Here is a 109,220-nt window from a genome sequence, read left to right on the forward strand (position 1 = left end):
TTTCTCTGAAGACCGAAGCCGCGTCGCGATGACGCGGCTTCTTCATTTTTCTCTTATTCCATTCACGAGGAAGAGTCATGCACGTCTCGCTCGCGCACGCGCCGCGACGCCTCGCCGACGGCTGGCAATGCGTGAGCACGCCCGCGGGTGCCTGCGCGACGCCGGCATCGCTCGACACGCAGACACACTGGATCGACGCGCCCGTGCCGGGCACGGTGGCGTCGGCATTGCGCGCAACTGGTGTGAAAGACGACGCGGTGGCACAGCCGTTCGCGCATGCGGACCATTGGTATCGGCTGAAGCTGAGCGGGCACGGCAAGCGCCGGCTGCGCTTCAATGGCCTGGCGACCATCACCGAAGTCTGGCTTGATGACGTCAAGCTGCTCGACTCGGATTCGATGTTCATCGCGCATGATCTCGACATTGAACTGAGCGGTGAGCACGTGCTGCACCTGTGCTTCCGTTCCATCGCGCCCGCGCTCGCCGCGAAGCGGGGCCGTGCGCGCTGGCGTCCGAAGCTCGCGCAACCGGCCACCTTGCGCAACGTGCGCACGACGCTGCTCGGCCATATGGCGGGCTGGTGTCCGACGATCCAGCCTGCCGGACCATGGCGCGCGGTGGAACTGATCGGCGAAGCGCAGGGTTGCATCGAGTCGATCGACATGCGCTCCCGCGTGGATGGCAGTGACGGTGTGCTCGATGTCACCGTGCGCTTCTTTCATGCGCAGGAGGCCGCGCCGGTGCGGCTCGAATGCGGCGAAGAACATGCGGACATGCAATGGCAGGACGCGCATACGCTGACCGGCCGCGTGCAAATCCCGGACGTACGCCTGTGGTATCCGCATACGCACGGCGAACCCTTTCGCTACGCGGTCAAGCTCGGCGATATCGCGCTGGGCGAGATCGGCTTTCGCACCGTGCATGTGGATCGTGGCGCGGATGGCCAGGGCTTTCAGCCGGTCGTGAACGGCGTGCCCGTGTTCGCGCGTGGTGCGTGTTGGACCTCGGCGGATATCGTCGCGCTCGACGCGCCGTATGAGAAGCTCGAAGCGCTGTTCGCGCTGGTTCGCGACGCAGGCCTCAACATGATTCGCGTCAGCGGCATCACGCTTTATGAGTCGGACGCGTTCTATGAACTTGCGGACCGCTACGGCGTGCTCGTCTGGCAGGACTTCGCGTTCGCCAACTTCGACTATCCCGATGACGAAGCCTTCCATCTGAGCGTGCAGCGTGAAGCCCGCCAGTTCCTCGCGCGCACGCGGCGCTTTGCTTCGCTGGCCGTGCTGTGCGGCGGAAGCGAAGTGCATCAGCAGGCCGCGATGCTCGGCCTGCCCTTCGACGCCTATCAGCAACGCCTGTTCACCGAGTGGCTACCCGAGGCGATCGCTGCGGAGCGGCCGGATGTCGCCTATGTCGTGAACTCGCCGAGCGCCGCGCCCGGCGATACCGACTCGATGCCCTTCGGCACGCGCGGCGGCATTACGCATTACTACGGCGTGCCCGCGTATCAACGCTCGTTCGACGACATTCGCCGCGCACAGGTCCGCTTTGCCTCGGAGTGTCTGGCGTTCGCCAATGTGCCCGACGATGTCGCCTTGCGCGCGCTGCCGAATCCGCGCGCGCACGAGCCGCGCTGGAAAGCCGGCGTGCCGCGTGATCCGGGTTCCGCCTGGGATTTCGACGACGTGCGCGAGTACTACATGCAGTCGCTTTACCGGCAGGACGTGCCGCGCTTGCGCTATGAAAATCCCGAGCGCTATCTGGAACTGTCGCGCGCAGTGGTCGCCGATGTGATCGGCGCCGTGTTCTCCGAATGGCGCCGGCAAGGCTCGACGTGTGCGGGCGGGATCGTGTGGAATCTGCTCGACGTGAGACCGGGCGCGGGCTGGGGCGTCATCGATGTGCTGGGCGCCCCCAAGAGCGCCCTGCATGGCCTCGCCCGCGTGCTGCAACCTGTGCAGGCGCTGCTGCTCGACGAAGGGCTCGAAGGCCTCGACGTGCATCTCGTCAACGAGACGGCGCACGAGATTCGCGGACGGGTGGAACTGGCGTGTCTGCGTGAAGGGTCGGTCAAGGTCGCGGGCGGTGCGTGCGATGTCGTGCTGCCCGCGCGCAGCGTGCAGCGCATTTCATCGAACCGGCTGATCGGCGCCTTCTTCGACAGCGCGTATGCATATCGCTTCGGCCCGCGCGCGCATGATGTCACGCACGTGGTCCTGCGCGATGCCGGCACCGGCGAGACCTTGTCAGAAGCTTTCCATTTCCCGGATCCGTCGATCGGCGAGCGGCGCGACATCGGCCTCAAGGCGAGCGTGGAGAAAGACGGGGATGGCTGGAGTCTCGTGATCGAGACCGTGCAGCTCGCGCGCTGGGTGCACATCGATGACCCGGACTATCGCGCGCACACCGACTGGTTTCATCTCGCGCCGGGCCAGCCGCGACGCATTCCGCTCGTGGCGCGGCACGCGAATGTGCGCGCCGCGCCGGAGGGCGATGTGTGCGCCGTCAATGCTTCGCGGAGCGCGCCCTATCGGGCGTCATGAACGCCCGAAAGCTTCGGTGCCGACGATGCGTCCGTTCAGGAACGCATCGGCGACGAGACGCAACGGGCGCACGTCCACGTCGCTCGCATGGGTCGCGATGAGTTCGTGAAAGCGCTCGTACAGCGCGGGATATTCGCGCTCCGGGCCTGCATCGATGTCCTTGCCCGCGATGGCAAGACGCTTGCCCCCCTCACGCAGCGACAGGCGGCCGCCCTCCGTTTCGATATCGATGTCCCATTCCTCGACCGGCCCATGACGCCAGTCGAACACCGCGCGCACCGGCGCGCCGTTGCTCGCGACGCAATCGAGTTCGGCGGCGATGGGCGTCGCGGTGTCGGCGGGCGTGGTCAGCGTCGCGCCACGCAATGCGACTTCATGCGGCAGGATGCGGGTCACGATGGAGAGCGCGTTGATGCCGGGATCGAATACGCCGAGACCGCCGGGCTCCCAGATCCACTCCTGTCCCGGATGCCAGCGCCGCACGTCCTCTTTCCAGCGCACTTCCACTGAACGCAGCGCGCCCGCTTCCCGCGACGCCAGCCAGGCACGCGCCGGCTCCACTGCCGGTGCCGCACGCGAATGCCACGTCGCAAACAAGGTGCGGCCACGCGCCCGGGCGATCTCATGCAAGGCCTCGACCTCGCTCACGCTCGCGCCCGGGGGCTTCTCCAGCATCACATGCTTGCCGGCTTCGAGCGCGGCGCGCGCCTGTTCATAGCGCACTTGCGGCGGCGCGCACAGCGACACCGCTTCGATCCCTGGCTCGGCAGCCAGCAGCTCGCCGATATCCCGATAGTTGCGCACGCCATCCACGCTCGCATGACGGCTCGCGCACGCGACGAGCTCGAACCCGGGCTGGGCGGCGATGGCCGGCAGATGCTGATCGCGCGCGATCTTGCCGATGCCCACTACGCCAAGCCGAACGACTCCTTCCATGTCCTGTCTCCTTTGCATGAAGGCGTCACGATACCCTAGCGGGCCCAGCGCAGCACCAGCGGATCGAGACGGCGCGCGATGGCGATGAGTTCGTCGCGCGTTTCGCGTCCCATCGCAGGCAGCGGATGACGCGGCGCATCGCACGCGATCACGCCGCCTTCCTTCATCAGCGCCTTGGTCGCCAGCAAGCCGGCCTGACGGTTCTCGTGATTGATGAGCGGCAGCCAGCGCTGATAGAGATCGAAGGCATCGTCGGTACGTCCCTCGCGATGCGCCTCGATGATCGGCCGGATGCCGTCCGCAAAGCCGCCGCCCGTCATCGATCCGGTCGCGCCCGCGTTCAGATCGGCGAGCAGTGTGATGGCTTCTTCACCGTCCCACGGACCTTCGATGGCTTCGCCGCCGAGGCTGATCAGCTCGCGCAGCTTGTTCGCCGCGCCCGGCGTTTCGATCTTGAAGTACGACACCTGCTCGATCTCGCGCGCCATGCGTGCCAGGAAAGCCGCTGAAAGCGGCGTGCCTGCGGCGGGCGCGTCCTGGATCATGACTGGGATCGTCAGCGCGTCCGAGAGGCGCGCGTAGAACGTGTAGAGGGCGCTCTCGGGCACGCGGAAGGTCGCGCCATGATACGGCGGCATGGCCATGATCATCGCGGCGCCCAGCTCTTGCGCGCGACGGCTGCGCTCCACGCACACACGCGTGCCGTAGTGCGAGGTGGTGACGATCACCGGCACGCGCCCCGCCACATGCTCGAGGATCGTGCGCGTGAGGACGTCGCGCTCGTCGTCGGCCAATGAGAACTGCTCGGAGAAGTTGGCGAGGATCGCCAGGCCGTCCGAGCCCGCGTCGATCATGAAATCCACCGCGCGCTTGTGGCTCTCCAGATCGAGTTCGCCGCTTTCGGTGAAGGTCGTCGGCACGACCGGAAAGATGCCGCGATAGCGTGGACTGACGTGACGGCTCATGCTGGCGTCCTCATGGTCTCGGGTTCTTCAAGCGCGCTCAGTGCGAATGTCTCGGCACCGCCGCACCGCGCATGCCGACGAGGAAGTCGAGGTCGCAGCCCTCGTCCGCCTGCAGCACGTGGTCCACATACAGCCGCTGATAACCGCCGTCGCCATGCGAACGCGGCGGCTTGCGGTCGCTCATGCGGCGCGCCAGTTCCTCTTCGCCGATGTCCAGATGCAGCGTGCCGGCGTCGCAGTCGAGCTCGATCCAGTCGCCGTCGCGCACGGCCGCCAGCGGTCCGCCCGCCGCCGCTTCGGGCGCCACGTGCAGCACCACCGTGCCGTACGCCGTGCCGCTCATGCGGGCGTCGGAGATGCGCACCATGTCCTTGATGCCCTGGCGCAGCAGCTTCGGCGGCAAGCCCATGTTGCCCACTTCGGCCATGCCCGGATAACCCTTCGGTCCGCAGTTCTTCAGCACGAGCACGGAGTCCTTGTCGACATCGAGCGACTCATCGACGATGCGTTCCTTGTAGTGCTCCAGATCCTCGAACACCACGGCGCGGCCGCGATGCTTCAGCAGTTCCGGCGTGGCGGCCGAAGGCTTCAGCACCGCGCCGCGCGGCGCCAGATTGCCGCGCAGCACGCGGATGCCGCCGTCCGCGATCAGCGGATGATCCAGCGTGCGGATGACTTCGTCATTGGAGATCGGCGCGGTCTTGACGTTGTCCCACAGGGACTTGCCGTTGACCGTCAGCGCGTCCGGATGCGGAATGAGCCCGGCTTCGCCCAGCCGCCGCAGCACCGCAGGCAGCCCGCCCGCGTAATAGAACTCTTCCATCAGGAAGCGGCCCGACGGCATCAGATCGACGATGGTCGGCGTATCGCGGCCAATGCGCGTCCAGTCTTCGAGTTCCAGCGGCACGCCGATGCGCCCCGCAATCGCCTTCAGGTGAATCACCGCATTGGTCGAACCGCCGATTGCCGCGTTGGTGCGGATCGCGTTCTCGAAGGCCTCGCGCGTCAGGATCTTCGAGAGCGTGAGACCTTCCAGCGCCATCTCCACGATGCGGATGCCCGACATGTGGGCGAGCACGTAGCGGCGTGCATCGACGGCGGGAATTGCCGCATTGTGCGGCAGCGAGGTGCCGAGCGCTTCGGCCATGCACGCCATGGTCGAGGCGGTGCCCATGGTGTTGCAGGTGCCCGCCGAGCGCGACATGCCCGCTTCCGCCGAGAGAAACTGATGCAGGTCGATCTCGCCCGCCTTCAGCGACTCGTGCAGTTGCCACACCGCCGTACCGGAGCCGATGTTCTTGCCATCGAGCTTGCCGTTGAGCATCGGGCCACCGGTCACGACGATGGCCGGAACGTCGCAGCTGGCCGCGCCCATCAGCAGCGCCGGCGTGGTCTTGTCGCAGCCCGTGAGCAACACGACGGCGTCGATGGGATTGCCCCGGATCGCTTCTTCCACGTCCATCGCGGCGAGGTTGCGCGTGAGCATCGCGGTCGGGCGCAGGTTCGATTCGCCGTTCGAGAACACCGGGAACTCCACCGGAAAGCCGCCCGCCTCGTAGACGCCGCGCTTCACGTGTTCGGCGACCTTGCGGAAGTGCGCATTGCAGGGTGTGAGTTCGGACCAGGTATTGCAGATGCCGATGATCGGCCTGCCGTCGAATTCATGGTCCGGAATGCCTTGGTTCTTCATCCAGCTTCGGTACATGAAGCCGTTCTTGTCATTGGTGCCGAACCATTGCGCGGAGCGCAGCTTGGGCTTGGGGGCGGACATGTGTCTCTTCCGTGTCAGTTCGTTATGCGCCCGAGTGTATGCCTGCGGGTGATAATCTACTAATGAAAAGATGGACTTGATCGATAACCATCCCGGCATTAGTAATAACCCGGATTCATTCATGAATACGAGTGTCTCGAACGTCCGCAACCATCTGAAGACGCGCCAGCTGCTGTTGATCGCGGCGCTGGCGGAGGAAGGCAATGTTCATCGCGCGGCGGCAGCGCTCAACATGACGCAGCCGGCCGCATCCAAGACCCTGCGCGAACTGGAAGAAGCGCTCGGCGTCACGCTGTTCGACCGCGAACCGCGCGGCGTACGGCCCACGCTGTACGGCGAAGCGGTCATCCGCCACGCGCGCGCCGTGCTCGGCAGCCTCGATCAGGCGCAGGAAGAACTGCTCGCGTTGAAGTCAGGTCGGCTCGGGCATGTGAGCATCGGCGCGATCACGTCGCCCGGCGTGCGGCTGCTGCCCGCCGCCGTCGCGGCCGTCAAGCGCCTGCATGCGGACATTCGCGTGTCGGTCGAGATCGACGGCAGCAATGCGCTGCTCGAACGTCTCGCGCAGGACAAGCTCGACATCGTGATCGGGCGCCTTTCAGCGGAACAGGACAACGTGCAGTTGCGCTATGCGCCGCTCGCGGGCGAACCGGCGCGCGCCGTGGTGCGCGCGGAGCATCCGTTGCTGAAGAGAAAGAGCCTGGCGCTCGCCGACGTGCAGCAGGCCGCGTGGCTCGTGCCGCCGGCGGGCAGCGTGCTGCGCCATCGCTTCGACCTGATGTTCCAGCGCGCCAGCCTCGCGCCGCCGTCGAACGTGGTCGAAACGGCGGCGATCCTGTTCGTCACGCAACTGCTCGAACAGAGCGACATGATCGCCGTGCTGGCGGAAGACGTGGCGCGCTATTACGCGCGGCATCGGATCGTCGAGATCCTGCCCTTGCAGATGGATTGCCGCATGGACGACTACGGCATCGTCACGCGCGCCGACCGCCTGCTCACGCCCGCCACCGAAACCATGGTGCGTGCGCTGAAGGCCGCCGCGCTCGACGTCTATGGCGCTCAGGCTGTCGCCCTGGACTCCGCCGGCGCGCGATAGCCTGCGAGCAGCCGCTCGCGCTTGATCTGTACCGCCGCCATGTTGCGTTCCTTCACATGGCCGAAGCCGCGAATCTCATCGGGCAGCTTCGCGAGTTGCAGGGCCGACTCGAAACGCGCGTCGTCGAGGCTTGCGCAGAATTCATCGGCCAGCGCGATGTAGTCCGCGATCATGCGGCGTTCGGCGCGACGTTCCGCGGTCTTGCCGAACACATCGAACGGCGTGCCGCGCAGGCCCTTGAGCCGCGCAAGCGCCCGGAACGCATGCAGCGTCCAGCCGCCAAAGCGCCGCTTGACGAGATGCCCGTGCTCGTCGCGCTTCGCGAACAACGGCGGCGCGAGATGGAACGACAGCGCGTAGTCGCGGCCCGGCTCGCCTTCGAACTGGTCGCGCAGCTTGTCGAGCCACGCCGGGTCGGCATACAGGCGCGCCACTTCGTATTCGTCCTTGTAGGCCATCAGCTTCGCGAGGTTCACGGCGACCGCGCGCGTCAGCGGCAGCTTCGCATGGCCGCCCAGGCCTTGCTCCTTGTCGAGGATACGCTCGACAACATCGCGATAAGCGCGCGCATACGCCGCGTTCTGATACGCCGTCAGCAGGGCTTCGCGCGTGGCGATCACCTGTTCGAGCGACTCCGGCATCTTTAGCACGATGGTCTGCCGGCCTGCATCGAGCAAGCTGCCCACGCCGTGCTGCGCCACATGACGTCCCCATCCGAACGCCAGCCAGTTCTTCTCCACCGCCACGCCGTTCAGTTCGATGGCGCGCTTCAAACTCGCCAGTTGCAGCGGCAGCCAGCCCTTCTGCCACGCAAAGCCCAGCAACAGCGGATTCGCGTAGAGCGTGTCGCCGAGCAGCTTCAAGGCGAGCGCATTGGCGTCGATGAACGCGCAGCCCTCGCCCATGCTCTCCGACAACGCCTGTTCCGTCTGCGCGCCCGGAAAGCGCCAGTTGGCGTCGGTGATGAAGTCGGCCGTCGGCGTGGCGCCGCTGTTGATCGCTGCCTGCGTGATGCCGTGTCGCGTGCGCGACAGCACGTCCTTCGACGCCGACACCACCGCATCGCAACCGATCACGAGCCGCGCTTCGCCGGTCGCGATGCGCGTCGCGTGCAGCGCCTGCGGCGTGGGCGCGATCTGCACATGGCTCAGCACCGCGCCGCCTTTCTGCGCGAGCCCGGCCATGTCGAGCACGGTCACGCCCTTGCGTTCGAGATGCGCGGCCATGCCGATCAGTCCGCCGATCGTCACCACGCCCGTCCCGCCGACGCCCGTCACGAGCACGCCATACGGCTTGGCCAGCTCGGGCAGCGTGGGCAGCGGCAGCGCGTCGAAGTCGGGCGTGGCGCCTTTTGCTGCGCGCGGCTTCCTGACCTGTGCGCCCTCGGCGGTGACGAAGCTCGGGCAGAAGCCCTTCACGCACGAGAAGTCCTTGTTGCACGCCGACTGGTTGATCTTGCGCTTGGTGCCGAGCGGCGTGTCCAGCGGCTCGACGGAAAGACAGTTCGACTGCACCGAGCAGTCGCCGCAGCCTTCGCACACGGCGTCGTTGATGAACGCGCGGCGCGCCGGATCGGGATAAGTGCCGCGCTTGCGGCGCCGGCGCTTTTCGGTGGCGCAGGTCTGGTCGTAGATGAGGATCGTGGTGCCCGGCGTGTCGCGCAGTTCGCGCTGGATGCGGTCCAGTTCGTCGCGATGATGCACGCTCACGCCTTGCGGCAGCACGACTGTCGCATCGTACTTGTCCGGCTCGTCCGTCACGATGACGATGCGCTTCGCCCCTTCCGCGAAGACCTGATGCGCGATCTGCGGCACCGTCAGCACGCCGTCGACGGGCTGGCCGCCGGTCATCGCCACCGCATCGTTATAAAGAATCTTGTAGGTGATGCTCGCGTTCGCGGCAATCGCCGCGCGCACCGCCAGCAGGCCCGAATGAAAATAGGTGCCGTCGCCGAGATTGACGAAGACGTGCTTGTCGCCTGAGAAATGCATCTGGCCGATCCACGCCACGCCCTCGCCGCCCATCTGGCTGAAGGTTTCCGTGTTGCGGTCCATCCACATCGACATGTAATGGCAGCCAATGCCCGCCAACGCGCGCGAACCCTCGGGCACGCGCGTCGAGGTGTTGTGCGGACAACCCGAACAGAACCACGGCTTGCGTTCGGCCTCCACGCGCGGCTTGCTTGCTTCGCGTTCCTTCGCCTCGATGGTCGCGACCCGCGCCAGCATGCGCGCGCGCACATCGGCGGGAAGGTCGAGATGCGCAAGACGCCGCGCGACCGCCTTCGCGATCAGCGCCGGCGAGAGTTCATGATGCGCCGGCAAAAGCCAGTCGCCGCGCGGCACGGACCATTCACCGCCTTCGTTGTTGCGTTCGTCGAACTTGCCGTAGATGCGCGGTCGAACATCCTCGCGCCAGTTGTAGAGCTCTTCCTTCAGCGCATATTCGAGGATCTGCCGCTTTTCCTCGACCACGAGAATCTCTTCCAGACCCGTGGCGAAGGCGCGAGCGTCTTGCGCGTCGAGCGGCCAGACGCAGCCCACCTTCAGCACGCGCAGGCCGATCTGCGCGCAGGTCGCGTCGTCGAGACCGAGGTCGATCAGCGCCTGGCGCACATCGAGATAAGCCTTGCCCGCCGTGATGATGCCGAAGCGCGGCGTCGGCGAATCGATCACGACGCGGTTCAGCTTGTTCGCGCGCACGTAGGCGAGCGCCGCGTACCACTTCTCGTCGAGCAAACGGGCTTCCTGCGCGAGCGGCGCATCGGGCCAGCGGATGTTGAGGCCACCTTCCGGCATCGCGTAATCGGTGGGCGTGACGATGTGCACGCGGTCCGGATCGAGATCGATCGACGCCGTCGACTCCACTACGTCGGTCACGCATTTCATCGCCACCCAGAGGCCTGAGTAACGGCTCATGGCCCAGCCATGCAGGCCGTAGTCGAGATACTCCTGCACGTTCGACGGATACAGCACCGGCATGCCCGCCGCTATGAACGCGTGATCCGACTGATGCGCGACCGAAGACGACTTCGCCGCATGATCGTCGCCGGCCAGCACCAGCACGCCGCCATGCGGGTCCGTGCCGGCCGAATTCGCGTGCTTGAAGACATCGCCGGTGCGGTCCACGCCCGGTCCCTTGCCGTACCACATGCCGAACACGCCCTCGCGCGTGGCGCCGGGCCACAGGTTGATCTGCTGCGTGCCCCAGATTGCGGTGGCCGCGAGATCCTCGTTCACGCCCGGCTGGAACACGATGTCGTGTTCCTTTAAATGCGCCTTCGCCTTCCATAGCGACTGATCGAGCGCGCCCAGCGGCGAACCCCGATAACCCGAGATGAAACCCGCCGTATTCAGCCCCGCCCGCCGGTCGCGCGCTTTCTGGAGCATCGGCAGACGGACCAGCGCCTGCGTGCCGCTCAGGTAGACGCGGCCTTGCTCCAGGGTGTATTTGTCGTCGAGTGAAACGTCGGCGGATGCCAGCGCGGCGCGATCGGGTGCATTCATGGGGCTCGTCTCCAGATTCGGGATTTTTTGATTTTTCCCGAGTATAGGAAGGCGGTCCGCCATCGTAAAATCATGAATAAACAACTCTGGTATCTGAAAATCAGATGACGTTCGACCTCACCCTGCGGCAATTGCGCTATTTCGTGGCCGCTGCGCAAACCGGGCAATTCTCGATGGCGGCCGCCAACCAGCACGTGTCGCAATCGGCGATCACCCACGCGGTGCAGGCGCTCGAAGACGCGCTCGGCACGAGGCTGTTCGAACGCCTGCCGCAGGGCGTCGCGCTGACGCCCGACGGTCAGGACTTCCACAATCACGCGCGCCGCGTGCTCGACGCCGCCCGCGACGCCATGCACAAGCCGCCGTTTCGTTCGCACGACATGCGCGGCGTCGCGCGCATCGCGGCCTCCTATACGCTGCTCGGCTATTTCCTGCCTGAGTTGCTGGCGCGTTTTCGCGCGACCTATCCGTTCATCGAATTCGATCTCCGCGACATGGAACGGGCGGACATCGAAACCGCGGTGGCGAACGGGGAGATCGATATCGGCGTGGTGCTGCTCTCCAACCTGGAACGCGCCAGCCGCTTTCACACGCAAGTGCTGATGCGCTCGCGCCGGCAGTTGTGGGTCGCGCCTTCGCATCCGCTCGCGCAGCAGGAGGCGGTGTCGCTGAAGGACATCGCCGCGCATCCGTACATCATGATTACCGTCGACGAAGGCGAGCACTCCACGATGCGCTACTGGCGCAAGAAGCGCATCGAGCCGGCGGTGGCCTTTCGCACGAGTTCGATGGAAGCGCTGCGCGGGCTCGTGGCGCACGGCTTCGGCGTCACGGTGCTGTCCGACATGGTGTTCCGGCCATGGTCGCTGGAAGGCAAGCGCATCGAGGCGCGGCCCGTGCACGACGTGATTCCCCACATGGAAGCCGGCATGATCTGGCGCAAGGGCGCCGCGCTGAACGGCCCCGCTACCGCATTGCAGCAGTTCCTGATCCATGCCTGCGGCGGCTGAAGTCGCCCGGACTTACCTGCATTCCGCTATTTTTTCGCAAGCGACGCCATTAAAAAGCCGCAGTAGAATTTGAGCAGTGCCGGAAATCTCGCATCGCCCGTTCCATCCGAAATTTGACATGCAATCTGATTGACATGCAAACCATGGAGGTTTGGAGATGAAGAAGAGTTCGTCCGCCGTCTGGATCCTGGTCGCGATGGTTATCGGCATCGGGCTTGGCTATATGGTCTTCACCAGCTTCCCAGACAAGAAAGCCGCGACCGAGATTGCCGGTTACATCTCCCTCGTTTCCGATGTCTTCTTGCGGCTGATCAAGATGCTGATCGGTCCACTCGTCTTCTCCACGCTGGTCGTCGGCATCGCGCACATGGGCGATGCCGCCTCGGTCGGACGCGTGTTCGCCAAGGCGCTCGCGTGGTTCGTCACCGCGTCGCTGGTCTCGCTGCTGCTCGGCCTGCTGATGTCCAACCTGCTGCGGCCCGGCGATAACCTCGGTCTGCCGCTGCCCGACATCGGCGCCTCCGCCAATCTCGCCACTTCCAAGTTCACGCTGAAGGACTTCGTCGGCCACATGGTGCCGCGTTCGTTCGCCGAATCGATGGCGAACAACGAGATCCTGCAGATCGTCGTGTTCTCGATGTTCTTCGGCGTCGCGCTTGCCGCGCTCGGAGAGAAAGGCAAGGTGCTGCTGGATGCCATCGACCAGCTCTCGCACGTGATGCTCAAGATCACCGGCTACGTGATGAAGCTCGCGCCGCTCGCGGTGCTCGCCGCGATGGCCGCGACCGTCGCGGTGAACGGGCTGTCGATCCTGATGAAGTTCGCCGTCTTCATGGCCGACTTCTATCTGAGCCTGTTCATCCTGTGGGGGCTGCTCGCGCTCGCGGGCTTCTTCTTCCTCGGGCGACGCGTGCTGAAGCTGCTGTCGCTCATCAAGGAAGCGTTCATGCTGTCATTCGCGACGGCGAGTTCGGAAGCCGCCTATCCGAAGATCCTCGACGCGCTCGACCGCTTCGGCGTGCGCCGCAAGATCTCGAGCTTCGTCATGCCGATGGGCTACTCGTTCAATCTCGACGGCTCGATGATGTACTGCACCTTCGCGTCGCTGTTCATCGCGCAGGCCTACAACATCCATCTGTCGCTGACCACGCAGCTCACCATGCTGCTGATCCTGATGCTGACGTCGAAGGGCATGGCAGGCGTGCCGCGCGCGTCGCTGGTCGTGATCGCGGCAACGCTCAATCAGTTCAACATTCCGGAAGCGGGCTTGCTGCTGATCCTGGGCGTCGATACCTTCCTCGACATGGGCCGCTCCGCGACCAATGCCGTGGGCAATTCCATCGCCAGCGCGGTGGTGGCGAAGTGGGAAGGCGAGTTGCTGTCGGAGCGGGACGCGGACGCCAATGCCGCGCGTATCGAAGCCGAACAGGACGCCTCGCTGGCGCATCCCGCCCAGGTCTGAAGAGGAGCGTCTCATGAAGATGCCGCGCTTCTGGACGTGCGCGGCGTGGGCTGCGCTCACGCTGTCCTGCGCCACGCACGCCGCCTACGCCGCCGATGACGACGTGCAGCCCGCGCGCCCCGTCAACGATCCCTACGCGCCCGCCACGCTGACCGGCACGCTCGCGAAGGTGCGCGACTCAGGCACCATCGCAATCGGTTATCGCGATGCGTCGGTGCCGTTCTCGTATCTCGATGCACGCCGCGCGCCCATCGGCTATTCCATCGAGCTGTGCAAGTCGCTGGTCGCGGCCATCGAAACGTCCATACACCGGACGCTCACGATTCGCTGGGTGCCGGTCACGCCGGATACGCGCATCGATGCCGTTGCCAGCGGCAAAGTGGACCTCGAATGCGGCTCGACCACCAGCAATCTCGCGCGTCAGCAGCGCGTGGCGTTCTCGCCGATCATCTTCGTCGCCGGCACCAAGGTGATGGTCCGCAAGGACGCGCCGATGAACTCGTTCCGCGATCTCGCGGGCAAGCGCGTCGCCGTGACGTCCGGCACCACCAATGAAGCCGCGCTGCGCGAACTCGACAAGAAGTTCCAGCTCGGCATCCATCTCCAGGTCGTACCGGATCATGCACAGGGCTTCGCGCAGGTCGCGGACGGCCAGGCCGATGCCTTCGCCACCGACGACGTCCTGCTCTACGGCCTGATCGCCGCGAACGCCGGCAAGGGCGGCGCCTACCGCGTGGCGGGCGATTATCTGTCGTATGAACCCTACGGCATCATGTTCCGCAAGGACGATCCGCAGCTCGCCCAAGTGGTGAAGGACACCTTCCAGGAACTCGCGGCCGACGGCGAGATCGAGCGCCAGTACAAGCGCTGGTTCCTGACGCGCCTGCCTTCAGGCACGAGCCTCGACATGCCGATGAGCGCGCAACTCGTGGGCATCATCGAAACGCTCGCGGGCGGCGAACGGCAGTAACCGCCGAACGCTTTCGCCCGGCAGTTCGAACCCGCCGAACCCCGCTTTCGTGCGCCGCCCTCTAGGCGGCGCATCCGTCTGTGACTACTTTTGACACAAATTTTCGTCACGGACCTTACTCATGAGCGCAAGCGAGCGCAACGTTTCGACCCTGGCCGGCTTGCTCGAAGCCGTATCGAACGCGGAAGTTCAACATATCGCCGTCACCGCCGACATCGCGGACATGCCCGGCTTCAGGCTGCTACCCGGCCAGACGCTGAGCGGCGCCGGCAGCGATGTGAAGCTGCACTTCGCGAAGGGCGAGGACGGCGTGCAACTGACCACGGACAATTGCGTCGCGCGCATCGAACTGAATGCCGATGCAGACCGGCGCGCCATTCATAACGACACGAGCGTGACGCGCCTCGGGCGCATCGACCTGCACGATCTCCGCACGCGCGGCGTGGTGCAGCTGCTCGCGCGCGACAACGTCCGCAGCGGCCATATCGCGGCGGAAAACATCGACATCATTGCGGCCGATGCGCGCGCCCACGCCACCCGGCACCGCGGCTATGGCGTCGAGGTAATCCCGGGCGTCTTCACCGTCTGGAACCAGCACGACGATCACTACGTGACCATCACGGCCGACCTCACGGCCGTCAGCGCCGGGCGCGGCGGCGCGCCGGTGAACGGCAGCGGTGTCTTCGTCGGCGGCGCGGGCGATGCCGGCGGCCAGCTGATCGTCGGCCGCATGGAGACGGGCGCCATTCACAGCGACGGCGGCATCGAACACGGCACGGCGGACCGCATTGCGGGCGGCGTGTTCGTTTCATCCGGCGCGTGCGTGGAGATCGTGCATAACCGCGGACCCGTGACGACCTACGGCGCGAACGACATGGTGCTGGACAACTGGGGCACCGTCGGCTCGTGGATCGCCGAGGAGAAGCTCACGTCCTACGGCCCCAGCGCCACCGGCTTCGTCAACTTCGGCACGCTGGGCATGTTGCGGACCCACGCGACCATCGAAACCTTCGGCTTCGGCGCGCGCGGCTTCAGCGACTACGACGGCACCGTGCAGCTCGCCGATATCGACCGCGTCGTCACGCATGCGGATGGCGCCGTCGGCATCCAGGTGAGCCGTCCGCTTGGCCTGCTGACGGTCCGGCGCGGCGTCGAGACGCATGGCGCGACGGGCGAGTCGATGGTGAAGGGCGTCGTCGTCACACTCGATGCCACGGCGCTCTGCATCCGCAACGGCGCCGCCGTGCGCAAGATCGCCGTCGATGGCGGGCTGCTCACGCACGGCCAGGGCGCCACGCCGCTCCGGCTGCACGGCAAGGTGGAGGACCTGCGCATCAGCGACGGCGCCGGAGCCATGGGCGGCGGCTTCGCAGCGGCGTGAGCAAGAACAACAGCGCCCGTGCGACGCGCGCAATCAGCATGGCGAGGGGAACCCAGGCATGAAAACGGCAATCATCGGTCTCGATCAGATCGGCGCCAACCTGTCGCGCAGTCTCGCGCTCGCAGGCGAGTCCATCCTGATCGCGGATCGCGATCACAGGAAGTCGCTGGCATTCGCGATGCAATGCAATGGCCGCGCGCGCGCCGTCAGTGTCAGCGAGGCGATCCGTCGTGCCGACATCGTGATTCCGTGCATTCGCTTCGGCGCCATCCAGGATCTGTTCGAGCGTTACCGCGAAGAGTTGAAGGGCAAGATCGTGGTCGATCCGTCGAATCCGATTGCGCCTGATGGCCAGGGCGGCGTCATGAAGATCGTTCCCGACGATGAATCGGCCGGCCAGATCCTCGCGGCGCTGATGCCGCCCGGCACGAAGTTCGTCAAGGCATTCGCATCGATCCGTCCAGAGTCGATGCACGCCGCTGCCAACCGCTGGCCCGATCCCGCCGTGTTGTTCTATGCCGCCGACGACCTCGCGGCCGGCGACGCCGTCGCCTATCTGATTGCGCTGAGCGGCTTCGTGCCGCTATGCGTGGGCGGCATCGACCAGTCGATCCGCATCGAGGCGTTCGGCGATCTGAGCGAGGCAGGCGGGCTCGGCAAGCTGGTTTCGTACTGGGAGGGCCGCGCGCTGCTGAAGGCGTCGCCGCGGCATGCATGCACCTCTGCGATGAAGGAGGCCAAGCCGGTCTAGACAATCCGAAAAAAGCGGAAGGGACTTCACAGAGCCGAACCGCACGCCTGCACGAAGAGCGCGTCTCTTCGTGGTTTGTGCCACGTCGTCTTCCTCCTCCGGAGGACTTGCCCGCTCCCCGAAGCGGGCTTTTTTTCGTGCGGCTTCGGGCAACCGGGCGCGCTGTTCGGCGCACGGCGACAGGTGATCGGCAGGCTGTCTCGCCGGACCCGACACCCGGCGCCAGCGCGCGCATGCTCAGGCGATGCATCAACGCATGATGAATTCAAAATGCATTAATACAATCAACGACTTAGGAAAAATCTCAAGCGCTGGCCTCGCGCCTGGCACGGCTCTCGCAAATGATGCTGCGAGCGCAACGAAACATGCTCAACCAACCCAACCAGCCATCCAGGAGATTCATCATGTTGAAGATCGACAACCTCGCCGTCAGCAAAGAACTCGACCGTGCCGAAATGGGCGCCATCGTCGGCGGCAGCGTGTTCCAGAACAACGCCATCAACGCCAACCTGCAAGCCGCCGGCGTGTCCTTCGCCAGCCCGCAGACCAACGTCGCGCCCGTCACGCAAGTCGACGCCTCGCAGCACCTCGACCTCGACGTGAAGTCGATCACGAAGTCGGTCGGCGCACTCGGCAGCGCGCTGGGCGGCATCGCGCTCTGATCCGCACGCTTCCCATCCCAACCACGCCATCAGGAGACCCGTCATGTTGAAGATCGACAACCTCGCCGTCCACAAGGACCTCGACCGTGCCGAAATGCGCGCCATCGCAGGTGGTTTCAGCATCATGCAGAACAACGGCATCAATGCGAACACCCAAAGCGGCGTCTCGTTCGCAAGCCCGCAAATCAACGTGGCGCCCGTGACCCAGGTCGATGCCTCGCAATACACGAAGCTCGATCTGACCAACGTGACGAAGTCCCTCGATTCCCTCGGCAGCCTGCTGCAGGGCGTCAAATTCTGATTCACCTGTTGAAGACCACTCTCATCTCAAGGAGCATCATCATGTTGAAGATCGACAATCTCGCAGTCAGCAAGGAACTGGACCGTGCCGAAATGAGCGCCATCGCCGGCGGCAGCGTGTTCCAGAACAACGGCATCAACGCCAACGCGCAAATCGGCGGCGTGTCCTTCGGCAGCGCACAGACCAACGTCGCGCCGGTCACGCAAGTCGATGCGTCCAACCACACAAACCTCGACGTGAAGAACATCACGAAATCGGTCAGCGCGGTGGGCAGCCTGATCGGCGGCATGGCGCTGTAAGGCGGGACGTCACGCGGGGAGAAGGAACCAGGACGACTGTCTCCTTCTCCCCCTCTGCTTTACCGCTTCAACGCTTCAACGCTTCACCGGGTCATTGCCCGCCTTCCTGGATCGTCAGCGAGTTCTTCACCGAGCGCACGCCGCTCACCCCCTTGGCGATCGACGTGGCCTGATCGATCTGGGTCGCATCCTGCGCATAACCCGCCAGCGTGATCGCGCCGTTCTTCGCAATCACGTTCATGCCGACCACATCCACCCCGCCTTTCTGCAGCGCCTGCGTCACCTTCCTGCTGAGCGCGCGATTGGCCTGGCGCATCGCCTTCTTCGAGGTGCCGGCGCTTGCCGAGGGTGCGCCGGACTGACCCGCTGCCGCGCCGGAATCGCTGGTCTGCGACCACGCGCTGACCGATGCAACGAGCACCACTGCCACGCCTGCCAGCCTGAGCATCTGAATCAGTTTCATTGTCGAGCTCCTGTCCTTGAGGCCACGCTTGAGGTCATGATTGAGGTCATGTTCGAGACCACGATGGGCCGCGCCGTTTCATCAGGGCGCGCCTCGAATCATTCTAGTCGGAGCCTTGCAGGATGAAAGTCGAACTTGCACGCCTTCTTGCCGGAAAGCGCGCTGCAAGACACGCCTTCAGGTCTGATCAAAGCACGGCGTGCCTCAGTGCGCGATGACCGTCGTATCGCCGGCCTTGTCGGGCTTCGTGATCCAGATCAGCGGAATGATCGCGATCATGACGATGGCCGCGCCGTAGAACACGTCGTCGAGGCCGAGCATCGCCGATTGCGTCTGCACCGTACTTTCGAACAGTGCGTACGACGCTCCCTGGCCGATGCCGAGCAGCGAGTGATAGGCCTGCATCTGCGCGCTGAAGAGCGGGTTGTTCGGGCTGGAGTGCTGGGTCAGGATGGCGTGATGCAGGATCGTGCGGTCGTTCCACACGACGCTCGCCAGCGACGTGCCGATGCCGCCGCCCAGCGTGCGCGCGAAGGTGGAGAGGCCGGCTGCGGCCGGTACTTTTTCCGGCGGCTGTCCGGACAGGATGATGACCGTCAGCGGCGCGAAGAACAGCGCCATCGGGATGCCTTGCAGCAGCGTGGGCAGCACGATGTAGTCCTCGCTCAACTGGACATAGAAGAACGAGCGCATGTAGTACACGATCGCGAAGCCGATGAACGCGAACGTGCCGATCACGCGCGCGTCCGAGCCTGGCAGCATGCGTCCCACGAGCGGCGTGCCGATCACCGCGAAGATGCCGAGCGGCGCGGTGGCGAGGCCCGCATCCACCGCGCGATAGCCGAGATAGTCCTGCATCCACTGCGGCAGCAGGACGAGCGTGCCGAAAAAGATCGCGTAGGCAATCGAAATCGAAATGGTGCCGCCGAGGAAGTTGCGCTGCCTGAAGAGCGTCAGGTCGACGATCGGATTGGGGTCGGTCAGCTCCCAGACCACGAACAACGAGAACCCCACCACCGCGCAGATGCACAGCACGACGATCGTGCCCGACGAGAACCAGTCGAGGTCCTGCCCCTTGTCGAGCATCACCTGCAGGGATGCGACCCACAGGATCAGCAGCACGAGTCCGACCACATCGACCGGCAGCTTGTGCACCGGCGTATCGCGGCGGCGATAGATCATCCATACCGTCGCGGCCGCGAACAGGCCGACCGGCACGTTGATGAAGAAGATCCACGACCAGCTGAAGCTGTCCGTCACCCAGCCGCCCAGCGCGGGGCCGACGATCGGGCCGGTCACGACCACCATCGAGAACAGCGAGAGCGCGAACGACGACTTCGCCTTCGGCCATGAACTGAGCAGCAACGCCTGCGACATCGGGATCAACGGCCCGGCGACCGCGCCTTGCAGCACGCGCGCAAGCAGCAGCACCGGAAAGGTCGGCGCCATGCCGCACAGCCACGACGCGAGCGTGAACAGCAGGATCGCGGTGACGAACAGGCGCACCTGTCCGACCCGCGCCGTGAGCCAGCCCGTCAGCGGAATCGAGATGGCGTTGGCCGCGGAAAACACCGTGATGACCCAGGTGCCCTGATCGCCGGACACGCCGAGGTTGCCTGAGATGGTCGGAATGGCGACGTTGGCGATCGACGAATCGAGCACCGTCATGAAGCCTGCGAGGCCCACGCTGAATGAGCCGAGCGCGAGCGTCGCGCCCGTCAGCGGAGGAAGTTCCGTGGAGTCCTTGGACATGGGATCGTCGAAGCTCGGGCGGGGATTATTTGTTGTGGGCGACGATGCGTGCGATCGCGGCTTCGGCCTCGTCGCCGTAGCGGGCGAAGACGTCGGTGCGGTCCGCGGCGCCGGACGCCGCGAGCACCGGCATCGTCGAGACTTGCGCGCCCGCCGTGTTCTTCACGTCGACGTCCGCGTTCATCGAAAGTCCCACGCGCAACGGGTGCTTGCGCAGCTCCTCCGCCGGAATGCCGATGCGCACCGCCAGCCGCTGCACGATCTTGATCCAGTTGCCGGTCGCGTTCTGCGCCGGCAGCAGCGCGAGCGCCGAGCCGGTGCCGGGCGTGACGCCCACCACCTTGCCGTGATAGACGACCGAGGAGCCGTAGACATCGGCGGTCAGGTCCACTGCCTGACCCATGCGGATGTGACGCAGCTGCCCTTCCTTGAAGTTGGCGTCGACCCACACCTGATCGAGCGGCACGATCGACATCAGCGGCATGCCGGGCGAAACGCGCTGCCCGACCTGCACCGACCGTTGCGCGACATAGCCGGTCACCGGGGCGGGCAAGGTAGTGCGCGCATAGCCGAGCCAGGCGTCGCGCACGCGCGTGGCGCTCGACAGCACGTCGGGATGATCTTCGATCGTCGTGTTGGCCGTCAGCGCGAGATTGGCGTTCAACTGCTGCCGGGCGGCGTCGAGCGCGGCTTGCGCGGACACGACCGCCTCGCGCGCATGCGCGACGTCTTCCTGCGAAACGGCGCCGCTCGTGCCGGTATCCAGGCGCCGCCGCAGATCGGCCTGTGCCTTGGCGAGATCCGACTGGCGTTGCTCGATCTGGGCGCGATACCGGTCGTTGTCCACATACAGGCCGCGCGTGCGGCGCACCGTCTGCCCGAGGTCGGCTTCCGCCTGCTTCAGCGCGATGCGCGCATCGGCCGGATCGATCTGCACGACCGTGTCGCCCACGCTCACGAGCTGGGTGTCGTCGGCATTGACCGCGATCACCGTGCCCGAGGTCTGCGGCGTGATCTGCACGATGTTGCCGTCCACATAGGCATCGTCGGTCTCGATGTGATAGCGCGCGACCAGCAGGTAGTAGACGCCCCAGCCGATGCCCGCCAGCACGGCCACGGCAAGGATCAGCGTCAGCAGCCACTTGCGGCGCGCGGCTTTGACGGGCGGCCCGGCGGGCGCCGGTGACGCGGGAAAGTTCATCGATAGCTCCGGCAAGACTCGAAAATGCGGTTATTCCTGGCTCGGCCGCGGGGCAGGAATCAGTGTCGTGGGTGTCGTGGGCGTGGCGGGCGTCGTCGCCGCGAGGGCTGCATCGGAGCCGTCGAAACCGCCGCCCATCGCCCGGATCAGCGCGATCTGCATGCTGCGGCGGCTCATCTCCAGCGTGACGACCGTGATGGCGGCGGCGAGCCGGTTGTCGTCGGCATCGAGCAGCTGCAACTGCGCAATCAGTCCCGCCCGGTAGCGCACCAGCGCAAGCTCCCAAGCCTTGGTCTGCGCACTCAGTGCGCGGCGCGCCTCCACCAGTTGCGCGTCCGCCGAACGGATCTGCGCGACCTGGGTTGCCACGTCCGACAGCGCATTGACGAGCGTCTGGTTGTAGGACGCGACGTCATAGTCGAAGTCGGCGTAGCGGCCCTTCAACTGGGCGCGCAAGGCGCCGGCGTCGAAGATCGGCAGATGGATGGCCGGCGCGAACTGGATCGCGCCGCTCTGCGCGGTCAGGAATTGCCCCCAGCCGAAGGCGTCGAGCCCGGCCACCGCGGACAGGTTGATGTCGGGGAAGAACTCGGCCTTCGCTTCCTTCACGTTCTGCATGTCGGCATCGACCTGCCAGTACGCGGCAACGATGTCCGGACGGCGCGACAACAGATCGGCCGGCAGGTTGTCGGGCAGCATGATCGGCTCGCCCGTTCCTAGCGACGGCCGCGCGATGCTCAAGCCGCGATCCGGACCCGCGCCGAGCAAGGCGGCGAGCTGATAGCGGGTCGCGACGATCTGGCCGTCGAGACTCTTGACGTTGGTGCGCGTGGTCGCCGTTTCGCCTTCGGCGGTCTGCCGCTCGACGTCGGTATCAAGTCCCGCCGTGACGCGCCGATCCGTGATCCGGCCGATGTCCTGACGGTTCTGCACCTCGCTGGCCTGGAGGTCGTGCAGCGCATAGAGACGCGCGAGGTCGTTGTAGGTGCTCGCCACCGACGCCGCGAGCGTGATGCGCGCCAGTTGCGCCTCGGCGTCCGCCATTTTTTGCTGCGACACGGCCTGGCGCACGCGGTCGCGATTCTTGCCCCACAGATCGAGATCCCACGACGCGCTCAGGAGCGCCGTGTTCTCGCTTTGCCAGGTGCCGCCATAGGGCGGCGGATAGAAGGTGTTCAGCGTGTAGCGTTGCCGGCTCCATTGATAGCTGCTGGTCACGTTCGGAGCCAGCCCGGCACGCGCGCCGCCGACCACCGACACCGCCTTGTCGATGCGGCTGCGCGCCTGCTCGATCGTCGGCGCGCCCTTCAGCGCTTCGTCGATCAGTTGCGGCAATTGTGGATCGCCGAACTGCGCGGCCCAGTCCATCGCGGGCCATGCGCCGCGCTCGGCGGGCAGGCTGGCGGCGGTCTCGTAGTGCGCTGCCGGCGCGATCTGCTTGTCGCTGCCGATGCCCATGTAGTTGACGCAGCCGGCCAGGCTCAGCGCCGCGACCGAGGCGGGCCATGCGGACCATGTGGGCAGGCGCCGCCGCCACTGCTTCCTGAGAGGGTCGTTCATGTGTCCAGCCCGACTGCGCGTGATCGCTTCCTGAAGAACAAGGGCATGGGCGCGACGATTCCTTCGATGGGAGGTGACGAGCGGGTCGCGCTAAACGGTTCGCTAGGCGGATTCCGCGATGCCATGACGGCGTCTCTGCAACGGAAACAGATGGATTCCCGCGCGATTGCCGCGGGCCGTATCGACCACGCAATCCGCGTAGTCATCGAAGTTGGTCGTGATCAGCCCACGGCCTTTCTGCGATGTTCCGGCAAACGCCAACATCGATAACATCGACCCCCCGATGAGGATCGAAACCGTTATCGTCACTGCTCGATTCATGACAGCCACTGTTGAAGAAGTTGATGGTCGATGACGCCTCTGCCTCGACCTCTTCGGATATCGAAGCGTTGAATGAGGCGTCCGGACGGTTCGAAGCATAGTCCGGGCATGTCGGCCGGAACAGAGCGCGGCGGATGAATCGACGGTTCGACGCCATCGAACGGCGGCGCGGGAGCCAATTCCGCAATCGTTGGTCTACCGCCGACACATTGAGGCTTACCGTTTCATCGGCGCCGACAGCACGCGGCCAGCCGAGATGCTTTCGCAGCCCGGATCAAACCCCGCTCAGGCTTGCGGCACAAGGCTCCGGCGTGTTTTTAAGATTGCGTGCGCGCTCCTGGCACACCTCTCGCATAAGTAGGTGCGAGCGCAACGATTGGTGCTCAACCAACCCACCGAACCATCCAGGAGACTTACCATGCTGAAGATCGACAACCTCGCCGTGACCAAGGACCTCGACCGTGCCGAAATGGGCGCCATCGTCGGCGGCACCATTTTCGGAAGCGGCACCATCTTCCAGAACAACGGCATCAACGCCAACGGCCAGGTGGGCGGCGTGTCGTTCGCGAGCCCGCAAACCAACGTGGCTCCCGTCACGCAAGTCGATGCCTCGACCCACACCGACGTCGATCTGACCAACGTCACGAAGCAGCTCACCGCCGTGGGCAGCGCGCTGGGCGGCATGAAGCTGTAGGCATCGCCGGGCAGCACACGAGGAGAAGGCACGCACGCGTGTCCTTCTCCTTTTTTGTTTTCAGAGTTCGAACGCTTTGACGACCTGCCCCAGCGTCGAAATGCCTCGATGGATCTCGTCGACGGTCAGGCTTGCATAACCGAGCATCAAACCCGCGACGCGGGCAGACGCCGCGCGACGCGCACTCGCGAACAGCGGCGACACCAGATAAACGCCGACCCCGGCTTCGTGTGCCGCGGCGACCAGCGCGGGCTCGTCGGCGGGTCGCAGCGACGGCAGCCACAGCAGCACATGCAGTCCCGCGGCCGTGCCCGCCACGCGCGCGTCGGCAGGCAAGGACGCGGCGATGGCGTCCAGCAGCGCCGCGCGCCGCCGCTCGTACTCGCGACGCATGCGGCGCACATGCCGTTCGTACGCGCCGCTTTCGATCAACGACGCCAGCACGCGCTGTTCGAGCACCGGCGCGTGACGGTCGCTCAGACGCTTGGCCTGCCTGAACACGTTCACCAGCGCATCCGGCAGCACCAGATAGCCGAGCCGCAGATGCGGCGACAACGCCTTAGAGAACGTGCCGATATAGATCACGCGGCCGCTTGAATCGATGGACTGGAGCGCATCGATCGGACGCTGGCCATAGCGAAATTCGCCGTCGTAGTCGTCTTCGATCACCCACGCTTCGTGTGCCTGCGCCCATTGCAGCAGGCCGAGCCGGCGCCCCACCGGCAGCACCCCGCCGAGCGGAAACTGATGCGAAGGCGTCACGTAGACCAGCCGCGCGCCGTCTGCGGGCAGGCGGCGCGTGTCGAGGCCGAAGTCATCGACGGGCACCGGCACGGGGCGCCCGCCGGCCGCCTCGAAACTATGCCGCGCAATCAGATAACCGGGATCCTCGAAGGCGAAGGCATCGCCGGGATCGAGCAGCAGCCGCGCGCACAAGTCGATGCCCTGCTGCGCGCCGCTCACGATCAGGATGCGTCCGGCGTCGCAAACCAGCCCCCGCGCGCGCCGCAAATACGTCTGCAATGCGCGGCGCAGCGCGGCGTCGCCTTCGGGCGGCACGTAGTAGAGACTGTCCTGCTGACGCAGCAACTCGGCTTGCCAGGCGCGCCGCCAGAGCTGCGCCGGAAATTCGCGCGCGGCCACCGCGCCATACAGGAAGTGGATGCCGCCCGGCGCGGGAGGCGGGAGCGGCGGCGTCGCGATGCCGGCCACGCGCCGTCCGAAGCCCGACAGCACCGGCGCGCGCACCGACGAACGCGGCACGCGCGCCACGGCGGGCGCCACGGGCGGACTCGCGACCCGCGCCGCGCGTCCCGCCGACGTGAGCACGAAGCCCTCCGCCGCGAGCTGCTCATAGACGGCGGTCACGGTGGTGCGCGAGACCGCGAGGTCCGCCGCCAGCGCGCGGGTCGAAGGCAGGCGGGCGCCTGCGGGCAACGTGCCGTCGGCCATCTGGGCGCGCAGCATGTCGTAGATGCGCCGGCTGATTCCGGCACCCGGTTCGCCAAACTGGCCCATGCGAATTCATCAAAACTGGATCTTCTCATTGTGCCTGTTTCACGCGAGAGTGTCGTCTTCCGCACCTGCCCCGTTCGAGGACTCACGATGTACATTCCGCCGCACTTCGCCGTCACGCGTCCCGACGAACTGCATCGCATCATCCAGGCGCATCCGCTCGGCATGCTCGTCACGCATGACGCAACCGGGCTGGATGCGAACCACATTCCCTTCGAGTTCGATCCGGACATCGGCACGCATGGACTGCTGACGGCGCACGTCGCGCGCGCCAACGACATCTGGCAGCGCTGCCCTACCGGCACGCCGGTGATGGTGGTCTTCCGGGGCGCGCAGGCCTACATCTCGCCGAACTGGTATCCGAGCAAGCACGAGGCGCACAAGCAGGTGCCGACCTGGAACTACGAAGTGGTCCACGCGCACGGCACGCTGACGATCCGCGACGACGAACGCTTCCTGCGCGGCATCGTGGCGCGGCTGACGCGCCGTCATGAAACGAACGAACCCGCGCCGTGGAAGATGGGCGACGCGCCGGCCGATTTCATCGAAGGCATGCTGCGCAATATCGTCGGAATCGAGATTGCGCTGACCTCGCTGGTGGGCAAGTCCAAGCTCAGTCAGAACAAGGAAGCGCGCGACCGCGAAGGCGCCGCCGACGCACTCGCCGCGCGCGAACACGACGAACTCGCCGAACAGATGCGCCGCGCCGGTCAGGCTTGAGTCGCAACGGGGCGTTTTTTTTTGATGGCCTGTGTCAGAAGCGCTCGATCATGCCCAGCTGCACACCGCGTATCGGCGCGCCGGGATAAGCCGCCGGCAAGCCGACCACGTTCACGCCGCGCAGCGTGAACGTCGCGTCGCTCCGATTGCGCAGCAACGCGCCGCTCGCGTACAGCAGCAACGCCGGCGACACATCGTATTCACACGCGAGGCTGAACTGGTCCGCATCGTTGTCGCCGCCCGAGCGGTCGCGCGCGAACGCGTAGCCCAGCGATGCACGCAAGCGCGGCGAAAACGCATAGCGCATCGATACCGACACGCCGTCGTCGTGATAGCGCGGCGTGCCGCCGTCGCCGTTGAAGTACGCAAGGAAAGCCGTGGCATGGCCGAAGCGATACGACACGCCGCCGAGATTCGAACGCAACGCGCCGCTGCCGTTGGTCTGCTGATGCGCATACGAGACCCGGAACGGGCCGTTGCGATACGCAAAGGTTTCATACGAGCCGCCGAGGCCGTTGCCGTCGCCGGTGTCGCGCAATGCGAGCATCAGCGTGGTCGTAAAGCCGTGGAAGTCCGGCGACAGATACGCGATGCCATTGTCCGTATAGGGCGTGATCTTCGACAGGTTGTTGAGCCCTGATGCAATCGTGCCCGCGCCGAACGCGTCGAGCCCGCCCTTGAACGGAATATAGATCGGCGAATACTGGCGGCCCATGCGCAGTTCGCCCCACGGCGCGCCAACGCCGATCCACGCCTGCCGGTTGAAGATCGTGTTGGCGGTGGCGAAGGTGCCGTCGGCCGAGCTGAAGCCGCTTTCCAGATCGAACAGCAGGCGCGTGTCGCCGCCCAGCGCCTCCGACCCGCGCATGCCGAAGCGCGAGCCGCGATACGCGCCCGAATCCATGCGCGGCGTCCATGAGGAACCGGGATCGGTGACTTCGATGCTGGTGTCGATCACGCCATAGAGCGTGACGCTGCTCTGCGCGTGCACTGCGCCACAGGAGAGCAAGACGGCGAGTGAGAGAAAGGAATATCGGATTGCGCGGGCGGTTCGGTTCGGCACCATCGATGAAGTATTGTTATTCGATTGAAAGCGCGAATGAAAGCGCCCGCATGCACGACGGCCGGGCGCGCCGCCCGACATCATAACCGTGGCAGAAACAATCCGTGCCTTGATGCAAAAACCAGCAACAGATATTAGCCGCCTTTCTGGCTCACATTAGAACTATTCGATTCTCCGTCGCCGCGCCGCCCACTAGACTGCAGGTTCCCTCCTCTCATTCCGTCCGGAGACGCATCGTGTCCCTGAACCAAGACGCACACTTCTGGCGCAACGCTCAAAACCACCTGATCCGCTACGGCGCCACCTTCCAGCCGATGATCATCGAACGCGCGCAAGGCAGCTTCGTCTATGACGCCGATGGCCGCGCCATCCTGGACTTCACCTCGGGACAGATGAGTTCAGTGCTGGGCCACAGCCACCCGGAAATCGTCTCGGTCATCAACGAGTACGCGGGCAAGCTGGACCATCTCTTCAGCGGCATGCTGTCTCGTCCGGTCGTCGATCTCGCGACGCGCCTCGCCGAAGTCGCGCCCGGCGCTCTCGAACGCGCGCTGTTGCTGAGCACCGGCGCCGAATCCAACGAAGCCGCCATCCGCATGGCGAAGCTCGTGACCGGCGGCTATGAAGTGGTCGGCTTCGCGCAGTCGTGGCACGGCATGACCGGACACGCGGCGTCCGCCACGTACAGCGCGGGCCGCAAGGGTGTAGGACCGGCAGCCGTGGGCTCGTTCGCGATTCCCGCGCCCTTCACCTACCGGCCGCAATTCGAGCGCAACGGCCATTACGATTACCTCGCCGAACTCGACTACGCGTTCGATCTCGTCGACCGTCAGTCGAGCGGCAATCTCGCCGCCTTCATCGCGGAACCCATCCTGAGTTCGGGCGGCATCATCGAGCTTCCCGAAGGTTATATGGCGGCGCTCAAGCGCAAGTGCGAGGAGCGCGGCATGCTGCTGATCCTCGACGAGGCGCAGACCGGCGTTGGCCGCACCGGCACGATGTTCGCCTGCGAGCGCGACGGCGTCACGCCCGACATCCTGACGCTCTCGAAGACGCTCGGCGCGGGCCTGCCGCTCGCGGCCGTGCTGACCACCGCCGAGATCGAGGAACGCGCGCACGAACGCGGTTATCTGTTCTATACGACGCACGTCTCCGATCCGCTGCCCGCCGCAGTCGGCTTGCGGGTGCTCGACGTGGTCGAGAACGAAGGACTGGTCGCGCGCGCGGGCAAGATGAGCGAACGGCTCAGAAGCGGCCTGCTGGATCTGATGGAGCGCTTCGACTGCATCGGCGATGTACGCGGCCGCGGCTTGCTGCTCGGCGTGGAAATCGTCAAGGACCGGCGCACCAAGGAACCCGCCGATGGCCTCGGCGCGAAAATCACGCGTGCATGCATGGAACTGGGCCTCAGCATGAACATCGTGCAGTTGCCGGGCATGGGCGGCGTGTTCCGCATTGCGCCGCCGCTGACCGTCAGCGAGGAAGAGATCGACCTCGGTCTCGACCTGCTCGGCCAGGCGATCCAGCGCTCGCTGTGAACGTGGCGTTCAGGCGGCGTCGGCGTCGAAGCGGCTGCGCAATTCCGCGAACGACATCACGCTGCCTGCCAGCGCGCTGGCCGCGACCGTCGGCGGGCTCGCAAGCCACACCTTGCCCGGGCCCGAGCGGCCCGGGAAGTTACGGTTGATCGCGCTGATCGTCACCTGTGCGGATTCCGTCGACGAGCCCGGACCGCAGTTCGCGCACGCTCCGCAAGCGGGCTGCAGCAGGATCGCGCCGACTTGCTCGAACGCCTCCACATAGCCTCGCGCGATGCAGTAGTCGCGCACGTCCTGCGTGCCGAATTGCAGATACAGCCTGACATGGTCCGGCACGCGCAGTCCGCGCGCCGCCGCCCAGGCGAGCACTGCGTGATAGTGATCGAAGTCCTCGCGCTTGCCCGCCGTGCACGAACCGCCATAGGCGATATCGATACGCGGCCGTTCACCGAGCGCCGCCAGGGCGACGCCATTGCCCGGATCGCCGGGTGCGGCGAGCATCGGCGTGAGCTGCGCGCAGTCGATCTCGATGCGGCCCGCGTAATGCGCGTGCGCGTCGCTGTGCATCCACGGTTCGATGACGAACTCGATGCCGCGCCGCTCCTTGAGAAAGCGCACCGTCTCCTCGTCCGGCGCGACGATGCCCGTGAAACCGCCCAGCTCGGCGGTCATGTTGGTGAGTGTGGTGCGCTCGTCGGTGGACAGGGCCGCGATGGCCGTGCCGGTAAATTCGAACACCTTGCCCACGCCCGCGCCTGAGCGGATCGCCGGGTCCGCGAGCAGATGCAGCACGATGTCCTTCGCGGTCACACCAGCGGGCACCGGTCCGCGCAACTCGATGCACAGCGACTCCGGCACCGTCATGCGCACCGCGCCCGTGACGAAGGCGTTCGCCATGTCCGTCGTGCCGACGCCGAACGCGACGCAGCCCAACGCGCCACTATGCGGCGTATGCGAATCCGTGCCGGCCACGACCTGTCCCGGCAGCGCGTAACGTTCGGCCATCATCGCGTGCGAGATGCCTTCGGAGCCTTCTTCGCGTTCGCTGGCGTGTTCGTTCAGATAGCCGTGATTGCGCACGCCGTAGTCGCTCGCGAACGCACGATGCGCCGCCGACAGTTCGCGCACGTCCGGCAGCAAGCCGTTCTGCACGTGCAGTTCGCTGCGATGCGAATACGACAGATGATCCTCGAACGCGAGCATGCTGTTCGCGTCGTGCAGCGCGAGCGGCCGGCCGAAGGTTGCGTGCAGCATGTGCGCGGCCATGCCGGTGTAGTACTCGTGGATGAAGCGCCAGTCCGCGCGCACGAAGATGCCGCTGCCCGCTTCGATCGATGCGTCCGTGGCGCCGGTGCTCAACGCGTGGCGCGCGAGAATTTTCTCGACGAGCGTGCGCGGTGCGGCATCGTTGGAAGGCGTGTTGATGCTCACGCGGCGCATATGCGCCTGGCCGTATCGCAACAGGCCGCCGCTGCGCAGAATCGCGGCTGCGAGCGGATCGCGCCCTTCGACCAGTTCGTCTATTTCGATCGCCTCGCCGCGACGGATGCGCTCGATCAGGCCGAAGTCCGTCGAGGTGAACAGGCCGAGATTGTCGGCGTTCTGCCGATAGATGCGCTCGAAGCTGCGCGCAATCACGAGCCGGATGCCCGCGTGGAATTCGGCAAGCGGACTATGTTCGCGCGATGAACCCTTGCCGTAGCGGTTGCCCGCCACCGTCACCTGGAAGCCGCCCGCGCGTACCGCATCGCGGCCCAGCGGGCGCCGGCCGTCCACATGGAAGCCGACATACGGACACTGGCCGAGCCGTTCGTCGAAACGCGTGAGTACGCTGATGGGCGTGATTTCGTCGGTGGAGACATCGTCGCGCAACGGGGCCGCCGCTTCCGCCGACAAGTCTTCGCCCGCCAGTTGCCGCTCGACTTTGTCCGCGTCGGCGCTCAGAAACAGAATCCGCCCGTTCAATTGCAGTGTGGCCATCGCATTCTCCCTGCCTGCCAATCTAGACCGGGAGGCATGCGCGGCGGAAGTGCCGGATCAGCAGCAGGGACATCGCGAATGGCGATGTCCGCGTTAACCCTCGCCCTCGATCAGCACGTCGATCAGCGCCTGCACGGCCTTCAGCCGCGAAGACTTGCGCGGCGCATGCACCCACAGCGAACGCGCACTGGCCCAGGTCTCTTGCAGCGGCACGCGCACGAAGCTGTGCGATCCCGCAAAGGCGGACGCCGCGCTCGTCGGCACGATGCCGATGCCCAGCCCCGCCTCCACCATGCGGCACTGCGCGTCGAAGCTGTTGACGGTCACGGAGACGTTGAGCGGCGCGCGGGCGGCGTCGGCGTGTTCCTTGAGCGTCTGATCGAGCGAGCCGCCCGCCTGCAATGCCACGAGCGGGAAGCGCACCACGTCCGCGAAACTCAGTGCGTCGGCTTGCGCGAGTGCGTGATCGGGCGGCAGCACGACCATCAGCGGATCGGCGGCGAAATGCCAGGTGTCGAGACCCGCCGGTGCATTCGAGCGCGCCGAGATGCCGACGTCCGCGCGATCGTCGAGGCACGCGCGGATCACTTCGTCGCTGATCTGCTCGGTCAGGGCGATTTCGACGAGCGGATAGCGCGCCTTGAAGCGCGTCAGACGCTCGGGAAGAAAGCCCACGATGGCCGACGCATTCGCATGCAGCCGGACCACGCCGGCCACCTGCCCGCTGAGCGACTGGATCTCGCGCGCCATGCCTTCCAGCTGACTGTGGATGGAGCGCGCGCCGGCATAGGCATGCTGGCCTGCCTCGGTCATCTGCACGCCCGCCGGCGAGCGGATCAGCAGCGCCGCGCCGATGGCGCTCTCCAGGTCCGCGATCCGCCGGCTCAACGCCGAAGGCGCGATGTGCGCGCGGCTCGCGGCCCGCGCGATCGATCCCTCCTCGACCACGGAGATGAAGAGTTCAAGACTGTAGGGATCGATCCGCATGCGTCATTGTTTGTCGTTTTGCTTGTCGTGCTGAGGTGCGCCGGTCAGCGCCGTGATGATCGCATAGGCGGCCTTCACCCGGTCGTCGTTCGGGATGTTGCGGTTCGCCAGCATCACGATGCCCACGCCCTCGCTCGGCACGAACGCGATATACGTGCCGAAGCCGTTCGTCGAACCGGTCTTGTTGATCCAGACATCATCGCGCGGCGGCTGCGGCGGATCAATTGCGGTGACGGGCGTCGGGTTCAGGATCATCGCCTGGCCGTTTCCTTCCAGCAGCGCGGGCAACGCCGCCGGATACGGATACTGTTCCCAGATGAGGTCCTGCGTCATCGGTCCCGCCTTGAAGTAACCGGTGTGCGTCGCGGTGACCGCGCGCTGCCATGCCGGATCCACACGTACCTGATTCATGTTGATCTGCATGAAGCGCGTCAGGTCGGCTGCCGTCGTGCGCACGCCATACGCCTCGGAGGACAGCACGCCGCCTTGCATGCGGATCGGCCGGTCGTCCTGTGCATAGCCTTGCGCATAGTCGCGCTGTTTCGCGGCGGGCACGTGCATGTAACTGTGCGTCAGGCCGAGCGCGGGAAAGAGGCGTGTCTGCATCAGCGCGTCGAAGTCCTGGTTCATGGCCTTCGCGGTAATGAGCCCGAGCGTGCCGATGCCCGGATTCGAATACGTGCGCACCGTGCCGGGCGGCCGCGCCGGACGCCACGTGCTGAAGTACTGCAACAGCTGGGCGTTGTCGTGAATGTCGTCGGGGACCTGGAGCGGCAAGCCGCCCGGCGTGTGCGTGCCGAGATTGAGCAGCGTGACCTTGCCGAACTCGCTGCCGTCCAGCGACGGCAGATACTTGCCGACGGGATCGCTCAATGACAAGTCGCCTTTTGTCTGGGCATACGAGGCGAGCGTCGCGGTGAAGGTCTTGCTGACGGAGCCGAGTTCGAACAGCGTATTGCGCGTGACGGGCTGCTTCGTCTCCTTCGACGCCACGCCGTAGTCGAACACATACGCCCGGCCTCCCACTACAACACCCACCGCCATGCCCGCAATGCCGTGCAGCGCCATCAAGGGCTTGATGGTTTCATCGACCGTACGCCGCACGTTCGCGTTATCGGCACTCGCGGCAAACGCCGCACTGCTCGCGCTGCCAAAAGAAAAACTGGCCAGTGCCAGACACATCATCTTGCGGATTTTAATGTTCATCGAAGCTTCTCATAATTGCCGTGATTGATCCGAGGCGAAATATCCGCCGTTTCAGGCTAGGCCGCAATCGACGATAATTTGCCCAAGCCAAAAGAAAAACTTATGCGAACCTTGCGTCCTTATCTTCCGCTGAATGCATTGCGTGCGTTCGAGGCCTCGGCGCGGCACCTGAGTTTCACGCGCGCCGCGCAGGAACTGAGCGTCACCCAGGCCGCCGTCAGTCAGCAGGTGCGCGCACTCGAGGAACGGCTCGGCACGCCGCTCTTCAAACGCCTGCCGCGCGGTCTCGGCCTCACCGACGAAGGCCGCGCGCTGCTGCCCGTCCTGAGCGATTCGTTCGGCCGCATGGAAGCGGTGCTCAAGCAGTTCGAAGGCGGCCATTTCCACGAGGTGCTGACGGTGGGCGTGGTCGGAACGTTCGCGGTCGGCTGGCTGATGCCGCGCATGAAGGCCTTCGCGCAAACGCATCCGTTCGTCGAATTGCGGCTGCTCACGCATAACAATCTCGTCGATCCGGCATCGGAAGGTCTCGACTTCGCCATTCGCTTCGGCACCGGCGCCTGGCCCGCGACGCACAGCGCCATGCTCCTCGACGCGCCGCTTGCCGTGCTGTGCACGCCCGAGATCGCGCGCAACCTGCGCACGCCTGCCGACCTCGCCAACGAAGTGCTGTTGCGCTCCTATCGCGCGGACGACTGGACCAGCTGGTTCGAAGCCGCCGGGCTCGACGCCTGGACCCTGAACGGCCCCGTGTTCGATTCCTCGCGCCTGATGGTCGAAGCCGCGTTGCAGGGCGCGGGTGTCGCGCTCGTGCCGTCGCGCATGTTCGAGCGCGAGTTGCGTACCGGGCTGCTGGCACGGCCGTTCGACATCGAGGTGAAGACCGGCAGTTACTGGCTCACGTGGCCGCGGTCGCGGCGTCTTTCGCCGGGCATGCGGCTGTTTCGCGATTGGATCGTCGCCGAAACAGGCGCGACACCCTAGCCTTCTCCAACGCAACTCTCCAGCAAGCAAGCTGAAAGAAAATTCCTCCGTTGTTTATCGTTCGATAGGAGGCTAACGAATAGAGTTCTGGCTATAATCGCGGCCCATGACCTCTCTCGACCTCCTGCGCCGCTCCGTCAGCAGCACGCTCGTGCTCGCGGCGCGACGCTGGCGCCGCACCAGTCACGGCGTGCTCGCCTCGTACGGGGTATCGGAAGCCTGCGCGGTGCCGCTCCTGACCGCCAACCGCCTCGGCGAGGCCGTCCGCCAGGTGACCCTTGCGGAACACGTCGGCATTGAAGGGCCGTCGCTGGTGCGGCTGCTCGACCAGTTGTGCGCGGCAGGCCTCGTGCGCCGCGACGAAGACCCGGAAGACCGCCGCGCCAAGACCATCACGCTGACCGACGAAGGCCGCGCCGTCACCACGCGCATGGAAGAGCGGCTGATCACGCTACGGGCGCGGCTGCTCAAGGGCGTGAGCCGCGCCGACCTGGAAACCACGTTGCGCGTGCTCAACGCCTTCAGCGACCTGTCCGACGGCAATCTCCTCGCCGCGATGGCCGCCGTCGAACCGCCGCCCAAGCCGGCCCGGCCCGCCGAGAAACGCGGAGCCTAGCCACATGTCCTTTCCTTCCGCGCGCGAATGGCTCTTCTCCGCCAAGACCTTCGCGGCCGCGATGATCGCGCTGTACATCGGCCTCGCACTGCAATTGCCGCGTCCCTACTGGGCGATGGCGACCGTCTATATCGTGTCGAATCCCTTCGTCGGCGCGACGCGCTCGAAGGCGCTCTACCGCGCGCTCGGCACGATGATCGGCGCGGCGGGCGCGGTGCTGATCGTGCCGCCCTTCGTCGAATCGCCGTATCTGTTCAGCGTGGTCGTCGCGCTGTGGACCGGCACCCTGCTCTATCTCTCGATGTTCGACCGCAGCGCGCGCAGCTATGTGTTCCTGCTGGCGGGCTATACCTTGCCGCTGATCGCGCTGCCCGCCGTCACGGACCCGACCATCGTCTTCGACCTGGCGATGACCCGCACCGAGGAAATCCTGCTCGGCATCGTGGTGGCGAGCGTGGTCGGCAGCGCGGTATTGCCGAGCCGGCTCGCGCCGACGCTGGTCGAACGCACGGACGCCTGGTTCCGCGACGCCGCGTACTACGCGAGCGAAACGCTGTCCGGCCATATCGCGGGCGCGAAGATCTCGGCGACGCGCCAGCGGCTCGCGGCCACGGTCAATGGCCTGGAACTGCTGCTGAGCCAGCTGACCTACGATCACGCGCGGCCCGACATCATCCGCCGCGCGCGTGCGCTGCAGGGCCGCATGCAGATTTTCCTGCCGCTGATTTCATCGATGGCCGATCCGCTGATCGAACTGTTCGACAAGCACCGGCAATATCCGGAAGGGCTCGAAGCGCTGCTGAAGGACGTCGCTGACTGGGTCGGCACGCCTGCGCCGCGCTCGGCGGAAGAGATCGAGCACGAAGCCGCGCCGGATGCTTTCCGCGCGCGCATCCTCGCCATGCGCCCGTCCGTCGAGGCGCTGGCCACGCTGGACGGCGCGCTGCTCTCCAATGCGCTGTGGCGGCTCGGGCAAGTGATCGACGTGTGGCAGGACATCCGTGCGCTGCGCGCGGCCATCCTCAATGAAACGAGCGAATGGCGTCCGCACTTCCGCCACTGGCGGCTGGGCGGCACGGCGCGCTTCTTCGACCGCGGCATGATGCTGTTCTCGACCGGCGTCGCGGTGAGCGCGATCATCGTCGCGTGCAGCCTGTGGATCGAATCCGGCTGGAACGACGGCGCCGGCGCGGTAACGCTCGCAGCCGTGGCGTGCTGCTTCTTCGCCGCGCTCGACGAACCCGCGCCGCAAGTCTTCACGTTCTTCGTCGCGACCTGCATGAGCGTGGTGCTGGCGGGCCTGTACGTGTTCGCGGTGCTGCCGCACGTGCACGACTTCCCGATGCTCGTCATCATCTTCGCGGTGCCGTTCCTCATCATCGGCACGCTCATTCCACGGCCGCGCTTCAATCTCGTCACCATGCTCGTGGCAGTGAACACGGCCACCTTCATCAGCATCCAGAGCGCCTACGAGGCCAACTTTTTCGTCTTCATCAACAGCAATCTCGCCGGCGTGGCGGGCCTGCTGTTCGCGTTCATCTGGACGCGCATGACGCGGCCGTTCGGCGCCGAACTCGCCGCCGCGCGGCTCACGCGTTCGGCGTGGGCGGATATCGTGGTGAGCGCGTCGTCGGCGGAAGTCATCGACGATCAGCGCAATCTCTACGCACGCATGCTCGACCGCCTGATGCAACTGCTGCCGCGCCATGCGTCGAGTGATTCGCAGCGTCATCCTTCCATTGAAAGCTTCCGCGATTTCCGGGTCGCGCTGAATGCGCTCGACCTGCGCCGCTCGCGCCGCAAGCTGCCGGCGGAACTCCAGCATGCCGTCGATACCGTGCTCGACGCACTGCGCGGCTATTTCCAGTCCTGCATCGCGCGCCGCGCGCGCCAGCCGGTGCCGCCTGAGCTGATTCGCGGCATCGATTCGGCCAGCGCGCAAGTGGCCGCCCGCGCCATTGCCCAGTCGCCCGCCGCCGATGCCGTCGCCGAAAAGTGGCTGCGCGACACGCTGCATGCGCTGGTCGGCATGCGCCTGTCGCTGCATCCGCCTGAAGAGCAGACGACCCCGCAGAACGGCGCCGCGCCCCGTGAGGAGCCGGCATGAGCATGATCCCTTCTCTCTCGACGGAACGCCCAACATGATCGGCGAAATCGACATCCTCGGCGTGTTCGTGCCGGCCGTGCTGGTGCTGATGTTCGTCGCCTACCTCGTGAACCTGGCGATCCGCACCGTGCTCGCGCGCGTCGGCTTCTATCGGTTCGTCTGGCATCGCTCCATTTTCGATCTCGGCATCTACGTGCTGGTGCTGGGTCTTGTCGTCATCGTTTCGCAGCGGCTCATCTCGTGAAAAAAACCTGGTTCTCCCTCGGGCAGATTCTGCTTACGCTCATCGTCGTGACCATTGCGGCCGTCGTGCTGTGGAAGCTGGTCGATTACTACATGTTCGCGCCCTGGACCCGCGACGGGCACGTGCGCGCCGACGTCATCCAGGTCGCGCCGGACGTGTCGGGTCTCATCACCGAAGTGCACGTGACCGACAACCAGCAGGTGAAGAAAGGCGACGTATTGTTCGTAATCGACCGGGCGCGCTATGCGCTGGCGCTGCGCAACGCGCAGGCCGCCGCGCAGCAGCGCCGCGCGACGCTCGATCAGGCGCGCCGCGAAGACGTGCGCAATCGCTCGCTCGGCAACCTGGTGGCGCGTGAAGTGACCGAGGAAACCCATTCGCGCGTCGAGACGGCTACGGCCGCGCTGGCCGACGCCGAAGTCGCCATCGATACGGCCCGGCTCAATCTCGACCGCACCGAAATCGTCAGCCCCGTGGATGGCTATCTGAACGACCGCGCGCCGCGCGTCGGCGAATACATCGCGGCCGGACGCGCGGTGCTCTCCGTGGTCGACATGCATTCGTTCCGCGTGGATGGCTATTTCGAGGAAACCAAGCTGCACGGCATCGACATCGGCCAGCCGGTGGACATCAAGGTGATGGGCGAGCCGAACGTGCTGCGCGGACATGTGCAGAGCATTGTCGCGGCGATCGAGGACCGTGACCGGCAACAAAGCCCGAGCCTGCTGCCGAACGTGAACCCGGCGTTCAGCTGGGTGCGGCTCGCGCAGCGCATTCCGGTGCGCGTGACGCTCGATGAAATTCCGGCCGACTTTCGTCTGATCGCGGGCCGCACGGCGACCGTGTCGGTGCGCGGCATCGGACCGGCGATCGGCAGGCGCGCGGCGTCGGAGACATCGCCGGCTTCCGCGCCTGCGCCGACATCGAGCGTGACGGCACCGGCACCGGCTTCAGGTGCCTCGCAATGAACGGCGTGCGCACGATGAAGGGCCTGGCCTTCGCGGCGGCGACGGCCTTCGCGCTGGCCGGCTGCATGACGGTCGGACCGAACTACACGCTGCCGGACAAGGCCGCCGTCAACGCGCCCTACGCGAACGCGCCGCTCGACGGCGCCGATCAGGCGCCCGTCACGCAGGGCGCGGTGCCGTCGAAATGGTGGCGGCTCTATGACGATCCGGTCGTCGATCAACTCGTCGAGCAAGCGCTCGCGTCGAATGCGGATCTGCGCGTCGCGGCGGCGAACCTAGCGCGTTCGCGTGCCGAAGTGGAATTCGCGAACCAGCAAGGCGGCTTCTCCGGCAAGTCGTCGGCGGCGTTCCAGCGCGCGCAGGAATCGGCGGAACAGTATCTGTTGACGGAGAAACTTCCGGTCGTCAACGAAGGCGCGCTCGATCTGTCCGTGTCCTACGAGCTCGACCTGTTCGGCAAGATCAGGCGCGGCATCGAAGCCGCGAACGCCGATGATGAAGCCGTCGAAGCCGCGCAGGATCTCGCGCGCATCACGGTGGTCGCCGATGTCGTGCGGGCCTATGTCGAATCCTGCTCGGCGGCGGAGGAACTGGACATCGCGCGCAAGTCGCTGGATCTGCAAAAGCAGCGCGTGAAGCTCACGCAGCGTCTGCGCGACGCAGGCCGCGGCAACCAGTCCGAAGTCACGCGCGGACAAACCCAGGCCGATACGCTCGCCGCCGACATTCCGCGTTTCGTCGCGCGTCGCCGGGTCGCGCAATATCGCCTGGCGATGCTGCTGGCACGCGCGCCCGCCGATCTGCCCAAGGCCGCGCTCGCCTGCCGCAAGCTGCCGCAGTTGCGCGCGCCGATTCCGGTCGGCGATGGCGCCGCGCTGCTCAAGCGCCGTCCCGATGTACGGCAGGCCGAACGGCAACTGGCGTCGTCGACGGCGCGCATCGGCGTGGCGACGGCGGCGCTGTATCCGTCGGTGAGCCTGGGGGCGTCGGTGGGATCGGTGGGCGTCGCGGAAGACCTGTTCGGCGCGAATACGAATCGCTGGGCGTTCGGTCCGCTGATCAGCTGGAGCTTTCCGATCAATGGCCAGCGCGCCCGCGTGCTGCAGGCGGAAGCAGCGAGCAGCGGCGCGCTCGCGCACTTCGACGGCGTCGTGCTGAAGGCCTTGCAGGAAACGCAGAGCAATCTCGCGACGTATGCCTCGGACACCACGCGCGCCGATGCCTTGCGCATCGCGTACCGTTCGGCCACCCAGTCCGCCGATGAAACCAACCAGCTGTATCGTGCGGGCCGCGAGTCGTTCCTCAACGATCTCGACGCCACGCGCACGCTGACCGGCGTGGCCGCGCAGGTCGCCGCGGCCGAAGGTCAGGTGGCGGTGGATCAGGTGAACCTGTTCCTCGCGCTCGGCGGCGGCTGGGAAACGGACGAAGCCGTCGCGCAGAACGGCAAGGGGAAGTAAGGGCGTTGGCGTGGTGCGGTGCGAGCAGCACAGCCCACGCTCATCTGAAGCGCATCAACCGGCAGCGGGCCAATTGAATTGCACGTCGGCGCGCAGCCGGGTCGAGTCGATCAGCCGCGCGTTCACGTCGTCGGTCTGGCTGACCCACTGTTCCGCCGCCTCCTCGCTGCGGCCGAAGCTCACGTGCCGCGCCAGCAGCCGCGAACGCCGCAGGTTCTGATCGACGTTCACGAACCAGACTTCGTCGAGCAACGGCTTCACGCCGCGCCAGTGACCGTGTTCGAGCAGCAGGTAATTCCCTTCGGTCACGATCAGCGGCACGTCCGGCAGCACCGGAATCGCTCCGGCGATCGGTTCCTCAATCTCGCGCCGGAACGCCGGCGCATACACGATCTCATCCGGCCGCTGTTCACGCAACCGCCGCAGCAGCGCGACATAGCCGGCGCTGTCGAAGGTATCTTCCGCGCCCTTGCGCCCGGCGCGTCCGAGCCGCTGAAGCTCCACGTTGGCGAGATGGTAGCCGTCCATCGGCACGACGACGGCCTGGTCCGGCAAGGCATCGAGAATGGCCTCCGCCAGCGTGGACTTGCCCGCGCCCGGCGCGCCGACCAGACCGAGGATGCGGCGCCCGCCTGCATCGGCGAGACGTCGCAGACGTTCGAGATAGAGTCCGTCGATCATCAGTGATGCGCCCTCGCCTTCGCTGCCGCATCGATGCCGCCGGCCATGAACGCGCGCGCGTGTTTCGCGAGGTCCATGCCGTCGTCCCACAGGTTGCGCCAGATGGCGAGCGCGTTCGACAACTGCTCGTTCACGACCGTCGACGAGAAACTCTCGAAGGTCACGACGCCCTGATAGTCGATCATCGCCAGCGCGTGGAAAAACTGCGAAAAGTCGATGGTGCCCGAACCGAGATAGCCGCGATTGCTCTCGCCGATATGCACATAACCGAGCCGCTTGCCGCATTGCAGGACCGGCTGCATGAAGTCCGATTCCTCGATGTTCATGTGGTACGTGTCGAGATGCACGACCACGTTGGGCGCATCCACTTCGTCGATGAACGCCAGCGCCTGCGAAGCCGTGTTCAGCAGGTTGCTCTCGTAGCGGTTCACCACTTCGAGGCCGAGCGTCACGTTCTTTTTGAGCGCGAAATCGGCGATGCGCTTCAGTGAATCAATCGCATTGCGGCGGCCCTTCGGTGTGATCGGAGCCGAGTATTTCGCCATCGCGCCGTACAGGATGCCGCCGAAATAGCCGCCGCCGAGTTCCGCCGTGATCGTGATGCCTTCCTCCAGCAACGCAACGCCACGCGCCACGATGGCCGGGTCTTCGTTCGACACGTCCGCGTCGAAGGTCAGGCCGCGCGAGCAGCCGATTCCGAGCCCATGCTCCTGCAACAGATCGCGCGTCAGCACGAGATCCATGACCTTCGGGCCATGCAGCGACAGCTCGACCAGATCGAAACCGGCCTCCCTGGTCTGGCTGATGACCTTGCGCGTCGATTCCGGCGTCAGGTCGCCCGCCCAGACCAGTGCATGTACGCCAAGCTTGTTCATCGTGCCACTCCCTCCGATGCGGTCGCGCGTCTGCGGACCCGGGTTCTTGAAATGCCGCGGGCCCAGGCCCAGCGGACGAGCATCACTACCAGCAGGAACACGCCCCACAGCGCGGTGGCGAGGTGCTGGTTCGCGCCGAGCAGATTGAGCCCCGACGCGATCACCTGCAGGATCACCAGCGCGATGACGACCGGCGCCACGCGCCCGAAGCCGCCGAACGGATCGACGCGGCCGAGAAAGCACGCCAGCACCGAGATCAGCAGGAAGGCCTCGCCGTGACCGACGCGCACCGAGTTGAACTGCGCGGCCATCACGATGCCGGCGACGCCGCACATCAGCCCCGACAGCATATAGATGCGCGTGACGGCGCGCGTCGTGGCGATGCCGGAATAGCGGGTCGCTTCGAGATTCGAGCCGATCATGCGGGTGGCGAAGCCGAGCCGCGACTGCGTCATCACGACATGCCAGACCAGCGCGCAGCCGATGAAGATCCACAGCGGAATCGGCACGCCCAGCAGCGCGCCGTTGCCCATTTCGCGGACGAACGGCGGGAAGCCCGAGATGTCGCCGCCGCGCGTGAGGAATTCGCCGAGGCCGCGCAGGAAGATCATCATCGAGAGCGAGACGAGGATCGGGCTCGCGCCGGTGCGCGCGATCACCGCGCCCATCACCCAGCCGGACGCGGCGCCCGTCGCGAGCGCGGCGGCCATGCCGAGCGCCACGGCGGCGGCGCCCGCGTCCGCGCCGCCATGCGTGTGCAGCACGTAGGCCATCGCCAGGCCCGAAATGTTCGCCGTGAAGGTCACCGCCAGATTGAAGCCGCCGGAGATGAGCGGCATCAGCATGGCCAGCGTGAAGAAGCCGAGTTCGGGCAGCTGGAACGCCACCGAGACGAAGGTGCTCGTCGTGAAGAAGCGCTCGGAGGCGAAGCTCATCACGACGATCACGATGACCAGAAAGCCCAGCAGCCCGGCGACATCGGCGGACACGAACGCGCCGGTGGAAGCACGCGTCTTCATGGCGCCGCCTTCGCGCCCGACGACGCCAGACGCGCGCCGACCAGCTTCGTGAAGCCGCCGCTCGACAGGGTGATTGCTATCAGGATGATCGCGCCGATGATCATCTTGAACGCGTAAGGCGAGATGCCGAGCAGGTTCAGTCCGTTGGCGGTGATGGCGGTCAGCAGGATGCCGAGAATCGCGCCGAGGATCGTGCCGCGTCCGCCGCCCAGCCGCGCGCCGCCGAGCACCACGGCGGCCAGCACGTCGAGTTCGCGGCCATACAGCGCGTTCGGCACGACTTCCTGCACGTAGTGCGCCTGCATCAGGCCCGCGATGCCCGCCATCATGCCGAGCCAGCCGAACGCCACATAGTGCATCGCGCCGATATTCACGCCCACGCGCCGCGCGGCCTCGGGGTTGTCGCCCATCGCGTAGAGCTGGCGGCCGGTGGTCGTGCGGCGCAGCAGCAGCCAGGTGGCCAGCACCGCCGCCGCCATCACCGCGACCGGCAGCGCGAGCGTGGCGACGCCGCTGGGCGTATCCACATGGACGATGGACACGCGCTCGACCCACCAGTCCGGCAGGTCGTAGATGGACACGCCGCCCGTCAGGAACATCAGGCCGCCGAAGAAGACGTTGAAGGTGGCGATGGTCACGACAATCGAGACGATGCGAAACCGGTAGATGATGGTCGCGTTGATCGCGCCCAGCAGGAAGCCGAAGCACGCGGCAACGAGGAAGCCCAGCGCCCAGTTGCCGCCGCCGAGCCGCATGACGGTGAGCGCGGTCAGGTACTGCGCCACCGATGCGCCCACGGCGAACGAAATGTCGATGCCGCCCGCGATCAGCACCACCAGCAGGCCCACGGCGAAGATGATGTTGACCGAGCTCTGGTTCAGCAGGTCGAACAGGTTGGAGAGCGTGAGGAAGGTGCTGGTCGTGAGGCTCAGGCCGATCATCATCGCGATGATGACGAGCAGCAGCAATGCCTCGATCGAACCGATTCCGAGTCTGCGCAGGTCAGGCATGGACGTCTCGCTCGATGTGTTCCATCGTGGTCTTGCCCGGCACGTATTCCCCCGCGATGCTGCCATCGCGCATGTGCAGGATGCGGTCGGCGTTGAAATACACCTCGGGGATCTCGTCCGAGATCAGCAGGATCGCCATGCCCTGCGCGGCCAGGTTGTGGATGATCGCGAAGATGCCGGCACGCGCGCCCACGTCCACGCCGACCGTCGGCGAATCGAGGATCAGCAGCTTCGGGTTCGTGGCGAGCCACTTGGCCAGCACGATGCGCTGCTGGTTGCCGCCGGAAAGCGTGGACACCGCGTCGTCCGGCTGGCCGATCTTCACCGCGAGTTGCCCGATCCAGTCGTCGATCAGCGCGCCGCGACGGCGCGCCGAGATCAGGCGCGCGGCATCGAGCAGGCGGTCGAGCACGGCCGCCACGGTGTTGTCGCCGATCGATTGCGGCTGCACCAGGCCGAGTTGCAGTCGGTCCTCGGAGACATAGGCAATGCCGGCGCGGATTGCGTCGCGGTTCGAGCGCAGCGCGATTTCCCGGCCTTCCATATGGATCGATCCCGCGCGCGGCCGCGTCATGCCGAACAGCGACAACGCCAGCTCGGTGCGGCCCGCGCCCAGCCGTCCGGTGATGCCGAGAATCTCGCCGCGGCGAATGCTGAGCGCGATGTCGCGATACTCACGCCCGCGCGACAGACCCCGCACTTCCAGCACCACGGGCGCCGCCGGACGATCCGCCGCGCGCACGGCGTAATCGAACGTGCGGCCCGTCATCAGTTCGGTGAGACGCGTCTGCGTCATGCCTTGCGTGGGAAAGGTGCCGACATACTGGCCGTCGCGCAGCACGGTCACGCGCGTGCAGACTTCGAGCACTTCCGCGAGCCGGTGGCTGACGAACACCACGGCAATGCCATCCGCCGACAGTCGCCGCACGATCTCGAGCAGCGCGCCGGTTTCGGCGTGACTCAGCGAAGCGGTCGGTTCGTCCATGAACACGAGGCGCGCGTCGCGCACCAGCGCGCGGGCGATCGCCACGATCTGCCGCTGCGCGATCGACAGCGCGCGCACCGACCGGCCCAGATCGAGCGTCACGCCAAGCCGCTCCAGAATGCGCCGCGCGGCCTGCTTCATCCGGCCGTAATCGACGAGACGCGGCCACCCGCCGAGGTTCTGCTCGAACGCGATGTTCTCGGCCACCGTCATCTCCGGGAACAGCGCGAGATCCTGCCAGATCACCTGGATGCCGAGGTCGCGCGCCTTCGCCGGATCGAGGCCCAGGATGGACTCGCCGTCCATCAGCATCTGCGCGCCGGCCTCGGGCTGATACACGCCGTTGATGATCTTGATGAGCGTGCTCTTGCCGCAGCCGTTCTCGCCCGCGAGGCACAGGACTTCGCCCGGCATCACGTCGAACTGCACGGAGCGCAACGCCCGCACGCCGCCGAAGTCCTTCGAGATGGCGTCGAGCTTCAGCAGGGGCGGGTGCGCGTCGGCGGCGGTCGGGTTCATGGGCGCGGCGGCTGGGCGCGTTCAGAGGCCGGTTTTGGCGAGATCGTCGACGGTCTTCTCGTTCAGGTCCACGAGTTGATCGACGATCAGGTTGTGGCCGTCCGGATGCACGACGCCCAGTCCCGGAATATTCGTGCCGTCCTTCACCGGCTGGCCCTTCGCGACCATCGTGCCGAGCGTCACGAACACTTCGCCCGCCTGCTCCGGATTCCACATGTAGCCGCCGGTCAGCACGCCGTCGTGAACCAGACGCCGGCCCTGTCCCGGCGAAAACGGCCCGAGCACCAGCACCTTGCCCTTCATCTGCTTTTCCTGCACCGCGCGCGCCGCGCCGATCGGGCCCTGGCTGCCGAACGCAAGAATCGCCTTCAGGTTGGGATGCGCGCGCATCAGGTCGAGCGCCGTCTTGCGCGACGCATCGACGTCTTCCGCCACGCCGTAACGATCGCCCACCAGCGTCATGCCCGGATAGTTCGCCTTGATGTAGGCGTTCGCCGCATCGGCCCAGGCGTTGTGCAGCGGCACCGTGAGCGAGCCGACGAACACCGCGTATTCACCCTTGCCGCCGAGCGCCTCGCCGAGACGCTTCGCGTAGGCCTCGCCGAAGCCCTTCACGGACGCCAGCTCGAAGTCCCAGTCGGCGTTCTGCTGTTTCGGCGATTCATGCGTGATGACCTTGATGCCCGCCGCGCGCGCCCGTTGCAGCACCGGTTCGAGCACTTCGGCATCGTTCGGCACGACGCCGATCACATCCACCTTCTGCGCGATCAGGTCTTCGATGGCCCGCACCTGGAGCGCGGGATCGGCGCTGGTCGGCCCGATCATGAAGGCCTTGACGCCGAGTTGCGCGGCGCGCTTCTTGATGCCCGCGTCCATTGCGTTGAACCACGGAATCCCGCCGATCTTCACCACCACGCCGATCACCGGCTGATCCGGCGACGCCGAGGCCGGAACGGCCGCCAGCATCAGCGCAACCGAGGCCACGCCTGCACACCATGCGCGAAACAGTTTCATGGACTTGTCTCCTGCGGAGGACTTCCGCCGCATGTCAGGCGGACGCCCGGTCGGGTTGGTCGGAACTCCGCTTGCTGTCTTGCCGCGCCGCCTGCTGAAGTTTTTTGCTAAATCCATTCAGCAATTCGGGCTGAGGTATGCTGAATCTATTCAGCAAGGCGGTCGACTCGGAGAAACCCTAAAGAATCCGAATTCCGCTTTGGCAGTACCGTCCGGACAAGCACGCGCCTGGAGTCAGCCCGATGGCCAGTCACAAGCCCGCAAGAAAATCGACGATCTACGACATCGCCCGCGCCACGGGTTCATCCACGTCGACGGTCAGCATGGTGCTGAATGGCACGTGGACGCGTTATCGCATCAAGGAGGAAACCGCGCAGCGCGTGCTCGAAAGCGCGCGCAAGCTCGGCTACAACGTCAACCTGAAGGCGCGCGGTCTGAGGCTGTCGCGCTCGGGGCTGGCGGGCATGGTGCTGCCGCACTATCGCAACCGCTTTTTCGCGGGGCTCGCGCAGACGTTTGAAGATCAGGCGCGCAATCGCGGCCTGTGTCCGATCGTGGTCGGCACGCAGCGCGATCCGGCCGTGGAGATCAGCGTCACCGAAACCCTGCTCGCCCAACGGGTGGAACTGCTGTTCATCGCGGGGGTGCGCAATCCTGCGCCGCTGAACGAGCGCTGCGCGGCGGCGGGCGTGCCGTCGATCAACCTCGACCTGCCGGGCGACGGCGCGCCGTCCGTCGTGTCGGACAATCGCGGCGGGGCGCGCGCGATCACCGACGTGCTGCTCGACAAGCTGCTCGCGCAAGGCAAGTCGCCGCATGAACTGGTGCTGCTCGGCGGCATTCCCGGCGAATATGCCACCGACTCACGCATCGCCGGCTTCCGCGATGCCTTCGCCGCGCGCGGCATCGAGCCCGCGGCGGATGCCGTCGATTCCTGCGGCTACAACGCCGCCGCCGCGCGCCGCGCGCTGGCTGCGCGCCAGGCGGCGCTGGGCCGGCTGCCGGCGGGATTGCTGATGAATTCGATCACCGCGTTCGAAGGGCTGGTCCAGTTCACCTCGACACTACCGGCCGAGGCGTGGCGTTCGCTGGTGGTCGGCTGCTTCGACTGGGATCCGTTCGCGGCACACCTTTCCTTCGACGTGACGATGCTGCGTCAGGACGTGGAAGCGATCATCGCGGAGGCGTTCGCGCTGACGGATGCCTACGACCCCGCCGGCCGCTCCGTCGTGGTCGTGCCCACGCGTTTCGGGGCGATCTTCGAAGAAGCCGAACAGACCCGCGAGTTCGATCGCTAGCAGCGGCGCTCACGCACCGAGCGCGGCTTCCTGCCCCGGCATCGTGTCGTCCGGCACGGCCAGCGCCAGGCGGCCGATCGCGCCGCGGTCCACCTTGCCCTGCTCGGTGAGCGGCACGCGCGGCGCCGTCATCAGGTGCACCGCCTCCGCAACCTGCCGGCCGCAGTTCAGTTCGATCACCCGCCGGCACAGCGCGAGATTCAGCGACAGGCCGGGCCACGGCATCACGAGGACATTCCATACCTTGCTGGAAGCGGGATAGTCATTCGACACCGCCACGGCGTAGCGCACCTGATGCAACGCGCACAGCGAGGCCTCGATCTGCGCGGGTCCGAACGGCACGCTGCCCATCTCGATGACCTCCGTCGCGCGGCCGAGCACATGCAGGAAACCCTGCGCGTCGATCATGCCGACGTCGCCGGTCATGCACCAGCCGCCGCAGAACTTGAGCGCCGAATCGACCGGCTGGTTGCGATAGCCCTGCGCCACCGAAGCCGACCTCACTTCGATGCGGCCGCTTTCGCCCGGCGCGGCCAGCAAGCCGTCGGCACGGCGCAGGCGCAGGTCGACGCCGTTGCGCACGCGCCCCGAGCTTTCCAGCGCGGCGGGATTCGCGAGATAGTCGGACGGCGTCAGCACGCTCACGAGACCGGCCTCGCTCGCGCCGTACATGTGCGTGAGCACCGGCCCGAAGCGGGCGAGCGCGCGCCGCAGCAGGACGGCCGGCGCCGAACCGCCGATATGCACGATCGAGCGCAGCGAGGACAGGTCGCGGGTGCGCGCGTCCGGATGATCCATCGTCTCGAACAGTTGCGGTTCGACCAGCAGCAGGTCGGTGATGCGTTCGGCTTCGATGGTCGCGAGCGTGTCGGCGGCATCGAAGCCGGGGCGCAGCACCACTGTGCCGCCGCGCGTCAGCGTCTGATCGACGAGCACTTGCGACAGGTAGGCCAGCGCGCCGTTGACCAGCTGGCGGCGCTGCGGAGCAGGCGTGGCGCCGACCATCGCCGAATACGCGGCGAAGCTGCGCAGGCTGGCTTTCGGCACGCCGGTCGAGCCGCCCGATGAGGCCACCATCGCGAGATCGCAGGGACGCGCGCGGCTCGGCAGCGGCGCGGCGGACTGCAAGGCCGCGCGAAAGTCGAGGCGCATGGACGCCAGTCCCGTGCCGACATGCACGACCCGCACGCCGACCTCTTCCGGCACGAGATGCGCGGTCTCCGCGAACGCGACCAGCAATGCGGGGCGGATGCGTTTCAGCAACGCGGCCCGATCATTGACCGAGGCGGCCGCGGGCAGGAACATCGAGGCCGCGCCGAGCAGGTTGGCCGCGTAGTGGATCGCGAGCGCGTCGGGGCAGTTCGGCGCGAACAGCGCGACCAGCGAACCGCGGCCGATGCCGAAGGTTTCGAGCGCGCGCGCGTGACGGAAGATCGACGCACGCAGCGCGCGGCCGTCGATGTCGGTATCGCGATAGCGCAGCACCGGCTGGCCGGCATGCTGCAGCAACTGGTCGAGCAGGATCTCGACGTAGGAGCGGAAGGCCGCTTGATTTTGATGGTCCATGACGGTGTCTCCCTCGACGATCAATGGACGCAGTCTGCGCGGGCAAAATGAGTTGGGAATGAGCAGGCTTGGGGTGTGTAAAACCTGGCGCCGTTCCCGGCGTAGTTACCCGCCCGCCACCTCGTCCCCATTCGCCCGCAGCCAGTCGACGAAATCGCGCATGTGAACCGGCTTGTCCGCATCCAGCGGCACCAGCGCGTGATACGTCGCGCCGTTCGACGTCAGTTCCGGAAACGGCATGCACACGCGGCCGGACGCGCAATCGGCGTCGAGCGTCGGCAGCGGGCCGATGCCAAAACCCAGCCCGTCCACCACCGCCTGCAGCGTCACGAAAAAGTGATCGAAACGCAGCATGCGATGCGCGCGCAACGCGGCATGGCCCGCAGCTTCGAGCCACGCCTCCCAGTCGCCCGGACGCGTCTCGCTGGTCAGCCAGGTCGCGGCGGCCAGCTCTTCGACCCGGCTCAGACCCGTGCGCTCCAGCAGCGCCGGGCTCGCGATCACCGTCATGCGCTCCCGGAACAGCGGCCAGCTCTGGAACTGGCCGCCCGGCGGCACATAGCGGCGTATCGCCAGATCGAAACTGCCGCGCAACGCGGGTTCGGTGGACATCGCGGTGGACACGCGCACGTCCACGTCCGGATGACGCTCGGCGAAACGCGGCAGCCGCGGAATCAGCCAGCGCATCGCCACGGTCGCCGACGCACTCACCCGGATCACCTTCACGCGATGATCGCGGCCATAGCGCTCGGCGGCATCGGCGATATGGTCGAACGCCGCGCTGATTTCCCGCGCGAACGCCCGCGCATGCGGCGACGCCGCCATGCTCTGCCCTTCACGCGCGAACAACGGCTGGCCGAGCCACTCCTCGAGAATCGCAATGTGCCGGCTGACCGCGCCGTGCGTCAGGTTGAGCTCGCGCGCCGCCGCCGAATAACTGCCCGCGCGCGCGGCGACTTCGAACACGCGCAACGCGTTGAGAGGAGGAAGCTTGGATCGCATGTGTGATTTTTTCTGACAGGTATCGCGTCTTTATTTCGATTGTGTGAGCGAAACGCTCATCTTACGCTGGGAACCGACTCAACCAGACAAGGTGCGCTCATGTCCTCCCCGATCATCGTCAACTCCCGTTCCTATCAGATGCCTGCGGCGCCGACCATCGTGGTGTGCGTCGACGGCTGCGAGCAGGAATACATCAACCAGGCCATCCTCGCGGGCGCGGCGCCGTTCCTCGCGCGGCTCGCCGACACCGGCACCGTGCTGACCGGCGACTGCGTGCTGCCGTCGTTCACCAACCCGAACAACCTGTCGATCGTCACCGGCGCGCCGCCCTCGGTGCACGGCATCTGCGGCAATTTCTTCTTCGACGAGGAAACCCGCACCGAAGTGCTGATGAACGATCCGAAGTACCTGCGCGCGCCGACCCTGCTCGCGGAGATGGCGCGCGCGGGACAGCGCGTGGCCGTCGTCACGGCGAAGGACAAGCTGCGCGCGCTGCTGGGGCATGGCCTGCACGGCATCTGTTTCTCGGCGGAAAAGGCCGATCAGCTCGATATCGAGGTGCACGGCGTGACCGGCATGATCGAGCGGACCGGCATGGCCTTGCCATCGGTGTACAGCGCGGAGCTGTCGGAATTCGTGTTCGCGGCCGGGCTGTCGCTGCTCCAGCATGAGCGCCCGGATCTCATGTATCTCTCCACCACCGATTACGTGCAGCACAAGCACGCGCCCGGCACGCCGGAGGCCAACGCCTTCTACGCGATGATGGACCGCTATTTCGCGCAGTATCACGACGCCGGCGCGGTGCTCGCGATCACTGCCGATCACGGCATGAACGCGAAGACCGATGCGCTCGGCCGCCCGCGCATCATCTTCCTGCAGGACCGGCTCGATGCCCGCTTCGGCGCCGACGCCGCCCGCGTGATCCTGCCGATCACCGATCCGTACGTGGTGCATCACGGCGCGCTGGGTTCGTACGCGACCGTGTATCTCGGCGAGCGCGCGCCGCAGCGCGACGTGACGGAGTTTCTTGCCGGTCTCGCGGGCGTCAGTGCGGTGCTCACGCGCGCGCAAGCCTGCGAGCGGTTCGAATTGCCGCCGGACCGTATCGGCGATCTGGTCGTGCTTGGCGAACGGCTGACCGTGCTCGGCAACGCCGCCCACAAGCACGATCTCTCGGGTCTTACCGTGCCGCTGCGCTCGCACGGCGGGGCATCGGAGCAGCAGGTGCCGCTGCTCTTCAACCGCAGGCTGAGCGGTATCGACGCAAGCCGCCGGCTGCGCAACTTCGACGCCTTCGACCTCGCCCTCAACCACCTCGCCTGATTGCAGCCCTAAAAACAGCCCCGACGAGCGCGACACAGAATCGCGCCAACCAGGAGACACCATGCCCTCTGATACGCCCGACGTTCTGGATTACCAACTATCGCGCCACGAAACGACCCGTGCGCAATATCGCTGGCGCGCGCTGATCGGCGTGACCTTCTGCTATCTGTTCTATTACACCGGGCGGCAGACGCTCGGCTTCGCGGTCGCCGGCATCCAGCACGATTTCGGGCTGTCGAAATACGAGCTCGGCTGGATCAGCGCGACCATGCTGTGGTGCTATGCGGGCGGCCAGTTCATCAACGGCAATCTCGGCGACAAGCTCGGCGGCAAGACCATGATGATCGCGGGCGCGGTGCTGTCGCTCGCGGCGAACTGGCTGTTCAGCTTCGGCCACGGCTTCGTGTTCTTCCTGCTTGCGTGGGGCCTGAACGGCTTCTTCCAGTCGATGGGTTTCGCCCCCGGCAGCCGCCTGCTCTCGAACTGGTGGGATGACCGCCATCGCGGCTTCGTGTACGGCGTGTACGTGGGCTTCTCGGGGTTCTCGTCGGTGCTCGCGTACATCCTGCCGGTGCTGATCCTCGGCACGCTGCATCTCGGCTGGGTGTGGATCTTTCGGCTCGCGCCGCTCTCGATGCTGCTCGGCGCGCTCGTGCTGCTTGTCTTCGTCGCGGAGCGTCCTGAGGACAAGCACTTGCCTGCTGCCGCATCCTCCACTTCACCCGCCTCTCCCGGCGACGACCTGAGCAGCGCGCAACGCTATCGGCTCGTGCTCGGCAACTGGAAGCTGTACATCACGGGACTGGCGATCGGTCTGCAGAACGCGGCGCGCTATGCGCTCGTCGTGTGGGTGCCGGTGCACTTCCTCGGCATGGACTGGAAAACCTCGTCCTCGCTGATCGATCCCAAGTGGATCACCATCGCGTTGCCGGTCGGCATGGCGCTCGGCTCGCTGTCGAACAGCTGGATCTCCGACGTGCTGTTCCAGGGCAAGCGCTACGTGGCGATCGTCTGGTACATGGTGCTCGCCTGCGCCACCGCCATCGGCATGATGTTCGTGCCGCACGGCAGTCTGCTCGGCGTGGCGCTGCTGTTCCTGTGCGGCTTCTTCGTGTTCGGACCGGCCTCGTCGTTCTGGGCGTTGTGCCCGGACATCTTCGGACGGCGCGCGGCGGGCACCGCGACCGGCGTGCTCAATACGATGTCGTATGCGTTCGCGGGCATCGGCGAGCCGGCCATCGGTCACGTCATCGATGCGACCGGTCACACGACCATCATCTTTCCGATTGTTGCAGGCCTGTGCGCGGGCAGCGCGCTCATGTCGATGCTGATCCGGCGCTGAGCCCGACGGCTCATCGGGACAGCTCAACGGGACGGCTCAAGAACGCCCTCCCGTTGCCGATATAGGGGCTCATGTCCATCGTCCCGACCCGACTGTATTCCTCCCCCAGCGCTCCGGCCTCCGCTCACTGGCTGAACCTGAAGCGCCTGCGGGTCTATTGCCTCGCGACGCTGGTCCTGCTGGCGATCGTCGCGGCCCGCACGGCGCGCTATTCGTGGGGCCTGTACGGCCATCCGAACGGCTTCGACTTCACGACCTTCTGGGCCGCCTCGCGCCTGTGGCTCGAAGGCCGGCCGCTCGATGCGTATTCGATCGACGCGCTGACCGAAGCCGCACGACACATCTCGCCGCGCTTTCCGCGGGTCGGACCGTTCTTCTACCCGCCGAATTTCCTGTTGCTGCTCAAGCCGCTCGCGCGGCTGCCGAGCCCGGTGTCGTATGCGATCTTCGCGCTGCTCACAGCCGGCCTGCTCGTGACGCTGTTGCGCCGCGTCCTGCCGATGCGCGAAGCCCTGCTGCCCATCCTCGCCTTTCCCGGCCTCTGGCTGACCATGGCGCAAGGCCAGAACGCCTGCCTCACGGCGGCGCTCGCGCTGGCTGCGTTCATGAACCTGCAGAAGCGGCCCGTGGTGGCGGGCATCTGTATCGGCCTGTTGTCGATCAAGCCGCATCTCGCCATTCTGTTTCCGCTCGCGCTGGCCTGCGCCGGCATGTGGACCGCCTTCGGCGCGGCGGCCGTCACGGTGGTGCTGTTCACCGGCATCGCACTCGCGGTGTTCGGGCTCGGCGCGATCCCGCCGTTCCTGCACGGCATGACGCTCGCCAGTCAGGCCATTGCGCACGGCACGCTGCCGTGGTCCCAGACGGCCAGCCTGTTCGCGACGCTGCGGCTCGCGCACGTGCCGGTCACGGCGGCCTATGTGGCCCAGAGCTGCCAGGCGCTCGCCGCGACGCTCGCGGTGATCTGGGTGTGGCGCCGTTCGGGCGATCTCGCCGTGCGCGCCACGGCGCTGGTCGCCGCCACCTGCATGATCAGCCCGTACATCTTCAACTACGACACCACCTGGCTTGCCGTGCCGGTCGTCCTGTACGCGAGGAAAGGCCTGCGCGACGGCTGGCTGCCGTGGGAGCGCGAGGCATTGTGTATCGCGTGGACGTATCCCGTGCTGGGCGACCTGTGCGGCGTCACGCTGCACGCCGGGATCGGGCCGCTCGTGTTCGCGGCGCTGCTCGCGCTGGCGGTGCGCCGCGCGCGGCATGAAGCAGGCGTGATGCCGGGCGCCCTGCACGCAAGCGTGGAACCACAGCCGCAGGGTTAACGAGAACATCGCCGATTGCGATGCCCCCGCTGCCGAAGCAGCACTTTTCGCGCGCCGCCGCCCCGTCTAGATTGGCCAGCAATGAGATGGAGGCGCGCGCGAAGTGATACGAGCCTGCGTCATCCAGAAAAACGACTGGAGACAATCATGGCCATTTCGGAAAGCGCACCGCTACACGAAACCCTTCATGCCACGCCTTCTCAGGCCGTGGCTGCGGACACCGAGCCGCCCGGCCCCGGCGGCCTGATTTCAGCGCGGCTCGACCGCCTGCCCGCGACCCGCGCCGTCTGGAAGCTGATCCTGCTGCTGAGTCTCGGCTTCTTCTTCGAACTCTACGACCTGCTGTTCACCGGCTATATCGCGCCGGGGCTGGTGAAGAGCGGCCTGCTCACGCCGACCACGCCCGGCCTGTTCGGCACCTCGGGCGTCGCGAGCTTCATTGCGGCGCTGTTCTGCGGGCTGTTCATCGGCACGGCGGCGTGCGGCTTTCTCGCCGACCGCTTCGGCCGCCGCGCGATCTTCACGTATTCCATGCTCTGGTACGTCGCCGCCAATACGGTCATGGCCTTCCAGGACAGCGCCGGCGGTCTCAACTTCTGGCGCTTTGTCTCGGGACTCGGCATCGGCGTCGAGCTGGTCACGATCGGCACTTATCTCTCCGAGCTCGCGCCCAAGCATCTGCGCGGCCGCGCCTTCGCGGTGTGTCAGGCGGTGGGCTTTTCGGCGGTGCCGGTCGTCGCGTTCTGCTCCTGGCTGCTCGTGCCGCGCGCACCGTTCGGGCTCGACGGCTGGCGCTGGGTCGCGCTGCTGGGCGGCGTGAGCGCGCTGTTCGTCTGGTATTTCCGGCGCAACCTGTCGGAGAGCCCGCGCTGGCTCGCGAGCAAGGGCCGCATCGACGAGGCCGATGCCGTGCTGAAGACCCTCGAAGCCACCGTGGCGCGGCAGCACGGCGCTGCGTTGCCGCCGCCGGGCGCGCCCGAGCCGGTCGCGCGCAAGGCGGGTTTCGCGGACATGTGGAAAGCGCCGTATCGCCGGCGCACGGCCATGCTGATCCTGTTCCACATCTTCCAGACAGTGGGCTTCTATGGCTTCGCCAACTGGGTGCCGACGCTGCTCGTCAAGCAGGGCATCACGGTCACGTCGAGCCTGCTGTACACCACCCTCATCGGACTCGCGGCGCCGCTCGGGCCGCTGCTCGGCTATCTGATCGCTGACCGCTTCGAGCGCAAGCATGTCATCGTCGCGATGGCGGCGCTCAACATCGTGAGCGGGCTGTTGTTCAGCCAGACGTCGTCGGCGCCGTTCATCGTCGTGCTCGGCGTCTTGCTGACGCTGGCGGGCAACATCATCTCGTTCACGTATCACGCCTATCAGCAGGAGCTCTATCCGACCGCCATCCGCGCGCGCGCCGTGGGCTTCGTGTATTCATGGAGCCGGCTGTCGGCGGTGTTCAGTTCGTTCGTGATCGCGTTCACGCTGAAGGAGTTCGGCGTCACGGGCGTATTCGTGTTCATCGCAGGCGCGATGACGCTCGTGATGCTCGCCATCGGGCTGATGGGACCGCGCACGCTCGGGAAGTCGCTGGAGAGCATTTCGCATTGAAGCGACGCGCTGACGCGAGGTATTCGTCTCGTGCGATCTGATGCGCTACTATCTGCGCTGGTATCCACCGTTGCGAGATCGACTGCCCATGAGCGACTCGAATCAACAGCGCATCCAGTTCGCCTGCAATATTTGCGGGACTGCCAATGAGGTCGAAAAATCGCGCCTCACGCGAGAAGAGCCCAGTTGCTCGTCGTGCGGGTCGACCGTGCGGATGCGCTCGATCGTTCAGGTGCTCACGACCGAACTCTTCGGCAAGAGCCTGACCATCGACGAGATATGGCCGCCGCGCCCGGACATCGTCGGCATCGGGATGAGCTGCTGGGACGTGTATGTGAACCGGCTCATGCACAAGCTGCGGTACACGAATACCTTCTACCATCAGGAGCCGTTCCTCGACATCACGAAGATCGATACGTCGATGGAAGGAACGCTCGATTTCATCGTATCGACAGACGTCTTCGAACACGTCGCCCCGCCTGTGTCGAGGGCTTTTGAAAATGCCCGCCGCCTGCTGAAGCAAAACGGCGTGTTCGTCATGTCGGTGCCGTTCGGCTTGGGCGACGCCTCGCAACCTGAAACCATCGAATGGTTTCCCAATCTGCACGAGTGGCATCTGGAAAATCCGGATGGCGACAAGTGGGTGCTCCACAACACCACCATCGACGGCAAGCACGAGGTCTTCGACGATCTGTGTTTTCACGGCGGGCCCGGCAGCACGCTCGAGATGCGGCGCTTCGTACGGCACGATCTCATCAGGCAATTGACCAACGCCGGCTTCAACCACATCACGTTCTACAGCAAGTCACACTTCGCGCATGGCATCCATTGGCCGCACGAGTGGTCGGTGCCGCTCGCAGCGCGCGTGAAGAAGCGGCGGCGGTCCTTGCTGGACTGGCGCGCAGCCCCGCCTGTGGTTCGTGAAGCCTGAGGTGCGCTGATGTGCGGCACCGTCCCGCGGGACCGCGCCGCATCCGTCTTCACTTCAGCCCGTTACGCGCCTTGTAGTCGAGCGTATAGGCCAGCTTGCCCGGCTTCGATGCGCTGAGCGGCTTCAGCAGATCGCCGAATTCGCCCTTGGTGTACTTCTTCCCGGCATTGATCGCGTCGAGCCGGCCCAGATCCTTGCCGGTCTTGCCGTCGATGACGGGATCCGTCGTCGCGACCATCTTCAGCGAAGCATTCCACACCGCGTTGAGATAGCCGATATCGGCGGTCGCGGGATCCGGATCGGTCGCGCCGAGCGTGGTCAGCGTGTAGCCGGTCAGCGGGAAGTTCGCGCGCAGCCAGTCAGCCCAGTAGAACTCGAGGAAATCGGTGGACGGCGTCGGCTTGCTATAGCCGATGTCGCGCGTGAAATACACCAGCGAGCGGTACACGTCGTTCTGCATGCCCTGCTTCAGGCCGAGGCCGGTGGGCAGTTGCGCCGCCGTGATGGGCGCGCCGTTGGCGTCCTTGAGGCGCGTGTAGCCGCGGTTCTGCATCTCCGACCAGAACGTCGTGCCCGAGTACGCGCTCAGGTTGTCCTTCACGATGACATGCACATGCAGCGTCGGACCGCCGTCGGGGACTTCGTAGTAGGTCGAGAGACCATGATGGCCGTCGGTCAGATACAGCGAGTCGCCGTTCGGGCCGATCACGACCGGATTGAGGACGGTCGTGTCGCGCTGGGCCGTGTCGGTGGTCGTGCAGGTGAAGCTGGTGGAATCGGTCAGCTTCGAGCTGGCCGACGAACCATTCGTCGCGAGGCTGTCGAGACCTTCGTCGGCGCAGAAGTCATCGAACTTCTTGGTCGGATCGGCTTCGTAGCGGCCGAGCTTGTAGTAGATCTGGTCGTAGCCGAGCGCGGCCTGTGTCGGATGCAGTTCGCCGAGCGTGACGTCGAGCATCTGGCCCGCGCTCGCGGCGGCCCATTGGCCGGCTTGCGGTGGCGTCGAGACTTCAGGGGACGATGCCGATCCAGGCGCGGAAGCCTCGGCGGTTACGGACGCTTCCGTCGGCGCGGAAGCCTCGACGGGCGACGACGCGCTCGCGGGCGTCGAAGCGCTGGCCGGCGCGGAGGCCGTATCGGTAGCGGCGGCCCCGTTGGCGGTCGGCGTCGTCGAGTTGCCGCCGCAAGCGGCAAGCGCAATCAGCAGTGGCAGTGTGGTGCTCAGGGCGATCTTGTTATACACAGGTTGATCCCGTACGGAGATAGTGAGCAGGCTTGTCAAAAACCCGCGAGCTTGCCGTAGGGATATGAAAGACGTGTGAAAGCAGCCGGATTGTTGCCCGATTTGTGTGGCCGATCCGGCAAAACGAAGCCCGATAAGCCCAAGGGGCATCCGGCGCAGGCACGCGGATCATGATAAGGTACGCCTCGTTCCCGAATCTCGATTCTTTCGGGAAACACGTTCTCGGGGCGGGGTGCGATTCCCCACCGGCGGTAATCGTTTCCTGTTGCAGGAGACGTAGCCCGCGAGCGCTCACCGGTTGTCTTGCCTGTCCAATCCCGTTGGACCCGGCGCACCGGCGAGGTCAGCAGACCCGGTTGGATTCCGGGGCCGACGGTATAGTCCGGATGAAAGAGAACAGGACGGCTCGCGCCGCCCTTCGTCACGCTGCGCGCGTGCGGGGGCTAACGGCTGTCCTTCGCCCTGTTCACACCAAACAGGCTGAAGTCCATGAACATGAATCACACCATCGAAGCACAGGCTGTCTCTTCCGCAGGTTCCAACCGTCCCCGCGTGGCCTTCGTCCAGGCATGCTGGCATCGCGACATCGTCGATCAATGCAAGACCGCGTTCGTCGAGGCCATGCTCACGAAGGGCTATGCGCGTGAAGACATCGATCTTTATGAAGTGGCGGGCGCCTTCGAAATCCCGCTGCACGCCAAGCATCTCGCGCAAAGCGGACGCTATGCGGGCATCGTCGCGGCGGGACTCGTGGTCGACGGCGGCATCTACCGTCACGAGTTCGTCGCGCATGCGGTCATCGACGGCCTGATGCGCGTCCAGCTCGATACCGGCACGCCGGTGTTCTCCGCGGTCCTGACGCCGCATCACTTCCATCACGGCGAAGAGCACGTCCGCTTCTTCAGCGAGCATTTCCTCGTGAAGGGCGCCGAGGCCGCGCATGCCTGCGCCGACACCATCGCCAAACTGAGCGCGCTGCCGGTCTGAGCATTGCGCTCCTGCCGCCGGTTGGCATGCTCAGGACATGAACATGCCGCCGTCGACGTTGACGGTCTGGCCGGTGATGTACGCGGCGTCTTCCGAAGCAAGGAAGGTCACGAGTCCGGCCACGTCCGCGCCGTTGCCCGCGCGCTTCATCGGAATGTTGGCGACCCATTCCGCCATCAGCTCGCCGGGCTTGTAGTCGCCGAGCAGCTTGCCCCAGGCTTCGTCGTTGTACGACCACATGTCGGTGGTGATGATGCCCGGGCAGAACGCGTTCACGGTGATGCCGGTGGGCGCCAGTTCCTTCGCGAGACTTTGCGTGATGCCGAGCACGCCGAACTTGCTGGCTGCATAGTGCGGCGTGTACACGAAGCCCTGGCGCGCCTGCCCCGACGCCGTATTGATGAGCCTGCCGGTCTTGCCCGCCCGCAGCATGCGCGTCGCCGCTTCCTGGCAGCACAGGAACACGCCCTTGGTGTTCACGGCCATGACCTTGTCCCACTCGCCTTCGGTCAGTTCCGGCAGCTTCGCGATGGTGATGACGCCCGCATTCTGCACCGACACGTCCACCTCGCCGAACGTCGCCGCCACCTCTTCGTAGAGCGCCACGACCTGCTGCTTGTCCGTCACGTCCATCTCGACGGCCAGCGCCTCGAAGTTTGCTTCGCGCAAGTGCGCGGCCGCATCGTGCACGCTTTTCTCGTTCGCGGTCACGCAGACCCTGGCGCCTTCCCGCGCGAACCGCTCCGCGATGGCGAGTCCGATGCCGCGACTGCCGCCCGTCACGACCACGACCTTGCCTTCGAACCGCTTGGCTTGATAAGTCACGTTCCTTACTCCCAGGTTTTCAAAGTCGATTGATCCAGCGCAGCCATTGCGCATGATTGTCCGCGGCCGCCGCGACGCCGCTTCCCGGCTCGACGCGCCGCGCCACCACGCGCTTGGCCTGATACGCATCCAGCGATTCCGCCAGTCCCGCCTGACATCCCGCCAGCGCCGCCGCGCCCGCCGCCGAGATCTCGCTGACGGCGAGCGTGCTGACGGGCCGGTCCAGCGTGTCGGACAGGTATTGCAACAGGAAGGGCCGCTGCGTCAGCCCGCCGTCGAGATACAGTTCGGCGAGCGGCACATCGGCGGCCTGTTCCATGACCGTGATGACATCCTTGATCTGATACACGATGGATTCATACGCCGCGCGCGCCACGTGCTGCCACGACGTCGAGAAATTCAGCCCGACGATCTGCGCGCCGCCCGGATACTTCCAGTGCGGGCAGCCGATGCCCGAGAACGCCGGAATCAGGAACACGCCGCCGTTGTCGTAGTCGGTGAAGGCCTGCTCGGCGTGGGCAAAGTCGTCGAAGAGATGCAGCTTTTCCTTGAGGAACGCGGGCGTGGAACCCGCGCTGATGACGATGCCTTCCAGCGCGTAATCCACGCGCTCCCCGATGGCGAAGCACAGCGTGGACACGAGTCCGTGCTCCGGTTCGTGCGCCTTCGCGCCGACATTCATCATGATCGACGAGCCCGTGCCCATCGTCGCCTTGGCCACGCCCGGACGCAGGCATCCTTCGCCGACAGCGGCCGCGTGCGAGTCGCCGATCATCGCGAGAATCGGCAGCGGGCGGTCCAGCAGGCCGTCGAAGTCGGTCGAGCCGAAGTCCGAGGCCGAAGGCCGCAGTTCCGGCAGCCGCAGTCCTTCCAGCCCGAACAGCGCGACGAGTTCGCGATCCCATTCGAGCGCGCCGAGATTGAGCAGCATCGTGCGCGACGCGTTGGTGTAATCGGTGCGATAGGCCGCACCCTTCGTCAGCCGGTACAGCAGCCAGCTGTCCACCGTGCCGAAGAACGCCTCGCCCGCTGCAATACGCGCGCGGACGCGTTCATCGTTCTCGTTGAGCCAGACGAGCTTGGTGCCGGAGAAATACGGATCGATCAGCAGGCCGGTCTTCTGTGCGATCAAAGGCGCGAGCCCGTCGCCCTTCATCCGCTCGCAGATGCCGAGCGAGCGCTGGCACTGCCACGACACCGCCGGCACGATCGGCTCGCCCTGCCGGTCCCACAGCACGACCGTCTCGCGCTGGTTCGAGATGCCGATCCCGGCAATCTCGCCCTCGTAGCCGCTCAGGCACTGGCGCACGGCCTTCCGCACCGAGTCGTACAACGCGTTCGCATCCTGTTCGACGAAACCCGTGCGCGGCGTGTCGCAGGCCACCGGCGCGAAGCCGCGCGCGTGCACGTGGCCTTCGTTGTCGAAGATAAGCGCCTTGGTGCCGCTCGTGCCTTGATCGATTGCGAGAATGGTCTTCATCGTCCGGGCCTCATGCGGTGAGCGACACCATGCGCGACTGGAGACGCTGCTGCAACTGATCCACAACAACCGCGAAGATGATGACGAGGCCCTTGATGACCATCTGCCAGAAATCGCTGATGCCGCACATCACCATGCCGTCGCCGAGAATGCTGATCACGCACGCGCCCACCACCGAGCCGAACACCGTGCCGCGCCCGCCCATCAGCGCGGTGCCGCCCAGCACCACTGCCGCGATCGCGTTCAGTTCATAGGTCTGGCCGGTCAGCGGATGCGCGGTCTGCAATTGCGCCGTGATGACCAGCCCGACGATGGCCGCGCAAAAGCCCGAGAACATGTACACGAACAGCTTCACGCGATTCGTGCGGATCCCCGAGAAACGCGCGGCCTGCTCGTTGCCGCCGATCGCGTAGATGCGCCGTCCGAGCGGCGTCTTGCGGGCGATGAAGATGGTGATGGCGGCGAGCACGATCATGATCCAGACGGGCATCGAGAGGCCGAGGATCGTGCCGTTGCCGATGAACTCGAAACCCGTGTTGCCGAGCGCCGGATTGCCTTCGAGGTCGGCGAAGGTGCTGCCGTTGTTGACGAGCAGCGCCGCGCCTCGCACCACATAGAGCATGCCCAGCGTCGCGATGAAGGGCGCGACGTTGAGCATGGTGATGAGATAGCCGTTCACGGCGCCGATCAGCGCGCCGAGCAGACAGGCGATGAGCGCGACGCCCCATGGATTGAAGAACACCACGTGATGCCCGATCTTCACGCCTTCGAGCAGCAGATAGCCCGCCGCCATGCCGCTGATGCCGACGATCGACCCGACCGACAGATCGATCCCGCCGGTGAGGATCACGAGCGTCATGCCGATGGAAAGAATCGCGACCACGGTGACGTGCTTCGCCATGATGAGCAGGTTGCCGGTGGAGAGGAAACTTTCCGTGGCCAGCGAGAACACGATGATGATCGCGAACAGTGCGATGAAGATGCGCAGCTTGAGCAGGTTCACCGCGATGCGCGCCGCGGCGTAGGCGCCCTGGCGATTGTGCTTCGCGTGGACCGGCGTCACCGGCGGATTGCTGCTGTTGGGTGTATTCATGGTTCGGATCTCGTTCCTTTCACACTACGGCGGTCGCGGGCGTCGAGGCGCGCACGATGCGCTCGCTGTCGAACTGCCCGCGCTCCAGCACGGCGGTCAGCCGGCCGCTCGCCATGACGAACACGCGGTTCGACACCGCCATGGCCTCGTCCAGCTCGGAGGTCGCATAGATCACGGCAATGCCGGATTGCGCGAGCAGACTGATGGTCTTGTAGACGTCTTCCTTCGCACCCACGTCGATGCCGCGCGTCGGTTCGTCCATCAGTAGCACCTTCGGCTTTGTCAGCAACGCCTTCCCGATCACGACCTTCTGCATGTTGCCGCCCGAGAGCGACGTGATCGGCGCATCGACCGAAGCGGCCTTGATGGCGAGCTTCTTCACGATGTCGCCCGCCGCCTCTACCTGCCGGTCGCGCGTCAGCGCACCGACGAAGCGCCGCGTGAATTTGCCGAGGCTCGACAGCGTCATGTTTTCGAGGATCGTCATCAGCTGCACCATGCCCTGCTTCTGACGGTCTTCCGGCACCAGCGCAATGCCCGCTTCGATGCGCTTCGGAATCGGCATGTCCTCGATGGCCTTGCCCGCCAGTTCGATCTCGCCGAGTGCAAGCGGATTGGCGCCCAGCAGCGACTCCAGCAGTTCGGTGCGGCCCGCGCCCATCAGCCCGTAGATGCCGACCACCTCGCCCGCCTTCACCGAGAACGACACGTGATCCACCGCGTAGATGCCGTTCGAACGCTTGAGCGCGAGGTCCTTCACCTTGAGCACTTCCGCACCGATGCTGTGCTGCTCGAAGGCGAAGCGCTTCTTCGAGGAGCCGACCATCGCTTCGATGATCCACGGAATGTCGATGTTGGCGATCTCGTCCTCGGCCACGAGCCGGCCATTGCGCAGCACCGTGATGCAGTCGCCGATGGCCATGATCTCTTCCAGCCGGTGCGAGATGTAGATGACCGTGACGCCTTCTTCCTTCAGCTGGCCGATGATCTTGAAGAGAATCTCCACTTCCGTCTTCGACAGCGCGGAAGTCGGCTCGTCCATGATGAGCACCTTGATGTGCTTGGACAGCGCCTTGGCGATCTCGATCAGCTGCTGCTGGCCCACGTAGAGATCGCCCAGCCGCGTGCGCGGATCGATGGCGATATGCAGGCGGTCGAGCAGCACCTTCGCCTGATGATTCTCCCGCTTCGACACGATCACGCCCGAACTCGTGATCTCGTTACCCGCGAAGACGTTCTCGGCCACCGTCATGTCGGGAAAGAGATTCAGCTCCTGGAAAATGATGCCGATGCCGTGCTTCTCGGCGCTGCGCACGTCGCTGATCTGCGCGAGCTGTTCGTCGATCCAGATCTCGCCCGAAGTGGGCGTCTCCGCGCCGGCCAGCAGCTTCATCAGCGTGGACTTGCCCGCGCCGTTCTCGCCAATCAGCACGTTGACCTTGCCGCGCCGCACCTTGTAATCGACGTCGATCAGCGCGGCCGTGCCCGGATACTGCTTCGAGAGACCGCGCGTCTCGATCACGTTCACCGGGTTCAGGGTTCGGGGTTCGCTCATTTCCAGACCACCGGAATCGCGCGGATCTCGCCCGCAGGCTCGCTCCAGCTGCTGTAGACGGCGGCGGCGTCGACGCTGTCGCCGGCCTTGAGCTTCAACGACTGCTGCACGCGCGCCACGACCAGCTTGTTCAGCTCCTGGCCGAACGCGGCGAAGCGGGTCTGGTCGTCGAAGTCGCTGTACTTGACGCCGGGAAAACCGTCGCGCACGCCGGTGCCGACCACCACCGGTCCCATCTCCAGCACCACGTTCACCGGCTCGCCGCCGCCCGCCGGCGCCACTTCGACATACGCCTTGCCGACGCGCGAAGTCGAATCGATGCGCGTCACCTTGCCCTGCACGCGCAGCCAGAAATTGCACGGAAACGCATTGCTCTGACGGAAGCCGAACTGCTTGCAGGCATCGTCGAAATTCTGGTTCAGCGCGCCGATCACCTGCGCCGCCGGCTTGGCGTTCTTGTCGGCGTAGGGAATGAGCTGGTCGCTCAGCATCTTCGCGGCGTCCGGACCCTTGTGCTGGCCCTGACTGCGGATTTGCGCCAGCTCGGTATCGGTCACGACGTGACACGCGGCGAGGCTCAGCACGCACAGCGTCAGCAGCGCGCGCCAGCCGGTGGAAACGGGATGAACCATGACGACCTCACTTGACAAGCCCTGGCAGTGGGCCGCGCCCGCTGCCGTTCGCGCACCTTACTTCGTGTAGTAGAAGTCCTTGACCTTCGATGCGTTGTCTTTCGTGATCAGGATGCCGCGCGTCAGCTGGCGCTCCGGCTCGCCGGTCTTGCCGGTGGTGATGTACTTGTCGAGCAGGTCCACGCCATGGATCGCGATGCCCTGCGCCTGCAGCATCACGGTCGCCTTCAGCTTGCCCGCGAGGACCGAATCGCGCTCGTCATTGCTGCCGTCGATACCCATCACGACGACATCCTTGTGCCCCGCCGATTCCAGCGACGCGATGGCGCCCAGCGCCACCGGCCCGTTGCCGCAGATCACGCCCTTGATGTTCGGATGCTCCTGGAGGATCGAATCCATCGCCTGCTTGCCGGGCAGCAGCGCGCCCTTGGCATCCTGGCGCGCGACCATCTTGAGATCGGGATATTGATCCAGCACCTGATGGAAGGCTTGCGAACGCGTGACGCAGTTCTTGTCGGCGAGATTGCAGGTCAGCTCGACATACTCGCCCTTCTCGCCGATTGCCTCGACGAAACGCTGCGCCACTTCGGTACCCGCTTGCAGGTTGTTGTGACTGAGCTGCGCGATGGCGATGCCGTCCTTCGGAATCTCGCGGTTGATCAGCACGACCGGCACTTTCTTGTCCGCCGCCGCGCGCACCGTGGCGACGCTTGCATTCGAATCCGCGTTGTCGAGCACGATGCCCTTCACGCCCTTGCCGATCACCAGGTTCACGAGCTCGTTCTGCTTGTTCACGTCCTCGCCGTGCGAGAGCACGATGGTGTCATAGCCGAGCTTCTTCGCCTCGGCCTCCGCGCCCTTGGCTTCGGCCGCGTAGTACGGATTGTCGAGCGCGTTGACGAGAATCGCGATGGTGCCCTTGCCCGCTGCATACGCACTGCCGGGCATCACGGCGGCGCACGATACGGCCACCGCGGCTGCGACTGCAAGCTTCTTCCACATGTTGTTGTCTCCGGTTTGGTTTGTCTTTCTGGAACAGCGTGGTCTTGCTCGGGTAACGACTCAGGCGATCGTGTAGCCTCCGTCGATCATGATGTCGGCGCCCGTGATCATGTCCGCGCCGTTGGACAGCAGGAAGAGAATCGCGGCCGCGATTTCGTCGGTGTAGGCGAAGCGTCCGACCGGAATCAGTTTCTTCATGTTCTCGCCCTTCTCGCCTTCCCAGGCGGCGGCGCCCATCGGCGTCAGCACGACCGTAGGCGACACCGTGTTCACCGTGATGCCGCGCGGCGCCCATTCCTTCGCCAGCACCTTGGTCATGCCGATCAGTCCGGCCTTCGCCGAGGTATAGGCGCAATGCTGGTCGATGGCGACCGTCGCCGCCTGCGACGCGATGTTGACGATCTTGCCGCCATGTCCGCTCGCGAGCACGATGCGCGCAAAGTGCTTCGAACACAGGAACGGTCCGGTGAGATTCACGCCGATCTGCCGCTGCCATTCGTCGAAGCTGATGTCTTCGGCGCGCGTCAGCGTGATGCAGCCCGCCGCGTTCACCAGCAGATGCAGATCGCCGAAATGGTCGCGCGCGGCGGCCATCGCCTGCTCGACTTCGGCTTCGTTGACGACGTCGCAGGCAAAGGCGCGTGCGTTCTCAGCGCCCAGTTCCGCGAGCGCGGCCTGCACGCGCGGTTCCTCGAAGCTCGGATAAAGAATCGCCACGCGCGCGCCCTTGGCGATCAGCGCGGCGTTGGTCGCCATTGCAATGCCGCCCAGGCCGCCCGTGACCACGGCCACCTTGCCGTCGAGGCGAAAGTCGAAATCGACGCCGTGGCGCAGCGACATGTCGTATTGAATGCTCATGTGCGTGTCCCCTGTTCTTATTGCGCGCACAACGCGCGCACGGCGTCGGCGATGCCCGCCGCGTCGATGCCATAGTGCTTGCGAATGCCTTGCCGCGTACCGTATTGCGCGAACTCGCCTTCGGTGATGCCGAGCGTGGTCAGCGGGCGGTTGAGGCGACGGCGCGCCATCAGCATCGCCACGGTGGCGCCAATGCCGCCGTGCAGCGAATGTTCTTCCACCGTGACGATGGCTTCGTGACGCTGCACGATCGCCGCGAGCGCGTCCTGATCGAGCGGCCGCAGCGAAGACAGGTTGACGAGCGTCGGATCGAGCACGCCATCGCGGCGCAGCGCCTCGCACGCATCGAGCGCTTCTCCGACCACCGAGCCGAGCGCAATGACCGCGACCTTCGAACCTTCGATCAGCACGTCGGGACGGCCCGGCTCGAAGCGGTACGACGCGTCGTGCACCACCGGAAATTTGGCGTTGTCGAGGCGGATATAGACCGGCCCGTCCACCGACACCGCATGATCGATCACCTGCGCCGTTTCCATCTCGTCGCACGGTGCGAAGATCTGCACGGTGCCGAAGCCGCTCATGATGGAGATATCGTCGATCGCGTGATGGGTCGAGGCCAGTGGACCGTAGGACACGCCCGCGTTGAGGCCGAGCATCTTGACGTTGGTCGCGCTGTAGCAGACGTCGTTCTTGACCTGCTCGTTGGCCCGGCCGACGAGAAACGGCGCTGCGTTTGCCGTGAAGACGATATGCCCGCCGAGCGCGAGGCCCGCGGCCATGCCGACCATGTTCTGCTCCGCGATGCCCACGTTGATCACGCGCTCCGGAAAGCGTTCGAGATAAGGACCGATCTTCGAGGTCGAGGTAGAGTCCGCCACCACGACGATGATGTCGCGTCCCGCCGAAGTCAGCCGGTCGATTGCGCTCACCGCGCCGTCACGCAAGTCCGCGTAGTCACGCATGGTCGAGCTCCTGCAACGCCTGCTTGAGTTGATCTTCGGTGGGGAACTTGTGATGCCACGCCGGCACGTTCTCCATGAAGGAGACGCCGCGTCCCTTGATAGTGTGCGCAATCACCACCTTCGGCTTGCGATTGTCGTAGTCGAGACTTTCCAATAGTTTCCAAATGGAGTCCACCTGGTTTCCATTGACGTCGTGAACCTCGAAGCCGAACGCGCGGAATTTCTCGTCGAGCGGATCGAGATCCATGATGTTGTGGGTGAAGTCCGCCAGTTGCAGGCGATTGCGGTCCACGATCACCACCAGGTTCGAGAGCTCGAAATGCGCCGCCGCCATCGCGGCTTCCCAGTTGGAGCCCTCCTCGAGTTCGCCGTCGCCGGTCAGCACGAACACCCGTCCCGTGCCGCCGCTGCGCGTGGCGTGGCGCTGCTTCGCCATCGCCAGGCCGGCGGCGATCGGGAAGCCATGGCCGAGGCCGCCGGTATTCACCGTGACCCACGAAGGCAGCTTCTGCCGCACCGGATGCCCCGGCAGGCGGCCATCGTCCTTCAGATAGGTCAGCAGTTCGCGCTCGGGCAGCCAGCCCAGTTCCGCGAAACACGCATACAGGCCGCCCACGCCATGCCCCTTGCTGAGAATGAACTCGTCGTGCCAGCGCACGCGTTGTCCTGCCTCGACCTCATAGCGCAGCACATGAAAATACAGCGCCGCCAGGATGTCCGCCTCCGACATGTCGCCGCCCGTGTGACCGCTCTTCGCGGTGGCGTTCATCACGCAGATCTTCTTGCGGATGTCCTGCGCCCGGCGGTGTAGCGCGTCGCCGGACTGCTTGAAAGGGTTTTCCATTCCTGCTCCCAGACTTCCCGTTTGCCTGAAAGCAAGTTTCTTTTACTTTCTTTCGAAAGTCAAAGGGAAGCAAACGAAAGAAGGGAAAACACCTAAGCGGGGCGCGGCGGCGCGTCCGATGAGGCAGAATAGGGCTTGCAGACGGGGTTTATCGACGCGCGCGCTGGGCGACGTGTCGGCGGGAATACAAAAATGGATCAACGGACCCGAACAGAAAAAATTTTCGAACGCGTGCAGGCCGCGAAACTGGTGAAGCTGTCGGAGCTTTCCAGCGAATTCGGCGTTTCCATGCCGACGATCCGAAAGGACATCGACGAGTTGCAGCGTCTCGGCCGCGTGGAACGCGTGCATGGCAGCGTGCGGCTGACGTCGACGCAACCCGAACCCGCGCATCGCGCCGACCACGCGCCCGTGCTGCCCACCAGTCCGGAAAAGGCGTTGATCGGCAGGAAGGCGGCGAGCCTGATCTCGAACGGCGACTCGCTGATCCTCGACTGCGGCGCCACCACCACCGAACTCGCGAAGAATCTCCTCGACCGGAAGAACCTGCGGATCGTGACGAATGCGCTGAACATCGCGATCCTGCTCGGCGCGGAGCCGACCAATCGCGTGATGCTCACCGGCGGCATCTTCAAGGCGGAAACGGTGGCGGTGTCGGGCGAGAAAGCGTCGGCCTTCTTCGAAGGCATGTTCGTCGACAAGCTCTTTCTCGCGGCAGGCGGCGTGTCGATGGAGTCGGGCATCTCGTATCCGGACTTCATCGACCTGCATGTGAAGCGCGCGATGATCGACGCCGCGAAGACCGTCTATCTGCTCGCGGATTCGAAGAAGTTCGGCAAGCGGGAGTTCGCCGCGTTCGGCGCGATGGAAAGCATCGACTGCCTGGTGACGGACGAAGGCCTCGGCGACGAGTTCGTCACCTGGCTGAACAGCAGCGGCACGCGCATTCTCTACGCGTGAGCGGTCACGATTGCGCGGCGAATTCCACGCGATTGCGCCCGCCGCGTTTGGCGCGATACAGCGCCTCGTCGGCGAGACCATAGGCGGTATCGAAGCCGGTTCCGGCGCGGTTATGACTGACGCCGAAGCTGACCGTGATGCGCCGGTCCAGTGACGGCACCACGCGCGCCTCGCTGATCGCGGCCCGCATGCGTTCGGCGAGCAAGGCAGCGGCGGCGTGATCGTCGCCGGGCACCAGCACCGTGAACTCCTCCCCGCCCACGCGGCCGATGAAACCGCGCTCGCCCACGATGCGGCGCAGACAATCGACGACACCCAGAATCACGGCATCGCCGGTCGGATGACCGAAGTCGTCGTTGACGCGCTTGAACTCGTCGATGTCGAGCACGATCATCGTCGCGCTGCGCTCCTTCAGCGTGCGCGTGGCCTGCTCGATCACGGCGCTGCGGTTGAGCACGCCGGTCAGCGCATCGTGCGAAGCGCGGTGCGCGAGTTGCTGGGCCAGCACCTGCATCTCGCGTTCGGCGCGGTCGCTGCGGCCGATCAGACGGCGCGTTTCACGCATCAGGCGCTCGAAGTGATCGATGAGCGCGCCCAGCGACTGATGCAAGGCTTCGGCATCCGCACCGTCTGCTGCATGCACGCCGCGCGCCTTCTCCAGCGCGGCGGTCTCGTTCTCGAACAGGTCGGGGGCGTGGGCGGGCGTCGCGTCGCCGGAGGAGTTCGAAGTCATCCTCAGCGTCCCGGGTAAGCCACCGGACGATCAGTGAACTCGATGGCGTCGAAATCCGCCTTCAGTTCCTCGCCGAACTCGGCGATCGTCTCGTCTTCTTCGTCGTGATACCAGTTCATCAGCACGCGGCAGCCCGACTGCGCGGCCTCGTTCAGCGCATCGAACATGCTGAACAGCATCTTGGTGCTCGAACTGTTGAAGTACGTGAGCGCGACGTCGATGGTGACGGCCGCGTCCGTATTCACCGCGAGATACTTGCGCATCTGCTCGATGACGGGCGCATAGAAGGCCGCCGCGTTTTCCGGATACGACTCACCCTTCAGCAGCAACGCATGCTGATCGAAACGAAAATCGACCTCGGGCGACGTGGTCGTGGCGGCAATATAGAAGTTATCCATGATTTCTTGCGCCTTGTGCTCAGATAATGGCCATGAGGCAAAACAGCGTGGTTCCGGGTTCGTCGGCACGCGGATGAAAAGCGAATTCGAGCGGCGCGCTGGCATCGCGCGCCATCGTGAGGAAGCCCATGCCGGCGCCCTTGCTGTCCTCCGGCGTCTCGGCGCGCAGCGATTCCTTGTAGGCCTGCTTGATCTGCTCGAGCGACATGTGACGCAAGGGCTCGAGCTTGTTGCGCAGGCTTTCCACTTCGGCGCTCGATATCGGGTTGACGCACAGCATGACGTGCCGATCGCCGTCGCGCGAGATGCAGACCGCGCCCTCGCGAATGGAGCCGTCCTGCTCGCCGTCGCGCGCGAGCGCATTCGACGAGTAATGCACGATGTTCTGCGACAGCTCGACGAACGACGAGAACAGCTTGCGCCGCGTCGGGCCGTTCACGCCGGCCACTTCCAGCTGCAGTTTGACGACCTCGCCCATCGCCGCGACGATGTTATGCGAGAAGTAGCCCTTGTGATAGAAGAGCACGTTGCGTCGCTGCGCCAGGTCGAAAAAGGCGCTGTCTTGATCGAGTAGTTGGGACATGCTTGGGAAGAGCTAGATACGCACACAAAAGAACGTTACGTCGTCGCGCCGGGGCTGCACGCTCTGCCAGTCCGCGAGCGTCAGACGCAGCCGTTCGCAGAGGGCCGCCGCCGGTTCGGCACGATGTTCGCGAATCACATCGAGCGCGCGGCGCCGGCCGAAGGAAATGCTGCGCGGTCCGCCGATCTGATCGGTCAGCCCGTCCGTGCAGATGAACAGCAGGCTGCCGGGCGGCACCGCCACCGAATGAAGGTTCCACGCATAGTCCGCGTGGCTGTCCACATAGCCGACGCCCATGCGGTCGGCGGCGAGCGTCTCGAATTCCGGCGCGTCCGGCGCGAGGATATGCAGCGCGATCCGCGCGCCGGCAAAATGCAGCACATTTTCGCGCGTGTCGAACCAGAGGAACGCGGTATCGAGGCCGTCGTTCGAACGGGCTTCGCCGGGCGCGCTGTTCACCTGACCGAGCAGACCCTTGACGTTGCGGTTCACCGCCGAGAGCAACGCAGCCGGATCGCGCGGTCCCATCTGTTCGAGCGCCTGCGACAGCGAAGCCGAAGCCAGCAGCGTCATGAATGCGCCGGGCACGCCGTGGCCGGTGCAATCGGCGATGGCGCCGAACCAGCCATGCGGAAACGCGGCGAAGTGATAGAAGTCGCCGCCGACGACGTCGCGCGGCTCCCACTGCAGCGCGGCGCCCGGCAATTGCGTGGCCAGCGCTTCGTCCGAGGCGCGCAGCATCGCGCGCTGGATCACGCTGGCGTACTCGATGCTCTGCATGATCTGGCGGTTTTTCTCCGCCTGCATTTCCGCCACGGCGCTGACCAGTTCCAGACCGCTGCCCACGCCCGCAAAACGCCCGGCGCGCGTCACGATGAAACCGTCCACCAAGGCTTTTTCGCCGGCTTCGACCGTCCTGAACGCAAGCGTTTCGATGCTTTCATCGGCATCGACGACCAACGGCTCCTTGTCCATGAAAGCGATGCAGCTTTTCTTGTCGTAAAGCTCGCGATGAAAAGGCTTGCTCATCTGCGACATGAAAATATCGCGGTTGATCAGTCCGATCGGGCGCAGATTTTCAATCACGGCCAGACTTCCCATATCGCGGCGCGCCGAGAAGATTTCCATCACGAGGGAATTCGAATCCTCGGCGTCCACGAATGGAACTTCCTGGGATAAATCTCCCGCGACGCGTAAATTGCGCTGGCCGGAGAAGCGGTGAAACCTTGAAAACGCAGGGTGCATCGGACGTCGAAGGTAGAGAAAACAGAGCACGCTAAGGCTTCTGTGTGAACTTTCGGTGACAAAAACGCAGGTGATGTTTTCACCACACCGTGCAAACGTTTGCAGGATATGGCCCTTTCTGAGCGCCTTGCTTCCTTCCCGCAGCCTGAGAAATTTGCCGCCAATTTTCCGAACAGGCAGAAATAAATCCCGAAGCGCTTCTTTGCATCATGCGGGTTCTATTGATTAATACTATTCGTCTGAGTATTGAAACGGTTTCAGCGAGTGTCTAAACTGAAATTAATGATTCTTCGCGGAGAAGCGTGAATGAATCGACTGGCAACAGCCCTCTTATAAATCTCAAAGGCTGAATACCATGGACAATCAGGACACACAGGAAATCATTCGCGAAATCAATCTTTCCTATCTCATTCTTGCGCAAAGGCTGTTGCGTGAAGACCGGGCCATCGGCATGTTCCGGCTCGGCCTGTCCGGAGACGTCGCGGATCTGCTGAGCGGCCTCTCGCTGCCGCAGGTCGTGAAGCTAGCATCGGCGGACCAGTTGCTGTGCGCGTTCCGCTTTAACGACCGCATGCTGCTCTCGGCGCTCACGCAGGCGCCACGCCATGCTGACGTCGCCTCCACGCATGCCGCCATTCTCATGGCCGGGCAACCCGCCCGCCAGTTCGCCTGACGCGGGGACTGCATGAATACGCCAGCGAAGAAGACCGTCACCGAGGACGCCCAGGAAGTGTTTCGCGCCATCGCGCTGATTCAACTGGGCGCGCGCATGCAGGTGCTCGAAAGCGAACTCAAGCTGTCGCGCGACCGCCTGATCCGGCTGTATCGCGAAGTGCGGGGTGCATCGCCGCCCAAGGGCATGCTGCCTTTCTCGGCGGACTGGTATATGCCCTGGCTGCCCAATATTCACGCGTCGCTGTTCTTCAATACCTACCAGTTCCTCAAGAACGATGCGCACTGCTCGCACCTCGACGCGCTCACCAAGGGTTATCGGCTATATCTCGAACATTGCGCGCGCACCGATACCGAGCCCGTACTCGATCTCACGCGCGCCTGGACCCTGGTGCGCTTCTTCGAAGCCGAGATGCTGCAACTGACGCCCTGTTGCCGCTGCACGGGAAAGTACATCGCGCACAAGCACGACTTGCAGCATGGCGTCGTGTGCGGCGTATGCCAGCCGCCGTCGCGGGCGGGCAAGACGCGCAAGGCGGCGGCGCGCGCCGCGGAGCAGACCTTCGCCGCGGTGGCCGAAGACGAGCTCGCGGCATCGCCGGATCTCATTCCGCCGCAGGCCGCGTGAGGCTTTCCGGCGCCTTTCACGGGGCGGCGTAGATTTTCTTCTCCGCCCGCACAGATCATCTCGTTTGTCGGGGACGGACCGTTCGTCGATAGTGAAGTCACGGGCAACGCAACGCAGCGAAGCCCTTCACCTCACCCACTATCGAAGGAGTCGGTCATGAAGCTCAACGACAAGGTTGCACTGATCACGGGCGGAACCTCGGGCATCGGTCTGGAAGCCGCCAGGCTGTTCCAACAGGAAGGCGCGAAGGTCATCGTGACGGGCACGCATCCGGGCCGTCTCGAAGGAGCCGCCCGGCTCCTCGGCGACTCCGCGATGACACTCAACGTCGATCTGCGCGACCCGGCTCAGCTCGACCGGGCGATCGTCGAGATCGTGGAAACGCATGGACGCATCGACGTCGTGTACGCCAACGCGGGCGCCGCCACCGCCGCGCCGCTCGACGCCGTGACGCCCGAACAGATCAGCGAGCAGTTCGCGCTGAACTTCAGCGGCGCGTTCTTCACCATTCAGAAAGCCGTGCCGCACATGCCGAAGGGCGGCGCGATCGTCGTCACCACGTCGTTCCTGAATGAAACCGGCACGCCGGGTCTGTCGGTGCTCGCGGCGACGAAAGCCGCCTTGCGCTCGCTGGTCCGCTCGGCCGGCGCCGAACTCGCGCCGCGCGGCATTCGCGTCAATGCCGTGAGCCCCGGCCCGATCGCCACGCCCTTTCATGGCAAGCTCGGTTTGTCGGAGAAAGAACTGGCCGCCGCCGGCGAAGGCATTCAAGCCGCCGTGCCGCTGAAGCGTTTCGGCGAAGCGCGGGAAGTGGCGCAAGCGGCGCTGTTCCTCGCCAGCGACGACGCAGCCTTCATCACCGGCACGGAGATGGTGGTTGACGGGGGCCTGACGCAGTTTTGACAGCGCGCTTCGCGCTCTGGCCGGGCGCGGCGCATTTCGGTAGATTGAGCGCACTTCCCTACGCAGGAGTCATGATGCGAGCGCCCGGCAACCTGAACGCGCTGCGAGCCTTCGAAGCGGTCGCGCGGCATCTGAGCTACACCGCCGCAGCCAATGAACTCAACGTGACGCCCGCGGCGGTCGGTCAGCTGATTCGCGGGCTCGAAGGGTATCTCGATGTCGAACTGTTTCATCGCTCGACATCGGGTGCGTTGCGACTCACGCTGACCGACGCCGCCCGTGCCGCCCTGCCGGACCTGCAAGGCGGCTTCGATCTGCTTTCCAACGCGATGGAAGCGCTCAAGGCCAGCAAGTCGCGCATCGTCTTCACGGTGACCGTGCCGCCCGCCTTCGCGGACAAGTGGCTGCTGTGGCGGGTCGAACGCTTCCAGCGCCGGCATCCTTATTACGATCTGCGCATCGACACGAGCGGACGTCTGACGGACTTCACCGCCGAGCGCATCGATGCCGGCATCCGCTACGGCGCGGGCGTGTGGCCCGGTCTCGATGCCACGTTCCTGCTGCGCGACGAGTTCTTCCCGGTGTGCAGTCCGGCCCTGCTGCACGGCCCCCACGCGCTGAAGTCGCCGCTCGATCTGCAACATCACGCGCTGATACACGATACGTCGATGAGCGGCTTCGGCGTCTTCCCGACCTGGCGTTCGTGGCTGCTGCATGCGGGTTGCCGCGATGGCGTGGACACGCGGCGCGGCCTGCAACTCAATGATTCCGCGATGGCGCTGCAAACGGCGATGTCCGGCAATGGCGTCGCGCTCGGCAGGACCACGCTGGTCGAGCGCGATCTCGCCGAAGGCCGCCTCGTCAAGCCCTTCGATACGGTGCAGAGCTGCGAGCTGGCTTACTTCCTGGTGCATCGCAAGGGCGGCGGCGAACAGGCGCCGGTGCTTGCGTTCAAGGCATGGCTGCTCGAAGAGGCCGGCTTGCGCTGAACCGCTTTGTCCGCGACACACTGTCATCGCGCAAGGACACTGTGCTCCCTCGTGCCGCGCCCGAGCGGCTTTGCACGATGGGCATGTCTTATGCATTCCCTGACGCCGGCTCGATCAAGACCCCCTTCACTCGAAGCAAGGCGCGGCGCGACTTCATGGCATCCGAAACCGAACTCGAAGACTGGCGCGGCGAAGCCCGCAACATGGAGGCAGCGGTCGCGAATGCCGTCGTCGGGCAGGAGGCGATCTCGCATCTGATCAACATCGCGCTCTATGCGCGGGGCCACGTGCTGCTGGAGGGCGGCGTGGGCGTCGGCAAGACCACGCTGCTGCGCGCCTTCGCCCGCGCCACCGGAGGCGACTTCGAGCGCGTGGAAGGCACCATCGACCTGATGCCGGGCGATCTCATCTATCACACCTTCGTCGATGCCGACGGCAAGCCGCGCATCGAACCCGGTCCCCTGCTGCGTCACGGCGAAGGACTCAGCACGTTCTTCTTCAACGAGATCAACCGCTCGCGTCCGCAAGTGCAGTCGCTGCTGCTGCGCGCGATGGCCGAGCGCACGGTGTCCGCATTCGGCCGCGACTACCGCTTCCCGCACCTGACGGTGTTCGCCGATCGCAACAAGGTGGAGAAGGACGAGACCTTCGAGTTAGCGTCGGCGGCGCGGGACCGCTTTCTCTTCGAGCTCAACATGCCGACGCCGCAGGACGACGACGTGCGCCGCGCGCTGGTCTTCGAACCGAAGTTCCATGACGTCGATGCCCTCATGGAAAGCGTGCCGCGCGCGGTGATCGACGCCACGCGGCTCAACGCCATCGGCGCGGCGATCCAGCGCAGCGTCACGCTGAGCCCGCGCATCGAACGCTATGTGCTCGATATCTGGCAGGCGACCGAAACACCGCAGCGCTTCGGCATCGAGTTGCCGGACGTCGACATGGACCGGCTGATTCTCGCGGGCGCCAGTCCGCGCGGCATGAGCGCACTGGTGCGCGCGGTGCGCGTGCGTGCGTGGCTCGAAGGACGACTGCATGTGCTGCCCGAGGACGTTCACGCGGTATTGCTGCCCGCGCTCGGTCACCGGGTCTTCTTCACGCCCGTCTATGAAATGCGCCGGCAGGAACTCGCCGATGCGCTGACCGCGATGATCGTGCGCACGATCGCGGTTCCCTGATCTGCACGCCGGGTCATGAAGGGTCCTGTCGAATTCCACTACCGGCTGCCCGGGCGGGCGCGCGGCTTCCGGCCCGGCTCGCATCCGGGCACGAGCTTCGGCGCGGGACAGGAGTTCGCGATGCACGCGCGGCTGTTCGATCATCCCGATCCGCGCCGCCTCGACCTGCGCGCCAGCCAGCGCGCCGTGCCGCAGCAATGGCTGGTGCGCCTGCATTTGCAGCGCGTCGCGGTGCCGGTGCAGGTGCTGGTCGATGTCTCCGCGTCGATGCGCTTCGGCGCGCAGCGGCCGAAGCTCGATCTCGCCGCCGAGTTCGTCGAAGCGCTGTGCTACAGCGCGTTCCGGGCCGGCGATCAGGTCGGCCTGCTCGGCTTCGACCAGCACGTGCGCGAAGACCTGTTCATGCCGGCGCGCCATGGCCGGGGTGTCGGAGATGAAATGGCGCAGCGGCTGCGCACGTGTTCCGTATCCGAGGTCTCCGCGAATCCGGTAGCGGGACTGGTGCGCGCGCTCGAACGTCTGGCGGGGCGGCGCGGTCTCGTGTTCCTGGTGTCCGACTTCCACTGGCCGCTGACGGTGCTCGACGCCGCGCTCGATCGGCTGGTCCATGCGCGCCTTGTGCCGATGGTCATCTGGGACAAGGCCGAAACCGAGCCGCCCGCCAGCGGCCGGTTTCTCCAGGTGCGCGACATCGAAGATGGCAGACGCCGTGCGCTGTGGCTGCGGCGTTCGATCGCGCAGCAGTGGCGCGACAACGTCGCGAAGCGCCGCGCCGAGCTGAGCGGCGTGTTGCGCAAGCGCGGCGCGACGCCGTTCTTCATCGAGGGTGCGTTCGATGCCGAAGCGCTCTCGCGTTACTTCCTGGAAACGACGGCATGAGCCGCGGCATAGGCTCGATCGGCGCGGCGATGTTGCTGCTGTGCGCGATGCTCGCCCGCGCCGAGCCGGCCGAGGCGGCCGTGACGGCCACCGTCGCGCAGCCGCGCGCGTTCGGCTATGCGCTCGGCGACGTGCTGACGCAGCGCGTGCTGCTCGCCTCCGACGGACACGCGCTCCACGACGTGCCGCTGCCTTCGGCGGGCCGCGTGGGCGTGTGGCTCGAACGTCGTCCGGCGCGCATCGAGGAAGACGCGCAGGGGCAGCCGTGGATGGTGATCGAGTATCAGGTCATCAACGCCGCGCAGACGCTCACGCAAACAGGTCTGCCGGCGCTCGAACTGAAGCCCGCGGAGGGCGCGTCGTTGAATGTGGCCGCATGGCCGATCAGCGTCGGGCCCTTGACGCCGCGCAATGCATTCCGCAGCGGCGCGCTCGAAGCGCTGCAACCCGACCGTATCGTCACGCCGAGGGATGGACCGGCCGCGCGGCGCCGCATGATCGCGATGCTCACGCTGTTCGTGGTGACCGTGCTGGCGTGGGCTGCGTGGTGGACGTGGCGCACGCGCACGGACGCGAGGACACTGCCGTTCGCGCGTGCGTGGCGGGCGATCCGCCGCATCGAAAACGACGGTGACGCCCCCTGGGTCCACCTTCACCGCGCCTTCGATGCCGCCGCCGCGCAAGTCGTCCACGCGGCGTCGCTGCCCGTGCTGTTCGCCCGCGCGCCTTATCTCGACGCGCTGCGGCCACGCATCGAGCAGTTCTACGCGCGCTCGCAAGAACGCTTCTTCATGCGCGACGCTGCGCCGCCCGACGACCTGCGCGAGCTGCGCGACCTCGCGCGGGCGCTGCAACGCGCGGAACAGAGGCGCTGACGCGATGCCCGTCGATTTCCTCCGGCCCTGGCTGCTCCTCCTGCTGCCGCTCGCGCTGCTGCCGTTGTTGCCGCGGCCCGCCGAATCGTTCGCCTATTCGTTCGTCGACTGGCTGCCGCGCGATCCGCTCGGCTCGGCCATCGATCACGCCCGGCGCCTCTGCGCGCTGCTGGCGATGGCGGCCATCGTCATCGGGCTGGCGGGTCCGGGGCGGTCGCACGTGCAGGCGATGCGCACCAGCAGCGCCGCCGAAATCCTCATCCTGATGGACCGGAGCGCGAGCATGGACGCGGTCATGTCGAAGACGCCGGTGAGCGAGCCGAGCGGGCAGTCGAAGAATGCGGTGGCGCGCCATGCGCTCGAACACTTCGTCGCCGTGCGGCCCGACGACCGCCTCGCCTTCATGATGTTCGGCATCAGTCCGATTCTCGCCGTGCCGTTCACCGCCGATCACCGCATCATCGATGCGGCGCTCGACGGCACCGGCATCGGGCGCGGCATGCCGGATACGCGGCTGGATCGCGGCCTGATCGCGGCGATCCGGCAGTTCGACGGACGCGCGTACGCGGCCCGCCGCGCCATCGTGCTGGTCTCGGACGGCGGCGCCAATCTCGACGCCGCCGCGCGCGAGGCGATCCGCAGCGGGCTGGCGCGCAATCGCATCGCGCTGTACTTCGTGTACTTGCGCAGCGGCGTGTACAGCCCCGATCTGACGAAGCCCGCATCCGCCGACGATCACTCCGAGGAAGCGGAGCTGCATCGCTTTTTTCAGGGACTCGCGACGCCCTACCGGCTTTATCAGGCCGAAGACGCCGCCGCGATGGCTGCCGCGATGGCCGAGATCGACAAGCAGCACAGCACGCCGCTGTCGTTCTCCGAACGGCTGCCACGGCAGGACGACAGCGCGTTCTGCTTCGCCGCCGCGTTGCTGGCGAGCGCGATGCTGCTGGCCCTGCGTGGCGTTCAGGTGCGGAGCTGGACATGAGACGCGGCGCAATCCATCTCGCCTTCGGGAGCGTCGCCATCGTCTTCGCGGCGCTGGCCTTGTACGACTGGAGCGTGTTCCGGCACGCGCAGACCGTGACGCGCGAAGTGCATGACATGACGATCAACAAACCGGACACGCCGGACGCAGCGGGCGAAGTGCGGCTGGCGCGCGCGGCGGCGCTTGCAAAAGCCGGACGCGTCGACGACGCCCAGCACCTGCTCGATCCGCTCGCGGCGCAATCCGCCGATCGCAGGCTGCAGACGGCCGCCCTCTTCAATCTCGGCAACCTGTATCTGCGCGAAGCGGCGGGCACTGAGGCCGCGGGTCCCATCCGCTCGCTGCCGCTGCTGGAGCAGGCCAAGGACCGCTATCGCACGGCGTTGCGCATCACGCCCGGCGACTGGGACGCGCGCTACAACCTCGAACGCGCGCTGTGGCTCGCGCCCGAGGTACCCGGCGATCAGGATGAACTCGACATCAAGCATCAATCCACCGTGAGGCTGCGTGGCGCGCAAAGCGAGGATCTGCCATGAGCGCCGCCCTTGCCCTGACCCGAGCGCCGGGCGGACGACGCAACTGGGCGCTCGCCGCCGCCGCGCTGCTGCTCGCCGCGGCGGTCTGGATGCCGCCGCTGATGCTGCCGAGGAATGTCGTCAGCACCATCGTCACCTTTGACATCACGCAGAGCATGGATGTCGAAGACGTCGGCATCGGCAGCGCGCCCGTCAGCCGCCTTGAGTTCGCGCGCGCGGCCATGCGCGATACGCTGGAACGCCTGCCGTGCGGCTCGCGCATCGGCTGGAGCATCTTCACCGGACAGGGCACGCTGCTGCTCATGCCGCCCGTCGAGGTGTGCGGCAACTTCGACGCCTTGCAGGCTTCGCTCGACGGCATCGGCGGCGACATGCGCTGGACCAACTGGAGCCGCATCGCGGAAGGCGGCGTGTTCGCCGCCGTGCGGACGGCGAAGACCGTCGGCCACGAGACGGGCGTGCTGCTCATCACCGACGGTCAGGAAGCGCCGCCGGTGCTCGCCGACGAACCTGTCCGCGACGTGCCGCGCGGACAGGTGAAGGGCTGGCTGATCGGCGTGGGCGGAGATCAGCCTGCGCCCATTCCGCGCACGAACGCCGATGGCCGGCGCGTCGGCTACTGGCAGGCGGATCAGGTGATCCAGGTGCCCGCCCATTCGGAACCGGGCGTCAGCGCGCAGAGTCACGAGGAGCTTTCGGCCTTGCGTGGGGAGTATCTGGCTTCGGTGGCGCAGCAGATCGGCTTCGATTACCGGCGCCTGCGCACGCCGCAGGATCTGTTCGCGGCCATGACCGACCATCGCTACACCCATCGCGACAGCGTGCCGACCGACATCAACTGGCTTCCCGCCGCACTCGCCTTGATGTTGCTGACCTGGCGCTTCCTGCCGCAACGCAATGCATGAGCGGCCGACGTCACGCCGGTCACGCCGGTCACGCCGCCTTGCCGCCCACGGCCTGTTCCTGTTCGATCCAGATCTGGCTGTCGGGGAACCAGAATGCGTCGGGACGCGGCGGCACGGCCAAGGTGACGGGCAGATCGGGATTGAAGATCTTCGACCACGCCGACAACAAACGCGGTCATGGTCATGTAAAGCAGCCTTTACATCGTGAAGGCGCTTCGCTATGCTGTAAAGCATCCTTTACACGCAGAGAGAGATGCCGTCATGAACCGATATCGCAAGGAAATGACCGCAGCCATGCTGGCCTATGTGGTCTTGCTGATGGCTTCGGTGTGGTGGCTGCGCTCCGGCACGCTCGACAACCAGACGGCCCGCATCGCGGTCGCGCTGTGTCCGATGATCGCCGGCCCGTTCATCTGCTGGGTCGTCGTGCGGCAGTTGCGGCGCGTGGACGAACTGTTCCGGCGCGTCCAGCTCGAAGCGCTGGCCATCGCGTTCGCGGGCACGGCGCTCATCACCTTCAGCTATGGTTTTCTCGAAGGCGTCGGTTTTCCGAAGCTGTCCCTGTTCGTCGTGTGGCCGGTGATGGCGGTGCTGTGGATCCTGGGCAGCGTGTTCAGTGCGCGCCGCTATCGCTGAGCGGATGCGGCGCTCATGAAGAACTGCATCCGTGCGCTACGCGCCGAACGCGAGTGGTCGCAGACGGATCTCGCCGGCGCGCTCGGGGTGTCGCGCCAGACGGTCAATGCGATCGAGAACGGCAGGTACGATCCGAGCCTGCCGCTCGCGTTCGCTATCGCCCGGGTCTTCGGGCTCCGGATCGAGGAGATCTTCGAGGACGCGTGAAAACCCCTCAATCGCGTTCAGAACTTACGCAGTGGCGGCAGCACCGGCTGCCTGATCTCGGACGTCACCATGTCCGGCATGACCGGGATCGAGATGCACGCGTTGCTCATCACCCAAGGCCGCGCGCCGCCGACTATCTTCATCACGGGCGTCCCGAATCCGCACGACGAAGCCGTGATGCTCGCCAACGGCCCGCTCGCCTACCTGGAAAAACCGGTCGATTCGAATACGATCCTGCACTACGTTCAGCAGGCGCTGGGCACGCCCTGAAACGCCGCTCTCGATGCAGCGAATCGCCATGGTCCGGGTGCTTCGAAGCGCGTCGTTCAGGGAAGGTTTTTCCCCGAACGGCTAGTTCGCCAATTCGACTGCCGGCGCCGCGTTTTCCGTCCGGTTCGAAAAGCGATAATCCGGTTCGCGCGACACGGGTTGTAATTCCGTCCCGTTGACGTTTCATTTATCAGGAAAACGAAGACCTTCCGGCCGCGTAATGCAAAATCCATGCAACTCATTTTGCGCGAATTATTGAATCAACCGGGCATTTGTAATTCGATCTGAAATTAAGCCTGGCAAGACGGCGGCGCGGATTATTCAGCCGGCCACGGCCCGGCGCGCGCGCAGGGTTGGCTTCCCATACGACGGTATAGGGGATTTGCATCGCACGATTGCCGGAACATACCGCCGTACGATTTCGCCGCGCCGGCGTTCGCGCTACTGTGCTGTTGCCAACGCGCACTCACCCGGGCTGCCCCGCGCCGGGCCGCGCATCACAGCAGGGACTCCACGATGGATGCCAACGCGCTCGATCTGTCTCGAATCCAGTTTGCCTTCACGGTGTCGGTGCACATCATCTTTCCGGCGCTGAGCATCGGGCTGGCGAGCTTCATCGCGGTGCTGGAAGCGCGCTATCTGATCACCGGCAAGCCGCACTTCAAGGAACTGTGCGTCTACTGGTCGAAGGTGTTCGCGGTCGGCTTCGGCATGGGCGTCGTGTCGGGCGTCGTCATGGCTTACCAGTTCGGCACCAACTGGTCGGGCTTTTCGAGCTTCGCCGGACCGATCACCGGACCGCTCCTCACCTACGAAGTAATGACCGCCTTCTTCCTTGAAGCCGGCTTTCTCGGCGTGATGCTGTTCGGCTGGGAGAAGGTCGGCCCGAAGGCGCACTTCGCGGCCACCGTGCTGGTCGCCGTCGGCACGCTCATCTCCACCTTCTGGATTCTCGCGTCGAACAGCTGGATGCAGACGCCGCAGGGCTTCACGATCGAGCATGGCCATGTGGTGCCGGTGGACTGGTTCGCCGTCATCTTCAATCCGTCGTTTCCGTACCGGCTCGCGCACATGACGATGGCCGCGTTCATCGTCGCGGCGCTGGTGGTCGCGGCGACCGGCGGATGGCATCTGCTGCGCGGCCGCCGCGATCCGGAAATCAAGACCATGTACTCGATGGCGCTCGGCCTGCTGCTGTTCCTCGCGCCGATCCAGGCCTTCGTCGGCGACCAGCACGGCCTGAACACGCGCAAGTATCAGCCGGCGAAGATCGCCGCCATAGAAGGACTGTGGGAAACGGAGAAAGGCGGCACCTCGCTCAATCTGATCGGTTTTCCCGACATGGACAAGGAAGAGACCCGCTATGCGATCAAGGTGCCGCATCTTGGCAGCCTGATCCTCACGCATAGCTGGGACGGCGAGATTCGCGGGCTCAAGGAATTCCCGAAAGAGGACCGGCCGAATTCGTCGCTGATCTTCTGGACCTTCCGCATCATGGCCGGTCTCGGCGTGCTGATGATCCTCACGGCCTTCGCCGGCCTGCTGCTGCGACGGCGCGGCGCGCTTTTCGAGACCCGCTGGTTCCAGTGGCTGACCGTGCTGATGGGACCGGCCGGCGTGGTGTCGCTGATCGCGGGATGGATCACCACCGAAGCGGGACGCCAGCCCTGGGTGGTCTATGGCGTGCTGCGTACGCGCGACGCCGTGTCGCCGCTGACGGCGCAGAGCGCGGGCGTCTCGCTGCTGATCTTCGTCGTCGTATATGTGCTGGTGTTCGGCACCGGCGTGTACTACATCGTGAAGCTGATCCGCAGCGGGCCAGGATGCGCGGCGGACCGCATTGCGCCGCCCGCGTCCGTCGAGGTGAGCGGGCGCCGGCCGCTCGCTGCGGCCACCGACTGATCGCCGCTACTGGAGCATGCGCATGGACGTCACCGTGATTTGGGCCGCCATCATCGCCCTGGGTCTTTTCATGTATGTCGCGCTCGACGGTTTCGATCTCGGTGTCGGCATGATGTTTCCGTTCTTCCCCGACGAAGGCGAGCGCGACATCATGATGCACAGCATCGCGCCCGTGTGGGACGGCAACGAAACCTGGCTCGTGCTCGGCGGCGCCGCGTTGTTCGCGGCCTTCCCGATGGTCTATGCTGTCGCGCTCTCGGGCCTCTATCTGCCGATTGTCTTCATGCTGGTCTGCCTGATCTTCCGCGGCGTCTCGTTCGAGCTGCGCGGCAAGGCCAGCCGCACGAAGAATCTCTGGAACCTCGCGTTCATCTGCGGCTCGGCGGGCGCGGCGTTTTTCCAGGGCGTGATATTGGGCTCCTATCTGCACGGCATCCCGGTGAAGAACGGCGTCTTTTCCGGCGATCCCTTCTTCTGGGTCACGCCGTTCAGCTTCTTCACCGGCATGGGCCTCATGGTGACCTACACGCTGCAGGGCGCCACCTATCTGGTCATGCGCACCGGCGGCGCGTTGCAGGAACGGCTGCATGCGCTCGTCTGGCCGCTGACGCTCGCCTTGCTCGGCTTCATCGTGGCCGTCAGCATCTGGACGCCGTTGACCAATGCGCAAGTCGCGCTGCGCTGGTTCGATTCGTCGTTCCGCTACCGGCTGTATCCGATTCCCATGCTGGTCGCGCTCGCGGCCTTCCTCATGTATCAGGCGGTCAGGCGCCGCTCCGACGGCGTGCCCTTCATGATGTGTCTCGTGCTGATCCTGCTCGGCTATATCGGGCTGCTCGTCAGCATCTGGCCGTATGCGATTCCCGCCAGCGTCACGCTGTGGGACGCCGCCGCGCCGCGCTCCAGCCAGCTCTTCACGCTGGTCGGCGCGGTCATCATCATTCCGGTCATCCTGGCCTACACCACGGCCGGCTACTGGGTCTTCCGCGGCAAGGTCCTGCCGGGCAGCAGCTACGAATGAAGGAGCACACCATGTCCGACACCACGCACGACACCGAAACCACCGTCGGCAAGCGCATGATGTGGTTCGCCATCCTCTGGCTCGTCGGCTTCGCGGGCACCATGCTGCTCGCGCTGCCGTTTCACTTGCTCGTTGCGGCCTCGATGCATCATTGAATCCATCGCAAGCCAGAACGAAAAGCCCCGTTGCGCTCTTCCGGCGCAACGGGGCTCGTCTTTTCCGCTTCTTTTTCCGCTTCATTTTTCACGTCTTTCAGGCCCTGCCCTGCTCACGTCCGGCGCGTAACGCCGGACGTGCTTCACACCCTCTTCAGCCGCCGCTTTCCATTGCCGCATGCAGCGCGCCGTGCTTGGCGTGCCACCGGTAAGGCGTGTCGTCGACGTGACGGCGGAACACCGTCGTGAAATGCGCCTGCGTACGGAAGCCGGGGCGCGAGCGACGCGCCTGTCACGCTGGTCGAGTACGGCGACTTCCAGTGCCCGTATTGCGGCGCGATGCATCAGGTCATCAAGGAAATGCAATGCGTGATGGGCGCGAAGTTGCGCTTCGTGTTCCGGCATTTCCCGCTGACGGAATTGCATGAACACGCGCTGCGCGCCGCGCGCTTCGCTGAAGCGGGCGCGGCGGTAGACCGGTTCTGGGAAGCCCACGACATCCTGTTCGACAACCAGGCCGACCTGAGCGACGGCGCACTGGAACAGTATGCGAGGCTGGTCGGGATTCCCGGCCCGGAGCTCTCGGCCGCCTTCGAAGGCGCGCATGATGCGCGGATCCAGCGCGACACCACGAGCGGCGTGCGGAGCGACGTGCAGGGCACGCCAACCCTGTTCATCAACGAGGTTCGCTATGACGGCGCGCATGACATCGAGAGCCTGCTCGCCGCCATGCAACGCATCTGACCGTGCCGACAGCGCGACGCTTGGGAATCAGGCGTCGCCCGGAAAGACATCCACCGCCTTGACGACCACCGCCGTGCGCTCTGCGAGTTCGCCGATACGCGACAGATAGTGCTGGAAATGCGCCGTGCTTCGGTGCGACGCGATGGCATCGTGGCTCAGATAGAGTTCATCGAGCACGAACTGGCCGGCGTTGTCGACGTCCTGCCAGAGGTCATAGCGCAGATTGCCGGCTTCCGCGCGCGATGGGCCGGTCATTCCGTGCAACAGCGCAGCGAGTTCCTCCTCTCGTCCCGGTTTGGCTTTCAGGATGGCGACGACTTTCACATTCGAGGTCACTGGAGTGTTCTCCTTCAGGTTGAGCGCGCCTGCGCGCACGAGGTTTCCGCTTCAATGTACCTGATGCGCGGCCAGGAATTCATTAACCTGCGCGACGACGGACGCGCCCTCTCCCACGGCCGCCGATACCCGCTTGATCGAACCGAAACGCGCATCGCCGATGGCGAAAACGCCGTCGACGCTGGTTTCGAACGGACGCGGTTGCTGTTCAAGGCTGCTGCGCGCCGCGTTGCCGGTCAGCACGAAGCCCTTGTCGTCGGTGTCGACGCTGCAATCCCTGAGCCAGCGCGTATTGGGCTCGGCGCCGGTGAACAGGAACAGATGCCGGACTTCGAAGCTGCGTTCGCCCTGCGGTCCGCGGCAGTTGACGCCCGTGAGTCCGGCGCTGTCGCTGGAAAGCGAGAGCACCTCGGTGTCCGTGTACAGGATTACGTTGGAGAGCCGCGCGATGCGATCGATCAGATACTGCGACATGTGTTCCTAGAGACTATGCCCGCGAATCAGCAGATGCACCCGCTGGGCCCGCGACGCCAGATACACGACGCCCTGCCCACCGAGTTGCCGCCGAATTGCCGCCGCCCACCACGACCACATCCAGTCCCCGGCATAGCTTGGCTTCCACCGGCGACGTGCCGAAGAACACGCCGCGGCAGTTCGGCCTCCAAGGGGCGCAACTGCTGATCGCCGGGATGAACCCGGCACGCCTCGAACACGCAAAGAAGGAACTCGCGGGTCACGCTTCGCGCGTCGCGATCTTCGAATGCGACGTGACGAACCGCAATCAGGTGGAAGCACTCGCGGACTTCGCATGGAGCAAGTTCAAGCAGGTGGACAAGTACGCGGCCATCGTCATGAAGCAGATCAAGGCCGGCGAGTTCTACATCATGTCCCATGCGTACAACTTCGTGCGCATCAGCGCGCGCTGGCGCGAGGTCGAGGCGGCCTTCAGGAAATATGCGCCGCGCTACGAAGGCGACATCGAATTCGACGTGCGGACGCTCGGCGTGAAGAACGGCTGGTATCCGCGCTATCCGGATGCGTCGGAGAATCTTCCTGTGTAGCGAACGGGCGCGGCGAGGCACTCATGTCCTCGCCGCGCCGCTTGCGCTCAACCGTTGCCGCCGTGGAACAGCCCGAGCTTGTTGTTCACGGAGGTCACGCCCTTCACCGAGCGAGCGACATCGGCCGCCACGGGGATCTGGTCGCCGCTCCTGACCGAACCCGACAGCGTCACCACGCCGCTGCGCGCACGGACGAACACGCCGGAACTGTCGAAGCCCGGCGTCTTCCCCAGCGCGCGTCGGACCGCCTTCGCCAGTGCGCGGTCCGCGCTTTTTTGATTCGTCGCATTGGTGCCCTGGTTCATCGGTGCATCCGTGGTCTGCGCCATGAGTGCCGGCGGCGCCAACAGGCAGGCGCAGGCGAGCATCATCGATACGGTTCTGACTCTCATGCCAATCTCCTTCAGGTTGAGCGCCACGCCGGTCCAGGTGTGGATCAGCGCTTCCCACTGATGCGCGCGGCGTCCTGACGCCGCTTCTCCGCGACACGCGCCTCTGCGTCCTCGATGTCGAACGGAAACCGGTGACTCGATGCCTGCGCCGGGTGGTAGCCTACCGCAGCCAGTTCCTCGAGTTCCTTGCGGGCCTGCGCGCGCGTCATCGGCTGGTCCGGCGACTGCGCGACCGCACCGGATGTCATCAGCATAGTCATCAGAAAGCCAAACGTCAGTTGCGGTAACCCCATGTTCGCCTCCGTGCTGCTTTGGAGACGACGATACGGGCAAGCCGTGCGGGTCGCGCGATGCCGTGGGTTTGTATAACGCGCGTCGGGGTATCGGGGAAGGGGGAACTTCTGATGAATGCGTCGGCAGGCGTTCGTGCGCCACGAGCACGTTCGCCCGTGGTCAAGCCGCACCGAGCGCCGTCAGATACGCGGGAAAGTCCGGCTGCTTCATGCGCCGGATGATCTCGAAACGCAGCACCCAGCGGGTATTCGCTTCGCGGATATGCTCCGTCAATGCCTGCGCTGCGCGCTCAGGCTGGCCGGCCAGTATGTCGTCCACGATCTGCAGATGCTCGGTGAACGCATCGCTGATGAGCTGGTACGGAATCTCGAGGTAGGGGTCGCTCAGATAGCGTGTCGGCACGAACAGTACGTGCGTGCGCGAGAGGGCAAGCACGATCTCCTTGTTCGGGCAGTGCGACAGGAGATCGATATGCAAATCGGTCTCGGCGGTGTCCATCTCGGCGCCTCCGCGATGCCCCGCCTCGATGACGCCGACGAGACGTGCACGCACCGCTTCGAGGAACTCACGCGGCACATGCTGCGCGGCGTGCAGCAGCGCGGTCGGTTCAAGCAGGCGGCGTATCTCGAAGAGATGCTCGATGCGCTCACGCGTCACCTGCTCCGCGATCCAGTGCCCGTTGCGGTCCTGCGACAACTGCCCGACGCTGTGCATGCGCGCCATCGCGCCGCGTGCGACGGTGCGGCTCACGGCGAAATGTTCAGCGAGCCCTTCTTCCGTGATGCGCACCGAACCGAACAGCACGCGAGTGCACAACTCGCGCTCCAGTTCCGCGTACATGCGCTGCCATTGCGGCGCGTTCGTGATTTCCAGTTTGTCGAGCACGGCCGGCTTGCCGGCACGATCGCCCGAAGCCGCGCCGGCCACGCGATAACCGCGCCCCTCGCTTTCGACGATGATCCCGTCCGCGCACAGCGCGGCCAACGCAATGCGCGCAGGCGAACGGCTGATACAGAACGATTTCGCGACCTGCGCTTCGAGCAGCCGTTCACCCGGCGTGATGCGCCCGTCTTCGATCATCTCGCGCAACAGCCGATACGTGCGATGCTGAATGGAACCGCCCGCCTCGGACGTGGAATGCGAATTCGTCGGTGCGATGTCCTCGACCTGAGGATTCATGACACGGGCCTCTGCTAATACGCGATGAACGAAGCGATCTCCGCGTTCAGCCGCGCGGCGGAAACGGGATCGGCCTCCGAGGCCATCATATGGCCGCTCGTCGAAGGCACCTGCAGCAGTCTGGCGTTTCCGATCTGCCCGGCCGCGCGCATGCCCTCTTCCACGGGATTGTAGAGGTCCAGCGCCGGCACGCCAATCAGCGTATGTGCCTCGATGCTCGCGAGCGCGCGTGCCGTATCCCCTTCGAAACCCGGCGTCGTGCCGACGTCGTGGGCATCGTAAGCATGCGACTGCCAGATCCAGTCGAGCGGATCGAGCCGCTGCGTGCGAAACCACGCGGCGCGCTTTTCGAACCACGCATGCGTGCCGCCTGCCTGTGTCGCGTCTTCCTCGAAACGCTCCGGCGTGCGCATCGCCAGTACGTGCATGATCCCGAGCCACGCACTCCAGTCGCCGCCCGATGCTTCGAGCGCGCGCCGGCCCGCCTGATTGACCGCCTGCGACCAGGCCGTGGTCTTCGCCATCGGCACGAGCGCGACCAGCTTCTTCATGAAGCGCGGATACGACACGCCCCATTGCAGCGCCTGCATGCCGCCCATCGATGCACCCACGACTGCGTCGAGCGTCGCGATGTTCAGGTGATCGAGCAGCGCCTTCTGGCTGCGTACCATGTCGCGAATCGTGAAGCGCGGGAACGCCACGCCGCCCTGCGTCGGTGAGTTCGACGGCGAACTGGAGAGCCCATTGCCCAGCGCATCGGCGACGATCACGGTGACGCGCGCGGGATCGAACGCCCGACCCGCACCGATCAAAAAGTCGAGCCGGTGATGCGTGCTGCCGATGGCACAGACGCCCAGCACGACAGGGCGCGTACGATCATCGAGATCGCCGTGGACGACGTAGGACATCAGCAGATCGTAGATATGCTCGCCCGATTCCAGCCTGAAGCGCCCGAGCGATGCGCGGTAATGCGGCGTGTCGATCCAGCCGGGTTGCAGGTCGGGATGACTCATGATCAGAACTCGATCACCGCGCGGAGCTCGGCGCCTTCCGCAAGACGCCGCATCCCTTCATTGATTCCATCGAGCGTGATGCGCGATGTCACGTATTCGTCGAGGCGTAACGTGCCGTCGAGATAGGCATTGGCGAGCATCGGGAAGTCCCGTGCCGGGTTCGCGCCGCCATAGCTCGAGCGCACGATGCGTTTTTCGCCCATCAGCGCGCCCCAGCGGAACGATGCTTCATCGTCGGCGGGGAGCTTGCCGAGCCACACCACCTGACCGCCCGGACGCACGATCTCAACGCTTGCCCTGAGCGCCGGACGATTGCCCGCGGATTCGATCACGCAATCCGCGCCGCGTCCGCTCGTCAGATCCGCGACGGCGGCCACCAGCGATTCATCGGCGCACAGCGCGTGGCTCGCGCCCAGCGCGCGCGCCGTCTCGAGCCTGTCCGGCGCGCGGTCGATCGCGACGATCCTTGCTGCGCCCGCGTGCCGCGCACCTTGTATCGCGGACAGACCCACCGCCCCGCAACCGATCACCGCAACCGTGCTGCCGGGCTCGACCTTCGCGATGTTGGTCGCCGCGCCAAAACCGGTCATGACGCCACAGCCGATCAGACAGGCGCGATCGAACGGCATGGCTGCGGGGACAGGCACCGCGCAGTCCTCCGACACGACGCAGTATTCCGCGAAGCTGCCCATGTAGGCCAGTTGATGCACGGGCGCGCCGTCGTCGAGAAAGAGACGCGGCGCGCCGTCGAAATGAAACGACTGCGCCATGTGGCTGCGATACGGCTGGCACAGGATCGACTGTTGCCGCGTGCAATAGAAACACTGGCCACAGTGCGGATTCCACGACATCACGACGTGATCACCCTTCGCGACTCGCGTGACCGATGCGCCGGTCCACTCGACGACACCGGCCGCCTCGTGTCCGGGCACGAACGGCAGCGGTGTGCCCAGGTCGCCGCGCATCGCTTCGAGATCCGTGTGACACAGGCTCGCCGCCTTCACCCGAACGACGACGTCGGTCGCGGCGAGATTGCGCAGCGACACGCGCGCGATGCGCAGCGGCTCGCCGGTGCGCTCCATGAGTGCGGCATCGAAGGTCAACGCATTCAACGCATTCATGCGCGGTTCAGCGCTGGGCCGGCGCATTCTGCGCCGCGCCTTTGTAAAGAATATTCAGGTTGCGTTCGCCGATCTGCTGATGCAGCGCGACGAATGCAGGATCGAGATCCTGTGTCGGACGCGGCTCGTGCTCGAATGTGTTGAACGTATCGACACCGCGTACGAGCGTGGCGCTGTCGGCGCCTTCGAGCTGACGCACATAGGTCGGGATGTAGCGGATCGCATACCCGATGCGCCGGTTCGGCGATGCGTTCGGCGGCGAGCCGTGCACGATCCGCACGTGATGCAGGGACATCTCGCCCGGCTCGAGTTCGATCGCCACCGCCTGGGATTCGTCGACGTCCACCGCGACTTCCTGCCCGCGTGTCAGCAGATTGCTTTCGTTGAAGGTGTCGCGATGCGGAATCTGGTCGAGCAGATGCGTGCCGGGGACCACCTGCATCGCGCCGTTCGCGCGGTTGCTCTCCGACAAGGCGACCCAGGCCGTCACCACATCGGGTTTCGAGAGTCCCCAATAGGTCGAGTCCTGATGCCACGACACATACGCCGGATCGTTGCCGTTTTTGATGAAAAAGCTGCTCGCCCAGACCAGCAGATCCGGTCCGTACAGATCCTCGATCGCATCGACCACTTTGTCGTTGCGCACGAGGTCGTTCAGCCACGAGAACAGCAAGTGGCTCTTCACGTTCAGCGCCTTCTTCCTGAGCGGATTGTTCGATTGCTCGAAATTTTCAAGACGTTTGCGCAACTCGAGGGCGGTCCGCTCCGACATGACGCGGATCGGCGCGACATAGCCGTACTTTCTGAAATGTTCGAGCTGATGGGGCGTCAACGACTTCAACATGATGCGAATCTCCCTGTATGAGGCCGCTAGGCGACCTGGATGCGAACCGGCGCCGTACCGTGGTTCATTGGCTGCTTTTGCTCCCGGACGAAACCGCCCGAGCGGAGCACGGCGCCGTCCACGTGACGAACGTCCGTGACGCCCGCCAGCGCCATCGTCGTGTCCAGTTCGTCGCGGATGATTTCGAGGCAACGCGTCACGCCGGCCTCGCCTTCCGCTCCGAGCCCGTATAGGAAAGCGCGCCCCACGTAGACCGCCTGCGCGCCGCATGCCAGCGCCTTCAGCACGTCCTGTCCCGAGCGGATGCCGCCGTCCATGTGAAGCTCGATCTCGCCATCCAGCACGTCGGCAATACGCGGCATCATCGAAATGGTGGACGGCGCGCCGTCGAGCTGACGCCCGCCGTGATTCGACACGATCACCGCATCGGCGCCGACATCGCGCGCGATGCGGGCATCTTCCTCGTCGAGGATGCCTTTCAGCACCAGCTTGCCGCCCCAGCGCTCCCGCACCCAGTCGATGTCCTTCCAGGTGAGCGTCGGATCGAACTGCTTCGCGGCCCAGTCCGCCATCGACGCGATTCCGGTCACGCCCGGCGCATGTCCGACGATGTTGCCGAAGCTCCTTCGCGACGTCCCCAGCATGCCCGCGCACCAGCGCGGATGGCGCGACAGATGGGCGAGATTGCGCAACGTCAGCTTCGGCGGCGCCGAGAGGCCGTTGCGTTTGTCCTTGTGACGTTGTCCCTGAATCTGCAGATCGAGAGTCAGCACGAGCGCGGAGCACTGCGCGCTCTTGGCGCGCGCGATCAGATCGGCGATGAAGCCGCGGTCCTTCATCATGTAGAGCTGAAACCAGAACGGCTTCTGCGTGAACGCAGCCACGTCTTCGATCGAACACACGCTCACGGTGGACAGCGTGAACGGCACGCCGAAACGTTCGGCCGCACGCGCCGCCAGCATCTCGCCGTCGGCGTGCTGCATGCCCGCGATGCCCGTGGGCGCAAGCGCGACCGGCATCGATACGGGCTCGCCGAGCATGGTCGTCGCGAGATTGCGCCGGCTGAAATCCACTGCAACGCGCTGACGGAACTGCAGGCGGGCGAGGTCGTCGCTGTTGGCGCGATAGGTCGACTCGGTCCACGAGCCTGCATCGACGTATTCGTAGAACATGCGCGGCACCCGTCGTCTGGCGGCCACGCGCAGTTCCTCGATGGTGGCGTAGTGACGCATGTCGATCAGGCCAGCTTGGGTTGAAGTTGCAGCTCGGCGCTCGGGGCCCGCACGAAGATCGCGACGAACAGCGCGCCCAACGCCGCGATGATGCCCGTCAGCACGAACGCGCTCTTGAAGCTGCCGGACGATTGCACGAGAAAGCCCGTCAGCGCCGGCGCCACGATGCCGGCCAGGTTGGCGATGAAATGCACGAAGCCGCCGACCGCGCCCACGCGGCGTTTTTCCACCGTGTCGAGCACGATGGCGAAGTAGGTGTTGAACGACGCGTACATGAAGAACACGGCCACGGCCATCAGCGTGACGGCGCTCGTCAGCTCGCTCACCGCGCCCGTCAAGGCGATGCAGACCGCGCCCGCGCCCAGACTCGTGATCAGCACGATCTTGCGCGAGAAGATCGCGCGTCCCGTCCTGCGCACGAGCCAGTCGCACGCATAGCCGCCCGCCACCAGCCCCGTCACGCCGACCGCCCAGGGAATCACGCTGACGATCGACATCTTCTGGATGCTCAGGTGATGCGCCATCGTGAGATAGGACGGAAACCACGACAGGAAGAAATAGAGAATGTAGGCATAGCCGAAGAACGCGAAGGCGGTGGCGAGGATGGCGGGACGCCGAAGATAGGTCGAGAGCGGCGCGGGCGCGGCGCCGTCATCGGCGACGTCAGGAAGCTGTGCGTTCGACGGCTCTTCTCCGGCAATCGGCGTGGAGGGTTTGTCCTTCGCGAGCCATAGCCACGCCACGACCCATAGGACGCCCACTGCGCCGATGATGACGAAGGACGCACGCCAGCTCGTCGCCAGGGCGAGAAAGCCGACCACGGGGCCTGCAATTGCCGCGCCGATGGATTGCCCCGAGTTCGCGAGGCCGAGCGCGCTGGCCTGTTGATCGCGCGGGTACCAGTTCGACACCAGCTTGTTGATGTTGGCGCAGAAAGGTCCCTCGCCCATGCCGAAGATCACGCGCACCAGCAACAGACTCACGATGCCGACCGTCGCCGCCGTCAGTCCGCAGAACAGCGACCACACGAGCATCGACACGCTGAGCACGACCTTGGGTCCCCAGCGGTCCGCCGAGTAGCCTCCGACGAAACAGAACAGCGCATAGCCCACGAAGAAGCTCGAGAACACGATGCCGAGCTGCGCGGGGTCGAGGTTGAGCTCCTTCGAGATCAGCGGCGCGGTGATCGACAACGCCGCCCGGTCCAGGTAACTGATCATGCCTCCAGCGAACAGCAAACTGACGAGCGTCCAGCGAGCGCGTGTCTCCATCACTTTCTCCGGTGGTCTGCTTCAGGCCTCAATCACGGCACATCCCTCAGCGGCAACCAGAATGTTCAATGGATCCACTGTACATAAAGCGTAGTGGATGCTTACGACCGATGTCAACGCGCGTCTTGCCGGTGTTAACCCTCGACCAAGCGCGTGGGTTCGCGTGCGCTTTCAGTGGGCATATCGAACTTCTCCGGCTGAGACATCGACCGCTCGTTCATGCAGCTTCAGGCGCTGCTCGATCCCGTGCGGGCCAGCGACATGGTGCAGTCGCTTGCCCTCGATGCGAAGACGTGCGGACTGGTCACGCAAGCGGGCGGCGCGGCATCGGTCGTGAAGCGGCTCGACACCTTCTTCACGCATCTGAACATCGGCACGGTTCAGCCGTACTTCTATGTCGGCAATGAGGTGACCATGGCGGTGCCCTGGGTCTATGCATGGGCCGGTGCGCCGACTCACACGCAGCAGGTCCTGCACACTGCGCTCACGACCGAGTTCGGCACCGGCGCGGGCGGTCTGCCCGGCAACGACGATCTCGGCGCGATCTCCGCCTGGTATGTCTGGGCTTCGCTCGGGCTCTATCCAGAAGTGCCCGGTGTGAGCGGCGTCGTGTTGTCGAGCCCGCAGTTCGCGCAGATCGACGTGCGCGTCGGTCAGCTGGACGGCAGCCAAAAGCTGCTGCATATCACGGCGCCAGGCGCGGGTTCGGGCGCTGGCGCGTCGTACTACGTGCAGTCGCTGCAACTGAACGGCGCTTCGCACCCGTCGACATGGATGCCGCTCTCGAGCATCGCGACCGGCGCGACGCTCGCGTACACGATGACCGCCAATCCGGCGGGCAGCACATGGGGCACCGATGTGTCGGCGTTGCCTTCGTTGGCGCCCACGCCGACCACTCACTAGCGGGACAAGCAGCAGCTTCAGAAGAAGATGCCCCACGTCGTCTTCTGCCGGAACAGGCTGCGCCACTGCGCGCCGCTGAGCGGCTGGCTGTTCGCATCGTCCTGCGAGTCCTGGTTCAGGTAGGCGGTTTCTTCCGACGCGAGCGTCACTTCGTCGCGATTGCGATAAGCCACATACCAGCCGATCGCCACGAGAATGCCGAACACGCCCGTCGCGAAGAACATGTTGCGCCAGCCGAGCGCGAGCATCATGCCGGTGAGGATCGGCGGCGCGATGGCCGGGCCGACCGTGGTCGAGGCGACGAAGATGCCGGTGGGCGTGCCGCGATCACGCACCGCGAACCATTCGCCGATGACCTTCGCGCCGGCCGGAAACTGCGGCGCTTCGCCGACGCCCAGGCACACGCGCGCAATGAAGAACTGCTGGAGGTTGCCGACCAGTCCGCAGCATGCCTGCGCGACCGACCACAGGATCATGCCCCAGCCCAGCATCACGCGCGCACCGAAGCGGTCGAGCATCATGCCGACCGGTAGTTGCGCGAAGGCATAGGCCAGCGAGAAAGCCGACAACAGCAGCCCCATCTGAGAAGCGCTCATGCCCATCTCGCCGCGGATCACGCTGTTCGCGATGGACAACGCGCTGCGATCGAGATAGTTGATGCTGCCGGCCAGGGTCAGAAAGAAAATAGAAATGCGCTGGATCCGTACGATCCGTTTGCTCTTGTTCATGCAGTGTCTCCGTCCGTGTCATGCGCGGACGCCTCTTCAGCGGGCGTCCGTTCGTTCATCGTTACTTTTTCAGTACGACGCTTCCAGCAAGCCGAGATAGTCGGCTTCCGATGCCTCGCGCGGATTGGTCTTGTGACTGTGATCCTTGAGCGCGCCCTGCACGATGCGCGGGAACATGTCGCGCGTCACGCCCAGCGCCTGGAGACCGGACGGCAAGCCGAGGCGCACCGTCATGTCGCGCAGCGCCGCGGAAAGGTCCGCGTCGTGACGCAGGCGCATGGCGTTCGCCATGCGCGCCATCTTGTCCTCGTCGCGCATGGACGGCGCGCTGCGGTTGAACTCCACGACCGCCGGCAGGAAGATCGCGTTGAGCGTGCCGTGATGCAGGCGCGGATCCATGCCGCCCAACGCGTGACTCAGGCTGTGCACGCAGCCCAGTCCCTTCTGGAACGCGAGTGCGCCTTCCATCGAGGCCATCATCATGTTTTCGCGCGCGGCCTGATCGGTGGGCTCGTGCGTCGCCCGCTCGATGTGCGCCCACGCGCGCCGCAAGCCATCGAGTGCGATGCCGTCGGCAGGCGGATTGCGCAGCGGCGACATGAAGGTTTCCAGGCAATGCGCGACGGCATCCATGCCGGTGGCGGCGGTGAGCAGCGGCGGCAGGCCGACCGTCAGGCCGGGATCGCAGATCGCCACTTTCGGCACGACATGCGGCGAGATCACGCCCACCTTGCGGCCATCGTCGAGGATCAGGATGGCGCCGCGTCCTACTTCGCTGCCTGTGCCGGCCGTGGTCGGCACCGCGATCACCGGCGCGGTCTGCGCGGTGATCCGGCTGGCGCCGCCTTCGATCACGGCAAAGCTGTGCAGCGGGCCTTCGTGCGTTGCGCAGACCGCCACGCCCTTCGCAAGATCGATCGACGAACCGCCGCCCACCGCGATGATGCCGTCGCAATCCGATTGCCGGTACAGCGCGACGGCATCGCGCACGGCGGCTTCGTTGGGATTCGGCGGGGTGGCGTCGTAGATCATGTCGCCGTCGGCGCGCTCCAGCACCTTCAGCACGATGTCGAGAATGCCGGCCGCGCGGATGCCCCGGTCGGTGACGATCAACGGGCGTCGGATCGCAAGACGCTCGCATTCGCTCTTCAGCAGATTCACTGCGCCGAAGTCGAACTGGATCTGGGTTACGTAGTGGATGAGAGACATGATGGATGACCTTCGGTTATAGTTGACCGGTGCTCGACGGACCTTCGGCCTGTGCGGCTCGTCGCCTCGAAATGGCCAAAGCGCGCTGTCTTATGGGTTCTTTTGCCGCAGTATAGAGAGCCGCGCCACGGAGCAAAATTGAGAAGTTTTTATGTTGATATAACTCGCGCTCAAGTCACATGACGCCTACGCTCAATTCCATTGCCTCGCGCCTCCACCTCAAGCAGCTGCGGCTGCTGGTGGCGCTGGCCGACCACGGCTCGCTGCTGAAGGCGGCGAATCAGGTCGGACTCACCCAGCCGGGCGCGAGCAAGGCGCTGCAGGAAATCGAAACCACGTTCGGCACGGCACTGTTCACGCGCACGCGGCGTGGACTCGAGGCAAACGAAGTGGGACACTGCGCGATCCGCTATGCGCGGCTGATCTACACGGACCTGTCGCACATGCGGGAAGAGATCGCCGGCATTCTGCGCGGGCATGGCGGACGCGTTGCCGTCGGCGTCATCATGGGCGCCGTGCCCTTGCTGACACGGGCCGTGTCTGCGCTGATTGCGCGTCAGCCGGAGATGTCCGTCGAGATCATCGAGGATGCCAGCGAGACGCTGCTGGGTCTCATCGACGCGGGAAGGCTGGACCTCGCGATCTGCCGGACCTCGGTGAGCCAGAATCCGGACATGTATGAAAGCCTCGTCTTGCAGGAAGAGACGCTCGCCGTGGTCGCGAACGTGCAGCATCCGTTACGCAAGGCGAAGAAGCTGACGCTCAAGGACCTGGCCGTGTACCGATGGGTCGTCTACCGCGCCAACATGCCCATGCGCGTGTTGCTGGAGCGCGAATTCCAGCAGGCCGGGATCCGCTTTCCATCGAGCCTGCTGGAAACCACGTCCGCCTTCGCGACGCTGAGCCTGCTGCAGGACAATCCTTCGTTCGTGGCGCTGGTGTCCATCGACGTCGCGCAGTTCTTCGTGCGGCACGAAGCCACGCGCATCCTGCCGCTGTCGTTCACGTCCCGCAGCGAACCCTATGAACTCGTCACGCCGCGCGGGGCGCCGCTGTCGCCCGGCGCGCGTTTGCTGCGGGACGAACTGGTCGGCAAGGCCGAGGTTCAGTCCCGCTGAAGTGATGGTCAGAGCGGCCCGAGCTGCAAGATGACGCTGTAGTCGGGTGCGGCCATGTAGAGCGTCGTTCCCACGATGACCAGTCCGTCGAGGGAAGGCAGCGCCTGCGGCAACTGGCCGAGATTCAGGCCCGACTGACCCGCGACACCGGCGAAGGTCGTGACCACGCCGCCCGGCGTAATCTCGCGGATGGTGTTGTTGAGGTCGTCGCTTGCATAGACATTGCCGCTGCTGTCGATTGCCATATCGTCAAGACCGTTGAAGGTGGCTTGCGCGCCGGCGCCATCGTTCGAACCGGCGTTGACCACCGAGCCGGCCACGAGGGTTGTCTGCCCCGTCGTGCCGTTCAGCGACACCCTGTACAACGCGCCTGCCTCGCTATTGATGTTGTTGTCCGTGATGTAGAGATTGTTCGACTTATCGAACGCGAGGGCCTGCGGATTGGTCAGCACCACAGGAGACGCCGAGGTACTGGTCAGCGTCACCGGATTCACCGCGCCAGTTGGCGTGATCTGCGTCAGTTGCACGGCGCCTGTCGTCGGGTTGGTCGTGAAGATGTAGACATTCGCTTGCGCATCCGCGGCAATCGCCGTGCTGCCGTTGGTTTGCAAGGCCTGTCGAGTGGCGGGATTGATGATCGTGCTGACCTGCCCGGAGGACGTGATCTTCCTGACGATCGATGCAGCCGAATTGGGCAAGCCGTCGGTCAGATACAGGTTGCCGGACGGATCGATCGCCAGTTCCTGCGGCGCCTCGAATCGTGCGGCTGAGCCGGCGCCATCGGACGAACCTTGCTGATAGGCCGTCCCGGCGAGAATCGAAACGCTGCCGTTCGAAATCTTGCTGACCGTATCGGCACTCGCATCCGCGACATAGAGATTGCCGGATTTGTCGGCAACGAGACCCAAGGGTTCGTCGAACTGGGCGCTATTGAGCGAGCCGCCTGCCGAACCTGCCGTGTTGATCTGTCCGGCATAGACGCTGACCGCCGGCGGGCTGCCCGGAGGAGGAGGTGGCGAATTATCATCGCTGGAACCGCCGCAGCCGCTCATCAGGCCGGCGGCAAGCAAGGTGACGGATAAAGAGGCCAGAGTGACGTTGATTTTCATGGTAACCCCAACTGTTAATTTCTGAACGGGTAATGAAGAAATTGATTGAAGCCGATTTTGTTTCTCTGATTCTTCAAATTCGCATAACGCCTTGAAGGGGCGCAATGCTTCCAGTCAAATAAGCGACTCACAAGCAGCGACGGTTAAACGGGGGTTATCTTGAAAATCCGTCGCGTCTGTGTCAGAAAAAATCTTTCGCCGGATTACACATGCGGGATTGGAATTGAATCGTAGGCGGCCGGTTTTATTCAGCCAAATGATTCTTCATTGAATCAAGTGCGTGAATCCGAAGATTGAAATTCTCGTTATTCTTGTTTCTTTCTGAATAACAATGTTGCGCAGCGCCCTCGCGATTGCATGTCGATTTGCGACCGCCCCGTTCGTCGTACCGGCATCACCCTGGAGAACACGATGCGCACACTCACGGTTTCGGTATTCAGCAGTCTGGACGGCGTGATGCAGGCGCCCGGCGGTCCGAACGAGGACATCAGCGGCGGCTTCCGCCTGGGCGGCTGGATCGTTCCTTATGCCGATCCCGCCATCGGCGAGAACTTGCAGTCCTTGCTCGCGAAGCCCTTCGAACTGCTGCTCGGCCGACGCACCTATGACATCTTCGCGTCGCATTGGCCGCACGTGGCGCCTGACGCTCCCAGCCACGGGCTGGCGGAGAAATTCAACAGCGTGGTGAAGCATGTGGCTACGCATCGGAAGAGCGGGCTCGACTGGCACAACAGCCGCGCACTCGATGGCGACCTGCCCGATGCCGTCCGTGCTCTCAAGACGCAGGAAGGCGCGGACCTTCTGACCTTCGGAAGCGGCGCCATGGTGCGCCAGCTGCTCGCGGCCGGCCTGGTGGATGAACTCAGTCTGCTGACCTTCCCGGTCATGCTTGGACGCGGTCGGCGCCTGTTCGGCGACGACGTAGAGACGCGGGCCTTCAAGTTGACGCACATGACGCGCACACCAGGCGGCGTGGTGATCGCGCGCTATGCGCGCGCGGGCGAGGTCCGGACAGGCTCGTTCGATGAATCTGCCCGGACTTAAGCCCACACTGCCTCAATTCACCCGCAGCCCCTGGCTGGGGTACTGTCCAGCGGGGGCAGCCTTGAGCATGGCGAATGTCGTGCAGTCGTTGCGACCCGCGTAGGCCTGGCCTGTGTAGTACTCGAAGAAACGCTGCGCCAGGAACTGAAAGGGATAGTTGACGGGTGCCGTGAACGCGGCAGCCGCGCTTGAATGCACCTGTTGACTCGGAAACAGGCTGACCTGGCTTTGCAGAACCTGCACACTCGCTCGTGCCTTGCAGAAAGACTGGATCATCTTGAAGCTGGCCGACGCCGGGATCAGCGTATCGCCGATGTCGTAGTACACGAGCGTCGGCACATCGGGCGCGTAAGCCGTGCCGGACACGCTGTTGGCCGCCAACATGGCGTTCAGGGATCCCAGGCCGCTCGCGCTCAAGGTGGGCAGGAAGGCCGGATAGAGTCCGGCGGTATAGCAGGAATAAGGCGCGGAGGAGGTTTCCATGCATGTGAACACGTTCGCAGCAGCGCCGCTCACGGCGCGCTTGAAGGCTGCATAATTCACCGGATCGTGCCGTCCCATGGCGACGATCACGGCATACGCGAGGCGTGCCGCTGCGGTCCCATCAAGTGCGGTGATGATCGTCGAGAGATCAGAACTTGAACTTGCTCCGAGCGCGGCGCCGACCACCTTGAGCCTGGGCGCATAGTTTCCGCGCAGCACCGCCGCCCACGTCGAGGCGCCGCCGCCGCCCGAATACCCGAGCAGGCCAACAGGGCTCGTCGCTGCGAGCCCGCCTACGTTTGCCGGCGTGATTCCGGTGCAGGCGCCGTAACCTTGAGCACAGTTCAGGATGGCTTGCGCTCCGTCCAGCACTGCCGGTCCCATCTGCTGACCCACATTGAACTCGGAGTTCGGCCCCTGATGATCAGGAAAGGCTACCGCGATACCGTTATTGAGCATCGGCGCGGCCATCGCGGCGTAATCGCTGGCCAGGCTCGTGGCGTTCAGAAGCACATACGACGGCTGGGTCGTCGTGACGAGATCATCCTGCGGATACTGAACGGAAACGAGCGGCGCGCCCTTGTTCGATGTCAGGCTGCTGAGTGCACTGGCCGCAGCCGGCGGGGGCAGAATCAGGGTAGTGACGACGGTGACAGGCTTGCCACCGTCGGTGGTTTTGTAGAGCAACTGGTAACCGATTGAACCGCTGGGAAACCCGGCGGGCAGGTTGATCGACTTGGCAGCCAGCGGGGTGCCGTTCGCCTGACTCATCCACTTCGGTTGCCACGTGGTGAAGTCAAAAGCGGCGTAGGCGGCCGGCATCGCATAGTACGGATCCGTACTTGATTGCGCCATGACGGCCCCACCGTGAACCATGCTCTGACCGAGCAACAACCCGGCCATCCATTTGAAGAGTTTCGATCGTGCTTTCATATGCTGCGTAGCTTCCATGCTGTCCTCGTGAACAAGTTCCGCGCGTCATGAACACATACGTGTCACGACCCGCGTGGCGAGCATAGAAGCGGAAGCAATAAGCAAGCAATGAGATCAAAACGTAATGAACAATCCGGCGGACTGTTCATGAATTAGCGCGATCCATACACAGCAAAGACAGCGTCGCGTTCAGCCGTCGACGAGTTGCCTGACCTTCTCGGCGAGCGTTTCCAGCGCGAACGGTTTGGTGAGGACCTGCATGCCGGGATCGAGCCGGCCATTGCCGATCACCGAATTCTCGGCATAGCCAGTGATGAACAGCACCTTCAGATCAGGCCGCGACGCGCGCGCCGCATCCGCCATCTGCCGGCCGTTCATGCCGCCCGGCAGACCCACGTCGCTGATGAGCAGGTCGATGCGCACATTCGATTGCAGCACCTTGAGACCCGCCATGCTATCGGCCGCTTCGATCACGGTATAGCCATGCTCTTCCAGCACGTCCGTGATGAGCATGCGAACGCTCGGTTCGTCATCGACGATCAACACTGTCTCACCGCTCTCCGCGCCCGAGATGGGCGTGGCGTCGTGATCGGGCAGGTCGCTCGCGACATCGCCGTAGAAGCGCGGCAGATAGATGCATACCGTCGTGCCCTGCCCCGGCTCCGAATAGATGCGCACCTGTCCGCCCGACTGCTTCGCAAAGCCATAGATCATCGACAAGCCGAGTCCAGTGCCCATGCCGATAGGCTTGGTCGTGAAGAACGGATCGAAGGCCTTCGCGACGATGTCGGGCGTCATGCCCGTGCCGGTATCGGTCACGCAGAGCGACAGGAACTGTCCTTCGGGCATGTCGTGGGTGTGCGCGGCCGTGTGGTCGATCCACTTGTTGGCCGTCTCCATCGTAATGGCGCCGCCGTCCGGCATCGCATCGCGCGCGTTGATGCAGAGATTGAGCAGCGCGTTTTCGAGTTGCCCGGCATCGACGAGCGCGGGCCACAGCCCGGCGGCGCCGACCGCCTCCACGCGGATGCCCGGCCCGACCGTGCGCTGGATCATGTCGGTCATGCCGTTGACGAGTGCGTTGACATCGGTGGGACGCGGGTCGAGCGTCTGGCGCCGCGAGAACGCCAGCAGGCGATGCGTCAGCGCGGCCGCGCGCCGCACCGCGCCCTGAGCGGCCACGACGTATTTGTCGACGTCGGCGACTCGTCCCTGGCTCAGGCGAATGCTCAGCAATTGCAGCGAGCCCGATACGCCCGCCAGCAGATTGTTGAAGTCGTGCGCGAGGCCGCCCGTGAGTTGACCCACGGCTTCCATCTTCTGCGCCTGACGCAGTTGTTCCTCGGCGCGCATGAGTTCGGCGGTGCGCGCGGCGACGCGCTGTTCGAGTGTCTCGTTCAGCGCGCGCAGCGACGCTGCCGCGCGATCCCGTTCTGCTTCCACGGTACGGCGTTGCTCGGCGTCCAGCAGCACGCCCGGGAATCGCAGCGGCGTGCCGTCCGCGCTGTGATCCACGCGGCCGTTCGCCTCGATCCAGTAATAGCGCCCGTCCGCACGCCGCACGCGGAATTGATATGCATAGTGACCGCCGCGCTGGAGCGCTTCAGTCAATGCCTGGGTGAGACCGTCGCGGTCGTCGGGATGCACGTTCGCGATCACCTGCGCGAGGCTCAGGCCGTCATGTCCTTGCGCGGGATCGAGACCGAATGAATGGACGAAGGCTTCATCGACGGTAAAGCGGTCGCTCGGCAAGTCCCACAACCAGGTGCCGATGATCGCGCCCGCCGCGAGCGCCAGCTGCACCCGCTCGATGTTCTGCCGCGCGAGCGCCTCGCTGGCGCGCAATGCGGCGTCGGCCTTCTTGCGCGCCGAGATGTCGCGGAACAGCACCGACACTTGCCGCAGGCTGGGCGGTTCGACGCGGGTCGCCGACACTTCGATATGCCGTCCCGCACTGATGAAATAGCGCTCGAAACGCGCGGGAACACCGGTACGCAACACGCCGCCATACAGTTCGATCCACTGGTCCGCATCGGCGGGATCGACTTCGCGCAAGGTCTTCCCGACGATGTCCGCAATGCCAGTATGCCGCTGATAACCCGGGTTCGCTTCGATATGCGTGTAGTCGCTCAACGGGCCATGCGGACCATCGAAGAACTCGATCGTGCAGAAGCCGTCATCGATGGCATGAAACAGCGCGCCATAACGCACGCGATACGCCTCAGCATCCTTCGTGGCGCGCTTCAGTTCCAGCGCCGTCATGGCCTGACGCGCCAGCATGCACAGCGCCTGCCGCTGCGTTGCATCGAGACTGCGCGGCGCATGATCCATCACGCAGAGCGTGCCGAGCGGGAGACCTTCGGCGGTGGTCAGCAACGCGCCCGCATAGAAGCGCACGTGCGGCGCACCGGTGACGAGCGGATGACCGGCGAAGCGCGAATCATCGAGAGCGTCGGGGATCTGGAGAAACTCGCCTTCCCGCAGCGCTTGAGTGCAGAACGGGCTTTCGAACGAAGACACGTGCTCGCCAAGTCCGGTCTCCGCCTTGATGAACTGGCGATCCGCTGCAATGAAGTTGATCAGCGCAATGGGCGCATGACAGATCGAGGCAGCGAGGCTGACGATCTCATCGAAGGCAGATTCACGCGGCGTGTCGAGCACGTCATGGCGCACGAGCGCGGCCATGCGTCGGACATCAAGGTCGAGAGGGTCGGTCATCAAATGAGTTCTTGTTCCAGGCTTGATCCGGCGTCGCGCGCGGCGGCGAACGGCCGTCTAGTTTAAGGCAGTCATGGTCGTTCGCGTGCTGGAAAAACAGGGATATTCCGCATATGGCGCGGACAAAGAGTGGACGCGATGCGCCTTTATTGCGCGGCGTTCAGTTCACGCCGGCGATCGCATCGATGTCCGGCCGCGCCGCGTTCCTGAACACCTCGATCCGGTTGCGGCCGCGCTTCTTCGCGCCATACAGCGCGATGTCGGCGCGCGAGAGCGTTTGCGCGGCTTCGATATCCCTGCCCAGCATCGAATCGATGCCGATGCTCACCGTCATCGCGATCCGCTCGTCGCCATGCAGGAGCGGCGTCGCATGGAAGCGGGCCTGCAAGCGCACGGCCAGCGCATGGGCCGTATCGATATCCGCGCCGGGCAGGAGCACCGCGAACTCCTCACCGCCGATGCGCGCGACGATGGCGCCCGGTTCCACGACCGCGCGCAGCAGTGCCGCGAAATGCGCGAGCGCGCGGTCGCCGAGCGAGTGCCCCCAGCGATCGTTCAGCACCTTGAAGTGGTCGAGGTCGAGCAACAAGGTCGATGCGCATGACAGCACGCGCTGCCGCAATGCGTCGAGCACGGCCTCGCTCTGGCTCACGAATTCACGCCGGTTCGACAACTGCGTCAGATGGTCCGTGGTCGCCAGCGATTGCAGCTCCGCCTCGATGCGCTTGCGCTCGGTCGCATCCGTGATGAAGCCGTGCCATACGGTGCCGCCGTCCGCGCCGCGCTGCGGCCGCGCTTCGCCTTCGCGCCAGCGCAATCCCTGGCGCGGAAGATTGACGCGATATTCGAGCCGCCACGGCGTCAGGCTGGCGGCGGAGGCCCGCTGCGACGCCCGATAGGCAGCGAGATCGCGTGGATCGATCAAGGCGTCGATCGCATGGGCGTCCCGCTGGATGTCCTCGGGCGCCAGCTCGTAGATTTCGCGGATGCCGTCGCTTGCGTAGGAGAAGCGGCACTGGCCATCGGCGGACTGGTGCATCTGGAAGACGAGTCCCGGCACCTGATGCGTGAGATTCGTCACCAGGTCGATGGAGTGCTGCAGGCGCTGCGCCAGTTCGCGCAACGCGGTGATGTCGGTCGTCGTGCCGACCATGCGCAGCGCGCGGCCCGTGGCGTCGCGGCTGACCACCTTGCCCCGGCTGCAGATCCACTTGTAGCTGCCGTCCTTGCAGCGGATCCGGTGTTCGACGGCATAGCTCGGCGTGTTGCCGTCGAAGTGCGCCTGCATCGCGGCCTTCACGTACTCGCGGTCATCGGCATGCAGACGCTCGACCGCATCCTCGATCCGGTTGCTCAACTCATGCGGTTCATAGCCGATCAATGCATGCCAGTCGGGCGAATAGTGGATCGCGCCGGTCACGACGTTGCGGTCCCACACGCCCGTCCCGCTGCCCGAGAGCGCAAGCGAAGTCAGCTCGCCGTCCTCCTTCATCCTGCCGATCCGGCGGTTCTGCCTCTCGCCTTCTTCCGCCGCGGCGATCGCGTGTTCGGCGAGTTGGGCGAGATCGCGAAGGAAGGTTGTGTGGGTGGTATCGAAGGTGCGCGGCGCCGGATCGATCAAGGCCAGCACGCCGACGGAGCCGCCCGAGGCATCGGTCAGCTCGCAAGAGGCGACGATGGAAGCGTCGGGAAGACGAGAGACGGGCGCGCCATCGAATACGAGGCGCGTTTCACCGTGAGGATCGTGAACCGCAATGGCTGCGGTAGCCACCTGGAAATGCATCCGGGCCAGACGGCACAAGGTCTGCAACGCGGCATCGCGCTGTTCCGTCAGCAGGATGCCGGAGGGATCGTCCGATACGGAGGTCGTCATACGCGCGCTCGTGCCATCGCCGGTTGGTCATTAGTGTGACGCATCACGCTACAACGGCACAAGAACGGTCAAATTGAGCGCCGTCAGCATGTTTATTGCGGGCGGGCACATGGCTTGCTAGCGGCTTTCTGTCCGCCGCTTCCCTTGGAGGCTCACTGACTGCTCAAACGGAGACGCCGACACCCGACTTTTTCGCTTCAACCCTCGCCCATCCTTGCTGAGCGGTGAGTGGCGAGCGCTTCCGGCTCGCGCATTTGCGCCACGCCTTCGCGCCCATCCTTTCCATTCCGGCTGTAACCAGCTCCCATTCGGCGCCCGCGTCTGTCGGCAGCGGCGCACGACGCAGCGTGGATCCATCGCGCTCGCCCTTCGAACAAGGAGACCTTTTCCATGTCCCGACGAACTGTCCAGATCCTGGGCAGCCTGCTGGCGGTAATCATCGTGGCCGTGCTGCTGACGCGCGCCATCGACGCCAGTACATGGCACAAATATTCCGGCGATCTCGTCTACTACACGGGCCGTCATCTGATGCTCGTGGGCATTTCGATGGCGCTCGCCATCGTCATCGGCATTCCGGCCGGCGTGGCGCTCAGCCGCCCCGGCCTCGTGCGACAGGCCGAAGGCTTCATGCAGATCTTCAACATCGGCAACACGGTGCCTTCGCTCGCGGTGCTCGCCATTGCGCTCGGTATCTTCGGCATCGGCGATACGCCTGCCGTCATCGCGCTGTTCCTGGCCTCGCTGCTGCCGATCACGCGCAACACCTATGAAGGCATGAAGAACGTGCCTGCCTCGCTGCTCGAAGCGGCGCGGGGCATCGGCATGACGGGCATGCAGTCGCTGCTGCGCGTGGAGTTGCCCAACGCCATGCCGATCATCGTGGGCGGCGTGCGCACCGCGCTGGCAATCAACGTGGGCACGGCGCCGCTCGCCTATCTGATCGGCGCGGACAGTCTCGGCACGCTGATCTTCCCCGGTATTTATCTGAACGACAACCAGATGCTGCTGCTCGGCGCCGCAGGCACCGCGATCCTCGCGCTGCTGCTCGACGCCATCGTGTCCGCAGCAAGCCGGCGCTGGACCAGCGGCAGCGAGGTGACGCAATGACGCTATTCCGTTTCCTCCGACATGCATTCACCGCCGCTGCCCTCAGCGCGTGCGCGAGTGTCCCGGCGCTGGCCGCGAATCTTGTCGTCGGCGGCAAGAACTTCACCGAGCAGTACGTGCTGGTCGAGATCACGACGCAGTATCTGCGTGCGCGCGGCTATACGATCGACGCGCGCACCGGCCTCGGCAGCGTGCTCCTGCGCAGCGCACAGGAAAACGGCCAGGTCGATCTGACGTGGGAATACACCGGCACGGCGGCACTGGTCTATCACAAGCTGAAGGACAAGATGTCGCCCGACGAGATGTACCAGCGCGTCAAGGACCTCGACGCCAAGGAAGGGCTCGTGTGGCTGAACAAGTCGCCGCTCAACAACACCTACGCGCTCGGCCTTCCTGCCGAAGCGGCGCGCAAGTCGGGCATCCGCACGATCTCGCAGTTGTCGGAGAAGCTCAAGAGCGATCCCAAGGGTACGCGCCACGTGTTCGGCATGGATGCGGAGTTCGCGAACCGTCCCGATGGCCTGAAGCCGCTGGAAGCCGCCTACGACCTGCACTTCAGCCGCGCCGAGACCAAGCAGATGGATTCGGGGCTGGTCTATACGGCGCTGCATAACAACCAGTTGACCATCGGTCTCGTCTATACCACCGATGGCCGCGTGAAGGGCTTCGGCATCGTGCCGCTCGAAGACGATCTGCATTTCTTCCCGCCCTACAACGCCACGCCCGTGGTGCGCGCGACGGTGCTCCAGCAGAACCCGAAGCTGGCCGAACAGCTGAACGCGCTGTCCGCCGTGCTGGACAACGACGCGATGCTGGAGATGAACAAGCAGGTCGATATCGACGGCAAGTCGGTGCAGGCAGTCGCGAGCGAGTTTCTGCGCGCGCACAAGCTGCCTTGATGAAGGAGGAACCTGAACGATGAGTCTGACCGACTATCTGAGCGCCAACTGGCCCGAGTTGCTGCAACTGACCTTGCAGCATTGCTATCTGGTGGGACTGGCCGTGGGCTGCGCGATCCTCGCGGGCGTGCCGCTCGGCATTGTGATGAATCGCTATCCGTGGCTCGCCGGCCCGCTGCTGGGCCTCGCGACCATCATCCTGACGCTGCCGTCCATCGCGCTGTTCGGCCTGATGATCCCGGTGTTCTCGCGTTTTGGCGCAGGCATCGGCGCAGTGCCGGCGATCACCGCCGTGTTCCTGTACTCGCTGCTGCCGATCATGCGCAACACCTATCTCGCGCTGCGCAACGTGGAAACGGGCATCAAGGAAGCGGGGATCGGCATCGGCATGACGGCGTGGCAACGGCTGCGCCTCGTGGAACTGCCGCTGGCCGTGCCGGTGATTCTCGGCGGCGTGCGTACCGCCGTGGTGATGAACATCGGCGTGATGACGATTGCCGCCGTGATCGGCGCAGGCGGACTGGGCTCGCTGATCGTGCGCGCGATCGGCCAGAGCAGCATGATGAAACTGCTGGTGGGCGCCGTGCTCGTGAGCCTGCTCGCGATCGTCGCCGACTTGCTGCTGCAGGCATTGCAGCGTGTACTGACACCGAAGGGAGTGCAAAAGACATGATCGAACTCGACCGCCTGACAAAGACTTTCACGCAGAAGGACGGCCAGAAAGTGAACGCTGTCGACTCGGTGAGCCTCAAGGTTGAAGAGGGCGAAATCTGCGTGTTCCTCGGCCCGTCCGGTTGCGGCAAGACCACGACGCTCAAGATGATCAACCGTCTGATCGAGCCGACTTCGGGACGCGTGCTGATCAACGGCGAGGATACGTCCGGCCTCAATGAAGTGGACCTGCGCCGGCACATTGGCTACGTGATCCAGCAGATCGGCCTGTTTCCGAACATGACGATCGAAGAGAACATCGTGATCGTGCCGCGCCTGCTCGGCTGGGACAAGAAGCGCTGCGCCGAGCGTGCGATCGAACTGATGTCGATGGTCGCGCTCGATCCGAAGCTGTACCTGAAGCGCTATCCGCGCGAGTTGTCGGGCGGGCAGCAGCAGCGCATCGGCGTGATCCGCGCGCTGGCCGCCGATCCGCCCGTGCTGCTGATGGACGAGCCGTTCGGCGCGGTGGATCCGATCAACCGCGAGACCATCCAGAACGAGTTCTTCGCGATGCAGCGCCAGTTGAAGAAGACGGTCATCATGGTGAGCCACGATATCGACGAAGCGATCAAGCTGGGTGACCGCGTGGCCGTATTCCGGCGCGGCAAGCTCGTGCAGTACGACCATCCGGATACCTTGCTGGCGCATCCGCGCGATGATTTCGTCGGCCAGTTCGTCGGCGCCGACAGCACGCTGAAGCGTCTGTTGCTCGTGAAGGCCGGCGATGCGGCGACGCAGCCCGATACCGTGCGCGCCGAGACGCCGCTGGCCGATGCGTTCGCGCTGATGGACGAAAGCGACAGCCGCTATCTGACCGTGCTGGATGGCGAGCGGCATGCGCTGGGCGTAGTGTCGCGACGGGCGGCGCGCGGAGCGCAAGGCGTGTGCGGCGACAAGCTCACGCAGTTCCAGGCGACGGTGTCGCCGGATGAGAACCTGCGGATCGTGCTGTCGAAGATGTATCAGTTCCGGTCGTCGTGGATGCCGGTGCTGGATGCCGACGGGCACTATGTCGGCGAGATCACGCAGGATTCGATCGCGGATTATCTGAGCTCGGGGAGGTCGCGGCATCAGACTGGGCAAGGGCCGGTGGCGCGGGTGGGGGAGACGGTGGGGGTGTAATTCAGGTGGACCATTCCAGCCCGCCACACCGCTCCCGCTGGACAAAAATCGGTTTCTCAGTGAGTGAGAAATTTAAATATAGGGTTTACGCTTATCCAGACAGTAAAAAGGAAAGGG

The 109,220-nt window shown here is 65.2% G+C and carries 104 protein-coding genes, 2 pseudogenes and 1 riboswitch (1 of these 107 running past the window's edge); of the genes and pseudogenes, 53 read left to right on the top strand and 53 right to left on the bottom strand.

What is annotated here, in order from left to right:
• Together QCE83_RS23680 and QCE83_RS23685 are read left to right on the top strand one after the other, a co-directional pair.
• On the top strand, positions 1-9 hold the 3' portion of the coding sequence (locus QCE83_RS23680; protein WP_309817020.1) for a DUF1839 family protein. The gene continues 996 nt to the left of window position 1, outside the view; the window shows 9 of its 1,005 coding nt (coding positions 997-1,005); its start codon lies off the left edge, out of view; the stop codon is at positions 7-9.
• Positions 10-77: 68 nt separating this feature from the next.
• The gene (locus QCE83_RS23685; RefSeq protein ID WP_309817023.1) at positions 78-2,543 is read left to right on the top strand and encodes a glycosyl hydrolase 2 galactose-binding domain-containing protein; all 2,466 of its coding nucleotides are present in this window, start codon (positions 78-80) and stop codon (positions 2,541-2,543) included.
• Here the strand turns inward: QCE83_RS23685 and QCE83_RS23690 are convergent.
• Genes QCE83_RS23690 through QCE83_RS23700 form a run of 3 tightly spaced genes read right to left on the bottom strand, consistent with a single transcriptional unit; the run spans position 2,538 to position 6,215 of the window.
• The gene (locus QCE83_RS23690) at positions 2,538-3,479 is read right to left on the bottom strand and encodes a Gfo/Idh/MocA family oxidoreductase (RefSeq protein WP_309817024.1); all 942 of its coding nucleotides are present in this window, start codon (positions 3,477-3,479) and stop codon (positions 2,538-2,540) included. The genes QCE83_RS23685 and QCE83_RS23690 overlap by 6 nt on opposite strands.
• A gap of 35 nt (positions 3,480-3,514) precedes the next feature.
• Positions 3,515-4,444, bottom strand: a complete 930-nt coding sequence (locus QCE83_RS23695) for a dihydrodipicolinate synthase family protein (RefSeq protein WP_309817028.1) — start codon at positions 4,442-4,444, stop codon at positions 3,515-3,517.
• 37 nt (positions 4,445-4,481) lie between these two features.
• A complete protein-coding gene (locus QCE83_RS23700) occupies positions 4,482-6,215 on the bottom strand; it encodes an IlvD/Edd family dehydratase (protein WP_309817031.1) in 1,734 nt (577 codons plus the stop codon).
• 121 nt (positions 6,216-6,336) lie between these two features.
• Here QCE83_RS23700 and QCE83_RS23705 point away from each other — a divergent pair, with 121 nt between their 5' ends.
• A complete protein-coding gene (locus QCE83_RS23705; RefSeq protein WP_309817033.1) occupies positions 6,337-7,311 on the top strand; it encodes a LysR family transcriptional regulator in 975 nt (324 codons plus the stop codon).
• Here the strand turns inward: QCE83_RS23705 and QCE83_RS23710 are convergent.
• The gene (locus tag QCE83_RS23710; protein ID WP_309817034.1) at positions 7,275-10,817 is read right to left on the bottom strand and encodes an indolepyruvate ferredoxin oxidoreductase family protein; all 3,543 of its coding nucleotides are present in this window, start codon (positions 10,815-10,817) and stop codon (positions 7,275-7,277) included. The genes QCE83_RS23705 and QCE83_RS23710 overlap by 37 nt on opposite strands.
• Positions 10,818-10,921: 104 nt before the next feature.
• On the opposite strand from QCE83_RS23710, the gene QCE83_RS23715 reads away from it, so the two are divergent.
• The 8 genes from QCE83_RS23715 to QCE83_RS23750 all read left to right on the top strand — a co-directional run bounded on the left by QCE83_RS23715 (position 10,922) and on the right by QCE83_RS23750 (position 17,653).
• Positions 10,922-11,827, top strand: coding sequence for a LysR family transcriptional regulator (locus QCE83_RS23715; RefSeq protein ID WP_309817036.1), 906 nt, complete (start codon positions 10,922-10,924; stop codon positions 11,825-11,827).
• A 157-nt stretch (positions 11,828-11,984) separates the two neighbouring features.
• Entirely contained in the window at positions 11,985-13,289 is a 1,305-nt protein-coding gene (locus QCE83_RS23720; protein WP_309817039.1) for a dicarboxylate/amino acid:cation symporter, read from the top strand.
• A 13-nt stretch (positions 13,290-13,302) separates the two neighbouring features.
• Entirely contained in the window at positions 13,303-14,259 is a 957-nt protein-coding gene (locus QCE83_RS23725) for an amino acid ABC transporter substrate-binding protein (protein WP_309817043.1), read from the top strand.
• Positions 14,260-14,380: 121 nt separating this feature from the next.
• The gene (locus QCE83_RS23730) at positions 14,381-15,640 is read left to right on the top strand and encodes a hypothetical protein (RefSeq protein ID WP_309817047.1); all 1,260 of its coding nucleotides are present in this window, start codon (positions 14,381-14,383) and stop codon (positions 15,638-15,640) included.
• Between the two features lie 58 nt (positions 15,641-15,698).
• Positions 15,699-16,391, top strand: a complete 693-nt coding sequence (locus QCE83_RS23735) for an NAD(P)-binding domain-containing protein (RefSeq protein ID WP_309817050.1) — start codon at positions 15,699-15,701, stop codon at positions 16,389-16,391.
• 404 nt (positions 16,392-16,795) lie between these two features.
• Positions 16,796-17,053: a hypothetical protein gene (locus QCE83_RS23740; protein ID WP_309817052.1), complete on the top strand. Its 258-nt coding sequence runs from the start codon at positions 16,796-16,798 to the stop codon at positions 17,051-17,053.
• Between the two features lie 43 nt (positions 17,054-17,096).
• Positions 17,097-17,354, top strand: a complete 258-nt coding sequence (locus QCE83_RS23745) for a hypothetical protein (protein ID WP_309817055.1) — start codon at positions 17,097-17,099, stop codon at positions 17,352-17,354.
• 41 nt (positions 17,355-17,395) lie between these two features.
• Positions 17,396-17,653 carry a hypothetical protein gene (locus QCE83_RS23750; protein ID WP_309817058.1) on the top strand — a complete coding sequence of 86 codons (258 nt, stop codon included), beginning with the start codon at positions 17,396-17,398 and terminating at the stop codon, positions 17,651-17,653.
• Between the two features lie 91 nt (positions 17,654-17,744).
• On the opposite strand, the gene QCE83_RS23755 is transcribed toward QCE83_RS23750, so the two are convergent.
• The 5 genes from QCE83_RS23755 to QCE83_RS23775 all read right to left on the bottom strand — a co-directional run bounded on the left by QCE83_RS23755 (position 17,745) and on the right by QCE83_RS23775 (position 22,893).
• Entirely contained in the window at positions 17,745-18,116 is a 372-nt protein-coding gene (locus tag QCE83_RS23755; RefSeq protein ID WP_309817061.1) for a BON domain-containing protein, read from the bottom strand.
• 204 nt (positions 18,117-18,320) lie between these two features.
• Complete coding sequence (locus tag QCE83_RS23760) at positions 18,321-19,868, bottom strand: DHA2 family efflux MFS transporter permease subunit (RefSeq protein ID WP_309817063.1); 1,548 nt, start codon at positions 19,866-19,868, stop codon at positions 18,321-18,323.
• 25 nt (positions 19,869-19,893) lie between these two features.
• Positions 19,894-21,069 carry an HlyD family efflux transporter periplasmic adaptor subunit gene (locus QCE83_RS23765; protein WP_309817066.1) on the bottom strand — a complete coding sequence of 392 codons (1,176 nt, stop codon included), beginning with the start codon at positions 21,067-21,069 and terminating at the stop codon, positions 19,894-19,896.
• A gap of 30 nt (positions 21,070-21,099) precedes the next feature.
• Positions 21,100-22,629 carry an efflux transporter outer membrane subunit gene (locus QCE83_RS23770; RefSeq protein WP_309817069.1) on the bottom strand — a complete coding sequence of 510 codons (1,530 nt, stop codon included), beginning with the start codon at positions 22,627-22,629 and terminating at the stop codon, positions 21,100-21,102.
• Positions 22,630-22,731: 102 nt separating this feature from the next.
• Complete coding sequence (locus tag QCE83_RS23775) at positions 22,732-22,893, bottom strand: hypothetical protein (RefSeq protein ID WP_309817072.1); 162 nt, start codon at positions 22,891-22,893, stop codon at positions 22,732-22,734.
• Positions 22,894-23,368: 475 nt separating this feature from the next.
• On the opposite strand from QCE83_RS23775, the gene QCE83_RS23780 reads away from it, so the two are divergent.
• Positions 23,369-23,644, top strand: coding sequence for a hypothetical protein (locus QCE83_RS23780; protein ID WP_309817074.1), 276 nt, complete (start codon positions 23,369-23,371; stop codon positions 23,642-23,644).
• Between the two features lie 60 nt (positions 23,645-23,704).
• Here the strand turns inward: QCE83_RS23780 and QCE83_RS23785 are convergent, their stop codons facing one another.
• Positions 23,705-25,162, bottom strand: coding sequence for a PLP-dependent aminotransferase family protein (locus QCE83_RS23785; protein WP_309817075.1), 1,458 nt, complete (start codon positions 25,160-25,162; stop codon positions 23,705-23,707).
• Between the two features lie 87 nt (positions 25,163-25,249).
• Here QCE83_RS23785 and QCE83_RS23790 point away from each other — a divergent pair, with 87 nt between their 5' ends.
• Positions 25,250-25,879 carry an FMN-binding negative transcriptional regulator gene (locus QCE83_RS23790; protein ID WP_309817078.1) on the top strand — a complete coding sequence of 210 codons (630 nt, stop codon included), beginning with the start codon at positions 25,250-25,252 and terminating at the stop codon, positions 25,877-25,879.
• Between the two features lie 34 nt (positions 25,880-25,913).
• Here QCE83_RS23790 and QCE83_RS23795 read toward each other — a convergent pair whose 3' ends face one another.
• Positions 25,914-26,945 carry a porin gene (locus QCE83_RS23795; protein ID WP_309817079.1) on the bottom strand — a complete coding sequence of 344 codons (1,032 nt, stop codon included), beginning with the start codon at positions 26,943-26,945 and terminating at the stop codon, positions 25,914-25,916.
• Between the two features lie 233 nt (positions 26,946-27,178).
• Between QCE83_RS23795 and QCE83_RS23800 the strand changes: the two genes are divergently transcribed.
• On the top strand, positions 27,179-28,480 hold the full coding sequence (locus QCE83_RS23800) for an aspartate aminotransferase family protein (RefSeq protein WP_309817081.1): 1,302 nt from the start codon (positions 27,179-27,181) through the stop codon (positions 28,478-28,480).
• Between the two features lie 9 nt (positions 28,481-28,489).
• Here QCE83_RS23800 and QCE83_RS23805 read toward each other — a convergent pair whose 3' ends face one another.
• The 3 genes from QCE83_RS23805 to ampC all read right to left on the bottom strand — a co-directional run bounded on the left by QCE83_RS23805 (position 28,490) and on the right by ampC (position 32,653).
• A complete protein-coding gene (locus tag QCE83_RS23805) occupies positions 28,490-30,460 on the bottom strand; it encodes an aconitase family protein (RefSeq protein ID WP_309817084.1) in 1,971 nt (656 codons plus the stop codon).
• A gap of 93 nt (positions 30,461-30,553) precedes the next feature.
• A complete protein-coding gene (locus QCE83_RS23810) occupies positions 30,554-31,447 on the bottom strand; it encodes a LysR family transcriptional regulator (protein WP_309817087.1) in 894 nt (297 codons plus the stop codon).
• 3 nt (positions 31,448-31,450) lie between these two features.
• The gene (ampC, locus tag QCE83_RS23815) at positions 31,451-32,653 is read right to left on the bottom strand and encodes a class C beta-lactamase (protein WP_404985441.1); all 1,203 of its coding nucleotides are present in this window, start codon (positions 32,651-32,653) and stop codon (positions 31,451-31,453) included.
• Positions 32,654-32,755: 102 nt separating this feature from the next.
• Here ampC and QCE83_RS23820 point away from each other — a divergent pair, with 102 nt between their 5' ends.
• The 6 genes from QCE83_RS23820 to QCE83_RS23845 all read left to right on the top strand — a co-directional run bounded on the left by QCE83_RS23820 (position 32,756) and on the right by QCE83_RS23845 (position 39,032).
• Positions 32,756-33,637 (top strand): LysR family transcriptional regulator, encoded by an 882-nt coding sequence (locus tag QCE83_RS23820; protein ID WP_309817090.1) that lies wholly within the window; start codon positions 32,756-32,758, stop codon positions 33,635-33,637.
• A 106-nt stretch (positions 33,638-33,743) separates the two neighbouring features.
• Complete coding sequence (locus QCE83_RS23825; protein ID WP_309817093.1) at positions 33,744-34,253, top strand: MarR family transcriptional regulator; 510 nt, start codon at positions 33,744-33,746, stop codon at positions 34,251-34,253.
• Between the two features lie 4 nt (positions 34,254-34,257).
• Positions 34,258-36,360, top strand: coding sequence for an FUSC family protein (locus QCE83_RS23830; protein WP_309817098.1), 2,103 nt, complete (start codon positions 34,258-34,260; stop codon positions 36,358-36,360).
• A gap of 34 nt (positions 36,361-36,394) precedes the next feature.
• Entirely contained in the window at positions 36,395-36,604 is a 210-nt protein-coding gene (locus QCE83_RS23835; RefSeq protein ID WP_309817100.1) for a DUF1656 domain-containing protein, read from the top strand.
• Positions 36,601-37,572, top strand: a complete 972-nt coding sequence (locus QCE83_RS23840) for an HlyD family secretion protein (RefSeq protein ID WP_309817101.1) — start codon at positions 36,601-36,603, stop codon at positions 37,570-37,572. The genes QCE83_RS23835 and QCE83_RS23840 overlap by 4 nt, the downstream gene beginning before the upstream one ends.
• A complete protein-coding gene (locus QCE83_RS23845) occupies positions 37,569-39,032 on the top strand; it encodes an efflux transporter outer membrane subunit (RefSeq protein ID WP_404985445.1) in 1,464 nt (487 codons plus the stop codon). Before QCE83_RS23840 ends, QCE83_RS23845 begins: the two co-directional genes overlap by 4 nt.
• Positions 39,033-39,086: 54 nt before the next feature.
• On the opposite strand, the gene QCE83_RS23850 is transcribed toward QCE83_RS23845, so the two are convergent.
• The 6 genes from QCE83_RS23850 to QCE83_RS23875 are packed head-to-tail and all read right to left on the bottom strand — an operon-like array spanning position 39,087 to position 45,135.
• A complete protein-coding gene (locus tag QCE83_RS23850) occupies positions 39,087-39,713 on the bottom strand; it encodes a nucleoside/nucleotide kinase family protein (RefSeq protein ID WP_309817102.1) in 627 nt (208 codons plus the stop codon).
• On the bottom strand, positions 39,713-40,588 hold the full coding sequence (locus tag QCE83_RS23855; RefSeq protein ID WP_309817104.1) for a sugar phosphate isomerase/epimerase family protein: 876 nt from the start codon (positions 40,586-40,588) through the stop codon (positions 39,713-39,715). Before QCE83_RS23855 ends, QCE83_RS23850 begins: the two co-directional genes overlap by 1 nt.
• The gene (locus tag QCE83_RS23860; protein WP_309817107.1) at positions 40,585-41,607 is read right to left on the bottom strand and encodes an ABC transporter permease; all 1,023 of its coding nucleotides are present in this window, start codon (positions 41,605-41,607) and stop codon (positions 40,585-40,587) included. The genes QCE83_RS23855 and QCE83_RS23860 overlap by 4 nt, the downstream gene beginning before the upstream one ends.
• The gene (locus QCE83_RS23865; protein ID WP_309817109.1) at positions 41,604-42,617 is read right to left on the bottom strand and encodes an ABC transporter permease; all 1,014 of its coding nucleotides are present in this window, start codon (positions 42,615-42,617) and stop codon (positions 41,604-41,606) included. Before QCE83_RS23865 ends, QCE83_RS23860 begins: the two co-directional genes overlap by 4 nt.
• Positions 42,610-44,121, bottom strand: a complete 1,512-nt coding sequence (locus QCE83_RS23870; RefSeq protein WP_309817111.1) for a sugar ABC transporter ATP-binding protein — start codon at positions 44,119-44,121, stop codon at positions 42,610-42,612. Before QCE83_RS23870 ends, QCE83_RS23865 begins: the two co-directional genes overlap by 8 nt.
• A 21-nt stretch (positions 44,122-44,142) precedes the next feature.
• Entirely contained in the window at positions 44,143-45,135 is a 993-nt protein-coding gene (locus QCE83_RS23875) for a substrate-binding domain-containing protein (RefSeq protein ID WP_309817119.1), read from the bottom strand.
• A gap of 242 nt (positions 45,136-45,377) precedes the next feature.
• Here QCE83_RS23875 and QCE83_RS23880 point away from each other — a divergent pair, with 242 nt between their 5' ends.
• Positions 45,378-46,433 carry a substrate-binding domain-containing protein gene (locus QCE83_RS23880; protein WP_309817122.1) on the top strand — a complete coding sequence of 352 codons (1,056 nt, stop codon included), beginning with the start codon at positions 45,378-45,380 and terminating at the stop codon, positions 46,431-46,433.
• A gap of 9 nt (positions 46,434-46,442) precedes the next feature.
• On the opposite strand, the gene QCE83_RS23885 is transcribed toward QCE83_RS23880, so the two are convergent.
• Positions 46,443-47,999, bottom strand: a complete 1,557-nt coding sequence (locus QCE83_RS23885) for an AMP-binding protein (protein WP_309817125.1) — start codon at positions 47,997-47,999, stop codon at positions 46,443-46,445.
• A gap of 105 nt (positions 48,000-48,104) precedes the next feature.
• Positions 48,105-49,001, bottom strand: a complete 897-nt coding sequence (locus QCE83_RS23890; RefSeq protein WP_309817129.1) for a LysR substrate-binding domain-containing protein — start codon at positions 48,999-49,001, stop codon at positions 48,105-48,107.
• A gap of 99 nt (positions 49,002-49,100) precedes the next feature.
• Here QCE83_RS23890 and phnA point away from each other — a divergent pair, with 99 nt between their 5' ends.
• From phnA to QCE83_RS23915, 5 genes are all read left to right on the top strand, one after another.
• Positions 49,101-50,324: a phosphonoacetate hydrolase gene (gene phnA / locus QCE83_RS23895; RefSeq protein ID WP_309817132.1), complete on the top strand. Its 1,224-nt coding sequence runs from the start codon at positions 49,101-49,103 to the stop codon at positions 50,322-50,324.
• 61 nt (positions 50,325-50,385) lie between these two features.
• A complete protein-coding gene (locus tag QCE83_RS23900; protein ID WP_309817134.1) occupies positions 50,386-51,666 on the top strand; it encodes an MFS transporter in 1,281 nt (426 codons plus the stop codon).
• Positions 51,667-51,737: 71 nt separating this feature from the next.
• Positions 51,738-52,985 carry a glycosyltransferase family 87 protein gene (locus QCE83_RS23905; RefSeq protein ID WP_309817137.1) on the top strand — a complete coding sequence of 416 codons (1,248 nt, stop codon included), beginning with the start codon at positions 51,738-51,740 and terminating at the stop codon, positions 52,983-52,985.
• A gap of 147 nt (positions 52,986-53,132) precedes the next feature.
• The gene (locus tag QCE83_RS23910; RefSeq protein ID WP_309817146.1) at positions 53,133-54,587 is read left to right on the top strand and encodes an MFS transporter; all 1,455 of its coding nucleotides are present in this window, start codon (positions 53,133-53,135) and stop codon (positions 54,585-54,587) included.
• A 40-nt stretch (positions 54,588-54,627) separates the two neighbouring features.
• Positions 54,628-55,518, top strand: coding sequence for a methyltransferase domain-containing protein (locus QCE83_RS23915; RefSeq protein WP_309817150.1), 891 nt, complete (start codon positions 54,628-54,630; stop codon positions 55,516-55,518).
• Between the two features lie 49 nt (positions 55,519-55,567).
• On the opposite strand, the gene QCE83_RS23920 is transcribed toward QCE83_RS23915, so the two are convergent.
• The gene (locus QCE83_RS23920; RefSeq protein WP_404985695.1) at positions 55,568-56,782 is read right to left on the bottom strand and encodes a ParB/Srx family N-terminal domain-containing protein; all 1,215 of its coding nucleotides are present in this window, start codon (positions 56,780-56,782) and stop codon (positions 55,568-55,570) included.
• A gap of 193 nt (positions 56,783-56,975) precedes the next feature.
• A riboswitch (FMN riboswitch) is annotated at positions 56,976-57,163 on the top strand.
• Between the two features lie 87 nt (positions 57,164-57,250).
• On the opposite strand from QCE83_RS23920, the gene QCE83_RS23925 reads away from it, so the two are divergent.
• Entirely contained in the window at positions 57,251-57,748 is a 498-nt protein-coding gene (locus QCE83_RS23925) for a 6,7-dimethyl-8-ribityllumazine synthase (RefSeq protein WP_309817157.1), read from the top strand.
• 30 nt (positions 57,749-57,778) lie between these two features.
• Here the strand turns inward: QCE83_RS23925 and QCE83_RS23930 are convergent, their stop codons facing one another.
• Genes QCE83_RS23930 through QCE83_RS23970 form a run of 9 tightly spaced genes read right to left on the bottom strand, consistent with a single transcriptional unit; the run spans position 57,779 to position 66,999 of the window.
• The gene (locus QCE83_RS23930) at positions 57,779-58,573 is read right to left on the bottom strand and encodes a glucose 1-dehydrogenase (protein WP_309817161.1); all 795 of its coding nucleotides are present in this window, start codon (positions 58,571-58,573) and stop codon (positions 57,779-57,781) included.
• Between the two features lie 19 nt (positions 58,574-58,592).
• A complete protein-coding gene (locus QCE83_RS23935; protein WP_309817164.1) occupies positions 58,593-60,053 on the bottom strand; it encodes an FGGY family carbohydrate kinase in 1,461 nt (486 codons plus the stop codon).
• Positions 60,054-60,063: 10 nt separating this feature from the next.
• The gene (locus QCE83_RS23940) at positions 60,064-61,146 is read right to left on the bottom strand and encodes an ABC transporter permease (protein ID WP_309817168.1); all 1,083 of its coding nucleotides are present in this window, start codon (positions 61,144-61,146) and stop codon (positions 60,064-60,066) included.
• Positions 61,147-61,165: 19 nt separating this feature from the next.
• Positions 61,166-62,701, bottom strand: a complete 1,536-nt coding sequence (locus QCE83_RS23945) for a sugar ABC transporter ATP-binding protein (protein WP_309817171.1) — start codon at positions 62,699-62,701, stop codon at positions 61,166-61,168.
• Positions 62,698-63,333, bottom strand: coding sequence for a DUF2291 family protein (locus QCE83_RS23950; RefSeq protein WP_309817174.1), 636 nt, complete (start codon positions 63,331-63,333; stop codon positions 62,698-62,700). The genes QCE83_RS23945 and QCE83_RS23950 overlap by 4 nt, the downstream gene beginning before the upstream one ends.
• Before the next feature lie 57 nt (positions 63,334-63,390).
• The gene (locus tag QCE83_RS23955; protein ID WP_309817177.1) at positions 63,391-64,335 is read right to left on the bottom strand and encodes a D-ribose ABC transporter substrate-binding protein; all 945 of its coding nucleotides are present in this window, start codon (positions 64,333-64,335) and stop codon (positions 63,391-63,393) included.
• Between the two features lie 60 nt (positions 64,336-64,395).
• Positions 64,396-65,193, bottom strand: a complete 798-nt coding sequence (locus QCE83_RS23960; RefSeq protein WP_309817180.1) for a GolD/DthD family dehydrogenase — start codon at positions 65,191-65,193, stop codon at positions 64,396-64,398.
• Positions 65,194-65,210: 17 nt separating this feature from the next.
• On the bottom strand, positions 65,211-66,155 hold the full coding sequence (locus QCE83_RS23965; RefSeq protein ID WP_309817183.1) for a transketolase C-terminal domain-containing protein: 945 nt from the start codon (positions 66,153-66,155) through the stop codon (positions 65,211-65,213).
• Positions 66,148-66,999: a transketolase gene (locus QCE83_RS23970; RefSeq protein ID WP_309817187.1), complete on the bottom strand. Its 852-nt coding sequence runs from the start codon at positions 66,997-66,999 to the stop codon at positions 66,148-66,150. The genes QCE83_RS23965 and QCE83_RS23970 overlap by 8 nt, the downstream gene beginning before the upstream one ends.
• 192 nt (positions 67,000-67,191) lie before the next feature.
• Between QCE83_RS23970 and QCE83_RS23975 the strand changes: the two genes are divergently transcribed.
• On the top strand, positions 67,192-67,959 hold the full coding sequence (locus QCE83_RS23975; RefSeq protein ID WP_309817190.1) for a DeoR/GlpR family DNA-binding transcription regulator: 768 nt from the start codon (positions 67,192-67,194) through the stop codon (positions 67,957-67,959).
• A gap of 4 nt (positions 67,960-67,963) precedes the next feature.
• Here QCE83_RS23975 and QCE83_RS23980 read toward each other — a convergent pair whose 3' ends face one another.
• Genes QCE83_RS23980 through QCE83_RS23995 form a run of 4 tightly spaced genes read right to left on the bottom strand, consistent with a single transcriptional unit; the run spans position 67,964 to position 70,801 of the window.
• A complete protein-coding gene (locus QCE83_RS23980; RefSeq protein ID WP_309817192.1) occupies positions 67,964-68,692 on the bottom strand; it encodes a GGDEF domain-containing protein in 729 nt (242 codons plus the stop codon).
• Between the two features lie 2 nt (positions 68,693-68,694).
• The gene (locus tag QCE83_RS23985; RefSeq protein ID WP_309817195.1) at positions 68,695-69,090 is read right to left on the bottom strand and encodes a DUF1987 domain-containing protein; all 396 of its coding nucleotides are present in this window, start codon (positions 69,088-69,090) and stop codon (positions 68,695-68,697) included.
• Between the two features lie 19 nt (positions 69,091-69,109).
• Positions 69,110-69,673: a SiaB family protein kinase gene (locus QCE83_RS23990; protein WP_309817197.1), complete on the bottom strand. Its 564-nt coding sequence runs from the start codon at positions 69,671-69,673 to the stop codon at positions 69,110-69,112.
• A 12-nt stretch (positions 69,674-69,685) separates the two neighbouring features.
• Positions 69,686-70,801, bottom strand: a complete 1,116-nt coding sequence (locus tag QCE83_RS23995) for a SpoIIE family protein phosphatase (RefSeq protein WP_309818726.1) — start codon at positions 70,799-70,801, stop codon at positions 69,686-69,688.
• A 472-nt stretch (positions 70,802-71,273) separates the two neighbouring features.
• On the opposite strand from QCE83_RS23995, the gene flhD reads away from it, so the two are divergent.
• The 10 genes from flhD (at position 71,274) to QCE83_RS24045 (ending at position 79,465) form a co-directional block, all read left to right on the top strand.
• Positions 71,274-71,591, top strand: a complete 318-nt coding sequence (flhD, locus tag QCE83_RS24000; RefSeq protein ID WP_309817201.1) for a flagellar transcriptional regulator FlhD — start codon at positions 71,274-71,276, stop codon at positions 71,589-71,591.
• Between the two features lie 12 nt (positions 71,592-71,603).
• Positions 71,604-72,218 carry a flagellar transcriptional regulator FlhC gene (flhC, locus tag QCE83_RS24005; protein ID WP_309817204.1) on the top strand — a complete coding sequence of 205 codons (615 nt, stop codon included), beginning with the start codon at positions 71,604-71,606 and terminating at the stop codon, positions 72,216-72,218.
• Between the two features lie 156 nt (positions 72,219-72,374).
• Positions 72,375-73,121 (top strand): SDR family oxidoreductase, encoded by a 747-nt coding sequence (locus QCE83_RS24010; RefSeq protein WP_309817206.1) that lies wholly within the window; start codon positions 72,375-72,377, stop codon positions 73,119-73,121.
• A 74-nt stretch (positions 73,122-73,195) separates the two neighbouring features.
• On the top strand, positions 73,196-74,110 hold the full coding sequence (locus tag QCE83_RS24015; RefSeq protein WP_309818729.1) for a LysR substrate-binding domain-containing protein: 915 nt from the start codon (positions 73,196-73,198) through the stop codon (positions 74,108-74,110).
• A gap of 155 nt (positions 74,111-74,265) precedes the next feature.
• A complete protein-coding gene (locus QCE83_RS24020) occupies positions 74,266-75,285 on the top strand; it encodes a MoxR family ATPase (protein WP_309817210.1) in 1,020 nt (339 codons plus the stop codon).
• 15 nt (positions 75,286-75,300) lie between these two features.
• Complete coding sequence (locus QCE83_RS24025) at positions 75,301-76,164, top strand: VWA domain-containing protein (protein ID WP_309817213.1); 864 nt, start codon at positions 75,301-75,303, stop codon at positions 76,162-76,164.
• Positions 76,161-77,039: a hypothetical protein gene (locus QCE83_RS24030; RefSeq protein ID WP_309817217.1), complete on the top strand. Its 879-nt coding sequence runs from the start codon at positions 76,161-76,163 to the stop codon at positions 77,037-77,039. The genes QCE83_RS24025 and QCE83_RS24030 overlap by 4 nt, the downstream gene beginning before the upstream one ends.
• A 4-nt stretch (positions 77,040-77,043) precedes the next feature.
• A complete protein-coding gene (locus QCE83_RS24035; protein ID WP_309817220.1) occupies positions 77,044-78,024 on the top strand; it encodes a vWA domain-containing protein in 981 nt (326 codons plus the stop codon).
• Positions 78,021-78,560 carry an MxaL protein gene (locus tag QCE83_RS24040; protein ID WP_309817223.1) on the top strand — a complete coding sequence of 180 codons (540 nt, stop codon included), beginning with the start codon at positions 78,021-78,023 and terminating at the stop codon, positions 78,558-78,560. Before QCE83_RS24035 ends, QCE83_RS24040 begins: the two co-directional genes overlap by 4 nt.
• The gene (locus QCE83_RS24045; protein WP_309817226.1) at positions 78,557-79,465 is read left to right on the top strand and encodes a vWA domain-containing protein; all 909 of its coding nucleotides are present in this window, start codon (positions 78,557-78,559) and stop codon (positions 79,463-79,465) included. Before QCE83_RS24040 ends, QCE83_RS24045 begins: the two co-directional genes overlap by 4 nt.
• Positions 79,466-79,493: 28 nt before the next feature.
• On the opposite strand, the gene QCE83_RS24050 is transcribed toward QCE83_RS24045, so the two are convergent.
• Complete coding sequence (locus tag QCE83_RS24050) at positions 79,494-79,631, bottom strand: hypothetical protein (protein WP_404985461.1); 138 nt, start codon at positions 79,629-79,631, stop codon at positions 79,494-79,496.
• A 95-nt stretch (positions 79,632-79,726) separates the two neighbouring features.
• Here QCE83_RS24050 and QCE83_RS24055 point away from each other — a divergent pair, with 95 nt between their 5' ends.
• The 7 genes and pseudogenes from QCE83_RS24055 to QCE83_RS24085 form a co-directional block, all read left to right on the top strand.
• Entirely contained in the window at positions 79,727-80,101 is a 375-nt protein-coding gene (locus tag QCE83_RS24055) for a hypothetical protein (protein ID WP_309817229.1), read from the top strand.
• Positions 80,102-80,116: 15 nt separating this feature from the next.
• Entirely contained in the window at positions 80,117-80,308 is a 192-nt protein-coding gene (locus QCE83_RS24060) for a helix-turn-helix transcriptional regulator (protein WP_309817231.1), read from the top strand.
• A 51-nt stretch (positions 80,309-80,359) separates the two neighbouring features.
• Positions 80,360-80,578, top strand: a complete 219-nt coding sequence (locus tag QCE83_RS24065; protein ID WP_309818732.1) for a response regulator — start codon at positions 80,360-80,362, stop codon at positions 80,576-80,578.
• Between the two features lie 516 nt (positions 80,579-81,094).
• Complete coding sequence (locus QCE83_RS24070) at positions 81,095-82,480, top strand: cytochrome ubiquinol oxidase subunit I (protein ID WP_309817233.1); 1,386 nt, start codon at positions 81,095-81,097, stop codon at positions 82,478-82,480.
• A 22-nt stretch (positions 82,481-82,502) separates the two neighbouring features.
• Positions 82,503-83,501, top strand: coding sequence for a cytochrome d ubiquinol oxidase subunit II (gene cydB, locus QCE83_RS24075; RefSeq protein ID WP_309817235.1), 999 nt, complete (start codon positions 82,503-82,505; stop codon positions 83,499-83,501).
• Positions 83,502-83,512: 11 nt separating this feature from the next.
• Complete coding sequence (locus QCE83_RS24080) at positions 83,513-83,656, top strand: hypothetical protein (protein WP_309817236.1); 144 nt, start codon at positions 83,513-83,515, stop codon at positions 83,654-83,656.
• A gap of 282 nt (positions 83,657-83,938) precedes the next feature.
• Positions 83,939-84,400: pseudogene (locus QCE83_RS24085) on the top strand (DsbA family protein); the annotation flags it as partial.
• A 27-nt stretch (positions 84,401-84,427) separates the two neighbouring features.
• Here the strand turns inward: QCE83_RS24085 and QCE83_RS24090 are convergent.
• Together QCE83_RS24090 and QCE83_RS24095 are read right to left on the bottom strand one after the other, a co-directional pair.
• Complete coding sequence (locus tag QCE83_RS24090; RefSeq protein WP_309817237.1) at positions 84,428-84,775, bottom strand: putative quinol monooxygenase; 348 nt, start codon at positions 84,773-84,775, stop codon at positions 84,428-84,430.
• A 12-nt stretch (positions 84,776-84,787) separates the two neighbouring features.
• Positions 84,788-85,210, bottom strand: a complete 423-nt coding sequence (locus tag QCE83_RS24095) for an FAD-dependent oxidoreductase (protein ID WP_309817238.1) — start codon at positions 85,208-85,210, stop codon at positions 84,788-84,790.
• 137 nt (positions 85,211-85,347) lie between these two features.
• Here QCE83_RS24095 and QCE83_RS24100 point away from each other — a divergent pair, with 137 nt between their 5' ends.
• Positions 85,348-85,797, top strand: coding sequence for an SDR family NAD(P)-dependent oxidoreductase (locus QCE83_RS24100; RefSeq protein WP_309817239.1), 450 nt, complete (start codon positions 85,348-85,350; stop codon positions 85,795-85,797).
• Positions 85,798-85,844: 47 nt separating this feature from the next.
• Here the strand turns inward: QCE83_RS24100 and QCE83_RS24105 are convergent, their stop codons facing one another.
• The 8 genes from QCE83_RS24105 to QCE83_RS24140 all read right to left on the bottom strand — a co-directional run bounded on the left by QCE83_RS24105 (position 85,845) and on the right by QCE83_RS24140 (position 93,143).
• Positions 85,845-86,189: a BON domain-containing protein gene (locus tag QCE83_RS24105; protein WP_309817241.1), complete on the bottom strand. Its 345-nt coding sequence runs from the start codon at positions 86,187-86,189 to the stop codon at positions 85,845-85,847.
• Between the two features lie 44 nt (positions 86,190-86,233).
• Positions 86,234-86,482 (bottom strand): DUF4148 domain-containing protein, encoded by a 249-nt coding sequence (locus QCE83_RS24110; RefSeq protein WP_309817242.1) that lies wholly within the window; start codon positions 86,480-86,482, stop codon positions 86,234-86,236.
• A gap of 160 nt (positions 86,483-86,642) precedes the next feature.
• Entirely contained in the window at positions 86,643-87,662 is a 1,020-nt protein-coding gene (locus QCE83_RS24115; protein ID WP_309817244.1) for a GntR family transcriptional regulator, read from the bottom strand.
• 14 nt (positions 87,663-87,676) lie between these two features.
• Positions 87,677-88,675 (bottom strand): alpha/beta fold hydrolase, encoded by a 999-nt coding sequence (locus QCE83_RS24120; RefSeq protein ID WP_309817245.1) that lies wholly within the window; start codon positions 88,673-88,675, stop codon positions 87,677-87,679.
• Between the two features lie 2 nt (positions 88,676-88,677).
• Positions 88,678-89,796, bottom strand: coding sequence for a Zn-dependent alcohol dehydrogenase (locus QCE83_RS24125; RefSeq protein WP_309817247.1), 1,119 nt, complete (start codon positions 89,794-89,796; stop codon positions 88,678-88,680).
• Positions 89,797-89,803: 7 nt separating this feature from the next.
• Positions 89,804-90,640, bottom strand: coding sequence for a phytanoyl-CoA dioxygenase family protein (locus tag QCE83_RS24130; RefSeq protein ID WP_309817249.1), 837 nt, complete (start codon positions 90,638-90,640; stop codon positions 89,804-89,806).
• Between the two features lie 26 nt (positions 90,641-90,666).
• Complete coding sequence (locus QCE83_RS24135; RefSeq protein WP_309817251.1) at positions 90,667-91,872, bottom strand: alpha-hydroxy acid oxidase; 1,206 nt, start codon at positions 91,870-91,872, stop codon at positions 90,667-90,669.
• A gap of 5 nt (positions 91,873-91,877) precedes the next feature.
• Positions 91,878-93,143: an MFS transporter gene (locus QCE83_RS24140; protein WP_309817254.1), complete on the bottom strand. Its 1,266-nt coding sequence runs from the start codon at positions 93,141-93,143 to the stop codon at positions 91,878-91,880.
• A 219-nt stretch (positions 93,144-93,362) separates the two neighbouring features.
• Here QCE83_RS24140 and QCE83_RS24145 point away from each other — a divergent pair, with 219 nt between their 5' ends.
• Entirely contained in the window at positions 93,363-94,046 is a 684-nt protein-coding gene (locus QCE83_RS24145; RefSeq protein ID WP_309817257.1) for a glycoside hydrolase domain-containing protein, read from the top strand.
• A 20-nt stretch (positions 94,047-94,066) separates the two neighbouring features.
• Here the strand turns inward: QCE83_RS24145 and QCE83_RS24150 are convergent.
• Positions 94,067-94,774, bottom strand: a pseudogene (locus QCE83_RS24150) (MFS transporter); the annotation flags it as partial.
• A 69-nt stretch (positions 94,775-94,843) separates the two neighbouring features.
• Positions 94,844-95,983 (bottom strand): iron-containing alcohol dehydrogenase, encoded by a 1,140-nt coding sequence (locus tag QCE83_RS24155; protein ID WP_309817261.1) that lies wholly within the window; start codon positions 95,981-95,983, stop codon positions 94,844-94,846.
• A gap of 179 nt (positions 95,984-96,162) precedes the next feature.
• On the opposite strand from QCE83_RS24155, the gene QCE83_RS24160 reads away from it, so the two are divergent.
• The gene (locus QCE83_RS24160; RefSeq protein WP_309817263.1) at positions 96,163-97,101 is read left to right on the top strand and encodes a LysR family transcriptional regulator; all 939 of its coding nucleotides are present in this window, start codon (positions 96,163-96,165) and stop codon (positions 97,099-97,101) included.
• A gap of 8 nt (positions 97,102-97,109) precedes the next feature.
• On the opposite strand, the gene QCE83_RS24165 is transcribed toward QCE83_RS24160, so the two are convergent.
• Positions 97,110-98,315, bottom strand: a complete 1,206-nt coding sequence (locus QCE83_RS24165) for a hypothetical protein (protein ID WP_309817266.1) — start codon at positions 98,313-98,315, stop codon at positions 97,110-97,112.
• 306 nt (positions 98,316-98,621) lie between these two features.
• Here QCE83_RS24165 and QCE83_RS24170 point away from each other — a divergent pair, with 306 nt between their 5' ends.
• Complete coding sequence (locus tag QCE83_RS24170) at positions 98,622-99,254, top strand: dihydrofolate reductase family protein (protein ID WP_309817269.1); 633 nt, start codon at positions 98,622-98,624, stop codon at positions 99,252-99,254.
• A 12-nt stretch (positions 99,255-99,266) separates the two neighbouring features.
• On the opposite strand, the gene QCE83_RS24175 is transcribed toward QCE83_RS24170, so the two are convergent.
• The 3 genes from QCE83_RS24175 to QCE83_RS24185 all read right to left on the bottom strand — a co-directional run bounded on the left by QCE83_RS24175 (position 99,267) and on the right by QCE83_RS24185 (position 105,261).
• Positions 99,267-100,688 (bottom strand): lipase family protein, encoded by a 1,422-nt coding sequence (locus QCE83_RS24175; protein ID WP_309817271.1) that lies wholly within the window; start codon positions 100,686-100,688, stop codon positions 99,267-99,269.
• 171 nt (positions 100,689-100,859) lie between these two features.
• Positions 100,860-103,388: an ATP-binding protein gene (locus QCE83_RS24180; RefSeq protein ID WP_309817273.1), complete on the bottom strand. Its 2,529-nt coding sequence runs from the start codon at positions 103,386-103,388 to the stop codon at positions 100,860-100,862.
• A 160-nt stretch (positions 103,389-103,548) separates the two neighbouring features.
• Complete coding sequence (locus tag QCE83_RS24185; RefSeq protein ID WP_309817276.1) at positions 103,549-105,261, bottom strand: diguanylate cyclase; 1,713 nt, start codon at positions 105,259-105,261, stop codon at positions 103,549-103,551.
• A gap of 390 nt (positions 105,262-105,651) precedes the next feature.
• Here QCE83_RS24185 and QCE83_RS24190 point away from each other — a divergent pair, with 390 nt between their 5' ends.
• From QCE83_RS24190 to QCE83_RS24205, 4 genes are read left to right on the top strand one after another with little or no spacing between them, the layout of a single operon-like run.
• Positions 105,652-106,368, top strand: a complete 717-nt coding sequence (locus QCE83_RS24190; RefSeq protein WP_309817279.1) for an ABC transporter permease — start codon at positions 105,652-105,654, stop codon at positions 106,366-106,368.
• Entirely contained in the window at positions 106,365-107,267 is a 903-nt protein-coding gene (locus QCE83_RS24195) for a glycine betaine ABC transporter substrate-binding protein (RefSeq protein ID WP_309817282.1), read from the top strand. The genes QCE83_RS24190 and QCE83_RS24195 overlap by 4 nt, the downstream gene beginning before the upstream one ends.
• 19 nt (positions 107,268-107,286) lie before the next feature.
• A complete protein-coding gene (locus QCE83_RS24200; protein ID WP_309817283.1) occupies positions 107,287-107,940 on the top strand; it encodes an ABC transporter permease in 654 nt (217 codons plus the stop codon).
• Positions 107,937-109,103, top strand: coding sequence for an ABC transporter ATP-binding protein (locus QCE83_RS24205; RefSeq protein ID WP_309817287.1), 1,167 nt, complete (start codon positions 107,937-107,939; stop codon positions 109,101-109,103). Before QCE83_RS24200 ends, QCE83_RS24205 begins: the two co-directional genes overlap by 4 nt.
• Positions 109,104-109,220 lie beyond the last annotated feature (117 nt).

The organism is Caballeronia sp. LZ034LL, assembly GCF_031451215.1.
Classification (GTDB): Bacteria; Pseudomonadota; Gammaproteobacteria; order Burkholderiales; family Burkholderiaceae; genus Caballeronia.

Coding starts and splice junctions, on each gene's coding strand:
- QCE83_RS24180 (WP_309817273.1), bottom strand. CDS start 103,388: ATGACCGACCCTCTCGACCTTGATGTCCGACGCATGGCCGCGCTCGTG.
- QCE83_RS24025 (WP_309817213.1), top strand. CDS start 75,301: ATGAAGGGTCCTGTCGAATTCCACTACCGGCTGCCCGGGCGGGCGCGC.
- QCE83_RS24045 (WP_309817226.1), top strand. CDS start 78,557: ATGAGCGCCGCCCTTGCCCTGACCCGAGCGCCGGGCGGACGACGCAAC.
- QCE83_RS23730 (WP_309817047.1), top strand. CDS start 14,381: ATGAGCGCAAGCGAGCGCAACGTTTCGACCCTGGCCGGCTTGCTCGAA.
- QCE83_RS23905 (WP_309817137.1), top strand. CDS start 51,738: ATGTCCATCGTCCCGACCCGACTGTATTCCTCCCCCAGCGCTCCGGCC.
- QCE83_RS23945 (WP_309817171.1), bottom strand. CDS start 62,701: ATGAGCGAACCCCGAACCCTGAACCCGGTGAACGTGATCGAGACGCGC.
- QCE83_RS23780 (WP_309817074.1), top strand. CDS start 23,369: ATGCTGAAGATCGACAACCTCGCCGTGACCAAGGACCTCGACCGTGCC.
- QCE83_RS23790 (WP_309817078.1), top strand. CDS start 25,250: ATGTACATTCCGCCGCACTTCGCCGTCACGCGTCCCGACGAACTGCAT.
- QCE83_RS23940 (WP_309817168.1), bottom strand. CDS start 61,146: ATGAATACACCCAACAGCAGCAATCCGCCGGTGACGCCGGTCCACGCG.
- QCE83_RS23995 (WP_309818726.1), bottom strand. CDS start 70,801: ATGGAAATCTTCTCGGCGCGCCGCGATATGGGAAGTCTGGCCGTGATT.
- QCE83_RS24010 (WP_309817206.1), top strand. CDS start 72,375: ATGAAGCTCAACGACAAGGTTGCACTGATCACGGGCGGAACCTCGGGC.
- QCE83_RS24175 (WP_309817271.1), bottom strand. CDS start 100,688: ATGGAAGCTACGCAGCATATGAAAGCACGATCGAAACTCTTCAAATGG.
- QCE83_RS24120 (WP_309817245.1), bottom strand. CDS start 88,675: ATGAGTCATCCCGACCTGCAACCCGGCTGGATCGACACGCCGCATTAC.
- QCE83_RS23960 (WP_309817180.1), bottom strand. CDS start 65,193: ATGAGCATTCAATACGACATGTCGCTGCGCCACGGCGTCGATTTCGAC.
- QCE83_RS24115 (WP_309817244.1), bottom strand. CDS start 87,662: ATGAATCCTCAGGTCGAGGACATCGCACCGACGAATTCGCATTCCACG.
- QCE83_RS24080 (WP_309817236.1), top strand. CDS start 83,513: ATGTCCGACACCACGCACGACACCGAAACCACCGTCGGCAAGCGCATG.
- QCE83_RS23770 (WP_309817069.1), bottom strand. CDS start 22,629: ATGAACGACCCTCTCAGGAAGCAGTGGCGGCGGCGCCTGCCCACATGG.
- QCE83_RS23890 (WP_309817129.1), bottom strand. CDS start 49,001: ATGCGATCCAAGCTTCCTCCTCTCAACGCGTTGCGCGTGTTCGAAGTC.
- QCE83_RS23865 (WP_309817109.1), bottom strand. CDS start 42,617: ATGCCTGACCTGCGCAGACTCGGAATCGGTTCGATCGAGGCATTGCTG.
- QCE83_RS23870 (WP_309817111.1), bottom strand. CDS start 44,121: ATGAACCCGACCGCCGCCGACGCGCACCCGCCCCTGCTGAAGCTCGAC.
- QCE83_RS23725 (WP_309817043.1), top strand. CDS start 13,303: ATGAAGATGCCGCGCTTCTGGACGTGCGCGGCGTGGGCTGCGCTCACG.
- QCE83_RS23785 (WP_309817075.1), bottom strand. CDS start 25,162: ATGGGCCAGTTTGGCGAACCGGGTGCCGGAATCAGCCGGCGCATCTAC.
- QCE83_RS24035 (WP_309817220.1), top strand. CDS start 77,044: ATGCCCGTCGATTTCCTCCGGCCCTGGCTGCTCCTCCTGCTGCCGCTC.
- QCE83_RS23975 (WP_309817190.1), top strand. CDS start 67,192: ATGGATCAACGGACCCGAACAGAAAAAATTTTCGAACGCGTGCAGGCC.
- QCE83_RS24020 (WP_309817210.1), top strand. CDS start 74,266: ATGGCATCCGAAACCGAACTCGAAGACTGGCGCGGCGAAGCCCGCAAC.
- QCE83_RS23855 (WP_309817104.1), bottom strand. CDS start 40,588: ATGAACAAGCTTGGCGTACATGCACTGGTCTGGGCGGGCGACCTGACG.
- QCE83_RS23990 (WP_309817197.1), bottom strand. CDS start 69,673: ATGTCCCAACTACTCGATCAAGACAGCGCCTTTTTCGACCTGGCGCAG.
- QCE83_RS23830 (WP_309817098.1), top strand. CDS start 34,258: ATGTCCTTTCCTTCCGCGCGCGAATGGCTCTTCTCCGCCAAGACCTTC.
- QCE83_RS23915 (WP_309817150.1), top strand. CDS start 54,628: ATGCGCTACTATCTGCGCTGGTATCCACCGTTGCGAGATCGACTGCCC.
- QCE83_RS24155 (WP_309817261.1), bottom strand. CDS start 95,983: ATGTCTCTCATCCACTACGTAACCCAGATCCAGTTCGACTTCGGCGCA.
- QCE83_RS23810 (WP_309817087.1), bottom strand. CDS start 31,447: ATGCGGATCGATCCCTACAGTCTTGAACTCTTCATCTCCGTGGTCGAG.
- QCE83_RS23875 (WP_309817119.1), bottom strand. CDS start 45,135: ATGAAACTGTTTCGCGCATGGTGTGCAGGCGTGGCCTCGGTTGCGCTG.
- cydB (WP_309817235.1), top strand. CDS start 82,503: ATGGACGTCACCGTGATTTGGGCCGCCATCATCGCCCTGGGTCTTTTC.
- QCE83_RS24170 (WP_309817269.1), top strand. CDS start 98,622: ATGCGCACACTCACGGTTTCGGTATTCAGCAGTCTGGACGGCGTGATG.
- QCE83_RS23900 (WP_309817134.1), top strand. CDS start 50,386: ATGCCCTCTGATACGCCCGACGTTCTGGATTACCAACTATCGCGCCAC.
- QCE83_RS23745 (WP_309817055.1), top strand. CDS start 17,097: ATGTTGAAGATCGACAACCTCGCCGTCCACAAGGACCTCGACCGTGCC.
- QCE83_RS23775 (WP_309817072.1), bottom strand. CDS start 22,893: ATGTTGGCGTTTGCCGGAACATCGCAGAAAGGCCGTGGGCTGATCACG.
- QCE83_RS24030 (WP_309817217.1), top strand. CDS start 76,161: ATGAGCCGCGGCATAGGCTCGATCGGCGCGGCGATGTTGCTGCTGTGC.
- QCE83_RS24195 (WP_309817282.1), top strand. CDS start 106,365: ATGACGCTATTCCGTTTCCTCCGACATGCATTCACCGCCGCTGCCCTC.
- QCE83_RS24130 (WP_309817249.1), bottom strand. CDS start 90,640: ATGTTGAAGTCGTTGACGCCCCATCAGCTCGAACATTTCAGAAAGTAC.
- QCE83_RS23805 (WP_309817084.1), bottom strand. CDS start 30,460: ATGGCCACACTGCAATTGAACGGGCGGATTCTGTTTCTGAGCGCCGAC.
- phnA (WP_309817132.1), top strand. CDS start 49,101: ATGTCCTCCCCGATCATCGTCAACTCCCGTTCCTATCAGATGCCTGCG.
- QCE83_RS23720 (WP_309817039.1), top strand. CDS start 11,985: ATGAAGAAGAGTTCGTCCGCCGTCTGGATCCTGGTCGCGATGGTTATC.
- QCE83_RS23825 (WP_309817093.1), top strand. CDS start 33,744: ATGACCTCTCTCGACCTCCTGCGCCGCTCCGTCAGCAGCACGCTCGTG.
- QCE83_RS23850 (WP_309817102.1), bottom strand. CDS start 39,713: ATGATCGACGGACTCTATCTCGAACGTCTGCGACGTCTCGCCGATGCA.
- QCE83_RS24200 (WP_309817283.1), top strand. CDS start 107,287: ATGAGTCTGACCGACTATCTGAGCGCCAACTGGCCCGAGTTGCTGCAA.
- QCE83_RS23955 (WP_309817177.1), bottom strand. CDS start 64,335: ATGTGGAAGAAGCTTGCAGTCGCAGCCGCGGTGGCCGTATCGTGCGCC.
- QCE83_RS24145 (WP_309817257.1), top strand. CDS start 93,363: ATGCAGCTTCAGGCGCTGCTCGATCCCGTGCGGGCCAGCGACATGGTG.
- QCE83_RS23935 (WP_309817164.1), bottom strand. CDS start 60,053: ATGAAGACCATTCTCGCAATCGATCAAGGCACGAGCGGCACCAAGGCG.
- QCE83_RS23685 (WP_309817023.1), top strand. CDS start 78: ATGCACGTCTCGCTCGCGCACGCGCCGCGACGCCTCGCCGACGGCTGG.
- QCE83_RS23860 (WP_309817107.1), bottom strand. CDS start 41,607: ATGAAGACGCGTGCTTCCACCGGCGCGTTCGTGTCCGCCGATGTCGCC.
- QCE83_RS23845 (WP_404985445.1), top strand. CDS start 37,569: ATGAACGGCGTGCGCACGATGAAGGGCCTGGCCTTCGCGGCGGCGACG.
- QCE83_RS24160 (WP_309817263.1), top strand. CDS start 96,163: ATGACGCCTACGCTCAATTCCATTGCCTCGCGCCTCCACCTCAAGCAG.
- ampC (WP_404985441.1), bottom strand. CDS start 32,653: ATGAACATTAAAATCCGCAAGATGATGTGTCTGGCACTGGCCAGTTTT.
- QCE83_RS23690 (WP_309817024.1), bottom strand. CDS start 3,479: ATGGAAGGAGTCGTTCGGCTTGGCGTAGTGGGCATCGGCAAGATCGCG.
- QCE83_RS24205 (WP_309817287.1), top strand. CDS start 107,937: ATGATCGAACTCGACCGCCTGACAAAGACTTTCACGCAGAAGGACGGC.
- QCE83_RS24040 (WP_309817223.1), top strand. CDS start 78,021: ATGAGACGCGGCGCAATCCATCTCGCCTTCGGGAGCGTCGCCATCGTC.
- QCE83_RS23710 (WP_309817034.1), bottom strand. CDS start 10,817: ATGAATGCACCCGATCGCGCCGCGCTGGCATCCGCCGACGTTTCACTC.
- flhC (WP_309817204.1), top strand. CDS start 71,604: ATGAATACGCCAGCGAAGAAGACCGTCACCGAGGACGCCCAGGAAGTG.
- QCE83_RS24105 (WP_309817241.1), bottom strand. CDS start 86,189: ATGAGAGTCAGAACCGTATCGATGATGCTCGCCTGCGCCTGCCTGTTG.
- QCE83_RS23885 (WP_309817125.1), bottom strand. CDS start 47,999: ATGGACCATCAAAATCAAGCGGCCTTCCGCTCCTACGTCGAGATCCTG.
- QCE83_RS23740 (WP_309817052.1), top strand. CDS start 16,796: ATGTTGAAGATCGACAACCTCGCCGTCAGCAAAGAACTCGACCGTGCC.
- QCE83_RS24095 (WP_309817238.1), bottom strand. CDS start 85,210: ATGTCGCAGTATCTGATCGATCGCATCGCGCGGCTCTCCAACGTAATC.
- QCE83_RS23880 (WP_309817122.1), top strand. CDS start 45,378: ATGGCCAGTCACAAGCCCGCAAGAAAATCGACGATCTACGACATCGCC.
- QCE83_RS23735 (WP_309817050.1), top strand. CDS start 15,699: ATGAAAACGGCAATCATCGGTCTCGATCAGATCGGCGCCAACCTGTCG.
- QCE83_RS23695 (WP_309817028.1), bottom strand. CDS start 4,444: ATGAGCCGTCACGTCAGTCCACGCTATCGCGGCATCTTTCCGGTCGTG.
- QCE83_RS23965 (WP_309817183.1), bottom strand. CDS start 66,155: ATGCGTGACTACGCGGACTTGCGTGACGGCGCGGTGAGCGCAATCGAC.
- QCE83_RS23750 (WP_309817058.1), top strand. CDS start 17,396: ATGTTGAAGATCGACAATCTCGCAGTCAGCAAGGAACTGGACCGTGCC.
- QCE83_RS23910 (WP_309817146.1), top strand. CDS start 53,133: ATGGCCATTTCGGAAAGCGCACCGCTACACGAAACCCTTCATGCCACG.
- QCE83_RS24015 (WP_309818729.1), top strand. CDS start 73,196: ATGCGAGCGCCCGGCAACCTGAACGCGCTGCGAGCCTTCGAAGCGGTC.
- QCE83_RS24110 (WP_309817242.1), bottom strand. CDS start 86,482: ATGGGGTTACCGCAACTGACGTTTGGCTTTCTGATGACTATGCTGATG.
- QCE83_RS23950 (WP_309817174.1), bottom strand. CDS start 63,333: ATGGTTCATCCCGTTTCCACCGGCTGGCGCGCGCTGCTGACGCTGTGC.
- QCE83_RS24055 (WP_309817229.1), top strand. CDS start 79,727: ATGAACCGATATCGCAAGGAAATGACCGCAGCCATGCTGGCCTATGTG.
- QCE83_RS23700 (WP_309817031.1), bottom strand. CDS start 6,215: ATGTCCGCCCCCAAGCCCAAGCTGCGCTCCGCGCAATGGTTCGGCACC.
- QCE83_RS24135 (WP_309817251.1), bottom strand. CDS start 91,872: ATGCGTCACTACGCCACCATCGAGGAACTGCGCGTGGCCGCCAGACGA.
- QCE83_RS23985 (WP_309817195.1), bottom strand. CDS start 69,090: ATGGATAACTTCTATATTGCCGCCACGACCACGTCGCCCGAGGTCGAT.
- QCE83_RS24070 (WP_309817233.1), top strand. CDS start 81,095: ATGGATGCCAACGCGCTCGATCTGTCTCGAATCCAGTTTGCCTTCACG.
- QCE83_RS23835 (WP_309817100.1), top strand. CDS start 36,395: ATGATCGGCGAAATCGACATCCTCGGCGTGTTCGTGCCGGCCGTGCTG.
- QCE83_RS23820 (WP_309817090.1), top strand. CDS start 32,756: ATGCGAACCTTGCGTCCTTATCTTCCGCTGAATGCATTGCGTGCGTTC.
- QCE83_RS24060 (WP_309817231.1), top strand. CDS start 80,117: ATGAAGAACTGCATCCGTGCGCTACGCGCCGAACGCGAGTGGTCGCAG.
- QCE83_RS23980 (WP_309817192.1), bottom strand. CDS start 68,692: ATGACTTCGAACTCCTCCGGCGACGCGACGCCCGCCCACGCCCCCGAC.
- QCE83_RS24125 (WP_309817247.1), bottom strand. CDS start 89,796: ATGAATGCGTTGAATGCGTTGACCTTCGATGCCGCACTCATGGAGCGC.
- flhD (WP_309817201.1), top strand. CDS start 71,274: ATGGACAATCAGGACACACAGGAAATCATTCGCGAAATCAATCTTTCC.
- QCE83_RS24190 (WP_309817279.1), top strand. CDS start 105,652: ATGTCCCGACGAACTGTCCAGATCCTGGGCAGCCTGCTGGCGGTAATC.
- QCE83_RS24140 (WP_309817254.1), bottom strand. CDS start 93,143: ATGGAGACACGCGCTCGCTGGACGCTCGTCAGTTTGCTGTTCGCTGGA.
- QCE83_RS23795 (WP_309817079.1), bottom strand. CDS start 26,945: ATGGTGCCGAACCGAACCGCCCGCGCAATCCGATATTCCTTTCTCTCA.
- QCE83_RS23970 (WP_309817187.1), bottom strand. CDS start 66,999: ATGGAAAACCCTTTCAAGCAGTCCGGCGACGCGCTACACCGCCGGGCG.
- QCE83_RS24185 (WP_309817276.1), bottom strand. CDS start 105,261: ATGACGACCTCCGTATCGGACGATCCCTCCGGCATCCTGCTGACGGAA.
- QCE83_RS23705 (WP_309817033.1), top strand. CDS start 6,337: ATGAATACGAGTGTCTCGAACGTCCGCAACCATCTGAAGACGCGCCAG.
- QCE83_RS23755 (WP_309817061.1), bottom strand. CDS start 18,116: ATGAAACTGATTCAGATGCTCAGGCTGGCAGGCGTGGCAGTGGTGCTC.
- QCE83_RS23765 (WP_309817066.1), bottom strand. CDS start 21,069: ATGAACTTTCCCGCGTCACCGGCGCCCGCCGGGCCGCCCGTCAAAGCC.
- QCE83_RS23760 (WP_309817063.1), bottom strand. CDS start 19,868: ATGTCCAAGGACTCCACGGAACTTCCTCCGCTGACGGGCGCGACGCTC.
- QCE83_RS23925 (WP_309817157.1), top strand. CDS start 57,251: ATGAACATGAATCACACCATCGAAGCACAGGCTGTCTCTTCCGCAGGT.
- QCE83_RS23715 (WP_309817036.1), top strand. CDS start 10,922: ATGACGTTCGACCTCACCCTGCGGCAATTGCGCTATTTCGTGGCCGCT.